The 112,848-nt window shown below is 71.7% G+C and carries 93 protein-coding genes, 1 pseudogene and 1 riboswitch (1 of these 95 only partly in view); of the genes and pseudogenes, 43 read left to right on the top strand and 51 right to left on the bottom strand.

Going from position 1 to position 112,848, the window contains the following annotated elements; translation table 11 throughout:
- Window positions 1–521, bottom strand: the 5' portion of a protein-coding gene (locus tag ACFYWX_RS23245; RefSeq protein WP_389426098.1) for an SAM-dependent methyltransferase. Its footprint begins 298 nt before the window's first position; 521 of the gene's 819 nt are visible here — the first part of the coding sequence; it begins with the start codon at window positions 519–521; its stop codon lies off the left edge, out of view.
- 121 nt (window positions 522–642) lie between these two features.
- Window positions 643–1,500 carry an aldo/keto reductase gene (locus tag ACFYWX_RS23240; RefSeq protein WP_389425980.1) on the bottom strand — a complete coding sequence of 286 codons (858 nt, stop codon included), beginning with the start codon at window positions 1,498–1,500 and terminating at the stop codon, window positions 643–645.
- A 257-nt stretch (window positions 1,501–1,757) separates the two neighbouring features.
- Here ACFYWX_RS23240 and ACFYWX_RS23235 point away from each other — a divergent pair, with 257 nt between their 5' ends.
- Window positions 1,758–2,645, top strand: a complete 888-nt coding sequence (locus ACFYWX_RS23235) for a Gfo/Idh/MocA family protein (RefSeq protein ID WP_389425979.1) — start codon at window positions 1,758–1,760, stop codon at window positions 2,643–2,645.
- Between the two features lie 17 nt (window positions 2,646–2,662).
- Here ACFYWX_RS23235 and ACFYWX_RS23230 read toward each other — a convergent pair whose 3' ends face one another.
- The 3 genes from ACFYWX_RS23230 to ACFYWX_RS23220 form a co-directional block, all read right to left on the bottom strand.
- A complete protein-coding gene (locus ACFYWX_RS23230) occupies window positions 2,663–4,018 on the bottom strand; it encodes a S28 family serine protease (protein ID WP_389425978.1) in 1,356 nt (451 codons plus the stop codon).
- A 152-nt stretch (window positions 4,019–4,170) separates the two neighbouring features.
- Entirely contained in the window at window positions 4,171–4,512 is a 342-nt protein-coding gene (locus tag ACFYWX_RS23225; RefSeq protein ID WP_389425977.1) for a hypothetical protein, read from the bottom strand.
- Between the two features lie 43 nt (window positions 4,513–4,555).
- Window positions 4,556–5,485, bottom strand: coding sequence for a GNAT family N-acetyltransferase (locus ACFYWX_RS23220; protein WP_389425976.1), 930 nt, complete (start codon window positions 5,483–5,485; stop codon window positions 4,556–4,558).
- 239 nt (window positions 5,486–5,724) lie between these two features.
- Between ACFYWX_RS23220 and ACFYWX_RS23215 the strand changes: the two genes are divergently transcribed.
- Entirely contained in the window at window positions 5,725–6,825 is a 1,101-nt protein-coding gene (locus tag ACFYWX_RS23215) for a PP2C family protein-serine/threonine phosphatase (protein ID WP_389426097.1), read from the top strand.
- Here the strand turns inward: ACFYWX_RS23215 and ACFYWX_RS23210 are convergent.
- Window positions 6,782–9,049, bottom strand: a complete 2,268-nt coding sequence (locus ACFYWX_RS23210; protein ID WP_389425975.1) for an MMPL family transporter — start codon at window positions 9,047–9,049, stop codon at window positions 6,782–6,784. The genes ACFYWX_RS23215 and ACFYWX_RS23210 overlap by 44 nt on opposite strands.
- 271 nt (window positions 9,050–9,320) lie before the next feature.
- Between ACFYWX_RS23210 and ACFYWX_RS23205 the strand changes: the two genes are divergently transcribed.
- Window positions 9,321–9,527, top strand: coding sequence for a hypothetical protein (locus ACFYWX_RS23205; protein WP_389425974.1), 207 nt, complete (start codon window positions 9,321–9,323; stop codon window positions 9,525–9,527).
- A gap of 286 nt (window positions 9,528–9,813) precedes the next feature.
- On the opposite strand, the gene ACFYWX_RS23200 is transcribed toward ACFYWX_RS23205, so the two are convergent.
- On the bottom strand, window positions 9,814–10,311 hold the full coding sequence (locus ACFYWX_RS23200; protein WP_389425973.1) for a DUF5709 domain-containing protein: 498 nt from the start codon (window positions 10,309–10,311) through the stop codon (window positions 9,814–9,816).
- Window positions 10,312–10,454: 143 nt separating this feature from the next.
- Between ACFYWX_RS23200 and ACFYWX_RS23195 the strand changes: the two genes are divergently transcribed.
- Window positions 10,455–11,213 carry a Type 1 glutamine amidotransferase-like domain-containing protein gene (locus ACFYWX_RS23195; protein WP_389425972.1) on the top strand — a complete coding sequence of 253 codons (759 nt, stop codon included), beginning with the start codon at window positions 10,455–10,457 and terminating at the stop codon, window positions 11,211–11,213.
- 10 nt (window positions 11,214–11,223) lie between these two features.
- Here ACFYWX_RS23195 and ACFYWX_RS23190 read toward each other — a convergent pair whose 3' ends face one another.
- The 4 genes from ACFYWX_RS23190 to ACFYWX_RS23175 all read right to left on the bottom strand — a co-directional run bounded on the left by ACFYWX_RS23190 (window position 11,224) and on the right by ACFYWX_RS23175 (window position 15,978).
- The gene (locus tag ACFYWX_RS23190) at window positions 11,224–11,904 is read right to left on the bottom strand and encodes a Clp protease N-terminal domain-containing protein (RefSeq protein ID WP_389425971.1); all 681 of its coding nucleotides are present in this window, start codon (window positions 11,902–11,904) and stop codon (window positions 11,224–11,226) included.
- 62 nt (window positions 11,905–11,966) lie between these two features.
- The gene (gene prcB / locus ACFYWX_RS23185) at window positions 11,967–12,821 is read right to left on the bottom strand and encodes a proteasome subunit beta (protein ID WP_389425970.1); all 855 of its coding nucleotides are present in this window, start codon (window positions 12,819–12,821) and stop codon (window positions 11,967–11,969) included.
- A 74-nt stretch (window positions 12,822–12,895) separates the two neighbouring features.
- Window positions 12,896–15,241, bottom strand: a complete 2,346-nt coding sequence (locus ACFYWX_RS23180) for a glycoside hydrolase family 65 protein (protein WP_389425969.1) — start codon at window positions 15,239–15,241, stop codon at window positions 12,896–12,898.
- Complete coding sequence (locus ACFYWX_RS23175; RefSeq protein ID WP_389425968.1) at window positions 15,238–15,978, bottom strand: HAD family hydrolase; 741 nt, start codon at window positions 15,976–15,978, stop codon at window positions 15,238–15,240. Before ACFYWX_RS23175 ends, ACFYWX_RS23180 begins: the two co-directional genes overlap by 4 nt.
- 91 nt (window positions 15,979–16,069) lie before the next feature.
- On the opposite strand from ACFYWX_RS23175, the gene ACFYWX_RS23170 reads away from it, so the two are divergent.
- Entirely contained in the window at window positions 16,070–16,729 is a 660-nt protein-coding gene (locus ACFYWX_RS23170; protein ID WP_389425967.1) for a nucleoside/nucleotide kinase family protein, read from the top strand.
- 4 nt (window positions 16,730–16,733) lie between these two features.
- Window positions 16,734–17,339, top strand: a complete 606-nt coding sequence (locus ACFYWX_RS23165) for a hypothetical protein (protein WP_389425966.1) — start codon at window positions 16,734–16,736, stop codon at window positions 17,337–17,339.
- A gap of 6 nt (window positions 17,340–17,345) precedes the next feature.
- Here ACFYWX_RS23165 and ACFYWX_RS23160 read toward each other — a convergent pair whose 3' ends face one another.
- The 6 genes from ACFYWX_RS23160 to ACFYWX_RS23135 all read right to left on the bottom strand — a co-directional run bounded on the left by ACFYWX_RS23160 (window position 17,346) and on the right by ACFYWX_RS23135 (window position 25,631).
- The gene (locus tag ACFYWX_RS23160; RefSeq protein ID WP_389426096.1) at window positions 17,346–19,175 is read right to left on the bottom strand and encodes a hypothetical protein; all 1,830 of its coding nucleotides are present in this window, start codon (window positions 19,173–19,175) and stop codon (window positions 17,346–17,348) included.
- A gap of 70 nt (window positions 19,176–19,245) precedes the next feature.
- The gene (locus tag ACFYWX_RS23155; protein WP_389425965.1) at window positions 19,246–20,964 is read right to left on the bottom strand and encodes a hypothetical protein; all 1,719 of its coding nucleotides are present in this window, start codon (window positions 20,962–20,964) and stop codon (window positions 19,246–19,248) included.
- 2 nt (window positions 20,965–20,966) lie between these two features.
- The gene (locus ACFYWX_RS23150; protein ID WP_389425964.1) at window positions 20,967–21,869 is read right to left on the bottom strand and encodes a carbohydrate ABC transporter permease; all 903 of its coding nucleotides are present in this window, start codon (window positions 21,867–21,869) and stop codon (window positions 20,967–20,969) included.
- Window positions 21,866–22,777 carry a carbohydrate ABC transporter permease gene (locus tag ACFYWX_RS23145; protein WP_389426095.1) on the bottom strand — a complete coding sequence of 304 codons (912 nt, stop codon included), beginning with the start codon at window positions 22,775–22,777 and terminating at the stop codon, window positions 21,866–21,868. The genes ACFYWX_RS23150 and ACFYWX_RS23145 overlap by 4 nt, the downstream gene beginning before the upstream one ends.
- A gap of 115 nt (window positions 22,778–22,892) precedes the next feature.
- Window positions 22,893–24,221, bottom strand: coding sequence for an extracellular solute-binding protein (locus ACFYWX_RS23140; protein ID WP_389425963.1), 1,329 nt, complete (start codon window positions 24,219–24,221; stop codon window positions 22,893–22,895).
- 276 nt (window positions 24,222–24,497) lie between these two features.
- Window positions 24,498–25,631 (bottom strand): ROK family protein, encoded by a 1,134-nt coding sequence (locus tag ACFYWX_RS23135; RefSeq protein WP_389425962.1) that lies wholly within the window; start codon window positions 25,629–25,631, stop codon window positions 24,498–24,500.
- A 264-nt stretch (window positions 25,632–25,895) separates the two neighbouring features.
- Here ACFYWX_RS23135 and ACFYWX_RS23130 point away from each other — a divergent pair, with 264 nt between their 5' ends.
- From ACFYWX_RS23130 to ACFYWX_RS23100, 7 genes are all read left to right on the top strand, one after another.
- On the top strand, window positions 25,896–26,795 hold the full coding sequence (locus ACFYWX_RS23130) for an N-acetylglucosamine kinase (RefSeq protein ID WP_389425961.1): 900 nt from the start codon (window positions 25,896–25,898) through the stop codon (window positions 26,793–26,795).
- 231 nt (window positions 26,796–27,026) lie between these two features.
- Complete coding sequence (locus ACFYWX_RS23125; RefSeq protein WP_389425960.1) at window positions 27,027–28,940, top strand: phosphatase PAP2 family protein; 1,914 nt, start codon at window positions 27,027–27,029, stop codon at window positions 28,938–28,940.
- A 91-nt stretch (window positions 28,941–29,031) separates the two neighbouring features.
- Complete coding sequence (locus tag ACFYWX_RS23120) at window positions 29,032–30,702, top strand: ArnT family glycosyltransferase (RefSeq protein ID WP_389425959.1); 1,671 nt, start codon at window positions 29,032–29,034, stop codon at window positions 30,700–30,702.
- Between the two features lie 48 nt (window positions 30,703–30,750).
- Complete coding sequence (locus ACFYWX_RS23115; protein WP_389425958.1) at window positions 30,751–31,671, top strand: MurR/RpiR family transcriptional regulator; 921 nt, start codon at window positions 30,751–30,753, stop codon at window positions 31,669–31,671.
- Between the two features lie 295 nt (window positions 31,672–31,966).
- On the top strand, window positions 31,967–32,344 hold the full coding sequence (locus ACFYWX_RS23110; protein ID WP_389425957.1) for a hypothetical protein: 378 nt from the start codon (window positions 31,967–31,969) through the stop codon (window positions 32,342–32,344).
- A gap of 106 nt (window positions 32,345–32,450) precedes the next feature.
- Window positions 32,451–33,014: an antibiotic biosynthesis monooxygenase gene (locus ACFYWX_RS23105; RefSeq protein ID WP_389425956.1), complete on the top strand. Its 564-nt coding sequence runs from the start codon at window positions 32,451–32,453 to the stop codon at window positions 33,012–33,014.
- An 89-nt stretch (window positions 33,015–33,103) separates the two neighbouring features.
- A complete protein-coding gene (locus ACFYWX_RS23100; RefSeq protein WP_389425955.1) occupies window positions 33,104–35,539 on the top strand; it encodes a SpoIIE family protein phosphatase in 2,436 nt (811 codons plus the stop codon).
- 102 nt (window positions 35,540–35,641) lie between these two features.
- Here the strand turns inward: ACFYWX_RS23100 and ACFYWX_RS23095 are convergent, their stop codons facing one another.
- Complete coding sequence (locus ACFYWX_RS23095; RefSeq protein WP_389425954.1) at window positions 35,642–36,292, bottom strand: peptidoglycan-binding protein; 651 nt, start codon at window positions 36,290–36,292, stop codon at window positions 35,642–35,644.
- 83 nt (window positions 36,293–36,375) lie between these two features.
- Window positions 36,376–37,197: a hypothetical protein gene (locus ACFYWX_RS23090; protein ID WP_389425953.1), complete on the bottom strand. Its 822-nt coding sequence runs from the start codon at window positions 37,195–37,197 to the stop codon at window positions 36,376–36,378.
- 228 nt (window positions 37,198–37,425) lie between these two features.
- On the opposite strand from ACFYWX_RS23090, the gene ACFYWX_RS23085 reads away from it, so the two are divergent.
- The 4 genes from ACFYWX_RS23085 to ACFYWX_RS23070 all read left to right on the top strand — a co-directional run bounded on the left by ACFYWX_RS23085 (window position 37,426) and on the right by ACFYWX_RS23070 (window position 42,692).
- Window positions 37,426–38,274, top strand: coding sequence for a bifunctional methylenetetrahydrofolate dehydrogenase/methenyltetrahydrofolate cyclohydrolase (locus ACFYWX_RS23085; RefSeq protein WP_389425952.1), 849 nt, complete (start codon window positions 37,426–37,428; stop codon window positions 38,272–38,274).
- Window positions 38,275–38,370: 96 nt separating this feature from the next.
- Window positions 38,371–39,099, top strand: a complete 729-nt coding sequence (locus tag ACFYWX_RS23080; RefSeq protein WP_389425951.1) for a TetR family transcriptional regulator — start codon at window positions 38,371–38,373, stop codon at window positions 39,097–39,099.
- Between the two features lie 160 nt (window positions 39,100–39,259).
- The gene (locus tag ACFYWX_RS23075; RefSeq protein WP_389425950.1) at window positions 39,260–39,691 is read left to right on the top strand and encodes a Zn-ribbon domain-containing OB-fold protein; all 432 of its coding nucleotides are present in this window, start codon (window positions 39,260–39,262) and stop codon (window positions 39,689–39,691) included.
- Between the two features lie 223 nt (window positions 39,692–39,914).
- Window positions 39,915–42,692, top strand: coding sequence for a hypothetical protein (locus ACFYWX_RS23070; RefSeq protein WP_389425949.1), 2,778 nt, complete (start codon window positions 39,915–39,917; stop codon window positions 42,690–42,692).
- A gap of 49 nt (window positions 42,693–42,741) precedes the next feature.
- On the opposite strand, the gene ACFYWX_RS23065 is transcribed toward ACFYWX_RS23070, so the two are convergent.
- The 7 genes from ACFYWX_RS23065 to ACFYWX_RS23035 all read right to left on the bottom strand — a co-directional run bounded on the left by ACFYWX_RS23065 (window position 42,742) and on the right by ACFYWX_RS23035 (window position 51,769).
- Complete coding sequence (locus tag ACFYWX_RS23065) at window positions 42,742–43,125, bottom strand: PPOX class F420-dependent oxidoreductase (protein WP_389425948.1); 384 nt, start codon at window positions 43,123–43,125, stop codon at window positions 42,742–42,744.
- A 26-nt stretch (window positions 43,126–43,151) separates the two neighbouring features.
- A complete protein-coding gene (locus ACFYWX_RS23060) occupies window positions 43,152–44,408 on the bottom strand; it encodes a glucarate dehydratase family protein (RefSeq protein ID WP_389425947.1) in 1,257 nt (418 codons plus the stop codon).
- Window positions 44,405–45,313, bottom strand: a complete 909-nt coding sequence (locus ACFYWX_RS23055) for a 5-dehydro-4-deoxyglucarate dehydratase (protein WP_389425946.1) — start codon at window positions 45,311–45,313, stop codon at window positions 44,405–44,407. Before ACFYWX_RS23055 ends, ACFYWX_RS23060 begins: the two co-directional genes overlap by 4 nt.
- Before the next feature lie 24 nt (window positions 45,314–45,337).
- The gene (locus tag ACFYWX_RS23050; protein ID WP_389425945.1) at window positions 45,338–46,291 is read right to left on the bottom strand and encodes a carbohydrate ABC transporter permease; all 954 of its coding nucleotides are present in this window, start codon (window positions 46,289–46,291) and stop codon (window positions 45,338–45,340) included.
- Window positions 46,288–47,193: a carbohydrate ABC transporter permease gene (locus ACFYWX_RS23045; RefSeq protein WP_389425944.1), complete on the bottom strand. Its 906-nt coding sequence runs from the start codon at window positions 47,191–47,193 to the stop codon at window positions 46,288–46,290. Before ACFYWX_RS23045 ends, ACFYWX_RS23050 begins: the two co-directional genes overlap by 4 nt.
- Window positions 47,190–48,524, bottom strand: coding sequence for an ABC transporter substrate-binding protein (locus ACFYWX_RS23040; protein WP_389425943.1), 1,335 nt, complete (start codon window positions 48,522–48,524; stop codon window positions 47,190–47,192). The genes ACFYWX_RS23045 and ACFYWX_RS23040 overlap by 4 nt, the downstream gene beginning before the upstream one ends.
- 134 nt (window positions 48,525–48,658) lie before the next feature.
- Window positions 48,659–51,769 carry a PQQ-binding-like beta-propeller repeat protein gene (locus ACFYWX_RS23035; protein ID WP_389425942.1) on the bottom strand — a complete coding sequence of 1,037 codons (3,111 nt, stop codon included), beginning with the start codon at window positions 51,767–51,769 and terminating at the stop codon, window positions 48,659–48,661.
- Window positions 51,770–51,962: 193 nt separating this feature from the next.
- Here ACFYWX_RS23035 and ACFYWX_RS23030 point away from each other — a divergent pair, with 193 nt between their 5' ends.
- Window positions 51,963–53,009: a hypothetical protein gene (locus ACFYWX_RS23030; protein ID WP_389425941.1), complete on the top strand. Its 1,047-nt coding sequence runs from the start codon at window positions 51,963–51,965 to the stop codon at window positions 53,007–53,009.
- Between the two features lie 111 nt (window positions 53,010–53,120).
- Window positions 53,121–54,500, top strand: coding sequence for an alpha-lytic protease prodomain-containing protein (locus tag ACFYWX_RS23025; RefSeq protein ID WP_389425940.1), 1,380 nt, complete (start codon window positions 53,121–53,123; stop codon window positions 54,498–54,500).
- Between the two features lie 5 nt (window positions 54,501–54,505).
- On the opposite strand, the gene ACFYWX_RS23020 is transcribed toward ACFYWX_RS23025, so the two are convergent.
- The 3 genes from ACFYWX_RS23020 to ACFYWX_RS23010 all read right to left on the bottom strand — a co-directional run bounded on the left by ACFYWX_RS23020 (window position 54,506) and on the right by ACFYWX_RS23010 (window position 56,845).
- A complete protein-coding gene (locus tag ACFYWX_RS23020; protein ID WP_389425939.1) occupies window positions 54,506–55,321 on the bottom strand; it encodes an EamA family transporter in 816 nt (271 codons plus the stop codon).
- A 62-nt stretch (window positions 55,322–55,383) separates the two neighbouring features.
- On the bottom strand, window positions 55,384–55,557 hold the full coding sequence (locus ACFYWX_RS23015; protein ID WP_389425938.1) for a hypothetical protein: 174 nt from the start codon (window positions 55,555–55,557) through the stop codon (window positions 55,384–55,386).
- Window positions 55,558–55,684: 127 nt separating this feature from the next.
- Complete coding sequence (locus ACFYWX_RS23010; RefSeq protein WP_389425937.1) at window positions 55,685–56,845, bottom strand: ROK family protein; 1,161 nt, start codon at window positions 56,843–56,845, stop codon at window positions 55,685–55,687.
- 168 nt (window positions 56,846–57,013) lie between these two features.
- Between ACFYWX_RS23010 and ACFYWX_RS23005 the strand changes: the two genes are divergently transcribed.
- Genes ACFYWX_RS23005 through ACFYWX_RS22990 form a run of 4 tightly spaced genes read left to right on the top strand, consistent with a single transcriptional unit; the run spans window position 57,014 to window position 61,505 of the window.
- Window positions 57,014–57,979: a carbohydrate ABC transporter permease gene (locus tag ACFYWX_RS23005; RefSeq protein ID WP_389425936.1), complete on the top strand. Its 966-nt coding sequence runs from the start codon at window positions 57,014–57,016 to the stop codon at window positions 57,977–57,979.
- A 16-nt stretch (window positions 57,980–57,995) separates the two neighbouring features.
- On the top strand, window positions 57,996–58,922 hold the full coding sequence (locus ACFYWX_RS23000; protein WP_389425935.1) for a carbohydrate ABC transporter permease: 927 nt from the start codon (window positions 57,996–57,998) through the stop codon (window positions 58,920–58,922).
- Window positions 58,923–58,932: 10 nt separating this feature from the next.
- A complete protein-coding gene (locus ACFYWX_RS22995; RefSeq protein ID WP_389425934.1) occupies window positions 58,933–60,276 on the top strand; it encodes an ABC transporter substrate-binding protein in 1,344 nt (447 codons plus the stop codon).
- Between the two features lie 26 nt (window positions 60,277–60,302).
- Window positions 60,303–61,505, top strand: coding sequence for a Gfo/Idh/MocA family protein (locus ACFYWX_RS22990; protein ID WP_389425933.1), 1,203 nt, complete (start codon window positions 60,303–60,305; stop codon window positions 61,503–61,505).
- A gap of 26 nt (window positions 61,506–61,531) precedes the next feature.
- Here the strand turns inward: ACFYWX_RS22990 and ACFYWX_RS22985 are convergent, their stop codons facing one another.
- Together ACFYWX_RS22985 and ACFYWX_RS22980 are read right to left on the bottom strand one after the other, a co-directional pair.
- Window positions 61,532–62,230: a L,D-transpeptidase family protein gene (locus tag ACFYWX_RS22985; RefSeq protein WP_389425932.1), complete on the bottom strand. Its 699-nt coding sequence runs from the start codon at window positions 62,228–62,230 to the stop codon at window positions 61,532–61,534.
- 78 nt (window positions 62,231–62,308) lie between these two features.
- A complete protein-coding gene (locus ACFYWX_RS22980; RefSeq protein ID WP_389425931.1) occupies window positions 62,309–62,560 on the bottom strand; it encodes a hypothetical protein in 252 nt (83 codons plus the stop codon).
- A gap of 123 nt (window positions 62,561–62,683) precedes the next feature.
- Between ACFYWX_RS22980 and ACFYWX_RS22975 the strand changes: the two genes are divergently transcribed.
- Window positions 62,684–62,959 carry a LysR substrate-binding domain-containing protein gene (locus ACFYWX_RS22975; protein WP_389425930.1) on the top strand — a complete coding sequence of 92 codons (276 nt, stop codon included), beginning with the start codon at window positions 62,684–62,686 and terminating at the stop codon, window positions 62,957–62,959.
- On the opposite strand, the gene ACFYWX_RS22970 is transcribed toward ACFYWX_RS22975, so the two are convergent.
- Window positions 62,927–64,306 carry a PLP-dependent aminotransferase family protein gene (locus ACFYWX_RS22970; protein WP_389425929.1) on the bottom strand — a complete coding sequence of 460 codons (1,380 nt, stop codon included), beginning with the start codon at window positions 64,304–64,306 and terminating at the stop codon, window positions 62,927–62,929. The two genes, ACFYWX_RS22975 and ACFYWX_RS22970, sit on opposite strands and share 33 nt — an antisense overlap.
- A gap of 61 nt (window positions 64,307–64,367) precedes the next feature.
- On the opposite strand from ACFYWX_RS22970, the gene ACFYWX_RS22965 reads away from it, so the two are divergent.
- Window positions 64,368–65,759: a pyridoxal phosphate-dependent decarboxylase family protein gene (locus tag ACFYWX_RS22965; RefSeq protein ID WP_389425928.1), complete on the top strand. Its 1,392-nt coding sequence runs from the start codon at window positions 64,368–64,370 to the stop codon at window positions 65,757–65,759.
- Between the two features lie 15 nt (window positions 65,760–65,774).
- Here the strand turns inward: ACFYWX_RS22965 and ACFYWX_RS22960 are convergent, their stop codons facing one another.
- The 4 genes from ACFYWX_RS22960 to ACFYWX_RS22945 form a co-directional block, all read right to left on the bottom strand.
- Window positions 65,775–66,590, bottom strand: coding sequence for an SDR family NAD(P)-dependent oxidoreductase (locus ACFYWX_RS22960; protein ID WP_389425927.1), 816 nt, complete (start codon window positions 66,588–66,590; stop codon window positions 65,775–65,777).
- 130 nt (window positions 66,591–66,720) lie between these two features.
- A complete protein-coding gene (locus tag ACFYWX_RS22955) occupies window positions 66,721–67,635 on the bottom strand; it encodes an SDR family oxidoreductase (protein ID WP_389425926.1) in 915 nt (304 codons plus the stop codon).
- 98 nt (window positions 67,636–67,733) lie between these two features.
- Window positions 67,734–68,363 carry an MBL fold metallo-hydrolase gene (locus ACFYWX_RS22950; protein WP_389425925.1) on the bottom strand — a complete coding sequence of 210 codons (630 nt, stop codon included), beginning with the start codon at window positions 68,361–68,363 and terminating at the stop codon, window positions 67,734–67,736.
- Window positions 68,363–69,451 (bottom strand): S-(hydroxymethyl)mycothiol dehydrogenase, encoded by a 1,089-nt coding sequence (locus tag ACFYWX_RS22945; protein WP_389425924.1) that lies wholly within the window; start codon window positions 69,449–69,451, stop codon window positions 68,363–68,365. Before ACFYWX_RS22945 ends, ACFYWX_RS22950 begins: the two co-directional genes overlap by 1 nt.
- A 174-nt stretch (window positions 69,452–69,625) precedes the next feature.
- Between ACFYWX_RS22945 and ACFYWX_RS22940 the strand changes: the two genes are divergently transcribed.
- The 4 genes from ACFYWX_RS22940 to ACFYWX_RS22925 all read left to right on the top strand — a co-directional run bounded on the left by ACFYWX_RS22940 (window position 69,626) and on the right by ACFYWX_RS22925 (window position 73,465).
- Window positions 69,626–71,380 carry an ABC transporter ATP-binding protein gene (locus ACFYWX_RS22940; protein ID WP_389425923.1) on the top strand — a complete coding sequence of 585 codons (1,755 nt, stop codon included), beginning with the start codon at window positions 69,626–69,628 and terminating at the stop codon, window positions 71,378–71,380.
- Between the two features lie 137 nt (window positions 71,381–71,517).
- Window positions 71,518–71,880, top strand: a complete 363-nt coding sequence (locus ACFYWX_RS22935; RefSeq protein WP_389425922.1) for a nuclear transport factor 2 family protein — start codon at window positions 71,518–71,520, stop codon at window positions 71,878–71,880.
- Window positions 71,881–72,157: 277 nt separating this feature from the next.
- Window positions 72,158–72,505, top strand: coding sequence for a hypothetical protein (locus tag ACFYWX_RS22930; protein WP_389425921.1), 348 nt, complete (start codon window positions 72,158–72,160; stop codon window positions 72,503–72,505).
- 4 nt (window positions 72,506–72,509) lie between these two features.
- Window positions 72,510–72,594: riboswitch (ZMP/ZTP riboswitch) on the top strand.
- Window positions 72,595–72,616: 22 nt separating this feature from the next.
- A complete protein-coding gene (locus ACFYWX_RS22925; protein ID WP_389425920.1) occupies window positions 72,617–73,465 on the top strand; it encodes a bifunctional 5,10-methylenetetrahydrofolate dehydrogenase/5,10-methenyltetrahydrofolate cyclohydrolase in 849 nt (282 codons plus the stop codon).
- A gap of 29 nt (window positions 73,466–73,494) precedes the next feature.
- On the opposite strand, the gene ACFYWX_RS22920 is transcribed toward ACFYWX_RS22925, so the two are convergent.
- Window positions 73,495–75,453 (bottom strand): ricin-type beta-trefoil lectin domain protein, encoded by a 1,959-nt coding sequence (locus ACFYWX_RS22920; RefSeq protein WP_389425919.1) that lies wholly within the window; start codon window positions 75,451–75,453, stop codon window positions 73,495–73,497.
- A 221-nt stretch (window positions 75,454–75,674) separates the two neighbouring features.
- Between ACFYWX_RS22920 and ACFYWX_RS22915 the strand changes: the two genes are divergently transcribed.
- Window positions 75,675–76,907, top strand: a complete 1,233-nt coding sequence (locus ACFYWX_RS22915; protein WP_389426094.1) for a glycosyltransferase — start codon at window positions 75,675–75,677, stop codon at window positions 76,905–76,907.
- Window positions 76,908–76,925: 18 nt separating this feature from the next.
- Here ACFYWX_RS22915 and ACFYWX_RS22910 read toward each other — a convergent pair whose 3' ends face one another.
- The gene (locus tag ACFYWX_RS22910) at window positions 76,926–77,588 is read right to left on the bottom strand and encodes a TetR/AcrR family transcriptional regulator (protein WP_389425918.1); all 663 of its coding nucleotides are present in this window, start codon (window positions 77,586–77,588) and stop codon (window positions 76,926–76,928) included.
- Window positions 77,589–77,790: 202 nt separating this feature from the next.
- Between ACFYWX_RS22910 and ACFYWX_RS22905 the strand changes: the two genes are divergently transcribed.
- Window positions 77,791–79,038 carry a YncE family protein gene (locus tag ACFYWX_RS22905; protein WP_389425917.1) on the top strand — a complete coding sequence of 416 codons (1,248 nt, stop codon included), beginning with the start codon at window positions 77,791–77,793 and terminating at the stop codon, window positions 79,036–79,038.
- 42 nt (window positions 79,039–79,080) lie between these two features.
- Here the strand turns inward: ACFYWX_RS22905 and ACFYWX_RS22900 are convergent, their stop codons facing one another.
- The 5 genes from ACFYWX_RS22900 to ACFYWX_RS22880 form a co-directional block, all read right to left on the bottom strand.
- Complete coding sequence (locus ACFYWX_RS22900; protein WP_389425916.1) at window positions 79,081–80,295, bottom strand: glycosyltransferase; 1,215 nt, start codon at window positions 80,293–80,295, stop codon at window positions 79,081–79,083.
- Window positions 80,292–81,080: a MerR family transcriptional regulator gene (locus ACFYWX_RS22895; RefSeq protein ID WP_389425915.1), complete on the bottom strand. Its 789-nt coding sequence runs from the start codon at window positions 81,078–81,080 to the stop codon at window positions 80,292–80,294. Before ACFYWX_RS22895 ends, ACFYWX_RS22900 begins: the two co-directional genes overlap by 4 nt.
- 61 nt (window positions 81,081–81,141) lie before the next feature.
- Complete coding sequence (locus ACFYWX_RS22890) at window positions 81,142–83,001, bottom strand: endoglycosylceramidase (protein WP_389425914.1); 1,860 nt, start codon at window positions 82,999–83,001, stop codon at window positions 81,142–81,144.
- Window positions 83,002–83,155: 154 nt separating this feature from the next.
- Window positions 83,156–83,446, bottom strand: coding sequence for a GlsB/YeaQ/YmgE family stress response membrane protein (locus ACFYWX_RS22885; RefSeq protein ID WP_389425913.1), 291 nt, complete (start codon window positions 83,444–83,446; stop codon window positions 83,156–83,158).
- Window positions 83,447–83,669: 223 nt separating this feature from the next.
- Window positions 83,670–84,380 (bottom strand): DUF2993 domain-containing protein, encoded by a 711-nt coding sequence (locus tag ACFYWX_RS22880; protein ID WP_389425912.1) that lies wholly within the window; start codon window positions 84,378–84,380, stop codon window positions 83,670–83,672.
- Window positions 84,381–84,535: 155 nt separating this feature from the next.
- Here ACFYWX_RS22880 and ACFYWX_RS22875 point away from each other — a divergent pair, with 155 nt between their 5' ends.
- The 5 genes from ACFYWX_RS22875 to ACFYWX_RS22855 all read left to right on the top strand — a co-directional run bounded on the left by ACFYWX_RS22875 (window position 84,536) and on the right by ACFYWX_RS22855 (window position 91,984).
- Complete coding sequence (locus tag ACFYWX_RS22875; protein ID WP_389425911.1) at window positions 84,536–85,261, top strand: DUF6333 family protein; 726 nt, start codon at window positions 84,536–84,538, stop codon at window positions 85,259–85,261.
- A gap of 175 nt (window positions 85,262–85,436) precedes the next feature.
- On the top strand, window positions 85,437–87,881 hold the full coding sequence (locus ACFYWX_RS22870; RefSeq protein ID WP_389426093.1) for an LAETG motif-containing sortase-dependent surface protein: 2,445 nt from the start codon (window positions 85,437–85,439) through the stop codon (window positions 87,879–87,881).
- Window positions 87,882–88,414: 533 nt separating this feature from the next.
- The gene (gene chvE / locus ACFYWX_RS22865) at window positions 88,415–89,500 is read left to right on the top strand and encodes a multiple monosaccharide ABC transporter substrate-binding protein (protein ID WP_389425910.1); all 1,086 of its coding nucleotides are present in this window, start codon (window positions 88,415–88,417) and stop codon (window positions 89,498–89,500) included.
- A gap of 377 nt (window positions 89,501–89,877) precedes the next feature.
- Complete coding sequence (locus ACFYWX_RS22860; protein ID WP_389426092.1) at window positions 89,878–90,825, top strand: MIP/aquaporin family protein; 948 nt, start codon at window positions 89,878–89,880, stop codon at window positions 90,823–90,825.
- A gap of 49 nt (window positions 90,826–90,874) precedes the next feature.
- A complete protein-coding gene (locus tag ACFYWX_RS22855; RefSeq protein WP_389425909.1) occupies window positions 90,875–91,984 on the top strand; it encodes an XdhC family protein in 1,110 nt (369 codons plus the stop codon).
- Between the two features lie 58 nt (window positions 91,985–92,042).
- Here the strand turns inward: ACFYWX_RS22855 and ACFYWX_RS22850 are convergent, their stop codons facing one another.
- On the bottom strand, window positions 92,043–92,966 hold the full coding sequence (locus tag ACFYWX_RS22850) for an aminoglycoside phosphotransferase family protein (RefSeq protein ID WP_389425908.1): 924 nt from the start codon (window positions 92,964–92,966) through the stop codon (window positions 92,043–92,045).
- Between the two features lie 297 nt (window positions 92,967–93,263).
- Window positions 93,264–93,788, bottom strand: coding sequence for a metallophosphoesterase family protein (locus tag ACFYWX_RS22845; protein WP_389425907.1), 525 nt, complete (start codon window positions 93,786–93,788; stop codon window positions 93,264–93,266).
- A gap of 159 nt (window positions 93,789–93,947) precedes the next feature.
- Here ACFYWX_RS22845 and ACFYWX_RS22840 point away from each other — a divergent pair, with 159 nt between their 5' ends.
- A complete protein-coding gene (locus tag ACFYWX_RS22840; RefSeq protein WP_389425906.1) occupies window positions 93,948–95,864 on the top strand; it encodes a glycosyltransferase in 1,917 nt (638 codons plus the stop codon).
- Window positions 95,865–96,094: 230 nt separating this feature from the next.
- On the top strand, window positions 96,095–96,688 hold the full coding sequence (rfbC, locus tag ACFYWX_RS22835) for a dTDP-4-dehydrorhamnose 3,5-epimerase (protein ID WP_389425905.1): 594 nt from the start codon (window positions 96,095–96,097) through the stop codon (window positions 96,686–96,688).
- Between the two features lie 24 nt (window positions 96,689–96,712).
- On the opposite strand, the gene ACFYWX_RS22830 is transcribed toward rfbC, so the two are convergent.
- From ACFYWX_RS22830 to ACFYWX_RS22810, 5 genes are read right to left on the bottom strand one after another with little or no spacing between them, the layout of a single operon-like run.
- Window positions 96,713–97,516: a class I SAM-dependent methyltransferase gene (locus ACFYWX_RS22830; protein ID WP_389425904.1), complete on the bottom strand. Its 804-nt coding sequence runs from the start codon at window positions 97,514–97,516 to the stop codon at window positions 96,713–96,715.
- A complete protein-coding gene (gene rfbD / locus ACFYWX_RS22825; RefSeq protein ID WP_389425903.1) occupies window positions 97,503–98,387 on the bottom strand; it encodes a dTDP-4-dehydrorhamnose reductase in 885 nt (294 codons plus the stop codon). The genes ACFYWX_RS22830 and rfbD overlap by 14 nt, the downstream gene beginning before the upstream one ends.
- Window positions 98,384–99,364, bottom strand: coding sequence for a dTDP-glucose 4,6-dehydratase (rfbB, locus tag ACFYWX_RS22820; RefSeq protein WP_389425902.1), 981 nt, complete (start codon window positions 99,362–99,364; stop codon window positions 98,384–98,386). The genes rfbD and rfbB overlap by 4 nt, the downstream gene beginning before the upstream one ends.
- On the bottom strand, window positions 99,361–100,428 hold the full coding sequence (locus ACFYWX_RS22815; RefSeq protein ID WP_389425901.1) for a glucose-1-phosphate thymidylyltransferase: 1,068 nt from the start codon (window positions 100,426–100,428) through the stop codon (window positions 99,361–99,363). Before ACFYWX_RS22815 ends, rfbB begins: the two co-directional genes overlap by 4 nt.
- Before the next feature lie 43 nt (window positions 100,429–100,471).
- Window positions 100,472–102,931 (bottom strand): SpoIIE family protein phosphatase, encoded by a 2,460-nt coding sequence (locus ACFYWX_RS22810; protein ID WP_389425900.1) that lies wholly within the window; start codon window positions 102,929–102,931, stop codon window positions 100,472–100,474.
- A gap of 194 nt (window positions 102,932–103,125) precedes the next feature.
- Between ACFYWX_RS22810 and lanKC the strand changes: the two genes are divergently transcribed.
- The 4 genes from lanKC (at window position 103,126) to ACFYWX_RS22790 (ending at window position 109,753) form a co-directional block, all read left to right on the top strand.
- Window positions 103,126–105,849: a class III lanthionine synthetase LanKC gene (lanKC, locus tag ACFYWX_RS22805; RefSeq protein ID WP_389425899.1), complete on the top strand. Its 2,724-nt coding sequence runs from the start codon at window positions 103,126–103,128 to the stop codon at window positions 105,847–105,849.
- A gap of 55 nt (window positions 105,850–105,904) precedes the next feature.
- Window positions 105,905–106,021, top strand: coding sequence for a SapB/AmfS family lanthipeptide (locus ACFYWX_RS22800; protein ID WP_133925142.1), 117 nt, complete (start codon window positions 105,905–105,907; stop codon window positions 106,019–106,021).
- Between the two features lie 91 nt (window positions 106,022–106,112).
- On the top strand, window positions 106,113–107,879 hold the full coding sequence (locus ACFYWX_RS22795; protein WP_389425898.1) for an ABC transporter transmembrane domain-containing protein: 1,767 nt from the start codon (window positions 106,113–106,115) through the stop codon (window positions 107,877–107,879).
- Window positions 107,876–109,753: an ATP-binding cassette domain-containing protein gene (locus ACFYWX_RS22790; protein ID WP_389425897.1), complete on the top strand. Its 1,878-nt coding sequence runs from the start codon at window positions 107,876–107,878 to the stop codon at window positions 109,751–109,753. Before ACFYWX_RS22795 ends, ACFYWX_RS22790 begins: the two co-directional genes overlap by 4 nt.
- Here the strand turns inward: ACFYWX_RS22790 and ACFYWX_RS22785 are convergent.
- Window positions 109,676–110,260, bottom strand: a pseudogene (locus ACFYWX_RS22785) (LuxR C-terminal-related transcriptional regulator); the annotation flags it as partial. The gene ACFYWX_RS22790 and the pseudogene ACFYWX_RS22785 sit on opposite strands and share 78 nt — an antisense overlap.
- Window positions 110,261–110,466: 206 nt before the next feature.
- On the opposite strand from ACFYWX_RS22785, the gene ACFYWX_RS22780 reads away from it, so the two are divergent.
- Entirely contained in the window at window positions 110,467–112,626 is a 2,160-nt protein-coding gene (locus ACFYWX_RS22780) for a SpoIIE family protein phosphatase (protein ID WP_389425896.1), read from the top strand.
- The last annotated feature ends 222 nt before the right edge of the window (window positions 112,627–112,848 follow it).

Below are 112,848 nucleotides of genomic sequence, written 5' to 3'. Positions count from 1 at the left end.
GACGGTCCGTCGGTGTCGCTGTCCGGGATGCAGTGGAAGACGGAGTTGAACAGCACGGCGACGGGCTGGGTGAAGTCGATCAGCCGCTGGGTGTCGGGGTGGGAGAAGATGGCGTCCGTCTCCCGCATGTCGGCGTGGATGACGGTGGTGCGCTCGTCCTGCTCCAGCAGGGCCCGGCCGTGCACCAGCACCATCGGGTCGTTGTCGACGTAGACGACGTGGGCTGTGGGGTCGATGCTCTGGGCGACCTGGTGCACGTTGTCCTGGGTGGGCAGGCCTGAGCCGTGGTCGAGGAACTGCCGGATGCCGTACTCCTGCGTCAGGGTCCTGACGACCCGCTGCAGGAAGCGCCGGTTGTTCACGGCCAGACGACGCGTACTGGGGACGACCTTGTCGAGCTCCGCGCACGCCGCCCGGTCGGCCGCGTAGTTGTCCTTGCCGCCGAGGTAGTGGTCGTACATGCGCGCTGCTGTCGGCACGTTGGCGTCGATCTTCGTGGACAGCTGCTTCTCCGAGTGCATCCGCTCCCCCAGCTCCGTGCCGCGCCAACTGGACTGGCATGACAGACAGTACATCCTAGGAACTCGATGTTCGTCCGCTCCAGCCCGTCAGCACACCAACGCGCGGATTTTTTGGGAAAGTTCAAGCAACGTCTAGTGTCGCGAGCTCCTCGGCGGTGAGAACGAGGTCCGGTGCGGCGGCGGAGTCGCGGATCGTCTCGGGGCGGCTGGCGCCCGGAATCGGCACCACCACCGGGGACTTGGCGAGCATCCAGGCCAGGCACACGCGCTGCGGGCTCACCCCGTGAGCGTCGGCGATCCGGGCGAACGGAGCGTGGGCGGAGCCGAGTTCACCCGCGCGGGAGATACCGCCGAGGGGGCTCCAGGGGAGGAAGGCGATGCCGAGCTCGTCGCACAGCCGCAGCTCCGGCTCGCTGGAGCGGAAGGCCGGGGAGAACTGGTTCTGCACGGAGACCAGCCTGCCGCCGAGGATCTCGTTGGCCTGCCTGATCCGGTCCGGGTTCGCGTTCGAGATTCCCGCCCTGCGGATCTTGCCCTCGTCCAGCAGCTCGCGCACCGCGCCGACGGACTCCTCGTAGGGCACCCGGGGGTCGGGGCGGTGGAACTGGTAGAGGTCGATCGCCTCGACGCCGAGCCGGCGCAGCGAGGCCTCGCAGGCCTCCTTGAGGTGCCGCGGGCTGCCGTCCAGGGTCCAGCTGCCGTCGCCGGGGCGCAGGTGACCGCCCTTGGTGGCGACCAGGACGTCCCGGCCCCGGTCGTGGGAGGCGAGGGCCTTGGCGACGAGGGTCTCGTTGTGGCCGACCTCGTCGGCGTGCAGGTGGTAGGCGTCGGCGGTGTCGATCAGTGTGACGCCGGCGTCGAGGGCGGCGTGGATCGTGGCGAGGGAGCGTGCCTCGTCCGGTCGCCCTTCGATCGACATGGGCATGGCGCCGAGGCCGATCGCGCTGACCTCGACGTCTCCGATGCGGCGGGTGTGCATGCTGCGACCTCTTTCGGATCCGGTGGTGCGCGTGGTGGCGCGTAAACGCACTCCAGCCTGTCCCCGACCGCGGCCGGAGGTCCAATAGAGGAAAGAGAACGCATTCAGCACTGCGACCACTGAATCGCCGCGGTCCGCCGTGGTCCGGGTGTGGTCGGGTGCGAGGGGTTGCGTGGCCACCCCGTCGGTGTGCGACCCTCGCCACGGCCGATGGCACACCGCACCGGCCGACAAGGGAACTGCGGAGAGGCGGCGGCATGCGCATCGGACTGCTCGGCACCGGGCCCTGGGCCCACATGGCCCACGCACCCGCCCTGAGCGGGCATGACGGGCTGGACTTCGTCGGGGTGTGGGGCCGTCGCCCGGACGCCGCCAAGGAGCTGGCCGCCGCGCACGGTGTACGTGCCTACGACGACGTCGACGCCCTCCTCGCGGACGTGGACGCCGTGGCCGTGGCCCTGCCGCCGGACATCCAGGCCGAGCTCGCGGTGCGCGCCGCGCGGGCGGGCCGCCATCTGCTGCTGGACAAGCCCCTCGCACCGACGGTCGAGGAGGGGCAGGCGGTGGTCGAGGCGGCGCGGGAGGCCGGGGTCGCCTCGGTGGTGTTCTTCACGACCCGCTTCCTGCGCGAGACGGAGGAGTGGATCACCGAACAGGCGGGGGTCGCCGGCTGGTTCACGGCTCGGGCGCAGTGGCTGGGCTCGGTGTTCACCGGCGACAGCCCGTTCGCGGCCTCGACGTGGCGGCGGGAGAAGGGTGCGCTGTGGGACGTGGGCCCGCACGCCCTGTCCGTGCTGCTGCCGGTCCTCGGCGACGCCCGGCGGGTGGCGGCCGCCGCGCACGGCCCCGGGGACACCGTCCACCTGGTCGTCGAGCACTCCGGCGGTGCCACGAGCACCCTCACGCTGAGCCTCACCGCCCCGCCCGGCGCGGCGGGCGCCGCCGTGGAGTTGCGGGGCGAGGCCGGGGTGACGCTCCTGCCGGAGAGCTCGGAGGGCGTCGTCCCCGCCCTGACCCGCGCCGCGGACGCCCTGCTCACCTCCGCCGACACCGGCCGCGCCCACCCCGTCGACGCCGCGTTCGGCCTGCGGGTCACCGAAATCCTCGCCGAGGCCGAGATGCTGCTGGCCTCGGACGTGGGCTGAGGGTTCCGACCAGTGGTCTATTCGGCGCGGGGCCGTGGGTTGCCGGCCCAGCGCTGCAGCGTGGCGACCGCGTAGGCTCGGTCCGCTGCGGACAGATCGTCGAAGGAGACGTGGTGGTTGGCGTCCGGGGCCCACAGGGTGCGGGAGTCGCGGCCGCCGGGGTGGAAGGGTTCGGCGACGGCGGGGTCCTGGGCGCCGTTGAGGAAGAGGAGACGCTCGCCGTGCCGGCGGACCCAGCGATCGATGTCGGGCATGACGGTGGCGTCGAAGCGCAGCGGGATGTCACGCGGGACAAAACTGCGCGGCTGTATGGCGTCGGGGTACCGCAGGAGGTCGGCCAGGTGGTGGGTGGGGGCGTCCAAGTAACCCATTTCAGTGCCGAGTTGGTAGAAGTACGGGATGAAGTCCCGGGCGACGGAGTCGGCGTAGACGGGCAGCAGGGCGGTGTCCTCCAGCCATGCGTACAGCGCGTCCGTGGAGGCGTCGGGGGTGGGGATGGCGGCCGCGTCCCCGGTGCCGTTCTGCCAGAACATGAACGAGGCCCGCAGGACGGCGATTTCGAGGGCCTTGTCGGCGCTGCCGACGATGCGGAAGGTGTCGCCGGTGGAGGCCGCCCACGCCTCGTAGCGGGCGACCATGTCCGCGCGGCGCAGCAGGGCCTCGCGCTGGGCCCGCTCCAGCGCGGCGCGGGTCTCGGCGGTGCCGACGCGGGCGAGGAAGCGCAGGTAGGCGGAGTCCTCGCGGTCGTCGACGTTGTTGGGGGCGGAGTAGGCCACCGTGCCGTCCACGTCGTGCGGGTGGAAGCGGCGGTGGTAGACGCTCGCCATGCCGCCCTTGCTGCCGCCGGTGGAGATCCACGCGCCCGGGTACAGCGTGCGGAAGAGGCGGACCACGCGGTGGTGGTCGTCGGCGGCCTGCCGGACGGTGAGGTGGGTGTAGTCGGCCGTCGGTGGGCGTGAGTCGCCGAAGTAGCGGTGCTCGACCTGGAGTTGGTTGCCGCCGAGGAGGATGGCGGCTTCGGTGCGCCGGGGCGTGAGGACCGCGTCGTATCCCGTGGTGAACAGGACGGTCGGGCGGTCGGTGCCGGTGTGGAGCAGGGTGAGGCGCTGCTCGAAGGTCCCGGCCGTGCGGTCGGTGTGGTCGACCGGCTGACGCAGGCCGAGGACGAAGAAGCGGTATCCGGGCTCCGCGCCGGTCCGTTCCTCGATCACCCGCAGCCCGGGCAGCGCCCGCAGGGCGTCCAGGATGCCGTCGTCCCCGCTGTCGTCCCCGAGGCGGTCCCGGCCCGCGGCGCGCGCCGGCGCCGTGACGGCCAGGCCGGCCGCCCCCGTGGCCGTCGACAGGAGCAGACGTCGTCTCGTCCAGGTACGCATGATGGGTCAACCTCCCGCACGGTGGCCGGTCTCCTCGGTGTGCCGCCGGCCGCACGTCCAGTACAGCCGCCGGACACGCACGGAAGATCCCGCGCGCGGGGGGAGTCTCTCCCCCTTGCGGGGGAGAGACCCCGGACGAGGAGGCGGTGCGGCTAGCCTCCCGTGCGGTCGTCCTCGAACGGCTCGTCGCTCCACCGGAACCACGCCCGGTCACCCTCGATGTGCAGGAGGAACTCGGGGACGGGGCCGTCCGGCGAGGACAGGGAGACATGGCGCCGGATCTCGTCGTAGACCGTCTCCCACTCCTCCACCCGGTCGTCGAAGTCGCCTTCGAGCAGGGCGAGTTCACGGGTGAACAGTGCCTGGACGGTGTCGTACGCCGGGCCGGGGACGAATCTGCCCGACAGCCATGGGAAGTCGGCGTCGTCGATCAGGATCTCCCCGACCTGCCGCTCACCGCTGGACACGCGCCAGACCTGCCCGTCGAACGCCATGCCGACTCCGTCCTCCGCCGTCGATCACGCTCGTGCCGGCGTGTCACCCGGCACTGACAACGCCTTCGTCCGTGCGGTCAGCCGCCTCCTTCGGCTCGAAGTGGATGCGTTCCCGTACGACGGGATGGCCCGCCCGCTCGAAGTGGGCGGCCATGGGGAAGTTGCCCTGGTCCGTCGCGCCGCCGATGAACTCCGCGCCCTGTTCGGCGAGGAAGTGGGTGCACTCGGTCAACAGGTCGTAGGCGTAGCCGTGGCCGCGCTGTTCCGGTACGACGCCGATGAAGCCGATGCATGGGCCCGACGGGTTGTGGGCCGGGATGTGGATCCCGACCAGCTCGCCCTGCGCGGTGCGCGCCACCTGCCACCACTCGCGCGGCGAGGGGCACCAGCGGAAGAAGTCGAGCTCCTCCTGGGCGGCCCGGTCCAGGCCGCCCTCCTCGATGGCCCGCAGGGAGTGGGCGTCGAGGGTGACCGAGTGGATGCGGCGCAGTGCGTCGAAGAAGAACGCGTCGTCCGGTTCGGGACCGAACACCAGGCGGCCGGGCCGTTCGGGAAGACCGCACTCGGGGGTCCAGCGGTAGAGGAAGCGTTCGACCATGAGGTCGTACCCGGCGGCCCGGGCGGCGGCGAAGCGTGCCTCGGCGGCGGAGCGCAGTTCCGGGACCTCGCGCCAGCCGCCGGGCAGGTTGATCTCCAGCTCGGCCCGCCACGGAGCGCTGCGCAGCAGCTCGGCGCCGGCTTCCTCCTCCCCTTCCGCCACGTCGAACCAGTTGACGAAGAGGGGCTCGCTGTCGTCGGGGCCGCCCCACCATGCGGCGCGGGCGACGACGCGGCCGTCGCGCAGGGCGACCCGCTTCCAGTCGGGGCGGAACCGGGTCAGCCGGTGCGCCTCACGGGCGCCCAGCGGGTCGGCGTGGTCGTCGAAGAGATGGGCGTCGCTCTCGTCGAGCGCGCGGATGACCAGATCGGTCATGGGTCTTTCCTCCGGGATGCGTGCTGCGTGGAGCGCTCCCGGTCAGGTCAGACGGAACACACCGGGGCAACGGAGAGGGAGCGCTGGAATGCTGTGAGCTGCATGACACTCGCCTCCTTCCGTCGGTCTCAGGGCGTGCGGTCACACCATACGGAGTCCGCTGTCCGGGCGTCCACGGGTTTTCGACGCCCGGCGTGCGGGACCGCGGCCGCAGGAGGAGCGTGGACCGTGTGGGAAGAGTGCGCGTCCTGTCGGCCCGCCAGGAACGGGAACGGCGAACCTGGCTGAGGGGTGCGCCGCCGCCGCGCTGGGTGCGGGTGCTCCCGGTCGCGCTGGCCGTGGGCGTGTGCGTCGCCACCCTGTTGAGCGACGACCCGTTGGACATCGGCTTCCTGCTGGGCGCCATCCCGCCGCTGGCCGTGCTGTCGTACGGTCCCGTGGCGACCGCCGTCCTGGGTGCCGGAGTGATCGTGATGCTCAACGTCCCTGCGTTCCAGCTGGACCGGCCCGGCAGCACCGACCTGCTGACCGTCAGCTTCGTGGCCGTGCTGAGCGTCTTCGTGTCGTTCGTGCGCAGTCGGCGGGACGTGCAGTTGGCCACCGAGCGCACCGTCGCCGAGGCCGCGCAGCGGGCGGTGGCGCCGCCGGTGCCCGAGCGGGTCGGGCCGCTGAGGTGCGCCGGGCTGTACCGGGCGGCGCAGCGCGGGACGCTCGTGGGCGGTGACTTCTTCGACGTGCGCGAGGGGCCGTACGGCGTGCGGGCGGTCATGGGTGACGTGCAGGGGCACGGTCTGTCGGCGGTGGCCACGGTCGCCTCGCTGCTGGGGGCGTTCCGGGAGGCGGTGCTGGACCTGCCGGACCTGGAGGCGGTCGCGGGCCGGCTCGACCGGCGGCTGGTGGTGGACTCGGCGCGGGTGCGCCACGCCGAGCTGTTCGCGACGGCCGTCCTGCTGGAGTTCTCCCGCGACGCGGGCGCCGTGCGGATCGTGGTGTGCGGGCATCCGCCGCCGCTGCTGCTGCGCGCCGGAACGGTCGAGGAGATCGAGGTCACGCCGTGGCCGCCGCTGGGTCTGGGCCTGCCCGACATCACCCCGTACGACGGGCTGAATGTGCCGTTGCGGGCCGGTGACCGGCTGTTTCTGGCCTCCGACGGCGTCTGGGAGGCCCGGGACACCGCCGGTGCCTTCTACCCGCTCCTCGACCGGCTGGCGGCCCTCGCCGACGGCGACCCGGCCGCGACGGCCGACCGTGTCTGGGCCGACCTGCTGGGGTACAGCGAGGCGGTCCGCGACGACGTCACGGTGCTCGTCCTCGCCCCGACGCCTGCCCACGGTCGCTGACGCCGGCGGCCTCCTCGTCGTCGCCCTCGGCGTCGATGTGCGGGAGGATCCGGTCCAGCCACCGGGGCGTCCACCAGGCACGCGGCCCCAGCAGCGTCATCACCGCCGGGACCATGAGGAGGCGTACGACGCTGGCGTCGATGAGCACGCTGACGGCGAGGCCGAGACCGAGCATCTTGACGACGATGTTGTCGCTGATGATGAAGGCCGCGAAGACGCTCATCATGATCAGGGCGGCGCACGTGATGACGCGGGCGGTGATCTCCAGGGCGTGAGCCACCGACGCCTTGGCGTCGCCGGTGCGCATCCAGGCCTCGTGCACCCGGGAGAGCAGGAAGATCTCGTAGTCCATGCTCAGTCCGAAGATGATCGCGAACATCATCATCGGCACATAGCTCTCGATGGGCACCTTGCCGTTGACGCCCAGCGCGGGGCCGCCCCAGCCCCACTGGAAGACGGCGACGACGACGCCGTACGAGGCCGCGATCGACAGGACGTTGAGGACGGCGGCCTTCACGGCGACGAGGAGGCCGCGGAAGACGGCGAGGATGATCAGGAAGGCCAGGGCGACCACGACACCGATGATCAGGGGCAGTCGGCTCGCGACGATGTCACGGAAGTCGACCTGGGCGGCGGTGGTGCCGGTGACGTATCCCTTGGCGTCGGTGCCGGAGACCGCGTCGGGCAGGGTGTCGTCGACGAGCCGGTTCGTCAGGTCGGTGGTGGTGGCGTTCTGCGGGGACTGAGCGGAGTAGACGGTGCCGTACAGGACGTCCCCGTCCTGGGTGGGCGTCAGCGGGGTGACCGTGGCGGCGTCCTGCGCGGAGTTCAGGGTCTGCTGCGCCTTCGAGGCGAGGGCGGAGCGCTGGTCGGACGGGACGGAGCTCTGGTCGATGACGACGGTGAGCGGCCCATTGGAGCCGGGGCCGAAGGAGTCGGTCATCAGGTCGTACGCCCGCCGGTCGGTGAAGGACGTGGGGTCGGCGCCGTCGCCGATGTGGCCGAGCTGGATGGAGAAGAGGGGAATGGCGAGGATCGCGACGGTGACGACGCCCGCCGACAGGTACCGCAGCGGGTGACGTTCGACGCGCTGCGCGTAGCGGTGCCAGGTCCCCTGGGAGATCTCGCCCCCGGCCTCCGTCTCGGCGATGGGGCGGCGCACGTGGTACCGGTCGAGGTGTCTGCCGATGAGCCCCAGCAGGGCGGGGACGAGGGTGAGGGCGCCGGTGACGGCGGAGACCACGGTGATGGCGGCGGCGAGGCCGAGTTTGCCGATGAAGGACACCCCGGAGGCGTAGAGGCCGGCCAGCGCGATGATCACAGTGCAGCCGGAGACGAGCACGGCGCGTCCGCTGGTGGCGGTGGCGTGCCCCGCGGCCCGCACCGGGTCGGCGCCGTCGATCATGCCCTGCCGGTGCCGGGTGATCAGGAAGAGGGCGTAGTCGATACCGACGCCCAGTCCGATCATGGTGGCGAGGGTCGGTGAGACGGTGGCGAAGGTGAACGCGGCGGCGAGCAGCCCGAGGCAGGCAAGACCGCCGACGACGCTGATCAGCGCGGTCAGCAGGGGCAGACCGGCGGCGATGATGCTGCCGAAGCCGACCAGCAGCACGACGATGGCGACGGCGAAGCCGATCAGCTCGCTGACCCGGTCGTCCGCGGCGGGCCGGGCGAGTTCGCCGAGTGGCCCGCCGTACTCGACGTCGACACCGGCCGCGCGCAGCGGCTGGACGGCGGCGTCGACTCCGTCGAGGTAGCCGGCGCCCAGGGTGGAGGGCTGCTCGTCGAAGCGGACGGTGATGTAGCCGGTCTTGCCGTCGGTGGAGACCGGTCCGACCTTCGACGCCGGCTGGGACAGCGGGTTCTGCGCGGCCAGCACGTGGGGCAGCTTCTGGAGGTCGCCGACCGTGGTGGACATCTGGGAGCCCAGCGAGGACAGCGGCTTGTCGGCGTCGTGCATGACGATCTGGCTGCTGTAGCCCCCGGCCTGCGGATCGTGCTCTTTCAGCACGTCGAGGCCCTTCGTGGACTGCACACCGGGGAGGGTGAAGTTGTCGGAGTAGGTGCCGCCGTAGGTGCGGCTGAGGGCCTGCAGGGCGACAAGGGCGACGAGCCAGGCGATGATCACGATCAGGAAGTGGTGGGCGCACCACTCGCCGAGCCGCCGCAGAACGCCTCCCGCGGGCTTTCCCTCTTCCCCTGTGCTGACGCGCGTACGTGCCATGGGCCTCGGCCTTCTCTGCCGGGCCGGGCGCCCGACACCCCCATTACACGTCGGCCTGATCTTCCCGGCATCTCGGGATCCACGCGTCCAGGGCCTCGCGGAAGGGTTACTCGTCGGCCGGAGAGGTACTCCTGCGGGTACGGAGCGAGCGGCTCCGGGGCCGGGGCCGTCCGTCCTCCGGATGCACCGCGCGCTGCCGCGTTGAATGGTGTTAGTGGGCCCGATGGCAGTACCGGGCCGATTCAGCCCTCCGACCCGAGGAGCGGAGATCATGCCGACGTCACAGCCCGACGCGTCCCAGCCTTCCCAGGACCGCGCCACCCCGGACCACCTGCTCCACACCCGGACCGGCACCGAGGTGTCGCCGGAGGACGTGGTCCTCGCCACCGGCCGGGACATCACCCCGCGCAACCTCGAGTGGGCACGGCGCAAGCTGGCCGAGGAGGGGCCCGCCGTGATCGAGAAGCTGCTGCCCTAGAAACACCCCTGGGGTCCGGGGCGCGCCTCGGGCTCCGGGCCCTGGCGGCACGGCTCGCCGGACAGGCCGTCTCCGCCTTCCCCGCCACGTCCTGCCGTCCGGTTGATCACGTTCGCCTCATGGTTCTCTCCCTGTGGAGAAGGCAGGGACGTGGACCGTCCCGCGGGGTCCCGAAGCGGCCGCCATGGGCCCCGGCGGAATGGTTCAGGCAGGGCTGATCCACAGCGGCCGGTCGGTGGTGGGCCGACTGCGCCGGCTCGACCGCATCGGGGACCGACCGGCCCGCTCAGGGCTCCTCGGCGTCGAGATCGTCCCGGTTGTCCAGGTCGTCCGGGACGATGTGCACGGCGGCCTCCTCGGCGCCTGCGGCTCCGGCGTCGATGCCCACGTCGTCGGCGACCTCTTCCTTGGTCGTGTCGGTGCGCAGGCCCTCGTCCGGGGCGACGAGGCGGCCGGCGCGGGCGCGGCCCGCCTCGGGGTCGACGGGCTCGCCCTCGCCGTCCGGGAGGTCGCCGACACCGTCCCCGGGGGGCGCGGTCACGTCGGGCTGCTCACGGGCGAGGCGCTCGTCGAGGGTCTCGCCGTCGTGCTGTTCGGCGGCCGTGGTGCCGTGCTCGGTGACGCCGAGCGGCTTCTCCGGCGGGGAGTAGCCCTCGTCGAGGGTGTCGTCGTAGGTGCGCTCGTCGACGGCGTCCTGAAGGTCCAGGGGCGCCGCGTCCTCCTGCTCCTCGTTGGTCCCGGTGGGCTGGTAGGCGTCGTCCGCCATCGTCGGCTCCGTGCCCATGACTGCCTCCTCTCTCTGCGGTGTCCGGTCTCGGGTTTCCCCTCGGACGCGCTCCAACCTCGTGGGTGGCTGTGGGGTGACTGTCATCACTCGCGCACTCACTGCTACGGTCCCGTGAACTGCGCGGGAAGGGGGCCGGGGTCATGAGCGGCGGGCGTGTGGCACTGCTCGGCGGGGGCTTCTCCACCGACACCGACGGACTGCTCGACGACTGGCTGCTCGGGCACGCGCGTGCCCCACGGCCCCGGGTGTGTTTCCTTCCCACGGCCAGCGGCGACGCGCCCGGGTACGTGGAGCGGTTCCTCGCCGCCTTCGCGGCGCGGGACTGTGAGCCGTCCGTGCTGCCGCTGTTCAGCCGGAAGCTGGACGACGACGCCCTGCGCACCTCGCTGCTCGCGCAGGACGTCGTGTACGTGGGCGGCGGCAACACCGCCGACATGCTCGTGGTGTGGCGCAGACACGGCGTGGACCGGCTGCTGGCGGAGGCCTACGAGCGGGGGACGCTGCTCTGCGGGATCAGCGCCGGCGCCAACTGCTGGGCCGAGCGTTCCGTCACCGACTCCTTCGGCCCGCTCGCCGTGCTGTCGGACGGCCTGGGTCTGCTGCCCGGTTCGGTCTGCCCCCACTACGACAGCGAACCGGACCGCCGGCCCACCTACCGAGACGCCGTGGCGACGGGCGCCCTGCCCGCCGGCTGGGCGCTGGACGACGGCACCGGAGCCCTCTTCGAGGACGGCCGGCTGACACGGACGGTCACCCGCACTCCGCAGGCCCGGGTGTACCGGGTGGAGCCGGACGGGCGGGGCGGCTCCGAGGAACGGGCACTTCCCGGCGAAGTCCTCGGCGAAGACGTCCGCGAAGACCTCGGCGAGGCTCTCGGCCAGCCCCCCGGGTGCGGCTGAAGCGCCCTCCTCACACCTCGCCGACCGGCTCGAAGCCGGCCTCCGCCAGTAGCGTGGCCGCCACACCGCGCCCGATCCGGGCGAGCCCGACGAGCAGGTCGTCGCAGTCGATCCGCGCCGAGCCGCGCTGCTCGGCGCGGTCCTCGGCGAGGGCGATCGCCTTGCGGGAGTACGGGGTCCAGGCGATGCGCTCGGCGGCCTGCGAGGCGCCGAGGCCCAGTCGGGTGCCGACGCTGCGGTGGACGTCGTCCGCGACGACACCGGAGGTCTCCAGGAGCCGGGTGGCGCTGTTGCCCTGCGCGGTCAGGCCCCACAACAGGTGCTCGGTGCCGATGTAGTTGTTCCGGTGGGCGACGGCGGCCTGCTTCACGTGGACCATGGCGTCGCGGAGGTCGTCGGACATGGTGTCCGGGCCGTAGCGCTTGTGCGGTGCGTGGAAACGCTGCTGCACGGCCTGCCGGGTCACGCCCAGGGCGGCTCCGATGTCCGTCCACGAGGCACCGTGCATCCGGCAGTGTTCGACATAGTCCTCGACCAGGTCGTCGGCCAGGGACTGCAGTTGGCCCGCGAGGCCTGCGGCGCTCGTCAGCAGCGCCAGCCAGTCGGGCTGTTCCTGCCCGCCGGGGCGGTGGGCGGTGTCGCAGGTGCGGTCCACCTCGGCGATGAGGTCGTCCAGATCAGGTAAGGCCATGACGCAAGTAAGCCTTGACAGTTCAAAACTGTCAAGGCGAACTTGCCTGCAGGGGAACCGGGTTACGGAGCCGCGTTCGGTCCGTCCGGTCGGCTGTGGCGCTGTTCGACCATCTCCCGGCTGAGCTCCTCCGTCTCCCGCTCGGACAGCCGCTCGAAGCCGTCCTCGGTGATGACCGAGACGATGGGGAAGATACGGCGGTTGATGTCCGGGCCGCCGGTCGCGGAGTCGTCGTCGGCCGCGTCCCAGAGTGCCTGGAGCGCGGCGAGCGCGGCCTCGCGCCGGGGCATGCCCGGCCGGAACAGCTTCTTCAACGCGCCCCGGGCGTACGGCGAACCGGATCCCTCGGCGTGGAAGGCCGCCTTCTCGTACATGCCGCCGGTGACGTCGAAGCCGAAGATGCGGCCCCTGACGCCGGCGGAGGCGGTGACGTCGTAGCCCGCCAGGAGCGGTACGACGGCGAGGCCCTGCATGGCCTGGCCGAGGTTCTGCCGGATCATCCCGGCGAGCCGGGTCGCCTTCGCCCTGAGGGTCATGGGGATGCCCTCGACCTTCTCGAAGTGCGTGAGCTCGACCTGGTACAGCTTCACCATGTCGAGGGCGAGTCCGACGCTGCCGGCGAAGGCGACGGCGGTGTGGTCGTCCGCCGGGTGCACCTTCTCCAGGTCGCGCTGGGCGATGAGGTTGCCCATGGTGGCCCGGCGGTCGCCGGCTATGAGCACGCCGTCGCGGTAGGTGAGGGCCAGCACGGTGGTGCCGTGCGGGAACCGGCCGGGGGCGGCGCGCACCCCGTCCGGGAACGGGGCGCGCGTGGGCAGCAGCGCCGGGCGGTGCGCGGCCAGGAACTCCGTGAAGGACGAGGTCCCTGGCGTGAAGAACTGCTCCCCCAACCGGCCGTCGTGCTCACTCCCCGTCATGGCACTCCCCCATCCTCCGCGGGCCGACACCCCAGTACTACCTGTGGCGGACGGCCGGGAAACGCCCGGCGGGATCACTCACGGGCATTCGGCCTCCGGTGCGGGGGCTGTTCGGGAGCCTGCCGCTGCGGCGGCGCGGGGATGGGGCGCACTGCCGGGCCGTCGCCGTTCAGCCCCACCTCGTCCCCATGGTGACGGATCGTCAGCGGTGGTCCGGACAGCAGGGTGTACGTCGCCTTGTCCGGCCCTATCTCCACCCGCAGCCGCCGGCCGAGGAGTTGGAGGGAGAAGGCGAGGCGGCTGAACCGCTCGGGCAGGCGTGGGGCGAAGCGCAGGGAGTCGCCCTCGCGCCGCGTTCCGCCGAAGCCCGCGACCAGCGCCATCCACGTGCCCGCCAGGGACGCGATGTGCAGCCCGTCCCGGGTGTTGTGCTCCAGGTCGCCCAGGTCCATCAGGGCCGCCTCGGCCGTGTAGTCGTAGGCGAGCCGCAGATGGCCGGCCTGCGCGGCGACGACGGCCTGGACGCAGGCGGACAGGGAGGAGTCCCGTACGGTCAGCGGTTCGTAGTAGGCGAAGTTGCGGGCGACCTGGTCGGCGTCGAAGTGGCTTTCGCAGGTGTACATCGCCAGGACCAGGTCGGCCTGTTTGACGACCTGTTTGCGGTAGAGGTCGAAGTACGGGAAGTTCAGCATCAGCGGGTACTGGTCGGGGCGGGTGCCGGCGAAGTCCCAGCGCTGGTAGCGGGTGAAGCCGGCGTGCTGTTCGTGGACGCCGAGTTCGTCGTTGTAGGGGATGAACACCGCTTCGGCGGCGTCCCGCCAGGTCGCGCTCTCCTCGGCGTCGACGCCGAGCCCGGCCGCCTGCTTCGGGTGGCGTTCGACGGCGTCGACGGCCGCCAGCAGGTTCGCCCGGGCCATCAGGTTGGTGTAGGTGTTGTCGTCGGCGACGGCGCTGTACTCGTCGGGTCCGGTCACACCGTCGAGGTGGAAGGCGCCGTGGGCGTCGTGGTGGCCGAGCGAGCGCCACAGCCGGGCCGTCTCCACCAGCAGCTCCACGCCGGTGTCGCGTTCGAAGTCGGTGTCCCCGGTCGCGGCGACGTAGCGCACCACGGCGTCCGCGATGTCGGCGTTGACGTGGAAGGCCGCCGTGCCGGCCGGCCAGTACGCGGACCCCTCGGAGCCCTCGATGGTCCGCCAGGGGAACGCGGCGCCGCGCAGGCCGAGTTGGGTGGCGCGTTCGCGGGCGGCGGGCAGGGTGTTCTGGCGCCAGCGCAGTGCCTCGGCCACCGCGTCCGGAGCGGTGTAGGTCAGCAGGGGCAGCACGAAGGTCTCGGTGTCCCAGAACGCGTGCCCGTCGTAGCCGGAGCCGGTCAGTCCCTTGGCGGGGATGGCGCGTTGCTCGGCGCGGGCGCCGGCCTGCAGGACGTGGAAGAGGGCGAAGCGGACAGCCTGCTGGATCTCCTCGTCGCCGTCGACCTCGACGTCGGCGCGCGCCCAGAAGTCGTCGAGGTACGCCCGCTGTTCGTCCACCAGACCCGACCAGCCGCTCTGCGCGGCCGCCGCCAGTGCCGCCTCGACCTGGTCGCTCATCGCGGGCCGGGAGCGGGCGCCGGACCAGCCGTGGGCGACGAGCTTCTCCACGCGCAGCCGCTCGCCCGGCTCCAGGACGGAGGTGACCGTCAGCCGGGCCACGTCCAGGTTGCTCTCGCTGCTCGTGGAGGTCCCGTCGGGGCCGGTGACGACGTGGTCGGCGGCCGCGGCCACGCGCAGGCCGCTGCGCCTGGTGCGGTGCACGAGGCGCAGCCGCTTCCCCGAGGTGTAGTCCTCCTCGGGCTCCAGCGGCGACTTCAGCGCCCGGGCGGCGCGCGGGTCGCCGTTCGGCTCGGGCAGGCTCTCGTTGGCGACGAGCTCCGACTGGATCACCACGCGGGTGCGGCTGCCGACGGGCTCCACCTCGTAGGCGACGGCTGCGATCGCCCGCTGGGTGAGGGAGACCAGCCGCGTCGAGCGCACCCGTACCGTCGTCCCGGCCGGGGAGGTCCACTCGCAGGTCCGCTCCAGGACGCCCCGGCGCAGGTCCAGGGTGCGTTCGTGGGTGACGAGCCGCCCGTAGCGCAGGTCGAAGGGCTCGTCGTCGACGAGCAGCCGCAGCACCTTGCCGTTGGTGACGTTGATGACGGTCTGGCCGGACTCCGGGTAGCCGTAGCCCGCCTCGGCGTACGGCAGCGGGTGCAGTTCGTGCACGCCGTTGAGGTAGGAGCCGGGCAGGCCGTGCGGTTCGCCCTCGTCGAGGTTGCCGCGCCAGCCGACATGGCCGTTGGACAGCGCGAACACGGACTCGCTCTGGGCCAGTACGTCGAGGTTGAGGTCCGTCTCCCGCACGGTCCACGGCTCGACGGCGTACGACCGCTGACTGATCACGCCTTCCCTCCCAGTTCGGCGAGGTCCTTGACCACCACGTCGGCGCCGTGCCGGTACAGGGCGTCCGCCTGTCCGACCCGGTCCACGCCCACGACGTACCCGAAGCGGCCCGCGCGGCCCGCGTCCATGCCGGCCAGCGCGTCCTCGAAGACGGCCGCCTGCCTGGGTTCCACGCCGAGGTCGCGGGCCGCCGCGAGGAAGGTGTCGGGGTGCGGCTTGCCCGGCAGCTTCCGCTCGGCGGCCACCACGCCGTCGATCCGTACGTCGAAGAGGTGCTCGGCGTCGATGGAGCGCAGCACGTCCCGGGTGTTGGCGCTGGAGGAGACGATCGCGGTGCTCAGGCCCTGGGCGCGGACCGCCTCGATGTAGCGCAGGGTGCCCTCGTAGGCCTCGACGCCCTGGGTGCGGATCTTCTCCAGGAGCAGTTCGTTCTTGCGGTTGCCGAGGCCGTGGACCGTGGCCGCGTCCGGTGGGTCGTCGGGATCGCCCTCGGGGAGTTCGATGTCGCGGGAGGCGAGGAAGGTGCGTACGCCGTCGGCGCGTGGGCGTCCGTCGACGTACTCGTCGTAGTCGGCGCCCGGGTCGAACGGCCGGAAGTGCTCGCCCTCGTGCTCGCGCAGGAAGGCGTCGAACATCTCCTTCCAGGCGGCCGCGTGCACGACGGCCGTCTTGGTGACGACCCCGTCGAGGTCGAAGAGGCAGGTGACAATTCCTTCGGGAAGACCGAGATCCGTCATACAGGACACGGTTCCCCGCCAGACGGCGTCCACGGGGTGGCGCACGCCACACCGGTGCTTTTCGGTGTGCGCCGGTGACACACTCTGCGGTGTGCCGCTGACATTCGACGACCTGCTCCTGCGCGCCCGCACCCTCGTCCCGCAGGGGCGGCGCGCGCTGCTCGGCATCACCGGCAGCCCGGGCGCCGGCAAGACGACACTCGCCGAGCACCTGGTCCAGGAGCTGAACGGCGCCGGGGAGCCGTGGGTCGCGCACGTCCCCATGGACGGCTTCCACCTGGCCGACGTCGAACTCGACCGGCTCGGCCGCCGCGACCGCAAGGGCGCGCCGGACACGTTCGACGCGGCGGGGTACGCGGCGCTGCTGCGGCGCCTGCGAGAGGACGCTCAGAGCGAGGAGATCGTCTACGCGCCCGGTTTCGAGCGGGTCCTGGAGCAGCCGGTCGCCGGCGCGATCCCGGTGCCGTCGACGGCCCGGCTGGTGGTGACGGAGGGCAACTACCTGCTGCTGGAGACGGGCGCGTGGGCGCGCGTGCGGCCGCAGCTCGACGAGGTGTGGTTCTGCGATCTGGACGAGGAGGAGCGCGTCCGCCGGCTGGTCGCCCGCCACGAGCGGTTCGGCAAGGGGCACGAGGAGGCGGTCGCCTGGGTGCTGCGCACGGACCAGCGCAACGCCGGCCTGGTCGCGGCGACCCGGGAGCGGGCGGACCTGGTGGTGCGGGAAACGGCGCTGCCCGCGCCCCTGGGGTGACCGCATGGGCCTGGACATCAGCGTGTTGGCGCTGGACTGGGAGAGGTTGCAGGCCACGCCGGTCCGCGAGCGGCTGGGGCTGCTGGAGGACGCCGTCTTCCCCGACGTCGATCTCGACCGGGAGCGGGAGCCGGAGCGCGGGTGGGTGTGGCCGGCGGCACCCGGGATGCCGTGGTGCGCCCGGTACGAGTTCCACAGCACCACCGGTTCCTACAAGCCGCACTTCTGGGCGGGGCAGGCCTGGGAGGACGTCCGGGACTTCGCCGCGCCCGAACTGCGGGAGGACCTGGACGTGTTCCTGCGGGGTCTGTTCTGGCACGACGATCCGGTCGACCCGCCCCTCGGCGGTCTCCTCCCGCCCGATCACGGTCCCTGGCGAACGGGCCTGCTGGTCGCCTGCCCGCCCGGGACGGTGTCGGCCCTGGCCGGCCACTGGACCCGGGCCGAACCGCTGCTGGATGGGTTGCGCCCGGCCTACGACGCCCACGCCGCCCGCCCGGGACGGTGGATCGAGGACTTCGACGAGTTCGCCGTCCTGCTGCGCGAGTGGGCCGTGGCGGTGGCGGAGACCGAGCGGCGCGGCTGGGGGCTGCTCGGCCTCCCCTGGTGACCCTTCTCAGGCGTGCAGCGTCAGCTCCGGTTCCGCCCGGGCGTCGCCCGCCGGGTCCCCGATGACCGCGGTGAAGGCCTCCGTCCGTACGGTCAGGCCCTCCGTGCCGTGCTCGAACGCCGGGGTGAACGGTCCGTCGGGGCCGTAGCGCACCGCGAAGACGTGCAGGTCGTCCGGCGCGCCCGGCGCCGGGTCCGCCTCCAGGGCGGAGGAGGTGACCAGGTGCCGCCAGCCCTCGTCCGGGTTGCCGTAGCCGCGCGGGTCGAGGGCCAGGGCGAACGCCGCCTGTTCCTGGGTCCGTTCGGAGCGGGCGTCGAAGTGGTGGACGTCCTCCGCGTGCGGGTGCGTCAGGCGCACCGCGCCGGCCGACGTCACCTGGGCTTCCGCCGTGCGGCGCACCCGGTCGCCGTCGTCCGCCGCGTAGGGCAGGCCGGCCAGCAGGTAGGGCGCGCCGTCGAGGCGTTCCACGGCCACCGTCACCCACAGGCGCGTGCCGTCGGTCACGTACAGGGAGCGCACATGGCGCAGGACGTGGTCGCGGCCCACCACCGGCTTGGTGACCAGCTTGGCGGCCAACCCCTCGGTACGGACGTCGCGGACGCGGACCTCGCCCATCGGGCGGCACAGCAGGAAGCCGTCGACGACGGGCCCGAAGCCGTGCTGTCGGCCCACGGCCGCGGGCAGGTAGTACGTGCCGCCCGCCTCGATCAGCGCGGGGGTCAGGTGGCTGTCGAAGGCCACGGACACCGTGCCGGCGCGCAGTTGGTGACGGGCGGCCGAGGCGGACGGGGTGCGGTGCCAGCGGGTGTCGTCCTGGGTCTGCCAGACCAGCATCCACGCGAAGTGACCGTCGACCCCGCCGTCCGCCTTGACCGCGTGGCGGCCCCAGCGGGTGTCGCCCCGGTAGCGGCCCAGGTCGGAGCCGATACGGCGGCTGAAGTAGCGCAGTCCGAGGACCGACTCGAAGCCGGAGTGCTGCTCGCTGTAGCGCGGGCCACCGTTGTCGAAGCCGCCGCCCGTCAGGCGGGCGTCGATGTAGCGGGCGAGGGCGTCGCCGTCCTCCGCGAAGATCTCCTCGCCGCTGACCCGGTGGGCCTGGGCGAGGAAGGACAGGGAGATCGGGCCGTAGTTGTTGTCGTAGGCGCCGCCGTGCTCGGGGGGCAGCAGCGCGCCCCGGTCACGGACCCGGTGGGCACGGATCTCGTCGACGTACAGGCCGATCGCGCGCGAGCGGACCTGCTCCCGCTCTTCCGGCGGGAGGTGGCGGGCCAGCATCAGGCCGCCGACCACGCACCCGATGGCCTGGTTGCCCGCCTCCTGCGGGTTGAAGAAGGTCGCCTCCGTGAGCCGGCTCCAGTAGCCCCGCGCCACCTGGAGCAGCCGCCCCCTCTGTTCCCCGTCGACGAGCCCCTCGGCCAGGTCGAGGACATCGACCGCCTGGAGCAGCGCCCACACCGTGCTCGGCCAGTCGCCGATCGGGTGCGCGCCCGCCTCCAGGACGTAACGGGCGTACGGGAAGCGGGAGTTGCGGATTTTCAGATTCGGGTAGCCGGGGTTGTCCTCGACGTAGACCCGCTCGCGCAGATGGAAGGCGAGGCTGCGGTGGACCGCCTCCGGCAGCCGCGGGTCCTTGGTCCGCTGCCAGGCCAACGCCAGCAGCGAGGTGATCCCGAGGGAGGTGTCGCCGATGTCGTCCACGCAGTCGGGGTGTTCGAGGCTGCCTTCCGGCGTGATCCGCCGCAGGGCCTGCTCGACGACGTCGGCGAGGACGGCGTCGTACGCCTGAGGGGTGTCCGGGAGGTCGTGCAGCGGGCCGCGCTGGTGCGGGAGGTGCACGGGGAGGTGCGGGAGGTGCACGGGGATCAGCCCTTCATGCCTGAGGTGGCCATGGCGTGGGTCGTCGGGGTCACACGACAGGTGCGGGCCGGCGGGCGCGCAGTGCGACGGTCAGTGTGTGCGGGCCGAGTCCACCGATGTAGACGCGGTTCCCGGTCGTCGCATCGGTGCCGCCCACCACTGTGTAGTCCTGACCCGGGTCGTACCGCAGTACGTCGCTCCGGTCCGGCCCGGCCAGCGGTTCGCCTGCCTCGACGTCGGCCTCGATCCGGATCTCGTCGTCACCGGCCCGGTAGGTCATCGGCCCGGTCGTCAGGCACCAGCGTCCGTCGCCGATCGGTACGGCGCCCTCTGGCACGCCGCCCGGCCGGAAGGTCAGTTCGAGGGCCCAGGGCACCCGTGGTCCGCTGATGTCGATCCGCAGATCGGCACCGTCCTCCCTGAGGTCCACCTCGACGCGGGTCGTGTGTGAGACCTCGTCCCGAGGCCGGTCCGGGAAGGCCATCGCGGCCGAGAAGCGGCCCTCGTCCACCATCCGGTAGACGCCGCCGTCCCGCCGCCGTCCCGGCGGGAGCGGCTGGTAGTAGGCGGCCGAGAGGGTTTCGGTGAGCCGGTAGCGGCTGTCGGCGAGCCGTTGCATATCGGCGGCGCGGAACGGGCCCATGTCGAAGAACCCCCGCGTCAGACGGACCGCGTCGAGGACTGCGTCGCCGGCGAACAGGCGCAGAAAGGTGGGATTGCAGGCGAGGCCCGAGCGGATGCGCCGGTGCTCGGGCACGTCGGAGCCGCCGTACACCACCGTGTGCGCGGTGGCCGAGGCGCGTGCGGCGAGGCGCGCGCTGGTGATGTACCGGTCGCGCGGAAGTGTCTCCGCGGCCGGGGCCGGCAGGACGCGGCACAGGTCCGGAGTGAGGAGGGTCTCGGCGAGCAGGTCGGGGTCGTCGATGCCGCCGGCGGCCGCCAGCCGCGCCGCCCGGCTGAAGTCGGCCCGGCCGGTGCGGATCGCGAGCAGCCGGTAGTGCGGCAGGTAGGGCGCCAGCGGGAACGGGTGGTTCTGGTCCTGCCGTCGCGAGTGGACGGTCTCCACCGTGCCGTCCGGCCTGATCAGGTCCAGGGTGATGGCGAGGTTGCGTTCGACGGCGTACAGCAGGTCGGCGCGGCCGAGCACCTCGGCCAGCAGGAGCAGCGACGGGTTGGAGACGTGGGCGGCGTAGTTGGCGCTGCGTTCCGAGTACAGGCCCTCCGCGTCGATGTCGACGCCCTCGGCGAGCCACTCCTCGACGCGGTCGAGCAGCCGGTCGTCCGGGAAGGACCGGTGCAGCCGGGCCAGCGCCGCGGACAGCTCCCAGCGGTGGTTCGGGGTGTGCACCCCGCCGGTGAGGAGACTGCCGGTGGCGGCGCCGGCGATCTCGGCGAGCGCGGCCGTGACGTCGCGCAGTTCCGGCCCTCCGCCGGCGGCGAGGACGTGCGCGTCGCACACGTCGTTCACGGTGAAGCCGGAGTCCGGCGGTGACTGCACGTTGTCGCCGCCGGCGAAGAGGCCGGTGGCGGTCTGCGTGGCCCGCAGGGCGCGGAGGTGGGTCGTCGCGGCGGCGACGGCCTGTCCGCTGCCGTGCAGTGCGGAGTCCGGGGAACGGTATGCCGCGACCAGGGTCTTCACCCGGCGGGCCAGAACGCGGTGGGTCACACCGGCGGGTTCCACGTCCGGGCCGGCCGCCAGCGGGGCGGCCGGCCGGTCGGCCGCGCGGGCCACCGCGCGGACGAACTCGTGGTCGAGCGGGGTGGGCAAGGTCAGTCCTTCAGTCCGGCATTGATGTCGGCGCCCATGACATAGCGCTGGAAGACCAGGAAGATCGCGATCAGCGGGATCATGGAGATGACCGATGCGCCGAGCAGTACCGACCAGTTGATGTTCTGCGCGCCGACGATGCTCTGGATGCCGATCTGCACGGTGAACTTGTTGGGGTCGTTGAGCATCAGCAGCGGCCAGATGTAGTCGTTCCACCGCCACTGGAAGGACAGGATGGCGAGGGTCAGCATGATGGGCCGGGAGAGCGGCACCATGATCCGCAGGAAGATCGACAGTTCGCGGGCGCCGTCGATGCGTGCGGCTTCCACGAGTTCGTCGGGAACCGTCAGGAAGAACTGGCGGAACATGAAGCATCCGGTCGCGGTGAGCACGGCCGGGAGGATGATGCCGGCGAACGAGTTGTAGAGGCCGAGGTTGCGGACCACCAGGAACTCCGGGGCGAGCATGACCTCGGACGGCAGCATCGTGGTGGCCAGGATGCAGATGAAGAAGACCTTGAGCCACTTGTTGTCGTACTTGGCCAGCGCGTACCCGGTGCAGCAGCTGACTCCCACCGTGAGGATCGTCGTGATCACGCACACGATGGCCGTGTTGATGAAGTACTGGGAGAAGTTGGCGCTGTCCCACGCTGCCTTGAAACCCGACAGGGTGGGGTCGTGCGGAACCAGCGTCAGCGGATAGGAGAACAGGTCGCTGGCCGGCTTGAAGGAGCTGAGGATGAACCACAGCACCGGCAACCCGTACAGGCACGCCAGGATCCACAGCAGTGTCGTCGCGGACACCGCCTGCCGGAGCCCACCGGTGGCAGCCCTGCGGGGCCGCTTCTTGGAGACGGCCCGTCCGGGACCTTTGTCGACCGGGCGTGGCATGTCTGTGGTTGTCATCGGTTCTCCACCCGCCGGTTGACGATCAGCTGGATGATCGCGACGGCCATCAGGATGAGCATGAGCACGAATGACGCGGCGCTCGCGTAGCCGATCTGGCCCCGTTTGAAGCCGGTCTCATAGATGTACTGGACAAGCAGGTTGTTCGACGTGCCGGGTCCGCCATTGTTGAGGGCGACGAACACCGGGTATTCCTTCATCGCGTTGATCGTGTTGAGCAGGATGACGATGAACGAGGTGGGCGCGATGCTCGGCAGCGTGATGCTGATGAACTGGCGCCATGGGCCGGCGCCGTCGAGCGAGGCCGCCTCGTAGTACGACACCGGTACGTTCTTGATTGCCGCGATGAACAGCAGCATCGAGAAACCCGTCCAGGCCCAGGATGCCGCCATCACCACCACTATCAACGACAGGTCCGCGTTCGACTGCCAGGGAACGGCACTTCCGCCGAGCTTCTCGATGACGTAGTTGACCAGTCCGAAGTTCTCACCGAACAGCCACCGCCACAGGACACCCACGACGATGGGCGACAGAAGCCATGGGATGAAGAAGATGACGCGGGCGACCGACGCGCCCTTGGCGTGCTTGCTCACCAGCAGGTTGGCGGTGAGTAGCGAGACCGCGAAGTTCAGCGGTACGAAGAGCACGGCGTACAGCAGCGTCCGGGTCAGCGCGTCGTAGAAGGTGGAGTCCCCGAACAGGTTGTGGTAGTTGTCCAGTCCGATGAACTGGAACGCCCCCACACCCGTGTAGTTCGTGAAGGAGTAGACGAGCCCGATCACCGCCGGCCAGACGAAGAACAGCGCGAAGAGCACGACATTGGCCGCGATGAGGACGAGCGGCGCAAGGATGTACCTACTGCGTCTCCTGGGCGGGCTCGTGGACACGTCCGAGGCGCGTTTTGTCATCTTCCTGACTCCGTGCTGGTGGAATGGATTGCGGTGGCTCACGCCATGAGCCCGGCATCACGTGGGCGCCCAGGTCCGGGCGGCGGTGTCTCGACCCGCCGCCCGGGCCTGTGGCCTACGATGCGCCGCCGACCTGCTGGTTGTAGCCGGCCACGATGTTCTCCAGGGCCTTGTCCGCCGACTGCTGGCCGTTGATCGCCTTGCCGAGCTCCGTCTTGGTCGGGTCCTCGGTGAGGCTCTTGCCCTTCAGCACCCAGTTCGTCTGCGCGCCGTTGAAGTAGCCGGAGATCGGGGCGTAGAGCGGGATCGACTCGTTGTACAGCTTGAACGCCGCCTGCGCCGCCTCGGACTTGAAGGGGTACTTCGGGTTCAGACCGCTCTCGACCGGCAGGAACCCGGACGCCTCGCACAGGGCCTGGTAGTGGGCCGGCTCGTACAGCCAGGACAGGAACTTCGTCGCGGCGGCGGCCGCGTCGCCGTTGTTGTTGAAGCCCACCGTCATGCCGCCGCTGTTGACGTCGCTGGCCTGCACCGGCTGGGCGGGAGTCGGGACGCTCGCCCACTCGAACTTCTTGATGCTGTCCGCGAAGGCGGGAACCTGCCACACGCCGGACCAGTAGGCGACCACGTCACCGCTCTGGAACATGGCCGACGGGTCGGCGCCGCTGGTCCACACCGACTTCGGCATGGTCTTGTTGTCGTTCAGTCCGACGAAGTAGTTCACGGCCTTCTTGGTCGCCGCGTCCACCGAGAACTTGCCGGAGGAGTCCGCGTGGACGTACTGCCCGCCCATCTCGTACACCATGGCGCGCAGCCGGGACGGCGACTGGTCGAACGTCAGGGAGTACTTGGCGTCGGTCTTCTCCCGGACCTTGTCCGCCGCCTTGATGAAGTCGGTCCAGGTCCAGGTCTTCTGGGGCGAGGTCGGGAAGGAGACGCCGGCCTTCTTGAACAGCGTCTTGTTGATGAACAGGCCGGACGCGGTGACGTCCGAAGGGATGGACAGCACCTTCCCCGACGAGTCCTTGGCGAGGAAGTTGGCGTTGATGTTGTTGCTCTTCTTGTTGGCGATGGAGCTGAGGTCGATCAGCTTGCTCGACCAGATCGGGTCCAGCGCCGGCACGGCCGCCACGTCGGGCAGGGAGTTCGCCTGCGCGGCATTGTGCAGCTTCGTCGCGTAGCCGTCGTAGGGGATGTTGACGAGCTTGACGTTGACGCCGGTTTCCTTCTTGTACTGCGCCACCATCTTCTTCCAGCCCGCGTCCTGCCCCGGAACCGTGGAGATCCAGAACGTCAGCGACTTGGAGTTCCCGCCCGAGTCGGAGCCCGACCCGCAGGCGGAGAGCAGCAGGGCACCTGCCGTGGCCACGGCAGCGAGGGGAACCAGGCGGCGTATGCCGCCGCGGCCGAGTCGGCGGGAGCGCCGCACACCCACAGTGGTCATCTTCGATCCCTTTTCGTGGTAGGGGACGGAGCACGGCGCCGACCGAGGCGGCACGGGTGCATTTTGCAGGAAATTTCGCTTTCCGGGGGCACGGCCTCGCCCGGCCGCGTCGCTCCTTGACGGGTGGGATCCCCGGCCATGAGGGCCGTCGTCGCACAAGCACGCCCTCGTGCGGCTGCCGTACTTCGCGTACGGTCGGGAGGCTCATCCGGAGTCGGCGTCCCGGCCGACTTAGAAAGCGCTTGTCCGGACATTGGCAGATCGAGTCGGAAGCCGTCAATCCTTCGCCCCCGCGGCCTCGGTCACGGTTTGGACTCCTCGGGAGACCGCGAGCCGGGCGGCGCCCACGACGGTACCGAGATCGCCGACCGTGCTGCTGACGACTTCGGTGGGCCAGCTCAGCCGGGCGAGCTCGGCCCGGACACCGTGCAGGAGCTGCGGGTACGCGCCGGTGCTGCCCCCCAGCACGACCAGCCCCGGGTCCAGTACGGCGGTCACGGCGGCGGCCAGCCGGCCCACGTCCACGGCATGGCGGTCGACGACGGCGCGGGCGGCGGCCCGGCCCTCTCCGGCCAGGGCGAAGAGCTGCTCGGCGGTGCTGGGGCACGGCCCGTCGGTGGTCGGCCATGCCTCCGCGACCCGCCGCAGCAGGCAGCGGGCTCCGATGTACTCCTCCAGCGCCTCGTGACGGGGCTGGCTGCCGTCGGCCCACGGGTAGGGCAGCCGGGCCAGCTCACCGGCGGCGCCGTTCGCTCCGCGCAGCACCTGGCCGCCGACGACGATGCCGAGACCGATACCGACGCCGATCCGCAGGTAGCCGAAGGTGTTCCGGCCCCGGGCGGCGCCCTCGTGCAGCTCGGCCAGGGCGGCGCAGTTGACGTTGTTCTCGAGGTGGACGGGGACGCCCGGCGGCAGCGCGACGGCCACGGCGTCGAAGACGGGACCGGCCTTGGCGGTCGCCGGCCGCATCCCGGTGCCCTCCTTCTCCCGCGCCGTGACGTCACCGACCGCGACGACGATGCTCCGCAGCGGGGCGTCGGCGGGCAGCGCGTCGAGCGCCTCGCGCACGACGTCGGCGGCGCCCGCCCGGGGGCCGGTCGCCTCGGCCAGCAGCGTGCCGTCCAGGGCACAGGCGCGTACCCGGGTGAGGGCGGGGCCGAGGTCGACGGCGAGGACGGCCCCGGCAGCCGGCCCGAGCCGGTAGACGGCGGCGGAGCGGCCCGTGCCGCTGGAGGCGGTGCCGGAGTGGGCGGCGAGCCGCACGCCCTCCAGCTCCGCGACGGCGGCGGACACCGTCGGCTTGGACAGGCCCGCCAGGCTCGCGAGCTGCGGCCGGGTCGCGCTGCCCGCCCCGGCCAGCACGGCGAACACCGCACCCGCACTCTCGGTCAGGCGCGGGGCTCTTGCCACGTCGTGTTCCAACAGTTACCCCACACAGGTCAGGGGCCGCTCTCCCGGGCCGGTCGTCAGCGCGATCGGCTCCGCGGGATGCGGCGATGAGATTCCTCTTGACGCACTGTACTTCGTTAGTTAACTTCCTAACGAACGTCACGGTACTCGCCTGCCGTGCTCCGCCAGAAGCCCGTCCCGGGGCTTCCCTAGCACTTCAACTACCCGTCCTTCAGGCACGGTTCGCCCGCCGTCGCAGCATTGCGCAACGACGAAAGAGGATCCGTGCAGGACTTCGCGCCCCTCGTGGTCGGTATCGACGTGGGCGGCACCAAGACGCATCTCCGCGCCCTCGCGGGCGACACCCCCGTGGCTGACCACGTCCGCACGAGCAGCGGCTGGCGACCGCACGATCCGGTGGCCGCCACAGCGTGGCTGGCCGCGCTGGTCGCTGACGCCCTGCCGACGGGCGCACGCCCGTCGGCCGTGGCAGTCGGCGGGCATGCCTGCGAGACCCCGCGCCAGTGCGCGCAGATACGCACCGCACTGCAACTGCACTTCGACGCGCCCGCGCTGGTCGTGGGCGACGCGGAACTCCTGGTCCCCGCCGCCGGCCTGGACAAGGGCGTCGGCCTGGTCGCCGGCACCGGCTCCGTGGCGGTGGGGCGGCGGCCCGACGGCACCCCCGTGCAGGTGGGCGGCTGGGGCGCGGTGCTCGGCGACGAGGGCGGCGCGGCCGGTCTCGTACGGGAGGCGGCCCGCGCCGTGTGGGCGGCGCACGACCGGGGCGAGGAACCCGACCAGCTGGCGCAAGCGCTCGTGGCCTCCCTCGGTGTGTCCGAGGTACCTGCGCTCGGCGCGGCCCTGGAGCGTGCCACGGACGTCTCCGCCGAGTGGGGCCGGCACGCTCCCGCCGTCTTCACGGCCGCCGAGGCCGGCTCGCCGCTCGCCCGTGCCGTGACAGCGGAGGCCGGCCGCTCCCTCGCCGCGCTCGTCGCCCGCCTCGCGGCACGCGGGGTCCACGTCGACGACGTGGTGGTCGCGGGCGGCACGGTGCTGTCCCAGCCCGCGCTGTACGACGCCTTCACCGCCTCCCTCGCCGAAACCGTGCCCACGGCCCGCGCCCGGCCACTGCGGGTGCCTCCGGTCGAGGGCGCGGTCGCGCTGGCACGGACGCTGCTGTGAGCGGCGGGTGCCCCCACAGTCCCTGTGAGCCGTAGGTCCTCGTTCACCCGCGGGCCACGTTCCGGCCGCCGAACCCACGCCAATGGGACACAACCCGGCCGTAGATCTTCGCTCGTACGCACCATCTGACGCACGGGCCACTCAACTCCCCGTCGCATCAGGCAAGATCGCACGACCTTCCCAGGCCGCCACGGCCGAAGAACTGCCGAAGAACTGAAGAGAGGCACACCCATGCCGTCATCCGCCGGGCACCACTCCCCCTCCCTGAACCGGAGGGGTTTCCTCAGAGCCTCCCTGGGCGGCTCGGCCGCGCTCCTCGCCGCGCCGACGTTCGTGGGGTGGCTGGGGGCCGCGGACGCCAAGGCCGCCACCGTCCCCGCGGCGTTCGTCGACGACTACAAGAGCAACGTCCTGACGAACCTGACGCCCGAGACCAACGCCGTGGTGCGGATCCTCGGCGGCATGGCGGAGGTGTGGAAGACCGGCGCCGCCTGGAACACCGGCACACCGCTGCGCCCCGAGGTGCTGCGCGCCAACATGCGCTACTGCGCCCAGGTCACCTCCGCGCGCACCGAGGCGCAGGCGAAGGAGGCGTTCGTCTACGACCGGCAGCACCAGAGCTACGCGATGATCGCCGGCCTGGGCCCGCTGTCCGGCCTGTACAAGGCGGGCGCCAAGGCGGTCACGTCGATCACCGGCGCCCCTCAGACCACTCCCCCGACCACGATCAGTGACTCCGTACCGGCCGACGCGCCCGCCGGTTCCGCGCTGGGCGCCGGCTCGTACACCTCGGACCTGGGCCAGGTGGCCAAGCTGGTCGACACCGTGCGCGGCCCGTTCGCCTCGGGCAACCCCGGCAAGTACGCCTTCCAGTACCCGCGCCCGTGGCGCATGAACGAGGACAGCGAGGTCGTCGACACCGGCCGCACGGACGCGCTCGGCTACCCGGTGTACGACTCGAAGGTGGTCGTCGTGACGCAGCTGCTGCGCCAGCGCGGCACCTCCGCCACGGACGACGGCGGCTTCCCCAGCGGCCACACCAACGCCTTCCACCTGGCGGCGCTGGCGTTCGCCTACGCCGTGCCCGAGCGCTTCCAGGAGCTGGTGACGCGGGCGTTCGAGCTCAGCCACACCCGGATCATGTCGGGCATGCACTCGACCGTCGACGTCATAGGCGGCCGGATCATGGCCACCGCCCTGGCCGCCGCCACGCTCGCCGACCCGGCCAACGCCGACCTCAAGAAGGCGGCGCGGGACCAGGCGCTGGCGTACTTCACGGCGAAGACGGGCACGTCGGCCGACACCCTCTTCGAGTACGCCCACTCCGACGCGGGCGACGCGTACGCCGACCGCCGTGCCAACGCCCGCGCCCTCGAGCCGCGCCTCACCTACGTGCTCACCCGGGAGGGCCGTGACAAGTCGCTGACCGTACCCAAGGGCGCGGAGGTGCTGCTGGAGACCCGGCTGCCGTACCTGGACGCGGCGCAGCGGCGCGAGGTGCTGCGCACGACCGCGCTGCCGTCCGGGTACGTCCTGCTGGACGGCTTCGAGCAGTGGGGGCGGCTCAACCTGTTCGCCGCGGCGGACGGGTACGGCTCCTTCGACTCCGACGTGAGCGTCACGCTCGACGCGACGGCCGGTGGCTTCCAGGCGGCCGACGCGTGGCGCAACGACATCGGCGGCCGGGGCGGTCTGACCAAGAAGGGCACCGGCACGCTCACCCTGACCGGCCACAACCGGTACACGGGCCAGACCGTGGTGGAGGACGGCGTGCTGGTCTCCGCGTCAGGGCACGCGCTGGGCCACGGCGACGTGCGGGTGGTCGGCGGGACGCTGCGGGTCGACGAACCGGTACAGGTGCACGGCGTGTTCGCGCAGGAGTCCGCCACGCTGGAGCCGACGCTGCGCGCGGGCCGGCACAAGGAGGTCCTGACGGTGACGCGACGGGTCGTGCTGGGCCCGGGCAGCGTGCTGTCGCTGCGGCTGGACGCCGAGCGTCCGCCGGCCGTCGGGAGCACCGTCCGCGTGATCGGCGCCCCGGCGCTGCGCGGCCGGTTCGACCGTGTGGAGCTGAACTCCGACCGACTGCGGGCCGTACCTGTGTACACGGCGGAAGGTCTGTCGGTACAAATCCTGAAGCGGTGACACCCCGCGTGGCGGGAGCCGGTGCGGAGGGCCATGCGATGGCCCCCGGCTCCCTCCCGCCACCGCCCGGCCGGGTGTCGCCGCGGGGCGGATGATGGCGAACGCACAGCACACGGTTCTCGACCCGGAAACGCCGCAGACTTTGCCCCGGGTGCCCCTCTCGCGGTCGTCCGGCCGGCTCCGCGGACCGTGGCTCGTGCCGCTCCTCGTCGTGGTGCTGCTCGCGCAGATGGCCGTCGCCATGGTCACCACGGCCGTCCGGCAGACGCCGACCATCGACGAGCCGGTCTACGTCGGGGCGGCCGCCGACTCCCTGCACGAGCACCGGGTGCGCTACAACCCCGAGCACCCCCCACTGGGGAAGCTGGTCATCGGCGTCGGGGTGGCGCTCGCCGGTCCGCACCTCGATCCGTCACCGGCCGACACCCAGGAGGAGTTCGGGCAGCGGCTGCTGTACGAGTCGGGCAACGACCCCTGGCGGCTGATGCTCTGGGCCCGGCTGCCGGTGATCGTGCTGACGCTGCTGTTCGGTCTGGTCGTGTTCGCCTTCGCCCGCGATCTCGCCGGCCGGGCGGCCGGACTGGCCGGCCTGGCCCTGTACTCCTTCTCCCCCGACCTGATCGCGCACGGTTCGCTGGCCACGCTCGACGTCCCCGTGGCCGGTTTCCTGCTGACGTCGGTGTGGCTGCTGTGGCGGGCGCGCCGGCGGCCCCGCCTCCATGTGCCGCTCGCCGGGGTGGCGCTCGGTGCGGCCCTGGCCACCAAGATGAGCGCGCTGCCGGCCGCCGCGGTGCTGGTGGGGCTGGCCGCCCTGACCGCGTGGCGCGGGCGCGCCACGAACTGGCCGCGGGCGCTGCTGCGGGCGGTGATCGTGGCGGTGACGGCCGTCGCCGTCGTATGGGCGGTGTATCTGCTGGTCGACCCCAGGCTGCGGTGGGAGCCGCAGCAGCCCGTGCCCCTCGTACGCGGAAAACGCGCGTTGCTGGTGCAGCTGCTGCCGTTCCCGGAGGCCTACCGGGACGGTATGCGCATCCAGTTCTGGATGGAGAACCGGCCGTGGGAGGGCTTCCTGTTCGGCCGTCTGTACGACGGCTCGCGCTGGTACTACCTGCCGGCCGCGCTGCTGGTGAAGACCCCGCTCGGCATGCTCGTCCTGTGGGCGGCCGGTGCGGTCGCGATGGTGGCGGTACGACGGCTGCGGCCCGCGGCGCCCTATGTGCTGCTCCCGGCCGCGGTGCTGCTGGCGGTGGCCATGGAGGGGGCGCGGGACTTCGGCACCCGGTACGCGATCTTCCTGCCGATGTTCCTGGCGGTGGCGGCGGGGTCTGTGCTCGCGGTGCGGTGGCGCTGGGGCCCGGTGGTGGCGGGGGTGCTGATGGCGTTCGTGGCGGTCAGCTCGCTGCGGACCTTCCCGTACTACCTGCCGTACTCCAACGAGGCGTTCGGCGGGCCGGCGAAGACGCATCTGCGACTGCACGACTCCAACGTGGACTGGGGCCAGGACCTGGGCCGGCTGGCGGACCGGCTGCGCGAGCGGTACCCGGGCGAGCGGGTCTGGCTGGTGTACAAGGGCAGCGGTGTGCCGTCGTACTACGGCATCGAGGCGTCCGAGCCGCGCGGGGTGCCCGCGGACCGGGTGCGCGGGCTGCTGGTGGTGTCCGACACCGCGGTGGCCAAGGCGCAGGGGTGGCTGGCCGGGTTGATCGACAGCGCTCGTCCGGTCGACGAGGTGGGCCACTCGATCACGATCTACCGCAGGTGAGCGGCTGAGCTATGTTGAGTTCTCGTGGAAGACAAAGGAGGCGCACCGGTGCCATCGCCGCAGCAGGCACGCGCACAGGCATCCGCGATCACCTCGGGAAAGACGGTTCCGCAGGCGGAGGCCGCCCCGACTTCCCAACTCAGGGCGCTCTTCGACGGGCCCCATCTGTCTCCGGGTCAGCGGCGCATCGCCCAGTACCTGATCGAACACATCACCGAGGCGGCGTTCCTCTCCATCACCGACCTGGCCGAGCGTGTCGGCGTCAGCCAGCCCTCGGTGACGCGGTTCGCCGGGGCGGTGGGCTTCAGCGGCTACCCGGCACTGCGCGAGAAGCTCCAGTCGATCGCCCTCGGCAGCCTCGCCGGCGGGGGCGCGGCCGAGGAGGACAAGAGTAACGAGCTGCAGGCGGCCGTCGACGCCGAGATCACGAACCTGGAGAACCTGCGCCGGGACTTCGCCGACCCCGACCAGGTCATCGACACCGGCCGCAAGCTGTCCCAGTCGACCCCCCTGACCGTCCTCGGCCTGCGCATCTCGGCCTCCCTCGCCGAGTACTTCGCCTACGCGGCGCGCCGTGTCCACCCCGATGTGCGGCTGGTGAACCGGGGCGGCAGCGTCGCGTACGACGCCCTGCTGCAGTCCCGTGAGGCGGGCGGCACCTGGGTGCTGGCGTTCTCGATGCCCCGGCACGCCCAGGAGACGCTGACCGCGGTCCGGGTCGCCCGCAGGGCGGGGCTGCGGGTCGCCCTGGTCACCGATCTGGCGCTCGGTCCGGTGGCCGACGAGGCCGACGTCACCTTCGCCACCGGTACCGGTTCGCGGCTGGTCTTCGACTCGTACGCCGCCACGGGCGTGATGGCCGCCGCGCTGCTCCAGGCCATGACGGACGCCGGCCCCGAGCGTACCCAGGCCCGGCTCGAGGAGTACGAGCAGATCGCGGAGGAGCACCACTTCTTCCTCCGGGACTGAGCCCATCGGTGAGCAGCCGCATTGTTGACATAGGGTGCCTTCCACCTAAATCACGCATGAATGTTTTCATACGCCTTGCAAAGGCGACGGCATATATAAATACTGCTCACGGCCGCACCGCCCGCACAGGGCTCCACGACGAACGCCCGGAGCCGCCGTCCCTACCCACGTCGGCGCCATGGGTGTTCGGGGCATCGCCTGCGCGAGCGCCCTCGGCGGCCCCGGTCATCCCCTGGACCGGGGCCGCCCGCCCCGTCGGACCACCCCTCCGACCCGCACACCGGAAGCGACGAACATGGCACTGACGACGATCACGCGGATCACCCCGGACTGGCCGTGCCAGGTCAAGTCCCCCGGCAGCTACGACTGGGAGCGCTCGGCGGCCAAGTGGCTGCGCGAACTCGTGCCGGCCCGCTACGCCAGCTACCCCCTCTTCCTGCGCCATCCCGTGCTGCTCGCCCGTCACGCTCAGATCCAGGTCCAGCAGGAGATACGGGTCGCCCGCACCGCCCTGCAGACCGCGCGCGCCGATCTCCCGCGCCTCGGCCTCCCGGAGTCCGTCATCGAGCACACCATCAAGCTGTACGCGGCCGAGGTCATGCAGCTCCAGCACATCGCCCGCAGCGTCCGCGCGGTCAGCCAGGCCCTGATGGACCACGGCACCACCCGCTGACGGCCCCGGCCCCTACGGCACGACTGATCCGGCCCCGCCCGGCCACATCCGACCGCCCTCGCCCGGGCAGGCATGACCGCCGCCACGCGTGGCACCCGTGGTGAGCATGAGCACCACCACCCGACGCGAACCGGTGACCACCGTCCTGACCTGGCAGGTACGCCCCGGCCACGAGCACGAGTTCGAGGAGTGGACGCACCAGGTCACCCGCTGCGCCCTTCGGTTCCCGGGCAACCAGGGCGTCGCCTGGCTGCGCCCCGAGGACGGCGGCCACCGCTACCACGCGGTGATCCGCTTCAGCGATCCGCACCGGCTCACGGCCTGGCTGGAGTCCGACGAACGGGCCGAGTGGCACGCGCGGATCGAGGGCGTCGCCTCGGAGGTCAGCAGTGACCGGCAGTCGACCAGCGGGATGGAGACCTGGTTCAGCCTGCCCGGCACCTCGGTGCAGTCGCCGCCGAAGTGGAAGATGGTGCTCACCACCTTCCTCGGCGCCTACCCGTTCACGCTGCTGATCCAGTGGCTGGTGACGCCCCACACGGCGAGCTGGCCCCTGCCCCTGCGCGCCGCCGTCTTCCCACTGGTGCTGCTGCCGACGCTCACCTTCGTCGTCATGCCACTGCTCAGTCGGATGCTGCGGCTGTGGCTGTACCCGCCGCCCCACCGCTGAGAGGGCGGCTACGAGCCGGGGAAAACGGCACGTCCTGGCACGTGCGAGTGAATCGGAAGAAGGTCAAGGCAGCAGTCGATCGGGACTCCATGTGCCATGCTCGTCGCGTGACGAGCGAACCCGCCGTCCCGGCGGAACCGGGTGCCGTACCCGACCTGGTCGCGCTGACCAGAGTCGTGGCACGACAGCGCGCCGAGATGGACCGGCTCCAGGACCTCGCCGCCGTCTCGGCCGTGCTGGAGCGGGCCAAGGGCGCGCTGATGGCGCTGACCGGGTGCACCCCCGACGCGGCGCACGAGGATCTCCAGCAGCGCGCCAAGGCGGCGCACCGCACGCTCCTCGAGGAATGCTGGATCACGCTCGGCAACCTGGCGCCGCCCCTGCGCGCCACCCTTCCCGACATGGGGCCGAACGAGGCCGGAGCCGAGACCGCCGAGACCGCCTCCGACGCGTCGGACCCGGTCACGGACGACGACTCCGCCACGCTCGGCCGCCTCGCCCAGGCCCTCGCCCGGGTCGGCGGCACCCAGGATCTCGCCCGGTGCCTGCTCGAACACCTCGCGCCGGACACGGGTGCCGAGGCGGTCATGGTATACGCCCGGCTGCCCGCCGGCGGGCTCGAACTCGTCGGTCACGCCGGCATCGACGAAACCCTGGCCGCCCAGTGGCGCCAGGTGCCGCCGCTGAGCGGCATCGCCGCGCTGGACGCCCTGCGGACCGGTCGGGAGCGGTGGCTCGAGGACATCGAGAAGGACCGCGAGCAGTACCTGCTGATCGGGGACCCGCCGGAGCGGTGGGGGTCCCGTGCCTGGCTGCCCGTGCCGCCCGGCGGCTCGGCCGACCTCGTCCTCGGCGTCCTGCGCGGCCACGACGGGCCGTTCCCGCCCTCCGTCCGGGGGCAGTTGCGCGCCACTGCCCGGCTCTGCGCGGGCTGGCTGCGCGCCGTCGACGTCCGGCACCAGCCTCCCGGCGAAGGCGCCGCCGACACGGTTCAGGCGGTGTTCGACGGGCTGCCGGGCGCGGCCGTCCTGCTCAGCGCGCTGCGCGCCCCGTCGGGCGAGATCGAGGACTACCGCATCGACGCCGCGACCGCGGAGACGGCCGACGGCGTCGGCCGCAGCGGCCGCGAGCTGGTGGGCTTGCGGTTCCTCGAGTGCTGGCCGGCCGTGGCGAGCGAGGCGCTGTGGCAGGGTTGTCTGCGCGCGCTGGCCACCGGCGAGCCGTACGAGGGCCAGCCGTTCGCACGGCAGCACGTCGTGGCGGGCGTGACCGAACTGTCCACGTACTCCGTACGGGTGGCGAAACTGGGCGACGGGTTGATCGTCACGTGGATCCGGCACGAGCCCTCGGACCGGCAGGAGCAGCGGCTGGCGGACGTGCAGCGGCTGGGCAACCTCGGCTGGGCGAACTGGAACCTGGTCACGGACGAGGTCAGCTGGTCGTCCCAGGTGTTCGCCCTCTTCGACCGGGATCCCGCCGACGGCGCCGTCCGTCTGCCGGAGATGCCCTCCCTGGCCCTGCCCGAGGACGTGCCCGCGCTGACCCGCGCCGTCGCGGAACTCGTCGACGCGGGGCGGCCGTTCGACCTCCCCTTCCGCGCCCGCACCAGGACGGGCGTCCGCCATCTGCGGGCCGTCGCCGAGGCGGTGGCGGACATGCACGGCGTCCCGGTCGAGGTGCACGGGTTTGTTCAGGACCTCACCGCGCAGCGCAGCGCCGAACTGGCCCTCGTCGAGTCCGAGCGGGCGATCCTGACCCAGCACGGCGTGCTCCAGGCCGAACGGACCCTGGCCGCACGGCTCCAGCACGCGCTGCTGCCCCTGCCGAAGAAGGCGGTGCGGCCCGCCGGACTGGCCGTCGAGGTCGCCTACCTGCCCGCCCAGTCGGGGCTCAACGTGGGCGGCGACTGGTTCAGCGCCATCGAACTGCCCGACGGGGACGCCCTGTTCGTGGTCGGTGACGTCGCCGGTCACGGCATCGACGCGGTCGCCACGATGGCCCAGCTCCGCTTCACCGCAAAGGGCATGGTCATCACGGGCTCGTCGCTGACCGGCGCCCTGGCCCGGCTCAACACCCTGCTGCTGCACTCCCGCGACTCCCAGGGCACGGCGACGATCGTCCTGGCCCGCTACAACCCCGATGAGCGGCGGCTGATCTGGGCACAGGCGGGCCATCCGCCGCCGCTGCTGCAGCGGGACGGCGAGGTGCGCTACCTCGGGCGTCCGCGCGGCATCCTGCTCGGGGCGTGCACCACGCCGGTCTACGAGGAGGCGGAGTGCCGGCTCCAGCCCGGCGACCGGCTCGTGATGTACACCGACGGTCTGGTCGAGCGGGCCGCGGAGAGCATCGACCGGGGTCTGGAACGGCTGGCCCGGGCCGTGGGCGACCGTTCCTCGGACCGGCCGGGCGCCCTCGACCGGCTGCTGGCGGCGATGCTGGAGAGCGAGCAGCAGGACGACGTGTGCGTGCTCGACATCCGGGTTCCGCTGGATGCGGGCGACGACGCGGACGAGGCGTCGCCGTAGGCACGCGCGGGGACCGTTCATCGGCTCCATGATGACGCCCGGCTCTCCGTCGGTACCGCCGTTTTTCCCCGGCGTTGCCCGCCGTTCGACTCGGCGCGTCGGTCAGCTTCCACTCGTACGGGACTCCAGGTCACGTCGCGTGTCGTCGCCGTAGACGCCGGTCTCGTCGCCACGGATGCCGTACCAGAGCTGGAAGCGGGCCACGGCCTCGGTGAGGACGGTGTCGTAGCGGCCGTCGGTGGGGCCGTGGGCATAGACGTCGGGGATGCGCAGGAGGCGTTGCTGGAGGTCGGTGACCTCGGGGCCGGAGGCCCCCTCGCGCAGGGTGCCGGCGCCGTCGGGGTCGGTGGAGGGCGGCGGGGAGGTCGGGGCGGCCGGGGCGGGGGCGCTCGTCGTCGGGGGCGCGGGCGCGGCGGTGTCGGCGGTGCCGCCGCCGGGCAGCAGGAAGGCACAGCCGAAGCCGACGAGTGCCGCCGCGAGGACGCAGGCCGCCGCGAGCGCGGTACGGCGGGGTCGGGGGCGGTGGCGGGGTGGCGGTTCGCGGCGGCCGGTGGACACGGGAGGCAGCTCCTGCGTCTCGGCCTCGGCTCCGGGCGCCGGTTCGGGCAGTCGTACGGCCTCGTACTCGCCGGTGTTCTGCGTCAGCTCCTTGAACAGCTCCGCGAGGGCGTCCGTGCGGCGCAGCCGCAGCACGCGGATGGGTTCGAGGGGTGGGCGGTCGTCCGGCTCCCCGGGTTCCTCCGGTGTCGGCACGCTGCTCTCCTTCCGTCCCGTGGATCCCCGAGGAGAGATACGCGCGTGCCGCCGCCCTGGTTCAGTCGGGCCTCAGCCGGGCTTCAGCTGTCGAGAAAGCGCCGCAGGGATTCCTTCAGGGCCGTCACGAAGGCGTCGCGGCCCTCGTCGTCGAGGGCGTCCAGGGACAGGTAGGGGTTGAGGTCCTCGAGTTCGACCAGCAGCAGCTCGCCGCCGGGGGCGCGGCAGGCGTCGACGCGCTGCACGCCATGGCCGAGGCCGTTCCACTCGACGAAGCCGCGGGCGAACTCCAGGTCGTCCGGGGTGGGCGCGTACGGCTCCAGTTGCCAGCGCCGGTCGGGGTACGGGGCGTACAGGGCGTACAGGAATTCGTGGTCGACGAAGTAGAACGAGACCTCGTAGGCGAAGTCGACGCACGGCTGGACCAGGACGGTGCCGTCGACGAGGCCGGGCAGGCGGTCGGCGGTGACGATGCTCAGGCCGAGGGAGTCGGCGCCGAGTTTGGGCTTGACGACGTAGCGGTCGGTCTCCGGGAGGCGGTGCAGGTCCGCGAGGCGGTCGACGGTGGGTATCACCGGCCGGCCCGCGGCGCTGAGGTCCAGGAGGTACTGCTTGCCTGCCATGTCGGCCTTGCCGGTGAGCGGGTTGTAGACGCGGGTGCCGCCGCGGACCGCGCGCTCGCGGAAGTCCTCGTAGGCCGCCTGGTACGACAGTACGGGGCCGCTGTTGCGGACGACGACGGCGTCGAAGGCGTCCATGAGAGCGACCGCGTCGATCGGGTGGCACAGCGCCAGGTCGAAGTCCTCGCGGAGGCGGGCGGTGAGGTGGATGTCCTCGTCGCAGTAGCGGCGCCCGCGGGCCGGGTACGCGAGGTCGGTGACGTAGAGGAGGCGGGGGCGGGTCATGCGGGGTCTCCTCGGAGGCGCGGTGGGGGCACGGCGGGCGGATACCGCGGGGCGGCACGGCGCCGAAAGGTTACTTCGCCTGCGGGGCGGGCCCGGCGCGGGCCGTACGATGGCACATCGAGGGCCGGGGCGTGCGTGCCGGGTCCCGGACACCGTCGTCCTCCCCGGATCTTCTCCGCGTCCTCCTCCGAGTCTTCTCCCGAGTCTCCCGAAGGGTTCGCGACTCCCGTGACCACCGCAACACTGCTCGACGGTAAGGCCGCCGCGGCCGACATCAAGGACGAACTCGCCCTGCGCGTCCAGGCGCTCAAGGACCGGGGCGTCACCCCTGGCCTCGGCACCATCCTGGTCGGCGACGACCCGGGCAGCCGCAGTTACGTGGGCGGCAAGCACCGTGACTGCGCGCAGGTCGGGATCGCCTCGATCCGGGTGGAGCTGCCCGCCACCGCCTCCCAGGCCGACGTCGAGGCCGCGGTGCTCCGCCTCAACGCCGACCCGGCGTGCACCGGCTTCATCGTCCAGCTGCCGCTGCCCGCCCACATCGACACCCACGCCGTGCTGGAGCTGATCGACCCCGCGAAGGACGCCGACGGGCTGCACCCGGCGAACCTCGGCCGTCTGGTGCTGGGCATACCGGCGCCGCTCCCCTGCACCCCGCGCGGCATCATCGACCTGCTGCGCCGCAACCACGTGCCCATCACCGGCCAGCAGTTCTGCGTCATCGGCTGCGGGATCACGGTGGGCCGCCCGCTCGGCCTGATGCTGACCCGCAGCACCGAGCACGCCACGGTGACCCTGTGCCACGAGGCCACCCAGGACGTCGCCGCGCACACGCGCGTGGCCGATGTCGTCGTGGCCGCGGCCGGTGTGGCGCACCTGGTCACCCCGGACTGGATCAAGCCGGGCGCGACGGTGCTGTCCGTGGGCCTCACGCGCACGGTGGAGGGTGTCCTGGGTGACGTCCACCCGGATGTGCACGATGTCGCCGGGTCGTACGCGCCGCCGGTGGGCGGTGTGGGGCCGATGACCCGGGCCATGCTGCTGACGAACGTCGTGGAGGCGGCCGAGCGGTTCTGACCTCCAGCGGGTCATGAAGGGCACTCAGTTCCCCGTCGAGGGCGCCTGGAGGGAACTGAGTGCCATGGCTGCCGGTCAGGTGCTACGTTCCCGTTCATGAGCTCCAGCAGCAGCGCCGAGGCGGCGTCCGCGAAGCCGCCCATGCGGGACGCCCTGGTCGCAGCGGCCTTCCAGCTCTTCCTGGAGCGGGGCTACGAGCAGACCACCGTCGACGACATCGTGGCGCTCGCCGGCGTCGGACGACGCTCGTTCTTCCGCTACTTCCCCTCCAAGGAGGACGTGGTCTTCCCGGACCACGAGCGCTGTCTCGCCGACATGACGGCCTTCCTCGCCGCGAGCGACGAGGGGCACGAGCCGGTGCTGCGGGTGTGCGACGCGGCCCGGCTGGTGCTGGGGATGTACGCCGAGAACCCGGCCTTCTCCGTGCAGCGCTACCGGCTCACCAAGAAGGTGCCCGGGCTGCGGGCGTACGAACTGTCGGTGGTGTGGCGCTACGAGCGGGCCCTCGCCGAGTACCTGCGCGGGCGCTTCGCCGGCCGGCCCGACGGGAATCTGCGGGCGGACGTGATCGCGGCCGCCGTGGTGGCCGCGCACAACAACGCCCTGCGCTCCTGGCTGCGTTCGGACGGCCGCAGCGACGCGGGCGCCACGGTCGACCACGCCCTGGGATACGTGCAGTCCGCCTTCGGCACACCTCCCGTGAACGTCCACGTGGCGTCGCTCACCGACGAGCGGCCCGACGACGTGGTCGTGGTCGTCTCCCGGCGCGAGGCGCCCCTGTGGCGGGTGGTGCAGGAGATCGAGACGGCGCTGGGGCGCGCCTGACCCCGACGCGATCGGGGAAGATTAAGGGAACGCAGTGCCTTTACGACTGACACTCAGTGCCATACGCTGATGCCGTGCGCGGTGGCACGGTCGACCGCGCACAGGCGTGCTCGGTGGCCGTGCACGCGGGATTCCGCCCGAGCGCAGGGAGTTGACCAGCGTGTACCACCACTCAGGAAGCGCCGTTCAGCAGGCAGCCGGTTTTGCGACGGGCCTCCTCGATCCTCTGGCCCCGGGCTCGGTCTCGACCTCGACCTCGGATGCCATCCTCTTCCAGCGCTGCACGTGGTGCGCCAGCGCCATGTACCACCGGCTGCTGTGCCCCGTGTGCCGGGGCAGCGACCTGCGCACGGAGCGCAGCGAGGGCACGGGCACGGTCCGCCACTCCACCGTGGTGCACCGCAACACCCCCGCCGCGCGCAACGTGTCCCTGGTCGAGATGGCCGAGGGCTTCGTGGTGCGGGGCCGGGTCATGGGCCCGCCCATCGGCATCCACAGCGGTGACCGGGTACGCCTGTCCACGGCCAAGGACCCGGTCCGCGGCGAGCCGGTCTTCCAACTGCTGGACGAGCCGTACCGGGCGTGGCGCTGACGCCGTCGGCGACAAGGGCGCGGCGGCGGGCACAGTGGTCCGCGTCGACGTCTTGGGCTTCTCCGTGACGACGCGGCGGCCCGCCTTGGCTTGATCGTGTCGGTGGGTTCGGGCCTGCTTCCCCTCACAGGCAACCCACAGGGGCCTTCTGCCGTCATCCGGGACGCGTGAGGCTCCCTGGACCGACGGGGCCGCCCGCGCTCGGGGTTCGAGGAGGGGACCATTGATCCGTGCCCGGCGAATAGGTGTCACCGCCGTGGCGGTTCTGGCCGCCCTGGCGGCGTCGCCAGGACTGGCGCAGGCTCAACAGCCGCCCGGGGGTGCGCCGTTGACGACGGTGAGCGACAGCGAGGGCGGGCTTCCGCCGGGCTGGCGCATCACCGGGGAGGGTGACGCGCGGGAGTTGGTCTGGCGCGCACCGGAGCGCGTTCCCATGGGGGACGCGCGTGTGGAGTTCCATGCCGGGGGCCGCCTGCTGGGCGTGCCCGCACCGGAGAAGGACGGCCGGACCTTCCGGCTGGACCTCGCCGACGTCCACGCGACGAAGCTGACCGACCTTCAGGTGCTGGCGGCGGGGCGTCGGTTGGACGCCGACGAGAAGACCCCCGCCCCGCGCGAGCGCGACTCCCTGGCCGCCGCGCAGCCGCCGGCCCCGCTGCCCGCGGGCGCCGTCGACCCCGGCAAGCCGGGCTCGTTCCGTACGACGACCGGCGAGTACGACCTCGACTCCGTGAAGCTGCCCGGATTCCCCGCCCCGGTGGAGATGAAGGCCGTCGTGGTGGCGCCGAAGGGCGCCACCGGCAAGCGCCCGCTCGCCCTGTTCCTGCACGGCCGGCACGGCACCTGCTACAAGGGTGACGACGTGAGCGGGAACTGGCCGTGCAAGGCCGGCGAGAAGCAGATCCCGAGCTACCGGGGCTACCTGCGCGACCAGCAACTCCTGGCTTCCCAGGGCTATATGACGGTGTCCATCTCGGCCAACGGCATCAACGGCCAGGACTGGGACGCCGCGGACGGCGGCGCGCAGGCGCGTTCGTCCCTCGTGCGGCAGCACCTCGCCCGCTGGGCCGACTGGGCCGCCCACCCGTCCGCCGCCCCGGCGGTTGTGCGCAACGCGCCCAGGACGGACCTGAATCGCGTCCTGCTCGTCGGGCACTCGCGCGGCGGGGAGGGCGTGAACCGGGCCGCGATGGACAGCCTCTATCCGGCGCCCGCCGACCAGGACGGCTACCGCGGCCCCGTGCGCTGGCACGTGCGCGGGACCGTGCTGATCGGACCGACGATCTTCGGCCAGAATCCGGTCCCGGACGTACCGTCGGTGACGATCCTGCCCGGCTGCGACGGCGACGTCTCCGACCTCCAGGGCGAGGTGTTCGTCGACGGCACCCGCGGGGTCAGCCGTGGCGCGGCGCTGCACAGCGCGGTCTACGTGGTGGGCGCCAACCACAACTTCTTCAACACCGAGTGGACTCCCGGGCAGGCCAAGGCGCCCGCCGACGACGACTTCTACGAGGACGAGGAGCACCCCGACCGGGTCTGCTCGAAGGGCGCCCGGACCCGGCTGACCGCCGACCAGCAGCACAAGGCCGGCGCCACCTACATCGCCGCCGCGGCCCGGCTGTTCGTCGCCGGCGACGACCGGGCGCGCGAGCTGCTCGACGGCACGGGCAAGCGGGCCCCTTCGGCCGACCCGGCGCGCGTGCTCACGCACGCCGTCGGCGCGGGCCGGCGCGGCGGCCTGCTGCCCGACGGGCCGGTCACGGTGACCGGTGGCCGACTGTGCTCGGCCGCGGACCCCGCCCCGGCGGTCGCCTGCCTGGGCGAGGACGTGCCCGGGTCGTCGCCGCACTTCGCCCAGTGGTCGACCGAGCGGGAGACCGGCCGTCGCGCGGTGGCGCTGCGCTGGTCCTCGCCCGGCTCCGCGGCGCGCATCAAGCCCGCCACGCCGCTCTCCCTGGCCGGTGCCAAGAACCTCGCGCTGCGTGTCTTCGTGCCGCCGAACACCACCGGCACACAGCTGGACGTGTCTCTCACCGACACCTCCGGGAAGCGGGCCAACCTCGGCCGGATCAAGGTGGACGGGCTGCCCGGCAGCGACCGGACGTCCTCCTACTGGGCGCGTGAGGTGCGCGTACCGCTCGCGGCCGCCGCGCTGCGGGGCTTCGACCTGCGGCACGTGAAGACGCTGGAGCTGACGCCCCGTTCACAGAAGGGCCAGGCGTGGCTCATGGACGCCTGGGGCTGGCGCCCGGGCACTCCGGCCGTCACGGAGGCCGCGCTGCCGCGTGTCGACGTCGGCCGCACGACGGTCGAGGAGGGCGACTCCGGCGTCCGTACGTACCAGGTGCCGGTGAAGGTGTCGGGCCAGGGCAGCGGCAAGGTGCGGCTGTATGTGGTCGACCCGGCGACCGGCAAGGCGAAGGACCGTCTGGTGACGGTGCGGTCCGGCGGCCAGTCCGTCGACATCCCCGTCCAGGTGAAGGGCAACACGCGCTTCTCCTACGACGTGGAGCACTCCGTGCTGGTGAAGGCGGTCCAGAACGCGGTCGTCGGCTCGGACCACGGTGGGGTCGCCGTGCTCAACGACGACCCGATGCCCAGGATCGGCGTGACGCCGGTCGCGGACCGGGTGACCGAGGGCAAGCCGCTGACCTGGCGGGTGACCCTGTCCGAGGCCGCCGACGTGGATCTGTGGTCGGGGTTCACCGTGGCGCCGGTGTCGAGCGGTGCCGAGCTGTCCACCAAGGACGTCGACCCGCAGTGGCTCAGGGAGTCGTCCGGTGAGTCCCCGGACCCGGAGCGCGCGCTGTCCCAGCTGGAGTCGCTCTGGCTGTGGGGGGCCGTCCCGGCCGGACAGACCGGCGCGGAGATCACGGTGCCCACGGTCGCCGACCGGGTGACCGAGCCCGCGGAGTCCGTGCGTTTCGGGTACGTCGACGACTCCGGTGAGCCGCAGCAGGGCGGGCCGGAGCTGACGGGCACGGTGCTGGACGCGTCGTAACCCGCCTGTCGACAGGGGGGCACGGACCACGGGTCCGTGCCCCCCTCTCTCATGTCAGCCGCACGCGGATGCCCACGGTCCCCTCGGTACCCCGGCGCAGCCGGCTCCCGAGGAGCGTCAGCCGGCCGAGGATGCCGTACTTGCGCGCGACGAGCGTGCGGTAGTGGGCGGTGGTGGCCGCGTCGCAGATCTCGGCGGTGGCCGGGACCTGCTCGCCGGTCGGGTTGCCGCGCACGTCGCACGGCCCGACGAGGACGTCTGCGCGGGCCCGGATCCGCTTCACCTTCCAGGAGTCCGCGGCCGTCCAGACGCCGAGGGCGTCACCGTCGCGCACCACCCACACCGGGGTGGGCACGGTGGTGCCGTTCTTCCGATAGCTGGTGACCAGCAGGTACTTGCCCGCCGCGAGCCGGTCGAGCGAGGTGTCGTCCATGCCCGGCAGTCTAGGCACCGCCACTCTCACCAGCGAGGCAGCCTCCGTTCGTACTCCGGCTGGATCCGCCGCATGTAGCCGGTGTCGTCGCGGCCGCGCATCCCGGAGTCGACATAGCGGCGGTGCAGCCGGTCCAGGGCGTCGTGGTCGAGTTCGACACCGAGACCGGGGCCGGTGGGGACCTTCACCTCCCCGTCGCGCAGTTCCAGGACGCCGGGGACGATCACGTCGTCGGCGGAGTTCCACGGGTAGTGGGTGTCGCAGGAGTGGTCGAGGTTGGGGATGGCCGCGGCGACATGGGTCATGGCGGCGAGGCTGATGCCCAGGTGCGAGTTGGAGTGCATGGACAGGGCGATCCCGAACGCCTCGCAGACGGCGGCCAGTTCACGGGTGCGGCGCAGGCCGCCCCAGTAGTGGTGGTCGGTGAGGAGCACCTGGATCGCGTTCTGCTCGATCGCGGGCCGCAGATGCTCCCAGGCGATCACGCACATGTTGGTGGCCAGCGGCAGCGGCGACTCCTTCGCCACCTCCGCCATGCCGTCGATGCCCTGGGTGGGGTCCTCCAAGTACTCGAGTACGCCGTCCAGTTCACGCGCGACGTACTGCGAGGTCTCCACCGTCCAGGCCGTGTTGGGGTCCAGGCGCAGCGGCTGTCCGGGGAAGGCCTCCGCGAGCGCCCTGATCGCGGCGATCTCCTCGTCCGGCGGGAAGACGCCGCCCTTGAGCTTGAACGAGCGGAAGCCGTACCGCTGTTGCATCAGCCGGGCCTGCTCGACGATCCCGGCCGGGTCCAGGGCCTCGCCCCAGTCGTCGCCGATGGCCGGACGGCCGTCGAGGGCGGGGTGTTCGGCCCACTTGTAGAAGAGGTACGCGGCGAACGGCACCGAGTCGCGGACCGTACCGCCGAGCAGGTCGCTGACCGGGCGGTCCAGCAGTCTGCCCTGCGCGTCGAGGCAGGCGACCTCCACGGCGGAGGTGGTCCAGCCGCGTTCGTGGGAGCTGGGCACGGTGGGCAGCAGGGCGGCGTCGATCGCGGCGGTGACGGCCGTGGTGTCGAAGACGTCCAGGCCGACCACCGTCTTGGCCGCGGTCAGCAGCCGTTCGAGGCGCACCTCGCCGCCGGGCGACTCGCCGAGTCCCACCGTGCCGTCCTCCAGGACGAGTTGGAGAATCACACGCAGCGCGAGGTGCTCGTGGACGCCATTGGAGTTGAGCAGCGGCGGGTCGGAGAAGGCGATGGGGGTGACGACCAGTTCCCGGATCCGGGTGGCGGAGGTGCTCATGCGCCGACCACCTCCAGGCCGTGGTCGATGAGTTTCGCGAGCCGGGCGACGTGCTCCGGCGTGGGATCGAGCAAAGGCGCCCGTACGCCGCCCACGTCCAGGCCGCGGATGGTCACGCCGGCCTTGACGAGGGACACGGCGTATCCGGGAACCTCGTCGCGGAGTTCGACGAGGGGGCCGTAGAACTCGTCGAGGAGGGTCGTCACCCGGGTCTCGTCGCCGGTGGCGAGCGCCCGGTGGAAGGCCAGAGCGATCTCCGGGGCGAAGGCGAAGACGGCGGAGGAGTAGAGGCCCACGCCGATGCCCTGGTAGGCGGGCGCGGTCATCTCGGCGGTGGGCAGGCCGTTGAAGAACTGGAAGCCCTCGGTGCCCGGCACGGCGCGCACCGCCCGGACGATGCGGTGCATGCGCTCGATGTCGCCGATGCCGTCCTTGAGCCCGACGACCTTGGGCAGGGCGGCGATCTCGGCGGCGGTGCTCGCGGTGAGGCGGGCGGTGCCGCGCTGGTAGAAGACGACGGGGAGGTCGGTGGCGGCGGTGGCCTCCTCGACGTAGCGCACCAGGCCCTGTTGGGGTGCGGTCACCAGGTACGGCGGCAGCAGCAGGATGCCGTCGGCGCCGGCGCGGGCCACACGGGCGGCCTGGTCGCGGGCGACGGGGGCCGGGCCGCCGGCGGCGGCCAGCACGGGCACGCGCCCTGCGGTCGTCTCGACCGCCACGCGCGTGGCCCGTTCGATCTCCTCGGGCGTCAGGGCGTGGAACTCGCCGGTCCCGCAGGCGACGAACACGCCGCCCGCGCCGGCCGAGACACCCGACTCGATGTGCTGGGCGAGCCGTTCCTCGTCCAGTGAGCCGTCCGCGGAGAACGGCGTGACCGGGAAGAACAGCACTCCTTGGAACTTCATGTCTCCCTCTGGGGGTGTGGGGGATCAGCCCTTCGTGGCGCCGGCGGCGATGCCGGTGACCAAGGAGCGCTGGAGGAGCAGGTAGACGATCAGGCTGGGGACGAGTGCGATGACCGCGCCGGCGAGGACCACCCCGGAGCCGACCTCGGGGTCGGTGCGCAGGATGGACAGGGCGACGGTGACCGTGTAGTCGGTGGGGTCCTTGGCGGCGATCAGGGGCAGGAGGTACTGGTCCCAGATCATGATGAAGCCGAGCACGCCGGCCACGCCGAGCGCGGGCTTGCACAGCGGCAGGATGACCTGCCACAGCATCCGCAGCTCTCCGACGCCGTCGATGCGGGCGGCTTCCTCGATCTCGGTGGGGATGTCCTTCATGAACTCGGTCAGCAGCATCACCGAGAAGCCCCAGGCGCCGAGCGGCAGGATCACCGCCCAGACCGTTCCCTTCAAGTCCAGCCCCACGACCGGGACATGGCCGAGGACCAGGGACAGCGGGATGGCGATGACCTCCTCCGGGAGCATCATCGTCAGCATGAACAGGGTCAGGATCAGGGCCTGGCCGCGGAAACGGTGCCGGGCCAGTGCGTACGCGGCGAGCACCGAGACCACGAGCTGGAGCAGCAGCCCGCCGCCCGCGATGACCAGCGAGTTGGTGAAGTAGTCCCAGATGCCGCGCTCGCCCGCCACCTTGATGTTCAACAGCGTGGGGTGATGCGGGAGGAAGGACAGCGAGGAGCCGCTGGGGTTCGTGCTGAACGCGCCCGAGATGATGCTGAGAAGCGGCGCGGCGAAGATCGCCAGGGCGATCACGCAGAGCAGGATGCGCAGGGCCAGGCCGAGACCGGGCCTGTCGTTCCAGCCGAGGGCGGTGTCGAAGCGGGCGGGGGTGGTGCGGGCTCGCTTGCCGGTGCCCTTCGACGCGGAGTGGGAGACCTCGTCGGACGGTGTGCGGACGGGGTCGAGGGCGGGTGCGCTCATCGCACGTCTCCCCTCTTGCGGAAGTAGTTGACCGTGACGGTGAGCAGCAGCGTCACGCAGAGCAGCACGACGGAGGCCGCGGACGCGCCGCCGATGTCGTTGCGGGTGAAGCCGAGGGTGTAGGCGCGGGTCATCCAGACCTCGGTGGAGCCGGCGGGGCCGCCGCCGGTGAGGACGTACACCTCGGTGAACACGCGCAGTCCGCGGATGGCGGCGAGCGTGAGGACGATGCCGAGGGCGGGGCGGATCGCGGGCAGCGTGATGTGGCGCAGACGCTGCCACAGGGAGACGCCGTCCATCGCCGCCGCCTCGTACAACGAGCGGTCCACGCCTGCGAGTCCGGCAAGGATGATCACCATGTTGTACGGGGCGGCCATCCAGATGCCCATGACCATGGTCGACCACAGCGCGGTGTCGGGGTTGTCGAGGAACGGCACGGGACCGATGCCGAGGAAGCCGAGGCCGGTGTTGATGAGGCCGTCGCCGGTCGGGTAGTACATCAGCCGCCACAGCTCGCCGACCACCGCGGTCGCGGTGACGACGGGCAGGAACACGGCCGTACGGACGAACTTCAGGGAGCGTGCCTGGCCCTCCAGGATCAGGGCGAGCAGGAAGCCCACGAGGATGGCGCCCAGCGAGATGCCGATGCCCAGGACGAGGGTGTGGCCGATCGCGTCCTGGAAGCGTTGGTCGCTCAGCACGCGCGTGTAGTTGTCGAGGCCGACCCACTGGTCACCGAGGAAGGGCCGCACCTTGAAGAAGCTGAGCCAGATGCCCTTGCCCATCGGCACGAACTTGAAGACGAGGGCGAGCAGCAGACCCGGGGCGAGGAACAGCCAGGGCAGCACTGCCTTCTTGTTCAGCCCTCTGCGCCCTGCGGGCGTGGTCACGGTAGCGGTCATTTCAACAGGTCCTGGTCCTTGAGGTCACCGGCGAGGGTTTCGTTGAGCTCCTTCAGGCCGGAGCGGACGTCACTGCCGCAGTACGTGAACAGGGCGTTGAGGCTGTCTGCGGTGTCCTGCTTGATGGGGGCGAAGTCCGGTGCGTTGGGGAACTGCTCGGAGGTGTGCTCGTACGCCTTCTGTACGACGCTCCAGCGCGCGTCGTCCCGCACCTCGGCCGCGTCCAGGGTGGAGTTGGTGGGGATGCGTACGACGGGCTGATGGCCGTCGACGCTGGTCATGGCGATCTTCTGGCCCTCGGAGGAGACGAGGAAGGCGGCAAGTGCCTGTTCCTGCTCGGTCTTTCCGGTCTTGGCGCCGAAGTAGACGTTCTCGCCGTCGGCCAGCACGTCGGAGCCGGCCGGGCCCGCGGGGGCGGGCACCACCTCGTACTTGTCCTTGCCGACCGTCCCGTCGAAGGTGGTCATGTTGTAGGGGCCGGTGAGGTACATACCGGCGTTGCCGTCCTGGAAGTTGGTGGCGGTACCGGTGATGGCGGTCACGGCGCCGGGCTGGACGACACCCTTGACGCCGCAGAAGAGGTTGTCCTTCATCCACGTCACGGTGCGTACGGCGGCAGCCGAGTCGATGACCGGGCGGTAGCCGCCCTTGCCGTCCGGCTCGATGATCTTCGCGCCGCCCTGCCACAGGAAGTTCGCGCCCCACCAGGCCGCGTAGCCGTTCAGGGCGCTGCCCGGGACGACCATGCCGTAGGTGTCCTTCTTGCCGTCCCCGTCCGGGTCACGGGTGGCGAAGGCCTTGGCGACGGTGAGCATCTCCTGCCAGGTCGTGGGCGCCTTCAGCCCCAGCTTCCGCAGCCAGTCCTTGCGGATCATCAGGGTCTGTGCCTGCCGCGAGTACGGGATGCCGTAGTGCTTGCCGTCGATGCCCACGGTGGAGGACCAGCTCTTGGCGGTGATCTGGTCGTGCCCCGCGATCGAGGCGGGATCGATCGGCTTGAGCAGACCCTGGCTCTGGTAGCTGCCCATCAGAGCCGTGTCGTTGATCATGACGTCCGGCAGGTCCTTGGTGGAGGCCCGGCTCTGCAACTGCTGGTCGAAGTTGACCACCGGCTGATAGTCGATCTTGATCCCGGTCTTCTTGGTGAAGGCGGCGAAGACACGGTCATAGGTGGCCGCGGAGTCCGGATTGCTCCGGGTCCACACCTCCAGGGTGTTCGGGTCGCTGCTGCCGGCGCTGCCGGAACCGGAGCCGCAGGCGGCCGTTCCGAACATCAGCCCCGTGACGGCAAGCGTGGCGACCAGGTGGCGGCGTCGTCGGCGATGCCCCATGGACACACTCCGTTCATATCCGTGAACTTGCTTCACGAATCTAAATCGAGGCGCCCAAGCTACGAACGGTTTCAGCCGCATGTCAATACATGGCTGGAAGATTGCGCGGAGGTCACACGTTCCCGACGGACCTCTCACGAACGGGTGCGGTCGGGGTGGGCGGGGTCGAGCGTGAAGAGGGTGCCGTCGGGGGTGTCGACGATCAGCGCCCTGCCGTTGAACAGCACCGGCCGGTACAGCCACCACAGGTCGCCGTCGGGTGCGCGCGCGGCCGACTGCCACCGCCGGCCGCCGGTGCGCGGGTCGAGGGCGAGCACACGTCCGCTCGCGCCGACGAGGTACAGCGTGCGACGGTCCGGTGAGAGCACGGGCTGCAGCATCTCCTCACCTGTCCGTACGGTCCACAGGTGTCGGCCCGTCTCCGGTGACACGGCGGTGACCACGCCGTCGGCCGGTACGAAGTAGAGCGTGCCGTCGAGGAGGGTCGGCTGGCCGACGGCCTGGTGGGCGAGCTTCACCGTGGTCTCGGAGCCGTCGTCGGGGTCGCTCAGCACGACGTGGGTGTGTACACCGGTGTCGTCCCAGCCTCCTCTGGTCCCGGCGGACCCGTCCTCCATGCGCCAGCGGGTGAAGACGAGACGGCCCTTGTGGGTGCCGAGCAGATCGGTGGCGGGAAGGGTGCCCAGGGAGCGCGGGGTTCCGTCCTTCCGGTCGAGGACGAAGCCGAGGGCGGGAAGTTTTTCGTCCTCGTTCGGGTCGCAGAGCACGTAGAGGGTCGCGGCGTTCGGGTAGATCAGGCAGTAGGCGTCCGCCGGCACCGTCGTGGTCCAGCGCTCGGTCCCCGTGTCCGCCGCCCAGGCCGTCACCTTGTCGCCGTCGCCGGTGCGGGCCACGACGAGGTCGCCGGACAGGGTGACCACGGAGAACATGTCGTTGAACACGAGGTGCTTCCAGTGCCGCGTGCCGGTGCGGGGGTCCAGGGCGACGACGCTCTTCTCGTCGCCCTCCTCGCCCAGGAGGTTGGAGGCGGTCACCTCGACGAGCACGGCGTCGCTGCGCGCGCCGATGACGTGTGCGGCGTAGTCCACACCGTCCGGTGCGAGGGGCACTGAGCGCCACAGGGTTTTGCCGGTGGCCGCGTCGATCCGCACGGGACGGATGTTCTCGCCGCCGCAGTAGACCGAGCCGTCGTGCAGCGCGCAGTCCGTGGCCGAGCCCCGGTCGTCGTCCCGGCTCCCCACGGCCTTCTGACCGGCGGCCGTCCGCTCGTACAGCGACGTCTCCCACGGCCGCCACCCCGCAGGCAGCACATCACGACGCGCACTCGCAGAGGGCGACGGCCCCGCCTTCCCTCCGGCCCGGTCCCCCTCCGGAACGCTCAGGTACACGGCCGACGCCAGGACCACCGCTCCAGCAACAGCGGCAGCCGCGGCCACGGGGTAGCGCCGCCACCTCGACCACCCGCTCGTGTACGACGAGGCGGTAGGGCCGGCGGAGGGCTCGGGGGCGGGATCCGAAGCGGCGGGAGCAGGGTCCGGAGCGGCGGGAGCGGGATCCAGAGCGGCTGGGGCAGGGCGCGAAACTGCGGGTGACGGGTCGGCTGCCGACGGGGGCGGACCCGCTGCCGACGGGGGCGGGTCGGCTGCCGCCGGGGCCAGGGACAGCTCCGCGTGATCGGGGGCATCCCCGGCAGGGAACGGCTCCTCACGACCTGGGCGCCATGTTGCCGCGGGCACCTCCCCTGCCGCCCAGGCCGCAGACCGCCCCGCGTGATCGGGGGCATCCCCGGCAGGGAACGGCTCCTCACGACCTGGGCGCCATGTTGCCGCGGGCACCTCCCCTGCCGCCCAGGCCGCAGACCGCCCCGCGTGATCGGGGGCATCCCCGACAGCGAACGGCTCCTCACGGCCCGGACGCAACGCCGCCGATGGGGAGTCCGCTGCCGACGGGGCCGCATCCGGTGCCGTCCGAGACGGATTCGGCACCCCGGAAGTCGGGCTCGACGACAGGGAGGCAAGATCCGGCGGCGCTGGGGGAAGGCCGACCGGCGCGATGGCCACGTCCCGTTCAGCAGCGGCAACGTCCCGCACGGCGGAGGCGGTATCGGAATCCGCAGAAACCCCACCCGGCCCCGCGGATTCACCGCCCGACGCCGCAGGGACGGCACCCTGCCCCGCAGACTCGCCACCCGACGCCGCAGGGACGGCACCCTGCCCCGCAGACTCGCCACCCGACGCCGCAGGAACAGCACCCACCCCCGCAGACTCACCACCCGCCCCCGCAGAGTCGCCGCCCACACCCGCAGAGCCCCCATCCAGCCCCGCAGGGACAGCACCCCGCCCCGCGGAGGCGAAGTCGCTCTCCTCCAAAGCGGAGTCCGTCTCCCTCGAAGCGGCCCGCGTCGTTCTGCCCGGTGAGAGGGTCGCTCCGCCCGGCCGCTCCTCCGCCAAGGGCTCGAACAGGCGGGCCAGGGCGTCCAGTCGGGGTCGGTCGTCGGGGGACTTGGACAGGCAGCGGGACACGACGGCGCGCAGGGGGGCATCGAGGCCGGTGAGGTCGGGCTGCTCGTTCAGGACCCGTTGGGCGGTCATGTACGGGCCGTCCGCGTCGAAGGGACCGTGGCCGGTCGCCGCGTAGACGAGGGTCGCAGCGAGGGAGAACACGTCCGAGGCCGGTCCGACGGAGCGGGAGTCGCGCAGTTGCTCGGGGGACATGAAGGGCGGGGTGCCGATGACGTGGCCGGTCTCGGTCAGGGGCTGGTTCTCGGCGGCACGGGAGATGCCGAAGTCGATGACCCGGGGACCGTCCGACGCCATCAGCACGTTCCCCGGCTTGAGGTCACGGTGCACGACCCCCGCGCGGTGCACCTCGTGCAGCGCCTCGACGAGCCCGAGGGCCAGCCGCGCCAGCTCCACGCCCGCGAGCGGCCCCTCGTCACCGACCCGGTCGGCCAGAGTGGGCCCCGGCACGAACTGGGTGGCCATCCAGGGGCGCGGGGCGTCCGGGTCCGCGTCCACGACCGGCGCCGTGAACGCGCCGCTCACCTTGCGGATCGCCGCGATCTCCTGGCGGAACCGGGTCCGGAACTCCGGATCGTCGGCGTACTGCGCGTGCACCACCTTCACCGCGACCTGCCGCCCCGAGCGCGAGCTGCCGCGATACACCACGCCCATCCCGCCGGCCCCCAGCCGGTCGGTCAACGTGTACCCGCCGATCGTCCGCGGGTCCTCCCTGCCCAGTGGCACCGCCCGCACACCTCCCCCGGCAGCGGTCCTTGCCGACCACGGTAAGCGGCGCCCGGTGCCCGCCAGGGGGCGTGAGCAGGGGCGTGCGTGCGGCATCGGAGGCGGTCGTGATTCGGTGCGCGCCGCTAATCCCCGGTTCGCCGGACGCCTTGTGCGGGATGCTGGTCATGAGCACAGGACAGGGGGCCGTGGTGTGACCTGGAAACGTGTGAACGCAGCGGGTGCGGCGGGCGCGAGCGCGTTGCTGGAAGTCGCCTGCGACGAGTCGGGATCGGACGGCGAGAACCTCACCGGCGGGAACACGGACGTGTTCGCGCACGCGAGTGTGCGGTTGACCGTGGAATTCGCCGCCGAACAGGTGCGGGAGATACGCCGCCGTATCCGCTCCCCCGCCGAGGAGTACAAGGCGAACCATCTGCTGCGGGAAAAGCACCGCGCGGTGCTGGAATGGCTGCTCTCACCGTCGGGACCGCTCCACGGCCACGCCCATGTGCACCTCACCGAGAAGGCCTTCTACGTCGTCGACCGGGCCGTCGACCTGCTGCTGGGCGACGGGACGCAGGCCGTCGTCCTGTACCGGGAGGGGCGGCGCACCTTCGGGGACGAGGGGTGGAGGGAATTCCTCGAAGCCGCCAACCAGATGCTGCGGGTGCGTTACTACGGTGATCCCGACACGCCCGTCGACGCGTTCTTCCGTACGGTGGATTCCCTGGTGCGTGCGCATTCCGGTTCCGACGCGGCGATCGTTCTGGGACGCCTCGCCGAAGCCCGGCCCCGGGCGGTTTCCTATCGCGCGCGGATCACGAACGGACCGGGCCTGCTGATTCCCGTCCTCAATCCGCTGCTCCCCGCCATTGTCCGCACGGCCGCGCACTGGAGCGCCGGCTGCCCGCCGGTGACCCTCGTGCACGACCGGCAGAACATGCTGACGCCGGACCGCATCGCCTGGATCGAGGAGACGGCCCGGCTGCACGGCGTGCGCCTGGCCGGGTTCCGGCTCGTCGTCGCCCGGGAGGATCCGCGGGTGCAGCTCGCCGACTTCCTCGCCGGCATCGCCCGCAAGATCGCCTCCGACGAGCTGAACGGCCGGGGCGACCCGGTCCTCTCCGCCCTGCTGCGCCCGTACGTCGGCGCGGCGTCCGTCTGGGGCGACGAACACAGCTGGTCGCGGCTCGGCCCGGCGGGTGAGGACACCGGGTGCCGGACGGATTGGACGGACCGGAGAGAAATGACGGCGTGATCGTCGCGCGGTGAACACCGAGGACCTTTGGCCCGTATGAGAAGAAGGGCGCTCAACGACCGGAGGGCCTCGCGGTGTTGGCACCGCACGTTCGGGGTTCGGGAGCCATTCATGAGGCACGTACGACGACGGATCGTCCGGCGAGTGACACGGCTGGCGGCCGTCGGCGGAGTCCTCCTCGGGGGGTTGATGGTCACGCAGGCCATGGCGAGCGAGACGCCCGGCACCTCCGCCGTCCCGCGCAGTGCCGCGCAGTCGGCCGGGAGCAGCGGCGCGGAGCTCGTGTCCCGGCTCGGCACCGCCCGTACGGCGGGCAGTTGGGTCGACGCCGAGGGGCGGCCGGTCGTCGCCGTCACCGACGAGGAGACGGCCGCCGAGGTCCGGGAGGCCGGGGCGCAGGCCAAGGTCGTGGGACACAGCATGAACGAGCTCAAGTCGGCCGCGGCGACGCTGCGTTCGGCCCCGCGGGTGCCGGGCACGGCGTGGGTGATGGACTACAGGAACAACCAGATCGTGGTGCAGGGCGACACCACCGTGTCGTCGGCCGACTGGTCGAAAATGACGCAGACCGCGGCCGGCATCGGCAGCTTCGTCCGGATGGAGCGCACCGGGGGCACCTTCACGACGCGGCTCAATGGCGCAGAGCCCATCCTGTCGACGGGCGGGCGCTGTTCGGCGGGCTTCAACGTGACGGACGGCCAGAGCGACTACATCCTCACGGCCGGGCACTGCGGCCCCACCGGCTCGGTCTGGTTCTCGGACAACCGGGGCAGCCAGCAGCTGGGCAAGACGGTCGGCGGCAGCTTTCCGAGCGACGACTTCTCCCTCGTCCAGTACAACGACGGGAAGGCCGGGAACGGCGCCGACGTCGTGTCCGTCGGCAACGGCAAGGGCGTACGGATCACGGGCGCGGGTGATCCGGCCGTGGGCCAGCGGGTGTTCCGCAGCGGCAGCACGAGCGGGCTTCGTGACGGTCAGGTGACCGGGCTCAACGCGACGGTGAACTACCCGGAGGGCACCGTCAGCGGGCTCATCGAGACGAATGTGTGCGCGGAACCGGGGGACAGCGGCGGGCCGATGTTCTCGGAGGGCATCGCGCTCGGGGTGACCTCGGGGGGCAGCGGTGACTGCAAGACGGGCGGCACGACGTTCTTCCAGCCGGTGACGAAGGCACTGACCGCGCTGCGGGTCAAGCTGATCGTGTCGGCGCAGGCCGGCGGGCAGGGCGCCGCGCCGTCCGGTGTCCCGGCACCGTCCGCCTCGGCCACGCAGAGCGCGATCGCCCCGGGGGCGGCCTCGCCGGGCTCGTCGGCCCCGGTGACGGGCGCCGCGGGCGAGTCCCTCGCGGCCCGGATCACCGATCCCCGCAACGTCGGCCCCGGGCTGCTGGTCATCGCGGGCAGCCTGGTCGCGCTGGCCGCCAGCCGGTACATCCGCGCGGAGAAGGACCGCAACGCCTACCGCCGCACCTACTCGGCGACGTGGAGCTGATCCCCTCATCCCAGGGTCAGCAGCACGGTGGCCACGGCCGCGCCCAACAACCCCAGGGTCTGCCCTCGGGTGACCCGTTCGTGCAGCAGGAGGAGCCCGAGGATCACGGGGAGGGCCGGATAGAGCGAGGCGAGTACGACCGCCACCGCCAGCATCTGTCGTTGAGAGGCCAGTTGGAACAGCGTGAGGCCGAGCGCGGCCCCGGCTCCGACCGTCACCGCCCCGGCGCTCAGTGCCGTCGTCGTGCGCCGGGCGTGACGCGCGGCGGTCGGCAGCAGTACGAGGACGGCGGCGGACCGGCCCGCCGCCAGAGGCCACAGCCCGGCGGCCGGGCCCGCCTGGGCGAGTGCCAGGTACTGCGCGGCGACCCCCAGGCTGGCGAGCAGACCGTCCCGTACGCCGCCGCCTTCTCCCGGCCGGCCCCCGGCGACCAGCCACAGCGCGGGCACGGTGAGGACGATGCCCGTCCAGGCCAGGCTGCCGGGACGGTCACCGAGGGCCACCCCGCACAGGACGGACAGCGCGACCGACGTGACGGCGCTCACCGGCACGACGACGCTCATCGCGCCGTGGCTCAGGCCACGGTTGAGGAAGTGCATGGCCGCGCCGCTGCCGATGCCCGACAGAGCGCCCCACAGCAGATCGCCGGGGCGGACGGCCCCGGCGGGTACGACGAGTGCGGTGAGGGAGGCGAGCACGAGCCCGCCCACCTGGCCGAGGAAGGTGACGGTCGCGAAGTGGGCTCGGCGGGACAGGATTCCGCCGGCGAAGTCGACGATGCCGTAGACGACGGCCGAGGTCGGCGCGAGGAGGGCACCCATCCGGTACGGGGTGCCCAGGGACGGCGCTCCGATGCCGGGCGGCGACCCGGGTCAGGTGACGCTCAGGCCGCCTTCACCGGATGAGGGGCCGCGGTGGCCCACTCCATGACGAGGCGCTGGTACTCCTCGCGCTGCTCGCCGGTCAGTGTCCCGCCCGACCGGAGCCACAGGGCCCGGATCTCCTCGTTGACCTCGGCAGCCGATCGATCGGAGACGGGTTCAACAGTGGTGGACATGGTGTGAATCTTACGGCGGCAGGGGTGAAGGCCACGTGAGTAAAGACGACTGATACGGACATTTCCGACGTGTTACTGATCACGTCCAACTGTCAACCCGCGTCGCCCGGTTCGGCATCGCCGCAGCTCACGCCTCCGCCGCGCCCAGCACGAGGACCTGAATCGCCAGGACGGCGGCCCCGCGCGCCCAGTCATGGAAGTCGGAGACCTTGGTCTCCAACTCGACGGGGGCGGCCAGCGGATGCCGGTGGGCGCGGATGGTGTCCTCCACCACTTTTCCGGAGACGTCCATCAGACCGACCCCCTCTCCGGCGAGGAGGATCTTCTGCGGCATCGCGAAGTTGGCGATCTGCGCCACCAGCGTGCCCAGGGCGCGGCCGGCCTCCCCAATGACCCGGGCGGGCATGGGCTCCCCCGCGGCGGCGAGGGCGAGGATCTCCTCGTACGTCCGGTCGCGGCCGGTGGCGGCCTGGACCTGGTAGCGGATGTTGGGGATGGTCAGCAGCGAGACGGCGCTGCCGCGCTCACCGTCGGGGGTGAGCGGGCCGCCCGGGTCGAGGATCCAGTGGCGGCCGAAGCCGCGGTCCTCCTCGGCGCAGGGCACCCGCTTGCCGCCGAGCACCAGCCCGTAGCCGATGCCGGCGCCGATGGTGAGGACGACGAAGCGGTCGAGGCCGCGGCCGGCGCCGAACCAGGTCTCGGCCTCGACGAAGGCGGCGACGTCGTTCTCGACGACCACCGGCAGCCCCGTGCGCTCCTCGACGAGCGCGGCCAGCGGCATGTCCCGCCACTGCAGGAAGGGCGACTCGGCGACCACGGCCCGGTCCTCGACGAGGCCGCCCACACCGATGCCGATGCCGGCGAGCCGGGGGTGCGCGCGGGCGAGTTCCTCGGCCATCTCCCCCAGAACCTCCACGACTTCGTCGGGGTCGTGCGTGGCGAGCGGGCGGTCGTGGCGGGCCACGATGTCACTGCGGAGGGTGGTGACGACGCCGTACACCATGTCCTCGGTGATCTTGAAGCCGATGAAGGAGCGGGACTCGGCGACCACGTCCAGCGGCTGCGAGGGGCGGCCCTGGCGCGCCTCCGCCGGGGTGCCCCCTTCGGGGACCTCGACGAGCAGGCCCGACTCGAGGAGCGGCTTGGTGAGGCGGGTGAGGCTGCCCGCGGAGAGGTCCAGCCGTCGCGCGAGTTCGGTGCGCGACAGCGGGCCGTGGACGAGCACCTCGATCGCCACCGAGCGTTCCCCGGGGCTCAGCGGCAGCCAACTGGCGGCACCTGCGGTCATGAAGGTCAGACTCCCACATGATTTCTTTTGCCAGGAAAGTAACAAGGTCACTGTAGGCAGGTTGAGACCCCTCTCGCAAAGATGTTTACGCGACCCTTGACGCCTGGATTCTTTTGCCACAAAAGTAAGTGCCCGAGGACGAGCCGCCGCAGACGAGGGAGTCTCCCGATGACCGTCGCCTCCAGCAGTCCTCCGTCACGTCTCCCCCTGGACGGCGTCACGGAGTCACGGACCAAGCCGAGGACGAGCCGGGCCGGCGCCCGGGAGGGGCAGGGTGACGGGCGGCTCGCCGCTGTCTTCGTCGCCCCGGCCCTGCTGGGTTTTGTCGTCTTCCTCCTCTGGCCGACGCTGCGGGGGATCTATCTCAGCTTCACCCGCTTCAACCTGCTGACCCCCGCGGAGTGGGTGGGTCTGGACAACTACGTCCGGATGGTCCACGACCCGATCTTCTGGGACTCGATGAAGGTCACCGTCGAGTACGTGTTGATCAACATCGGGATACAGACGGTGTGCGCGCTCGCGATCGCCGTGCTGCTCCAGCGGCTCACACAGTCGGCGGTGCTGCGCGGGATCGTGCTCACGCCGTACCTGATGTCGAACGTGGTCGCCGGCATCGTCTGGCTCTGGATCCTCGACACCCAACTCGGCATCGGCAACGAGATCCTCGCCGGGCTCGGCCTCGACCGCATCCCGTTCCTCGCCGACGAGACCTGGGCGATCCCGACGATCGCGCTGATCAACGTGTGGCGGCACGTCGGCTACACCGCGCTGCTGCTCTTCGCCGGGCTCCAGGCCATCCCGAACGACATGTACGAGGCCGCGAAGGTGGACGGCGCGAGCGAGTGGCGGATGTTCTGGCGGATCACGATGCCGCTGCTGCGGCCGGTGCTCGCGGTCGTGCTGATCATGACGGTGATCGGTTCGTTCCAGGTGTTCGACACGGTCGCCGTCGCCACCCAGGGCGGCCCGGCCAACGCCACCAACGTGCTCCAGTACTACATCTACGGATCGGCCTTCGGCCGCTTCCAGTTCGGCTACGCGTCCGCGATGTCCGTGGCGCTGCTCGTCGTGCTGAGCGCGATCACCATTCTCCAGTACCGGCTCACCCGTGCCGGTCAGAGCGACCTCGGCTGACCGGGAAGGAGTCGACATGGCTGCTGTGACCGCCCCGACAACGCAGACGGGCATACGACCCGTACGCCGCCGCCTCTCCCCCGGCCGGATCGTGGCCTGGGCGGCGATGGCCGCGATCATCCTCGTGACCCTGCTGCCGTTCTACTGGATCCTGCGCACCGCGCTGTCCACCAACACCGCGCTCGCGTCCCACCCCGGCGACCCGCTGCCCGTCGGTCTGACGGCCGGCGGCTTCGAACGGGCCCTGGGGCTGCAGTCGACCAAGGAGGCGATCGCCCAGGGCGGCGCGGGCGGCGGGCTGAAGTTCTGGCGCTACCTGATCAACTCGGTGGTGGTGTCCACCCTGATCACCGTCTGCCAGATCTTCTTCTCCGCCATGGCCGCGTACGCCTTCGCGCGGCTCAGGTGGCGCGGCCGGGACAAGGTGTTCGGGCTGTTCCTGGCCGGGCTGATGGTGCCCACGATCTTCACCCTTCTGCCGAACTTCGTGCTGATCAAGCAACTCGGCCTGGTGGACAACCTGTTGGGCATCGCCCTGCCGACGATGTTCATGACGCCGTTCGCGGTGTTCTTCCTGCGGCAGTTCTTCATGAACGTGCCCCGGGAGGTCGAGGAGGCTGCGCTGCTCGACGGCGCCGGGAAGATCAGGATCTTCTTCCGGGTGATGCTGCCCATGGCGTCCACCCCGATCCTCACGCTGGGCGTTCTGACGTACATCACCGCCTGGAACGACTACTTCTGGCCGTTGATGGTGTCCTACAGCGACAGTTCGCGGGTGCTCACCGTGGCGCTGGCCATCTTCCGGGCACAGACCCCGCAGACCGGCTACGACTGGTCCGGCCTGATGGCGGCCACGCTCATCGCCGCCCTCCCGATGCTGGTGCTCTTCGGCTTCTTCGCGCGCCGCATCGTCAGCACCATCAGCTTCACCGGCATCAAGTAAGGGGATGGCAATGCGATTTCGTACGGTCGCTGCGATGACCGGGGCGCTGGCGCTGTCCCTCGTGGCCGGGTGTGCCCAGGGCGGCACGGCGGGAGCGGGCGGTGGGACGGTGACGTACTGGCTGTGGGACGCCAACCAGCTGCCCGCCTACCAGGCCTGCGCGAAGGGCTTCGAGAAGGAAAACCCGGGTCTGAACGTGAAGATCTCCCAGTTGGGCTGGGACGACTACTGGACCAAGCTCACCGCGAGCTTCATCGCGGGCACCCAGCCGGACGTCTTCACCGACCACATCCAGAAGTTCGGCCAGTTCGCCGACCTCAAGGTGCTCGAACCGCTCGACGACCTGGGCGTCGACGACTCGGCCTACCAGTCGGGACTCGGCGCCAACTGGCTGGGCCAGGACGGACACCGCTACGGAGCCCCGAAGGACTGGGACACCGTCGCCCTGTTCTACAACAAGAAGCTGGCCGACGCCGCCGGGCTCACCGGGGAGCAGCTCAACGACCTCTCCTGGAACCCCAAAAACGGCGGCACCTTCGAGAAGGCCATCGCGCATCTCACCGTCGACAAGAAGGGCCGACGCGGCGACGAACCGGGCTTCGACAAGAACAACGTGAAGGTGTACGGCCTCGCGACGGGCGGCGGCGGGGACGGTGACGGCCAGACGCAGTGGAGCAACTTCGCCGCCTCCGCGGGCTGGACCTACACCGACAAGAAGCGCTGGGGCACCAAGTACCAGTACGACAGCAAGACCTTCCAGTCCGTGATCAAGTGGTACTTCGGACTGGCGAAGAAGGGCTATATGGCCCCGCTCACGGACTACAGCGCGGGCGCCAACCCTGCCAACGCGCAGGTCGCCGGGGGCAAGGCCGCCGCCGCCTTCGACGGCGCCTGGATGATCTCGACGTACTACGGCACCAAGGGCCTGAAGGTCGGCACCGCCTTCACCCCCGTCGGCCCCACCGGCAAGCGCGCCACGATGATGAACGGCCTCGCCGACTCCATCACCAAGAACGCCCACAACAAGGCCGGCGCTAAGAAGTGGGTGAAGTACCTGGCGTCCGACGCGTGCCAGAAGACGGTGGGAAGTTACGGCATCGTCTTCCCGGCCACGCCCGACGGCACCAACACCGCGGTGGCCGCGTACCGGAAGAAGGGCATCGACGTCACGGCGTTCACGAAGCCGGTCGCCGACAAGAAGGACTTCACCACCTTCTCCTATCCGATCACCAACTACGCGGCGGACATGTTCGCGCTGATGCACCCCGCCATGCAGGCCATCTACGGCAACGGCAAGTCCGTGACCAGCCTCGACCAGACCACCGACCAGATCAACCTGATCCTCGACCAGTGAATCGACCAGTGAAGGGCATGCCTTACATGACGTTCTCCCTCGGCATCGTCGGCGCCGGCCAGTTCTCCGGCCAGTTCGCCACGCTGTTCCAGGCCCACCCCGGCGTCAGTGACGTGTACGTCACCGATCTGCTGCCCGAGCGGGCCGAGCAGCTCGCCGCCGCCCAGGGGCTGGCCGGCACCTTCCCCTCGTACGAGGCCATGCTGGAGTCGCCCGCGGTCGACGCGGTGGCGATCTTCACGCAGCGCTGGACACACGGGCCGCTGGTGCTCCAGGGCCTGAACGCCGGCAAGCACGTGTACTCCGCCGTCCCCATGGCGATCACCGCCGAGGAGATCGCGGCGATCATCGAAGCGGTCAAGGCGACCGGGCTGACCTACATGATGGGTGAGACCAGCCAGTACAACCCCGCCACCGTGCACGCCCGCAACCAGATGGCCGAGGGCTCCTTCGGGCGGCTCTTCTACGCCGAGGGCGACTACGTCCACGACATGGATCTGGGGTTCTACGAGGCGTACCAGTACAGCGGCGGGGAGAACTGGAAGGCGACCGCCAGCTATCCGCCACTGCTGTACCCGACGCACGCGGTGGGCGGTGTGCTCGGGGCCTGGCAGACGCACGCGGTGAGTGTCTCGGCCATCGGGGTCGAGGACGACCGGGGCGACGGTGTCTTCGACAAGGACGTCAGCCAGTTCGGCAACGACGTCTCCAACGCCACCGCGTTGTTCGAGGTGGCGGGCGGCGGCTCGTTCCGTACGAACGAGTTCCGGCGGGTGGGATATCCGTCCCACATCCGGGAGTCGCGTTTCCGGTTCTTCGGGACGGAGGCGAGCATGGAAACGCTCGCGACGGTGGCGCTGTGGCAGGACAAGAAAGGCGTGAAGGACATCAGCGAACTGCTGGAGCCCAAGCCGACCATGGCTCCTGATGATCCGTCACTCCAGCACATCGCGCCGGAGCTGCGGGCCGCCTTCACCTCCGGTTCGGCGCCGGTGCACGACCGCGCGCGGCTGCCGCGGGAGTTCGACAACCTGCACAACGGGCACGAGGGCAGCCATCACTTCCTGGTCGACGACTTCGTGACCGCGGTCAACACCCGCACCCTGCCGTCGGTGAACGCGTGGGTCGCCGCCCGCTACACCCTGCCGGGCATCGTCGCGCACGAGTCCGCGCAGCAGGGCGGGGTCCGGCTGGAGATCCTGGACTTCGGGGACGCGCCCGAGCTGTGACGCCGGGGCCGGGCGCCTGTGCGGTATCAGGTGCCCGGCTTGCGGCCGTACACGAAGACGTCGTCGTTGGTCCTCAGCAGCGACCAGTACTTCTTCGCGGCGGTCTTCGTCATGTTGACGCAGCCGTGCGAGCCGGGCGGGTTCCACACGCTGACGCCGACCGAGTGAAAGGCCTGCCCGCCGTCGAAGAACTGGCTGTACGGCATGGGCACGTGGTAGATGCTCGACACGTGGTCGATGTGCCGCCAGTAGATCTTCTTCAGGCCGGTGCGGGTCTCGTACTTGTCGCGGCCCGTACGCACCGGCACCGGCCCGTAGACGAGCCTGCTGCCGTCCTGGATCCAGCTCAGCTGAAGGGTCAGGTTGACGCAGGCGATGCGGCCCTTGTTCGTCGGGCACTTGCCGTCCCTGTTGGGGTTCGTGCCGACGGCCTTCTGCTTGTTCATGAGGTCCATCACGCCCCAGGTGACGGGGCCCGCGTAGCCGATGTTGGGCGTGATGCCGTGCTTGTTCTGGAATGCCCGGATCGCCGTGCAGTCGGCGGACGACTGCCTGCCGTCGACCGGGCGGCCCAGGAACTTCTCCACCTGCTTCTGGTACGGCCCGGCCTGCGTCGTGCAGCTCCCGGCCGCCTGCGCGGGCGCGGCACCCAGGGCGAGGGTGAGCGGCGCGATCAGTCCGGTGATACCTAGTGCGACGGCGCTTCGTCTGCGTATGTCCCCCATGTCGGGCTTCTCCTTCACGTGTCCCGTGCGGTCTCTGAGTGTTGGACCGGCACGCGGGCCGTGCGGTTGTATGCCCAGTCAGGCTGTGACAAAACGGTGAACTTCCTGGCCACGGAGTCGTCCGGCGGGCAGTCTGCGCCCGTACGCCACGAGCAGGAGGTCCTGTGCGGCGCCGTGCAGGGGTGTGCCGGTGCCGAAGCTCCAGTCGAGGTCGTCGGCGTGCAACTGGACGCCGGTGAGGTCGACACCGAAGAAGCCGAAGGCCCTGGGGTTGACGCCTGCCAGGACGTGGCGCAGCCGGTCCTCGGGGACGCGGCGGTCGAGGTCCATCGACGAGCCGCTGTTCGCGGCCGTGGCCCCGGGTGCACCCGTTCCTCGAAGCGCACTCCGGCCGTACGACCGTGTCGCGCGCTGCGCGGGCGGCCGCTGATCAGCCTGCCGCGCGGGACCGGGGTGCGCGCCGTACTCGACCGGCTGTGTGCCGAGGCGGGCTTCCAGCCACGCATCGCCTTCGAGGCCGCGGCTCCGGAAGCGCTGGCACGGCTGGCCGCGCGAGGGCTCGGCGTGGCCGTGGTCCCGGCGCCGTGGGATGCCTCCGGACTGCGTGCGCTGCGGATCGACGACGAACGGGCGCGGGGGCGGATCGCACTGGCCTGGCGGACGGACGGGCCGGTCGGCCCGGCCGCGCGATCACTGCTAAGACGGTTCCGTGAGGCACTCGCGCAGTAGGCGCACCGCGCGCGTGAGGACGTCCGGCGTCGCCGTGAAGGGCAGGCGCAGGTGGTGGGTGAGGGTGGCGCCGTCGGCGGCGAAGAGCGGCCCCGGCGTCAGGGCGAGGCCACGCCGGGCCGCCCGGGCCGCCAGCTCCACCGCCGACAGACTCGCGCCGAGTCGGAGCCACAGCGACAGGCCACCGCCTGGGATCGTGTACGTCCATCCGCTCCCGTCGAGGAGCCCCGCGAGGTGGTCGCGCTGGGCGCGCAGCCGGGCGCGGCGGTCGGCGAGGACCTCGTCCAGACCGTCGCCGAGCAGTTCGGCGGCGATGAGCTGTTCGAGGGGCGGGGGCGACAGCTGGGGCTGGAGGGGGTTGCGCCGCAACTGTCGTACGAGATCGGCGGTCGCCCGGATCCAGCCGATCCGCAGTCCGCTCCAGAGGATCTTGCTGGCCGAGCCGATCTGGATCACGCCGGGACCGGCCAGGTGGCGCTCGGTGCCGGTCGGGGTTCTGAGGTCGAGGTCGCGCATGGTCTCGTCGGCGATCACCGGCAGCGGGAGGCGGGCGATCTCCGCGCGGGTCGCCGCGCTCATGTGGGCGCCGGTCGGGTTGTGGAAGTCCGGGATCAGGTAGGCGAGTTGGGGGTTGTGGCGGTGCACCGTGGCCGTGAGGTGGTCGGTGTCCCAGCCGTCGGCCGCCGACACGGGCACCGGCAGCAGGCGGGTGCGGCGGCCGCGCAGCACGGCCAGCGCGCCCGGGTAGCTGGGGCTCTCCACGGCGACCGGTCGTCCGCGGTCGGTGTGGAGGTGGTCGACGAGCAGGGTGAGTGCGGCCTGGGCGCCGGAGGTGACGAGAATCTGCTCGGGGCGCGTGGGCAGGCCGGTCCGGGTGTAGCGGTCGGCGAGGAGGTCGCGCAGGCGCGGCAGGCCGGCCGTGGCGACGCCGGAGTCGACGAGCAGGGCGGCGCTGCGCCCGGCGGCGCGGCCCAGGGCGGCGAGGTAGGCGTCGTGCGGGGCGGCCGTGACGGCGAGGGTGAGGTCGAGGCCGGCGTCACCGGCTCCGCCCCGGTCCAGGGACCAGGGGGTGGTGCGTTCGGTGAGGCGGGCGGGCAGCCGTACGACGCTGCCGCTGCCGTGCCGGGTGTGCAGCCAGCCGTCGTCCCGCAGCCGGGTCAGGGCGGTGACGACGGTGCCACGGCTGAGCCCCAGGGTGCGGGCGAGTTCCCGTTCGGACGGCAGCCGGCTCCCGGCGGGCAGGCGGCCGTCGACGACCGCCTCACGGACGGCCGCGGACAGCGAGTGGGCCAGCGGTCCCGTCCGGTCGCGCCAGGCACCCAGTGCGGCGGCGAAGCCTGTTTCCATTGATCCAGTTTCCCTCAACTGGACCAGTCGTCGGCCCCGTGCACCCGCCTAGGCTCCCGCCATGCATCGCACACTCGCCGACGATCTCTCCCGGCTTCCCGAACTCCTTCAGTCCGCCCGCGATTTCGCCACCCGCGAGGTGACGGGGCTGGCGGAACGTCCCGTGGTCCAGTTCGACAAGGCCCCCGCCCGCGATCCCCTCCCCGCCGAGGGTGCCGGTGCGCAGGGCGCCCTCGCGCGGTTCGCCGAGCGGTGGGCGCCGGGCTTCTCCGGCTCGGCGGGCCCGCGCTACCTCGGCTTCGTCACGGGCGGCGCCACGCCCGCCTCGGTCGCCGGGGACTGGCTGACCAGCGCCTACGACCAGAACGCGTCCGGGTCGGCCGGGTCCTGGGCGGCGGCCCTGGAGCGGGAGACAGTGGCCTGGCTGCGGGAGCTGTTCGGGCTTGGCGAGGAGCACTCCGGGGCGTTCGTGACCGGTGCGACGGTGTCCAACACCGTGGGTCTCGCCGTCGCCCGCGAGTGGCTGGGCGAACAGCTGGGCGTGGACGTCTCACGCGACGGCGCCGCTGCCCTCGGGCCGGTCGACGTACTGTCCGGCAGCCCGCACTCCAGCACCGCCAAGGCGCTGTCCGTACTGGGCATCGGCCGGGACCGGCTGCGCCGCGTGCCCGTGCTGCCGGACAACCGCGAGGCCGTCGACGTGGCCGCCCTCGACACCGCCCTGGCCGCGCTCGACGGTCGGCCCGCGATCGTGGTGGCGAACGCCGGCACGGTGAACACGGTCGACTTCGACGATCTGCGGGCGATCGCGGCCCTGAAGGAGCGGTACGACTTCTGGCTGCACGTGGACGCCGCGTTCGGCGGCTTCGCCGCACTCTCCCCCGCGTACGCGCATCTCGTCGACGGGCTCGACGCGGCGGACTCGGTCTGCGTCGACCTGCACAAGTGGCTCAACGTGCCCTATGACGCGGCCGTCCAGTTCACCCGCCGCCGGGACCTCCAGGTGCGGGTCTTCCACAACGCCTCGCCCTACCTTGGCCTGCCCACCGGCGAACCCGACTTCCTGCATCTGACCCCGGAGAACTCCCGGCGCCTGCGCGCCCTGCCCGCATGGTTCTCGCTCGTCGCGTACGGCGGTACGGGGCACCGTGAGATCGTCGAGCGCAACGTCACGCTCGCCCGTCGGCTCGGCGAGGGCGTGGCCGCGCTGGACGGGCTGCGCCTGCTGGCGCCGGTCCGGCTCAACGTCGTCTGCTTCACCCTCGCCGACCAGCCGACGCAGGAACGGGTGAACGCCCTGGCCCACGCTGTCGCCGCCTCCGGCGAGGCCTTCCTGACACCGACGGTGTACGGCGGGGTGCCGGCGCTGCGAGCGGCGTTCAGCAACTGGTGTACGTCCGAGGAGGATGTGGAGCGGGTGCTGACGGCCGTGGCTGCGGCGCGGATCGACTGAGCGCCGCATGGACGGTCAAGCGTCTCCACGTTGTTCGAGTTGTCCGAGTTGTCCGGTCGCCGCCCGGAACCCCGTGTTCACCGCCGTCAGCCCGCCGTCGACGCACAGGGACGTGCCGGTGATCCAGGACGCGTCACGCGAGGCGAGGAAGGCGACGGCGGCCGCGATGTCCTCGGGCTCGCCGACACGGCCCAGGGGATACAGCTCGCGGATCACGTCGAGTTCGGCGTCCCGCCCCTCCCACGCGGTGGTGCGGACCGTGCCCGGCACCACCATGTTGACCCGCACCCCGCGCGCCGCCGCGTGCCCGGCGAGCGTACGCGTCAGCGAGCCCAGACCCGCCTTGGCCGCGCTGTAGGCGTGGTTGCCGAAGTCCTGAAGGCCGTTGACGGAACCGATGTTGACGATCGCGCCGCGCCCGGAGGCCGCCAGGTGGGGCAGGGCGGCGCGACAGCAGCGGTAGGCGCCGGTCAGGGTGAGGTCGACGTCGCGAGTCCACACCTCGTCGGGCTCGTCCTCGAAGAGCGGGGCGTCGGGGGTGCAGCCGTAGGCGTTGTTCACCAGGACGTCGAGGGAGCCGAAGGCGGCGACGGCGTGGGCGACGGCCGCCTCGACCAAGGCCCTGTCCCCCACGTCGCACCCGAACGCCTCGGCGCCCAGCCCCTGTTCGCGCAGCGCCGTCGCCGTCCGCTCGGCCTCCGGCAGGTCGAGGTCGGTCACCAGGACCCTCGCGCCCTCCCCGGCGAACCGGCGGACGGTGGCGGCGCCGATGCCGCGGGCCCCGCCCGTGACGAGAACTCCGTACCCCTCGAATCGCTTGGTGTCCGTCATGGGGCCGACGGTAGTGCCCCGACGATCAACCGGGCAGCCACCGTGCGTCCATGCCGGCATTCCTGCAGCAACTCTCCGCTCTCATCGGCGTCGTGATCGGAGCACTCGGCTCCCAGGGCCCCGTCCGACCTCAGCGGTAGCCGGTCGTGTCCGCCGGTTTCGCCGCGTCCTGGACCTCGACGAGGTACCGCCAGGCGTCCGGGCGGCTGCCGTCGAGGTCGGTGAAGCCGTACTCCCGGGCGAGGCCGCCACTGGAGAGGGAGCGGCCGTTGAAGCGGGACACGTCGGGGTCGGTGGCGAGGGCGGCGACGGCGCGGCCGACGTAACGCGGGGTCTCGGAGATGGCGAAGTGGGGGACGCGGTCGAGGGCGTCGCGCCAGTTGTCCTCGGTGACGCCGAAGGCGTCGAGCATGATCTCCGAGCGCAGCCAGCCGGGGGTGAGGGCGACGGCGGTGGCGTCGCGCGGGCCGAGTTCATGGCCGAGGGCGAAGGCCATGCGCAGGACGGACGCCTTGGCGAGGTCGTAGAAGAGGTTGTTGCGGTAGGTGTCGCGGTTGTACTCGGCGGTGCCGTCGGTCACCTCGACCACCAGGCCGCCGGGGTGGCGCAGCAGGAGGGGCAGGGCGTGGTGGCTGGTGATGGCGTGCGTCTCGACGGCGAGCCGGAGCAGCCGGAGCCCGTTGTCGAGGTCGTGCTCCCAGACGGGGGCGTCGAACTCGAAGAGTTTCTCGCCGCCCCAGATGTCGTTGACGAGGACGTCGAGGCGCCCCTGCTCGTGGGCGATGCGCTCGACGAGGGTGCGCACCTGCGCCGGTTCGAGGTGGTCGGTGGGTACGGCGATGCCCTCCCCGCCGGCCTCGGTGACCAGGTCGGCGGTGTCCTCGATGGTCTCGGGGCGGTCGTACTCGGAGCGCTGCTCGCGGGTGCTGCGGCCGGTGACGTACACGGTGGCGCCGGCCGCCCCGAGTTCCACCGCGATCCCCCGCCCCGCGCCCCGTGTCGCTCCGGCGACGAGCGCGACCCTGCCCTTCAGTGGCCCTGACATGTCCGGCCTCCCGTTTCTCGTGGTTCCCGAGTGCTGTCGCCTTCGAGGGTGACGGGAAAGCCGGACATCCTCTGTCGCCTTTCAGGGAGGAGTCACCGTCAGTGTCCCCGGGCGATCCACTCCTGCAGTTGCGGGGCTTCGGCGCCGATGGTCGTGGAGTCTCCGTGGCCGGTGAGGACCTGCGTGTCGGGCGGCAGGGTGAGCAGGCGGTCGCGGATCGAGTCGATGATCGTCGGGAAGTGGGAGAAGGAGCGGCCGGTGGCGCCGGGGCCGCCCTTGAAGAGGGTGTCGCCGGTGAACACCGTGCCCAGGCCGGGATCGTGGAGGCAGACCGCGCCCGGTGCGTGGCCGGGTGTGTGCAGGACCCGCAGGTCGGCGCCGGCCGCCTCGATCACCTGGCCGTCGAGCAGCCACGCGTCGGGGTCCCGGCCGGGGTGGGTCTGCTTCCACAGCGGCAGGTCGTCGTGGTGCAGCCAGATGGTGGCTCCGGTGCGCTCAGCGAGCGCGGGGGCGGCGTCGATGTGGTCGTTGTGGGCGTGGGTGCACACGATCGCGGTCAGTCGCCGGTCCCCCACCGCCTCGGCGATCGCGTCGGCGTCGTGGGCGGCGTCGATCACGATCACCTCGTGGTCGTCGCCCACGATCCACACGTTGTTCTCCACGTCCCAGGTCCCGCCGTCGAGGCTGAACTGCCCGGCGGTGACGAGGCGTTCGATGCGCGCGGCCATCACAGCACCACCACCGAACGCAGCACGTCGCCGTGGTGCATCCGCTCGAACGCCTTCTCCACCTCGTCGAGTTGGATCGTCTCCGTCACGAACGCCCCCAGGTCCAGGCGGCCCTGCAGATGCAGGTCGATCAGCATCGGGAAGTCCCGGCTCGGCAGGCAGTCGCCGTACCAGGACGACTTCAGCGCACCGCCCCGCCCGAACACGTCCAGCAGCGGCAGTTCCAGCTTCATCTCGGGGGTCGGTACGCCCACCAGGACGACCGTGCCGGCCAGGTCCCGGGCGTAGAAGGCCTGCTGGTAGGTCTCCGGGCGGCCGACCGCCTCGATGACCACGTCCGCACCGAACCCGCCGGTCAGCTCGCGGATCGCCTCCACCGGATCCGCCGCACGCGAGTTGACCGTGTGGGTGGCGCCCATCGTGCGGGCGGTCTCCAGCTTGCGGTCGTCGATGTCGACGGCGATGATCTTCGCGGCGCCCGCCAGGTTCGCCCCCGCGATCGCCGCGTCCCCCACCCCGCCGCAGCCGATCACGGCCACGGTGTCACCCCGGCCGACGTTGCCGGTGTTGATCGCGGCACCGATGCCCGCCATCACCCCGCAGCCCAGCAGACCGGCCACCGACGCCGACACCGACGGGTCGACCTTGGTGCACTGACCGGCCGCGACCAGCGTCTTCTCCGCGAACGCACCGATCCCGAGAGCCGGGGACAGTTCCTGCCCCGTCGAGGCGAGCGTCATCCTCTGCTTCGCGTTGTGCGTGTCGAAGCAGTACCAGGGCCGCCCGCGCAGACACGCCCGGCACTGCCCGCACACCGCACGCCAGTTCAGGATCACGAAGTCACCCGGCGCGACGTCCGTGACGCCCTCGCCGACCGACTCCACCACCCCGGCCGCCTCGTGGCCGAGCAGGAAGGGGAACTCGTCGTTGATCCCGCCTTGCTTGTAGTGCAGGTCGGTGTGGCAGACCCCGCACGCCTGAATTTTCACCACGGCCTCGCCCGGCCCCGGATCCGGGATCACGATCGTCTCGACCCGTACCGGTTCGTCCTTCCCCGGTGCGATCACGCCGCGCACTTCCTGCGCCATGGTGCTGCCCCTTCCTTACGGCGGCTCTCCGTCTCCCTCCCGACCCTAGACGTAACTGATCAGTAACGGCGCCTGCGCCGGCCACAGGGACAGACTCGAGCTCATCACCCTGGAACCGCGATTCCGCCTTCCCTCCTCTGCATACCCTTGGGGGTACCCCGACCAAGGAGCACCGTGAGCATCGTGGAGACGGACACCGCCGCGCCCCCGTGGCGACTGCTGCTCGGCTACGTACGGCCCCACCGGTGGACCCTGCTGCTGGGCGCGGTGCTCTCGCTGCTCACCGGGGCCACCGGGCTGCTGCTGCCGCTGGTGGCGCGGGGTCTGATCGACGACCTGGGGCACGACCGGGCCATCACCGGCGCGCTGCTCACCATGTCGGGTCTCGTCGTCGCCAACGCGGCGCTGGGGGCGCTGGGTTCGTACGTGCTGCGGCGTACCGCCGAATCGGTGGTGCTCGGCGCGCGGCGCTCGTTGTCGTCGTATCTGCTGCGCCTGCGGATACCGGCCGTCGACCGCAGCGAGCCGGGCGATCTGATGGCCCGCATCACCTCCGACACGACCCTGCTGCGCGAGGTCACCACCGACTCGCTGGTGGGCCTGGGCACCGGCGGGCTCACGCTGGTCGCGACGGTGGTGATGATGGGGCTGGTGGATCCGGTGCTGCTCGGGGTCACGCTGGCCGTGATCCTGTGCGCGGGTGTGGTGCTCGGTCTCATCGTGCCGCGCATCAACCGGGCGAGCCGGCGGGCGCAGGACGCGGTCGGAGTGATGGGCGCCTCGCTGGAGCGGGTGCTGGGCGCGCTGCGCACGGTGAAGGCGTCCGGTGCCGAGCACCGGGAGGAACGGACGCTGCACGGCGCGGCCGAGGAGTCGTGGCGGCAGAGCGTGAGCGCCGCCAAGTGGTCGGCGGCCGCGGGCAACACGGCCGGACTGGCGATGCAGATCGCCTTCATCACGGTGCTCGCGGTGGGCGGGGCACGGGTGGCGACCGATGCCATCGACGTCGGCACGCTGGTCGCCTTCCTGCTGTACGTCTTCTACCTCATGTCGCCTATCCAGCAGGTCGTCGGCGCGATCACCCAGTACCAGACGGGCGCGGCGGCCCTCACCCGGATCCAGGAGGCGCTGAGCCTGCCCGCCGAACCCCCGGTCCGCGCCGTCGAGTTGCCGTCGGCCGACGCGCCACCGGCCTCCCTCGCCTTCACCGACGTGCGCTTCCGGTACGCCGACGACCTGCCGTACGTGCACCACGGGGTGACGTTCGAGGTGCCGGCCCGCGGCATGACGGCCTTCGTGGGCCCCTCCGGTGCGGGCAAGACCACCGTCTTCTCCCTCATCGAGCGGTTCTACGACCCCGAGTCCGGGTCGATCACCCTCGACGGCCGGGACGTCACCGACTGGGAGCTGCACCGGCTCAGGGCTGCCATCGGCTACGTGGAGCAGGACGCGCCCGTGCTGTCGGGCTCGCTGCGGGACAACCTGCTGCTCGGCAACCCGGGGGCGGACGACCCCACGCTCACGCGCGTGCTGAAGACGACGCGTCTCGACGGGCTGGTCGCCCGGCTGCCGCAGGGGGTCGACACGCTCGTCGGGCACCGCGGTACCAAGTTGTCGGGCGGCGAGCGTCAGCGCGTGGCCATCGCGCGCGCCCTGCTGCGCCGGCCCCGGCTGCTGCTGCTCGACGAGGCCACCTCGCAGCTGGACGCGGTGAACGAGGCGGCGTTGCGCGACACGGTCGCGGATGTCGCCCGTACGACGACGGTGCTGGTGGTCGCCCACCGGCTGTCCACGGTGACGATGGCCGACCGGATCGTCGTCGTGGACGCGGGCCGGGTCCGCGCGGTGGGGACGCACCGTGAACTGGTGACGGGCGATCCGCTGTACGCGGAGCTGGCGGCCACGCAGTTCCTCGCCACCGCGGAATGAGCTGCCCAGGTCGCGCAGCGGCCTGGGGGGCGTCGGCCGTGCTGCGCTTGCCGAGCCGGTTGCGGCGGAGGAGTCTCGAAGGTGAGGCCGAGACGGCCCGTCGTCCCCTCGGGCCGCGAGTCTTGGAGGAGGTCATCATGGGCACCGCGGCAAGCTCCACCTTCGACCGCCAGACCCTGCGCCGGGCCATCGAAGGCGATGCGTCGACCCTTCTGTCGCTCTACGCGGACGACGCGGAACTGCGCGTCGTGGACCACAACACCCAGCCCAGCCGCCCCCGCGTCCTGCACGGACGCGACGAGATCGGCGAACTGCTCACCGACGTCTACAGCCGCGACCTGTCGCACAAGCTGGAGGAGTGCATCGTGCAGGGCGACCGCGCCGCCTTCAGCGAGTCCTGCCAGTACTCGGACGGCGTGCGTGTCCTCGCCGAGTCGATGGTCACGCTGCGGGACGGCAAGATCGTCGAGCAGACCATGATCCAGGCTTGGGACGAGTAGGGAGGAAGCCCCCGGTTCCGGCCACCGGCGGCTGACCTGGACCTCTACGGTGCGTGCGGCGTCGGAGCGGTGGCCTCGGGCCCGGACTCCGCCGCCGGCACCGGCTTCCGCAGCAGGCCGGCGAGCGTCTGCTTCTCGTCGGCGGTCAGTACGGCGAGCAGCGCGGCCTCGCCCGCCTCCTCCGACGCCGCATGCCGTTCGAACGCCGTGTGTCCGGCGCCAGTGAGCCGTCCGATGAACTTTTCGCCGCTGCCCGGGAGTTGGGGCGGGCCGGGCGGTGGGACACCTCGACGCGCCTGCTCGCGGCGACGACCTGCCCCGCGAGGCCCTGCGCCACCTCGGCGACCACGACGCCGACGCCCGCGCCCTGGACCGCAGGCGTCGGGCGACGGCGCTGGCCGCCCGGTCCGGCGCGGTGGTGGGCACGCTCTCGCGGCAGATGCTCCTCGCGGTGCCGGCCCGGGACGCGGGCGACGAGGCGGGGGACGGGGCGCCGGCGGCGGAGGGCGCCGGCTGGACGGAGGCCGTGGGAGCCGTGCGCCTCGCGGCGCAGGCGAGCGCCTTCCTGGCCGGGACGGTTCCGACGGCCGCCCCGCCGTCGGAGAGCGTCTCGGACAGGTCGTAGGCTGAAGGCGGGCCGTGACTGGCGCTGAGGTGGAGCACCACCGGGGAGCGGCCCCCGCAAAGCGGATGCCGTGCGCCTGGGCGACGAGACCGATCGACTCAGGAGTGGATCATGTCGCAGGCCCGGCTCATGGACGGCACCGCCCTCGCCCGGCGGATCGTCGAGGACACCGCCAAGTTGGCTGCCGACCTCACCGACCGCACGGGCGTGACGCCCACCCTCGCTACCGTGCTGGTGGGCGAGGACCCGGCGTCCGTCACGTACGTCCGTATGAAGCAGAACCGCTGCCGCAAGGCCGGGATCGGCTCCCGGCAGGTGGCGCTGCCCGCGGCCACGACCACCGAGGAGCTCGTCGACGCGCTTACGGCGCTGTCCGCCGACCCCGCGGTGCACGGGATCCTGCTCCAGCATCCGGCCGGTGAGCACGTCGACGAGCGGGCCGCGTTCGAGGCGATCGCCCCCGAGAAGGACGTCGACGGCGTCACCTTCGCGTCGTTCGCGACGATGAGCTTCGGTCTGCCGGGCTTCGTGTCCTGCACGCCCGGCGGAATCATGCGGCTGCTCGACGCGTACGACGTCGACCCGGCCGGGAAGCGTGCCGTGGTGGTGGGCCGCAGCGCCATCCTCGGCAAGCCGGTCGGGATGCTCCTCCTCGCCCGGGACGCCACGGTGACGTACTGCCACTCCCGCACCCGGGACCTCTCGGCCGTGGTGCGGGAGGCGGACATCGTGGTCGCCGCCGTCGGGCGGCCGCGGCTGATCAAGGGGCAGGACATCAAGCCCGGTGCCGTCGTGATCGACGCGGGATACAACCCCGGCAACGTCGGCGACGTCGACTTCGACACGGCGATCGAGCGGGCCTCGCTGCTCACGCCGGTGCCGGGCGGCGTCGGTCCGATGACGATCGCCACGCTCCTGGAGCAGACCGTGGCCGCCGCCGCCCGGCAGCTGGGGCTGTGACGCTCGGACGTCACAGACCGGAGTGACCGCTAGGTCAGGGTCCACTTCTGGTTGTCGCCGCCGTTGCAGGCCCACAGCACCATCTGGGTGCCGTTGGCCGTGGCCGCTCCGTTGGCGTCGAGGCAGAGACCGGCGCCCACGTTGGTGAGGGTGCCGTCGCTGCCCACGTTCCACTTCTGGTTGTTCTGGCCGGTGCAGTCCCAGATGACGACCTTGGTGCCGTTGGCGGTGCCGTGGTTGTAGGCGTCCAGGCACTTGTTGCCGTAGACCACGAGCTCCTTGCGGGAGGTGTACGTCCAGGCCTGGTTCTGGCCGCCGTTGCAGTCCCACAGCTCGGCCTGGGTGCCGTTGGTGATGGTGTTGTTGAAGAGGTCGAGGCAGCGGCCGGACTGCTTGCCCACGGCGAGGGTGCCGTTCGCGCCGGGCAGGGGCTTGACCGTGATGTCGGCGAGGGTCGGCGCGTTCGTGAAGGACAGCGTGTTCGCCGAGCCCTTGGACAGGGCGACCAGGACGGAGATCGTGCCCTGCGAGGAGCCCGTCGGCGGGAAGGAGACCGTGGTCGCCGTCTGGCCGTTGACCTTCAGGGTCGCGGTGCGGGCCGAGGAGGAGGTGTTGGTGTAGGCGACGTCGACGACCTTCAGGCCGGTGTCGCCCGCCACCACGCCGGAGAAGCTCGACGTGCCGGTGTACGTGCTGCCCGACGCCTCGGTGCCGCCCGTCACGGTGAGCATCACCGAGCCGCCGGCCGGGACGTTGGCGGTGTAGCTCGTGCCGAACGAACCCACGTCGGCCCGGGCCCACAGGTCACGGACGGTCGCGGAGGCGTTGGTCAGACCGAGGTCGGACCAGCGCACCGTGATGTTCTGGGCGGAGGAGGTGCGGTTGAGCAGGACGACCGCGCGCTTGCCCGTGCCGGCCAGGACCTTGCCGTACACCTGCGCTCCACTGGTGTCCTCGGCGACCTTGACGCCCTGGAGGCCGCGCGGGTCCTGGTCGACCGCGATGACCTCGGGGTTCTTCAGGATGTTCGCGGTCTCGGCGGTCATGGTGCTCAGGTCGTTCCCGGCGAGCAGAGGGGCGCCGGAGATCGCCCAGAGGTTCATGTGAGTGCGGTTCTGGGCGGCGGTGAAGCCGTCCATGCCGACCATCAGCATGTCGGGGTCATTGTAGTAGCCGGTGTGCTGGGCGGTGGGGTGCACGTTCCTGTCGTAGTTGGTCAGCAGGTTGGCCATGGACGGCTTGTTGCCGAAGAGGATGATGTCGTCGTTGGTCCGCCACATCGCCCCCTGCCCCGGGGCCCAGTTCCACGGGTTCTGCCTGCCCCAGTTGCACAGCGACAGGGTCATCGGGCGGCCGGTGGTGGCCGTGGCCTTGGTGATCGCGTCGCTGATCGCCTGGTACGTCGTCTTCGCGTCGAGACCCTCGGCGTCGCCCCCGCACCAGTCGACCTTCACGAAGTCGAAGCCCCACTGGGAGAACTGGAGCATGTCCTGGTCGTAGTGGCCCTCGCTGCCGCTGCCCGGTGCGGCGGGGCGGCCGGTCGGGAAGTAGTAGCCGCAGCCGTCCTTGCCGGCGTCGGTGTAGATGCCGGCCTTGAGGCCCTTGCTGTGGATGTAGTCGGCGATGGCGCTCATGCCGCCGGGCCACTCGGACTCGTCGACGGTGATGTTGCCCGCGCTGTCGCGGGTGCCCTGCCACCAACCCTCGTCGATGTTGATGTACTTGTACCCCGCCGCGGGCAGACCGGCCGCGACGAAGGCGTCGACCTGCTTCTTGATGACGTTGTAGTCGATCTTGGCGGCGAAGCTGTTCCAGGACGCCCAGCCCATCGGGGCGGTGGGCACGGAGATCTGCCGCGAGGTGGCGGCCTGGGCCCCACCCGGTTGGGCGAAGAGCAGCGCGGCCGTCGCGGTCAGCGCCAGGATCAGGATGCGGACGACGGCGTTTCTGCGGCGCCGGACCGGTCTCGGGCGGGGTGGGGGGTTCATGCGGCTCCTTCGTGCGACAGGGCGACTCGACACATTCGCCAGATCCCAGAGTTCGTGATTTCGAACATGGATCGGTTTTCCGAACGTGTCGCGGGCCGAAGCTAGAGCCGCGCGGGGCCGAAGTCAACGGATGTGACCGGCGTGAATTGGCCGCATCCCACGGGTCGTTCCCTCGTACCGCCCGCGGTGCGGCCATACTGACCGTCGTGCGAGTGGCGATCATGACGGCCGGCTCCCGGGGTGACGTGGCCCCCTACACGGGACTTGGGCACGCGCTCCTGCGTGCGGGACACGAGGTCACCCTGGTGACCCACACCCGTTTCGAACCGCTGGTGACGGGCTCGGGGCTCGGCTTCCACGCGCTGCCGGTGGATCCCCGCGCCGAGCTGGAATCCTCACGCGGGCGCGGGCTGCACCGCAGCGCGAGCGGCGTGGGCAAGCTGGTGCGCGTGGCCGAGATGGCGCGGACCCTGGTCGGGCGGATGACCGACGACCTCGTGGCGGCCGCGCGCACGAGTGACGTGCTGCTGCTGTCCAGCTCCCTCGCACCACTGGGGCACACCATCGCCGAGGGCCTGTCCCTGCCCAGCCTCGGCGCCTTCCTCCAACCCCTCGCGCCCACCCGGGAGTTCGCCCCGCCCGTGCTCGGGGTCGGCTCCTGGGGAGCCGTCGGCAACCGGTTCGCCGGGCACGGTGTGGGCCTGGCGGTGGAGCGGATCTTCGCGGCGGCCGTGCCGACGGTGCGGGCCCGGCTGGGCCTGCCCCCGGCCCGTCGCCCCGGTGCGGCACTGCGGGCGCGCGAGCGGCAGGGGTGGCCGGTGCTGCACGGTTTCAGCCCCCTGGTGGTGCCGCGGCCGCGCGACTGGCGTGCGGGACTCGACGTCACCGGCTACTGGTGGCCGTACGACCACGGCAGCCGACTCCCCGCTCATGTGCGGGACTTCCTGGACGCGGGGCCCGCTCCGGTCTTCGTCGGCCTGGGCAGCGCGACCGTGCCCGATCCGGGGCGGCTCAGCGCCGACGTCGTTCGGGCGTTGCGCCGGGCCGGACTGCGCGGGGTGATCCAGCGGGGCTGGGCCGGCCTGGAGGCCTCCGGCGACGACATCCTCACGATCGACGAGGTCCCGCACTCCCTCCTCTTCCCGGAGATGGCCGCCGTGGTCCACCACTGCGGCGCGGGCACCACGGCGGCGGGCCTGCGCGCCGGTGTCCCGGCCGTGCCGGTCCCGATCCAGTTCGACGAGGGCTTCTGGGCCGCACGCCTGGCCGCCCTGGGCGTGGCACCACGTGTCGTCCCGCTGCGCCGGCTGACCACCGAGACCCTGGCCTCGGCACTGGTCCGGGCCACCCGTGAGCCCGGGTTCCGGCAGCGGGCACAGGAGTTGGGCGTGCGGGTGCGGGGGGAGGACGGGGCGGGTCCGGTGGTCGACGCGGTGAACCGGCTGGGCCGTTAGCGCGCACGGGACCGCTGTTCAGTCGTCGCCCGTTCCCCAGCCCACCGGTCGCAGGATCCCGAGCAGTTGCCGCACCAGTTCCTCGACGACCTCGTCCAGGGTCGCGTCCACCCAGCCCGCGCTCCAGTCGTGGAGAAGGCCGTTGACACTGCCGATGAAGGCGGCGGCGGGGAGGCGGTAGTCGCGGGTGACCGCTTCTCCGCGTTCGGCGGCGGAGGTGGCCTCGGCGCGGATGAGGTCGACCCAGCGGGCGCGTCGGGCCAGGCGCTGTTCCTCGAGGCGGGCGCTGACGCCGATGATCTCGACGAAGGTGATGCGGATGCGGCGGGGGTCGGAGGTGACGTTGCCGGCGTAGGCGCGGAAGATCGCGGTGACGCGGTCGGCGAGGGGCAGGCCCTGTGCGGCGGCGAACGCGGTCAGGACGGCCTGCTCCGCCCAGTCGTTGACCTGGAGGTGCAGGGCGGCCAGGACGTCCTCGAGGGTGCGGAACTCCTCGTAGAACTGCCGGGTCGACAGTCCGGCCGCCTCGCTGAGGGCCGCGACGGTCGTGCCGCGGTAGCCGGGGGTGTCGCCGAACAGCTGGAGTGCCGCGTCGAGGAACCTGCGGCGCCGCTCGGCCTGCCGCTCCTCGGCGGTCTTGCCTCCGTACCGGCCCGTCGGCGTTCTGAGCCTGCCCGCCACTGACCCCACCCTCCGTAGTCGACCCGAACTCCGGCTCCCCTCCGCCAATTTTGTCGCGTACGCAGTCTTGTGGCGAAGGGGCCCTCTTCCTTACTTTCCAGTAAGTACAGTCTGAACGCATCGGTATTCAGATTCGCACCGCTTACTCGGCATGCCCCCACCCCCCCCAGCGTTCCCCAGCAGCCCAGAGGAGAGAGCACTCATGCCTGCCTTCAGAACCAGGCACCTTTGCTCCGTAGCCGCCGCCCTCGTCCTGACCGTCACCGCCCCCGCGACCGCCGCGAGCGCCGCCTCCGGCTCCGCCGCGCTGCGCGAGGTGATGTTCGTCGGGAACAACTGGGACGGCACCGCGGACGTCATCAAGTCGACCGGTGACTTCGCGAAGGTCGGCCGGATCAATGTGATTCCGGACAAGGACCAGCGGATGGCGGAGATCAACGCCGACCCCATCTGGTGGATCGCCTTCATGACCATCCGCAACAGCGTCGGCGAGGGCCACGACCAGTTCGTGGACGACATGTACTCCACGCCGGACGGGAAGTCGGTGGTCGTCTCCCGGCCGAGCTTCGGCGACGTCGTCTCCATCGACCTCGCCACCGGAGCCGTCAACTGGCGCTTCCGCGTGTCGGGTTACCGCTCCGACCACATGGCCGTCTCCCCCGACGGCACCCGGGTCGCCGTCTCCGCGTCGACCGCCAACACCGTGCACGTCCTGGACATCAACACCGGCAGGCAGCTGGGTTCGTTCGCCACCGGCGACAAGCCGCACGAGAACATCTTCTCCAAGGACGGCAAGACCATCTGGAACATGGCCATCGGTGACGTCAACACCGCGCTGGACGCGCCGTGGCTGGACTGGACGAAGGGCGACCGGCGCGTCACCGTCGTCGACGCGACCACGTTCAAGCAGGTCAAGTCCGTCGACATGCGGGAGCGGCTGGACGCGATCGGTCTGAAGGACTACTCGGACGCCGTCCGCCCGGCCGTGTTCTCGCCCGACGAGTCTAAGCTGTACTTCCAGGTCTCGTTCTTCAACGGTTTCTTCGAGTACGACATCGCGACCGACAAGATCACGCGGACGAAGACCCTGCCGAAGAACTCGGCCACCAGCGACGACCGGACGACGTTCGTCAACGACTCGCGCCACCACGGGCTTTCGATGAAGCCGGACGGCACGAAGCTGTGTGTCGCGGGCACGATGGACGACTACGCGACCGTCGTCGACCGCGCCACCCTCCAGGAGGGCCCGCTCGTCCCCGTCTCCAAGCCCTACTGGGCCACCGTCAGCGGCGACGGCAAGAGCTGCGTCGTCTCCGAGAGCGGCGCCGACCAGGTCACGGCCATCGACTTCGCCACCGGCAAGAAGACGGTGTCCGTCGCGGTGGGCGACCACCCTCAGCGGGTCCGGCTGGGCCACGTGGCGGCGGACTGGACGAGTCCGGCCTCCTGACCCGTCCTCGACGCACGATCCGGCCCGACGACAGCGGCACCCTCAACGCGCCATCCGTTCCACGGCCTTGAGCACCTGGCCCGCTCCGTCCTCGGCCGCCAGGTGCCGGGCCGCGGTCGCGGCGGCGCGGGTGTACGACTGCTGCCGTACGGCACGGCCGAGCACCTCGGCCAGCCGTTCGGCGGTGAGGGACGGGAACGGGACCGGGGCGCTGGCGGCGCCGAGCGCGGCCAGCCGCCCCGCCCAGAAGGGCTGGTCCGCCGTCACCGGCACCGGAACCGCGGGCACTCCGGCGCGCAGCGCGGCCGCCGAGGTGCCCGCACCGGCGTGGTGGACCACCGCCGCGACCCGCGGGAACAGCAGCGCGTGCGGGACGTCCCCGACGGTCAGGACGTCGTCGCCGCCGTCCGCGGTGAGCCCGGCGGTGCCGGCCTGGAGCACCCCGCGCAGCCCGGCGGCACGCAGCGCCCGTACGACGATCTCGCCGAGCCGCTCGCCCTCCCCGGGCGCCATGCTCCCGAAGCCGACGAACACCGGGCGCGGTCCGGCCGCCAGGAAGTCCTCCAACCGTGCGGGCAGTCGCTCGCCCTCGTTCAGGTACGGCCACCAGGTGCCCGCCACCTCCAGACCCGGCCGCCAGTCGGCGGGGCGGGGCACGAGCGCGGTGCTGAACCCGTGCAGGACGGGCCAGTCGGCCCGCTCCTGGCGTCGACGCATCGCGCCGGGGCCGAGCGGGGGCAGGTCGAGGCGGTGGCGCAGGGCGGTGACAGCGCGGGTGTAGACGCGGTCGGCCATGTGCAGGGCGAGGTGTCCGGCCGCGCGGTTGCCGAGGCGGCCCAGGGATCGCGTGCCCATGACGACGGGCGGGAAGTCGCCCGTCGGGGCGGTCGGTTGGAGGTACACGCCGATGCCCGGGATGCCCGTGGCCTCGGTGACGTGCCAGCCGAGCGGGGCCGTGGTGGCCGACAGCAGGAGCAGGTCCGTGCCCTGGGCCACCGCGTCGGCGAACCCGTGTCCCAGCTCGGTGACGAACGCGACCGCGCTCCGCATGAGTGCGCGCCGGTCCGTGAGACCGCCCCGCGCACGCGGCCGCCCGGGAAGACTCCGAAACTCCAGCCCCGCGCCACGCACCAGTGGCTCGAAGGCGTCGGTCGCCGCCAGGGCGACGTCGTGCCCGGCCCGGCGCAGCTCGGCACCGAGGCCCGTGTACGGCGCGACATCACCGCGCGACCCGGCAGCGGCGATCAGGATCCTCATCGGTGCGCCTCCGGCTCGGTACGGCGCGCGGCATTCGCGTGGACCGCCTTGCACAAGTACGCGGCGAGGCCGTGCCGTTGCTGTGACGGTGGTACGACCAGGGCGAAGGCGCGGGGGTCGGCGGCGAAGTCGTCGGCGATGCGGCGGTGCATGGCGGGGTCGCAGGAGGTGAACCAGCGGGTGATGTGGCGGCGGTGCCGCTCGGCGAGGTGCAGGGCGCGTTCGCCGTCGCTCGGTTCGCCCCGGTCGAAGGCGGCGAGCAGCTCCGTACGCCAGTCGGCGGCCTCGGCCATGAGCCGGCGCCAGTCCTCCTTGCTGTGGGCGGCCGCGCGGGCCATCGCCTCCCGCTGCCCCTGCGAACCGGCCCATTTGAACTGGGCCTCGGTCGCGTAGCTGAGGTCGAAGATGATCTCACCGAAGACCTCGAAGCGCTCCTCGGGAGTCAGGGGCACCCCGGTCTGCTGCACTTCGATGGCCCGTTCGGCGACCTCGGTGAGCCGCTGGAGCCGGGCGATCTCCTCGTGCAACCGCCGCTGCCGGGCCCGCAGGTGATCGAGCGCGTTCGCCTGCGGGTCCTTGAGGATGGCGGCGATCTCGTCGAGGGAGAAGCCGAGTTCGCGGTAGAACAGGATCTGCTGGAGCCGGGCCAGGTCGGTGTCGTCGTAGAGCCGGTAGCCGGCCCGGCTGCGGCCGCCGGGGGTGAGCAGGCCCGTCCTGTCGTAGTGGTGCAGCGTGCGCACCGTCACACCGGCGAAGGACGCGACCTGCTTCACGGAGTAGCTCATTCACCTGCCCTTTCGTCGGGGTCCAGCGTGAACCCTGACGTGAGGGGAGGGTCAAGCGTGCTCAGCCGCCGGTCTTGGCCGCCCAGGCCGTCAGCTCGGCGCGGGCCGCGGCCAGCAGGTCGGCGGACGGTGCCGTCGCCCCGTTGGTCACCAGCGCGTAGTGCAGGACGCCCGCGTCGGAGTCGGTGAGCAGCAGTCGGCGGCTGCCGGTGCCGCCGGGCTCCGGCCCCACCGCGACCGGGGTCGTGTTCGTGTACGCCGGCGGGGCGTACGCCGTGCCCAGGTCGGAGACGACGGTCGTCGTCGAGGTCGGGAAGGACGCCGGGAGGTGCAGTTCGGTGGGCGCCGAGCCGCTGCCCGACCGCCACAGCTGCAGGCCGTACTGCCCGGAGCCGACCAGTCGTGCCACGTTCGGCAGGGAGCTGGGGACCGGGTTCCAGGTCAGGGTGCTGGAGCCGTCGCGGGAGCGGTCCTCGTAGGTGAAGGCGACGGTCGTGCCGGATGTGGCGCTCGGGTAGACGCGGTCCAGGAGCCGGGCGTCCTGCCGCAGGGCCGCCTTGCCCGAGTCGTCGAGGCGTACGGCGGAGAGGTCCTCGTCGTTCCAGGCGTCGCCGGAGGTGAGCACCTTGTCGGGGTTGCCGTTCATCAGCTCGTGGTGGCGGCCGTTGTAGATGTCCCACTGCCACTGCGAGCCCGACAGCACCGGTCCGCTGGTCGCCGTCTTCGTCCACCAGGTGGAGCCCGGGAGGCGGGAGTCCAGCGCCTGGTACATCGCCTTCAGCACGGTCGGGGCCTTGTCTGAGACGGTCCCGGCGAGCGGGTGTCCGAACTCGCTGACGACGGCCGGGGTGCGGGTCGCGGCGGCGCGGTCACGGACGGTCCCGAAGTCGCCCGCGTACTGCCCGTCGGCCGCCTTGCCCCACATGAAGACGCCGGAGATGGCCTTCTGGTCGTAGAAGTGGGTGTTGAAGACGTAGCGCGGGCCGAGCGTGCCCGCGTCCAGCAGGCCGCCCTCCTGCTTCTGGAAGTCGATGTTGGAGTTCCAGAAGAGGTTCGGCTCGACGAACGCGGGCTTGTCCTGCCAGCCGGCCGCGTCCATCCGGGCCCGGAACTTCACGTAGAAGGGCCACAGCACGTCCCGCTCCCAGGTGCGGCTGGTCTGCCCCGAGTCGTAGACGCCTGCGTGCGGCTCGTTGTAGGGGTCGAAGCCGACGACGCCCGCGAACTGCTCGGCGGACAGGTGCTGTTCGACGTACGCCATGGTCTGCTGGGCGGTGGTGAGGAAGGCGTCCTGGAGGCCGTGCGCGTTGTGCCAGAAGTCGTACGACGCCCGCTTGACCGCCTCGTTCTGGGTGATGTTCTGTCCCCAGAACAGGCAGATCCCGCACGACTCGTCGGGGTAGTTCCCGGCGTCCACGGCCCACTTGGGGGCGCCGTCGCCGGTGTACCAGCTGTCGGGGTCGAAGAGGTGGCGGGAGTAGAGGTCCTGGTGGAAGTCGGGGTAGACGCGGATGCCGGCGTCGAGGAAGGCGCGCATCTGGTCGGTGGCGGCGGCCAGGTAGGCGGTGTCGACCTGGCCGCGCGCGGGTTCGGCGTGGGCCCAGGAGAGCAGGAAGCGCACGGAGTTGCCGCCGCCGAGGGCGCGCAGCGCGGTCGCCGACTTCTTCGCGTCGGCGACCGAGGCGAAGGGCAGGCCGCCGTTCTCCTCCAGCTTGGTCTCGCCGGAGACGTTGTAGCCGCGCAGGACGACCTCGCGGCCCTGGCCGTCGGTGAAGCGGCCGTTGGACACGGTCAGGGGTGTGCCGTCGAACCAGAGGGAGGCGGGGAGAGGGGCGGCGGTGGCGGGGCCGGGGCCCGCCACCGTCAGGAATCCGCTGAGGACAACCAGAACAACGAGGAGACGAGCCCGGATTTTCGTCATGTCCACTACAGTCCGGTGATTTCAGGACAGCGTCAACACCACTGACTCACGAGTAAGTTCGAAGTCGTGCGGGCTCCCCTTGTGCGGTACGCCGGACGGGCGAGCGCCCCCGTCCGAGGACGGGGGCGCTCGCGGATGTCAGTCACTGTTGCGGCTATGCGTGAACGTGCCGGTGCCCACGCCCGTGCCCGCGGTTGGCGATCAGGCGGTACAGCGCGAGGAGGATCACGGACCCGACGATGGCCGCGACCCAGGTGGACAGGTCGAAGAAGCCGTCGATCGAGTCGACTCCGAAGATCACCTTGCCGAGGAAGCCTCCGAGCAGCCCTCCGGCGATGCCGATGAGCATGGTGATGATGATGCCGCCCGGGTCCTTGCCCGGCATGAGCGCCTTGGCAATGGCCCCGGCGAGCAGACCGATGACTATCCACGCGATGATGCCCATGGCAGGTCTCCTTGCTGTCGCTTCGGCGGACGGGTTGCCCGAGAACCCGCCCCGAAACCAATCCCGCCTTCCGACCGTCTCCTCCACCGGGGTTGTGGACGGAAGCCTGGTGGTGGCCGTCTCCCTCATCCTGGTCAACCGGCGTTCCAGGGCTCCCCGTTGGGCGCGCGCCAGCGCGATCTGGGCGTCGATCGTGGGCGTGCTGGTCCGGTCGGTACGCCGTTCAGGCTCCGAAGCGTGAAGAGCCCAGAGTGACCTGGTGGCCGACGAGGCTGATCTCGACGCCGTTCGCGGTGGCCCGCGCGGCGGTGAAGCCGACCCCCTCCGGGAGACCGACCCGCCACGCGGTCGTGGCCCGTTCGGCGCCGGGAACGGTCAGGGAGAGCTCTGTGCCCTGCGCCAGGAGCGTTCCGGTACTGTCCAACGCCCTCCCGCCCGCCGTGCCCGACACCTTCACCCGGGCAGCCTGACCGTCCGACCCCGGGGCCTGGGAGACGCGCAACGGCCCGCCGCCCGCCAGCCGCGTCACCACCCCGGACAGTTCCTTGTAGGAAAGGGTCAGGGTCCCGGTGGCGAGATTCGCCTCGGCGCTGCGCGCGGTCAGCGATGTCACCTTCACGTCGCGCAGGTCGAGACGGAGACGGTCTATGTGCAGATAGCCGCCCTGCGCGTTGGTGGTGGTGTCGACGTAGAACCTTCCCGCGGTCAACGTGACGTGGCTGAAGTCCCGGCTCGCCGCCTGGGTCAGGAACGGGAAGCCCTCGATCCCCACGTCCAGGTATCCGTCGGTGGTGTTCCCGTAGCCGTACTTCTCCTTCGCCAGCTGCGCGGCCTCCTGGTTCGCATAGTGCACGGCCACCCGGTCGGCAACCGTGAAAAGCACGGCGAACACCGCCACCGTGACCGCCAGGACCTTCACCCATCGACGTCTCACGTCGATCCCTCCACACTGTTTCCGCACGAGCTCTGCCGACGTGATCATGTAAGACGTACCGTGCTCCGGAAACCCGCTTTGCGAAGGGATTGCCGCGCCCGCGAGTTGCGGGTCGCGGCAGCACGGCCGCCGGGGACGCCCATACGGTGTGTGGCATGAGCGACAGCGACAACTATTGGACTTCGCCGCCGGATCGCATGGTGCACGGCGGGATGGGCCGCTGTGACATCACGGTCCTTCAGCCCCCTTTCGAGGTGGACGCCCGGGGCCTGCCAGGCAACGACCCTGCCCGGGCACGCGAGTTCGCCCGGTCCTTCGGCGCGGTTGATGAGGTGTTGGAGGAGCTGGGCGTAAGGCCCGCGAGTGAGGTGCTGTATCCGTCGGAGCGGGCGGATCTCGATGTGATCCTGGCCGGGGCGTGGGGGAACGTGCTGGGAATCAGTGACCCCGCGCTGGCCGACAACGGCAACAACACGCCGCTGCTGTATGAGGTGGGCAGGCTGCGGGAGCGGTATCCGGATGCGCGGATCGTCGGGCGGGTGGAGGTCGACTGCGGCGAGTCCCACACCGAGGACGTCGTGTGGCTGCCGGACGGTGCCATGTTCCACGCCTCCGGCTGGCCCGGTATGGACCCGTGGGAGCTGACCGGCGACCCTCACGCCGTTGCCGCCACGCTCGGGATCACGGATCAGATGCTGGAGGACATCGACGTCGACCTGGACGCCGAACCCGAAGAGGTGGAGTGGGCCGACTTCGTGTCCCTGGCCCTGGGGGAGGCCGACCCCTGGCCCTGGCCCCAGCCCGAGGTGAGCGTGTTCCGGGTCCGGCACACCGAGACCTACACCCGCCGCATGGAGCGGCTGTTCATCCCGGGCGACTGACAACTACGCACTGCCTCAAGCGGGTTGACTTGACGACACGGCCTTATCTCCTTCTTATCTGTCGGCGTGGAGGTCTAGGGTGAGGGCGGGCGGCGCTCACGTCACGGGGGCCTCATGCGCCGCCCCACACCCCCCTCAACGCCCCCCACAGCGAGGGAAGACAGATTTGAACAGAGTGCTGCACATACCGAAACGGTGGCGGCTGGTCGCCCGCTTCACGGCCGCCCTCGGTCTGGCCGGGGCCATCACCCTCACCGGGCTGCCCGGCGTCCCGGTCGAGGACGCATCCGCTGTTCCCACGTCGGCCAAGCTGAGGTCGGGGACCGGGAAGCGGTGCGACACCAAGCACCTGGGGAAGACATACGACAAGACCCCGTCGAACTCCGGCTTCCCCACGAGCGCCGGAACCAACTTCGACAAGTGGAACGGGGACCCGAAGAACTTCAACTACCCGTTGCCGGGTAAGGCGTTCGACGGACTGAAGGCTCCCACGGCGGCGGAGAAGACCAAGGCGCTGTCCAAGGACCCGGATCCGGAGAAGAACGTCGACGCGTGGGAGGCGCAGGCCAAGGCGTCGGGGAATCCCGCCGACAAGGCGATGGAGATCTACGCTCGTTACCTGTCCAAGTCGCGCACGCAGAGCTTCGAGCGCTGGTTCGACAAGACGTACATCCGCAACGAGATCAACCTCAACAAGGGAGCCTCGTTCGAGAGCCGTCTGGTCAAGGACTTCCAGCTCATCGGTCCGGACTGGCTGTGTGAGGTCTACGTCGACATCTTCGACGAGAACGGCAAGCGGATCGGGTGGCGCAAGTACGACGCGTACAACAAGGCCACCAAGGAATTCAACGAGTTCAAGTCCAACAGCTTGCTGAGGAACGGCCAGCTCGCTCAGGACCGGATCGTCGCGAAGTCCCTGCCCGACCACACCTTCCGATACACCGGCGCGAAGAACTTCACCAAGGGCCAGCGCGACAAGATCGACGCGTTCAACCGTGAGGTCGAGCAGATGCGGCCGGGCAAGACGAACCAGGTCCGCGGCTTCCAGCGCCAGTACAACGCGATCCCGCAGACCAAGCCGATCCGCGGTTACTCCCGCTACGACACGTGGTTCGCGCCCGGCTGCCAGGGCGGACCGGCTGGACAGGTACGGCTCGCGGCTGCGAGCAACTGCGGCACCCGCGGGCCGCTCAACGACCGTGTCAACGGGTCGGGCCGCACCCTGAACGAAGCCAAGCAGATCCAGGCCGAAGCCCGCCGTCTCGACACCCGCGGCACCCTCCCGCGCGGCGGCCCGGGCGGCGTGGACTTCACCACCTTGGAACTGCGCTACGTCGGCGGCCTGGCCAAGGGCAAGGGCATGCAGTACTCCATGAAGGCCGACATGACGCCCGACCCGGACGAGAACCCCAGCTGGGGCGGGCAGTCGAAGATGCAGCTCGCGTCCGACGCGATGTTCACGTGGCTGGCGCTGACGCCGGACAAGTTCTGGGTCAACCTGAACCCCGACGAGCCCGACCGCATCATGGACTCCACGTTCGCCTCCACCGACGCCGGCCGGGTCCTGCTGGAAGCCGACCTTCAGATGAAGCACGACTTCTACAAGGCCATGGACCCCAAGACCGACCTCGGCAAGCGGTACTGGGCGGCCCTGCCCAAGGAGAACGGCTACCCGTGCATGCCGGGCCTGCGGAACTGGATCGAGCCCAAGCCCGCCACGGTGCGCGAGCAGGACGGCGGCATCTACATCCTGGACGCCCCGCTGGCGCTGAAGTCGACCGCACAGAAGACCGTCACCCAGGGCCCCGGGGAGCCGATCTGCGACCCCGACGAGGCGGAGATCAAGGCCGCGCAGAAGGTCATCGACTCGATGATCGTGCCCGAGGTCGAGAAGACCATCAACACGGCCCCGCAGTACGCCGACCTGCGCCGCGTCTACACCTCCCGCATCGCCGCGGAGTACATCCGGCAGCAGGACGCGAAGAAGGCGACCGACTTCCGGTCGATCATCGACAGCAATGACGTGAAGCGGTGGCCGCTGCGCGCCCCCAACCAGAACTGGGACAAGAACGAACTGTTCCAGCGCTACCGGAAGATCTACATCAACGGCGAGTTCACCTACCAGATCGACACCGACCACGGTGTCCAGGTGTACATCGTCGGCGGCGTCGACTTCTCCAAGCAACCGGAGCAGAACATCAGCCGCGTCCGCTTCAACGTCGAGAACCGCACCCTGGACACGACCACCCGGACGTCCATGCAGTCGGACGACACCTCCTACCGGGACACCGACACCCTCTACCTCGGGGGTGACTCCTCCGGCGACACCAGTGGCGGAGGCGGAACCGACCCGTCCCCGACCCCGACCCCGACCCCGACGTCCCCGCAGCCGACCGGGCAGCCCACCCCCAGTGGGACCCCGACACCCCAGCCGTCGGCCGGCCACTCCGGCGGCCACACGCCGGCACCCACCGAGACCCCGAAGGACCCCGACGGCGACCTCGCCCACACCGGATCCGACACCCCCGTCGGCCTGATCACGGGCATCGCCGCCGCTGTGTTCGCCGCCGGTGCGGGCCTGGTGTGGTGGATGCGCCGCCGCAGGTCCGCCACCGAGTAGTCCGCCGAGGCGCCCGCCTCACGAGTCAGGGCCCCACCCTTTCGCATGCTATTAGCACGTTAAGGGGGTGGGGCCCATACCGTTCTGTAATCGTTCCCGTTCACCCCGTTGACACCCCGCGCACCCCCTCTTAGTGTCGCGCCAGCGTTCCGACCGTGTGACGAAATTTCGAACGGCTGAGAGGCGAGTGCCCTGCGCATCACCGGACTCAGCACACACGTGGCCGGAACGCCGTGGCGCAGCCTGACGTACGTACGGCTGCACACCGGCGAAGGGGTCACGAGCGTCGGCGATCCGCGGGACACCGCGGCGCCCGGGCACCGACTCGAGCAATGTGCCGGGCGACCCGACCCTCCCTCACTTCAGCGCGATCCGCCGGCCGTCCACTCGCCCTGAAACATATGCACCGTTCGGTCTGTTCACGGCGCCCGGGAGCTACCCCTACGGCGCCCATCTGCGGGACCTGCCCCCCGGGAGACCACCAGGGAGCGGGTCACACTCTCAACGACGAGAAGAACAAGGAACGAATCACCATGCGTACCCGAAGAGCCGCCCTCGCCACCATCGCCGGAGCCGCTTCCCTCGCCCTCCCCCTGTCCGCCTGTGGGAAGAACAGCGAGAGCAGCTCCAAGGGCCGCACCATCGGCATCGCCATGCCGACCCAGGCGTCCGAGCGCTGGCTCACCGACGGCAAGAGCATCGTCAAGGATCTGCAGGGCAAGGGGTACGAGACCAAGCTGGTCTACGGCGAGGACGACCCGAAGACCCAGGTCTCACAGATCGAGGACCTGGTCAAGCAGGGCGTCGATGCGCTGATCATCGCGGCCATCGACAACAAGTCGCTGAACGACGTGCTCAAACAGGCCGCCGACGCGGACATCCCGGTGATCTCCTACGACCGGCTCATCCTCGGCACCAAGAACGTCGACTACTACGTCTCCTTCGACAACGAGCAGGTCGGCCGGCTCCAGGCCCGCTACATCGTCGAGAAGCTCGGCCTGGAGGACGGCAAGGGCCCCTTCAACATCGAGCTGTTCGCAGGCTCTCCCGACGACAACAACACCAAGTACTTCTTCGACGGCTCGATGCACCTCCTGCAGCCCTACCTGGACAGCAAGCAGTTGGTCGTCCGGTCCGGCCAGACCGCGCTCAAGGAGGTCACCACCCTGCGCTGGGACGGCCCCACCGCGCGGAAGCGCATGAACAGCCTCCTTGCCAAGTCGTACAGCAGCAGGACGGTCGACGCGGTCCTGTCGCCGTACGACGGCATCTCCATCGGCATCCTGTCCGCGCTGAAGTCGTACGGCTACGGCTCCGCCGGCAAGCCCCTCCCGATCATCACCGGTCAGGACGCCGAACTGGCCTCGGTGAAGTCGATCATCGCGGGACAGCAGTCGCAGACCGTCTACAAGGACCTCCGCCAGCTCGGCGAGGTCGCCGCAAACATGGTCGACGACATACTCAACAACAGGCCGCCGAGGGTGAACAGCAGAAGGGCCTACAACAACGGCGCCAAGCCCGTGCCCGCCTACCTGCTGCAGCCGACGAGCGTCGACAAGGCCAACTACAACTACGTTCTGGTCCTCGGCGGCTACTACACCGCTGCCGAGCTCAAGTAGCCGCACGACGGCCCGAGATCCTGCGTCCTGTCCGGGATCAGGACGGCGCGTGCCGTATCCGGGTCCGGCGCCCGGCACAGCACCGCCGTCCGACCCGCTCAGTCGGCTCGCCTGCCGTCTCCGTAGTGCCGCCAGGGGCGCTGCACCCGGATGGCCTACCCCGGCGTCATGAACTTCGCCGCCCGGCTGGAGCGGTCGGGCCGGGCGCGGCCCCTGGCACGACCGGACTCCCCGGCTGCGTGACCTGAAGCGAGGCGAGCCGCCCTCCACGGATGCCTGGCGTCGTCCCCGAGCCGAGATCACGAGCCAGGCGTAATGTCTACATAAAGGGATCAACTGCGCTACGGCGCAGTCCGGACGAGCGTCTGGGAGGACCCATGGCTGTCGAGATCCCGCCTCTCATCAAACCCTCTCGGCTCAGGCGCCGAGGAGGTCTGTGGGGCGAATGCCTGTCAGAGTTCCTTGGAACGTTTGTTCTCATCTCATTCGGTTGCGGTGTCGTCGCCATGGCGGTCGCGGCACTGCCGGGGTCCGGTCGCACGGAGGGACCCACCGTCATCTTCCTGGCCGCCGGGGACTGGCTGCTGATCACCTGGGGCTGGGCCATGGCCGTCGTCATGGGCGTGTACGTGGCCGGAGGAGTCAGCGGCGCACACCTCAACCCGGCGGTGACCCTGGCGTTCGCGGTCCGCCGCAAGTTCGCCTGGGCCAAGGTCGTCCCGTTCTGGCTGTCGCAGCTGGCCGGTGCCTTCGCCGGCGCCGCGCTGGTCTACTGGGTCTACCACGACGCGATCAACGCCTTCGACGACGCCTCGAAGGGGCCGAAGACCAATGGTCACACCCTCGCGTCGTTCTCCATCTTCGCGACATTCCCCGCTCCGTACTTCAACGGCGGCATCTGGGGACCGCTGATCGACCAGATCGTCGGCACCATGTTCCTGGTGCTGCTGATCGTCGCAATCGTCGACTTGCGCAACACCGCCGTCAAAGCGAACCTCGGCCCCTTGATCGTCGGATTCGCCGTCGCGGCGATCGGCATGTCGTACGGGGCGAACGCCGGCTACGCCATCAACCCGGCCCGTGACCTCGGGCCACGCCTGCTCACATGGGCCGCAGGCTGGCAGGATCTGGCGATGCCGGGGACTTTGTCAGGGGCATTCAGCAGTTACTGGTGGATCCCCATCGTCGGTCCGCTGATCGGCGGGGTGATCGGCGTGCTGGTGTATGACCTGCTCATCGGCGACGTCCTGCACATTCGCGCCCAGCAGGAAATTCCGGCGGAGGTCGGTCGGACGAGGCCCGAGAAGGGCACGGACGAGGAGTAACCACAAGGCTCGTCTCGTCTCCTGGCCTCGTCTGGAGGTGCCCACGAGGATGCGTGAGATTCTTGCGGTGCTCGGTGGGTGGTACGGCGCAGGTGTCCCGTTCGGGCTGGCCACGGTTGTCGGGGTGAGTCGGAGCGCGCCGCGTGATCCAGGGGCCGCAATGGCGGTGGGGCCGGGCGGCGAGGTGGCCGGGAGTGTGTCCGGGGGCTGCGTCGAGGGCGCGGTGTTCGAGCTCGCGCAGGAGGTCGTGGCGAGCGGGGAGGCCCGGCTGGAGAGCTTCGGGTACAGCGACGAGGACGCCTTCGCGGTGGGGCTGACCTGCGGCGGCGAGATCACGTTGTTGGTCCGCCCCGTCACGCCCGAGCGCGATCCGGCCTTCGGCGCGGTCGCGGAGTCGGTCGCCGCGGGTGAACCGGTGACCGCGGCGACGGTGCTCGACGGTCCCGCCCCGCGCGGTGCCGCCCTGGCCGTCTGGCGGGATCGCGTGGCCGGCACGCTCGGCGCGGCCGGCCTGGACGTGGCGGTCACCGCGGACGCGCGCGGCGAACTGGCCCTGGGTGCGACGGGCGTACGGCACTACGGGCCGCACGGGGAGCGGCGCGAGGACGCCGTCTCCGTGTTCCTGCACTCCTTCGCGCCGCCGCCGCGCATGCTGGTCTTCGGCGCGATCGACTACGCGGCGGCCGTCGTCCGCGTCGGTGACTTCCTCGGCTACCGGGTCACGGTGTGCGACGCGCGCCCGGTCTTCGCCACGGCGAAGCGGTTCCCGCCGGGCGTGGAGGTCGTCGTGGAGTGGCCGCACCGGTATCTGCGGGAGACGGACACCGACGAGCGCACGGTCGTCTGCGTCCTCACCCATGACCCCAAGTTCGACGTACCGCTCCTGGAGGAGGCGCTGCGCCGGCCGGCCGCGTACATCGGCGCGATGGGCAGCCGCCGTACGCACGACGACCGGAGGAAGCGGCTCGTCGAGGCGGGCCTCACGGACCGCGAGCTGTCCCGGCTGCGCTCCCCCGTCGGGCTCGACCTCGGCGCCCGTACGCCCGAGGAGGTGGCCGTGTCCGTGGCCGCCGAGATCGTCGCCCTGCGCTGGGGCGGCAGCGGCACCCCGCTCACCGTGACGGACGGGGCCATCCATCCCCAGGGGCGGCCTGGCTGAGAGAGCCCGCCTTCGCCATCTCTTCGGGGCCGCGTGACGGGCCTCCCCTCCCCCTCGCTCACCCTCCGTAGCGGCGATGGTCCGTGATGACCGCCTCCAGATGGCGCAGCGCCGCCGTGACCCGGGTCGGGTCCTCGCGGAAGAACGGGTCCTCCGGCACCGGGAGTGATCCTGCGAGGGCCCAGCCCCTGCCGCGCGCCCAGGTGGCGTCGTCGGTGTTTACGGCCTCGCGGAAGGCGGGCAGTGCCGTGGCGGGGAGGAACATCCAGGCGGGCAGCAGGTCCACCGCCGGGTCGGCCACGGCCAGCGTCCCGAAGTCGATGACCGCGCTGAGCCGGCCGCCCCTGACCAGGAGGTTGCCGGTCGCGAGGTCGCCGTGGATCCACACCGGGGGCTTCTGCCAGGCGGGCGCGGCAAGGGCCGCCTCCCACACCTCCGTCACCGCCTCGACATCGACGAGGCCCGTCTTCCGCAGCGCCTCGATCTTGGGCCGGACCCGGGCGTCCGCGGCCAGGGAGTCGCGGGCGTCCCCCATCGGGACACCGCGGAAGGCGTTGCTCTGCTCCGGGCCGGGCCCGCCGGTGGCGTCGACGCCCTGGAGCGCGGTGATGAAGCCGGCGAGGTCGAGTGCCGTCCGGACGGGGTCGGCGAGGTCCTCGGTGGTCGCCGTCTCGCCCTCCAGCCAGCGGTACACGGACCACGGGTACGGGTAGCCCTCGCCGGGTTCACCCTGAGCCACCGGCTCCGAGACGGACAGCGGCAGGTGCGGGGCGAGGCGGGGCAGCCAGCGGTGCTCGCGCTCGACCTGGCCGGCCCAGTGGGCATAGCGCGGCAGCCGTACGGACAGCTCGTCGCCGAGCCGGAAGGTCGCGTTGTCCATGCCGGACCGCGGGACCGGGGCGACGGGGAGGTGCGCCCAGCGCGGGAACTGGGCGGCGAGGAGACGGCGGACGAGAGAGGCGTCGATCAGCACGGGGATCATGCCAGCGGGTCCGGGGCGGCGCGTCCACCGAATTTCGCCGCGTCCCCTCGCCTTTTCGCCTCGCCGTACTTCTTCGGAATTCGCCGCGTTTCCACCCGGTTCCAGGGATTGGGGCGGGCCGAGAGGGGTAGTCACGCCTCAATGGAACAGGCGGGTCCGCCTGCTCCAGACCACCCCTCACCCAGGGGAAGGAGGTCCGTTGACAAGGCACCAGTCGCGAAGCCGGGCCGCTTCCGGGCGAGAGGAACCGGAGCGGCCCGGCCCCTGTCTGTGCCTCCGGGGCCAGGGTCCGGCGGATCATGCCGCAGACGCGGGGCCTGGCACGCGCGGCGGCAGCCGGTGCAGTTCCACGTCGGTGAGGCGGCCGTCGGTCAGCGTGGCGGTCATGTACGTGCAGTGGGGCTGACGGCGGCGGTCGGTCGGTGAGCCGGGGTTGAGCAGGCGCAGGCCGGTCGGGGCGGCGGTGTCCCAGGGGATGTGGCTGTGGCCGAAGACCAGCACGTCGAGGTCGGGGAAACGGGTGGCACACCTGGCCTCACGGCCCTGGGCGGGGCCGGTCTCGTGGATCGCGCCGAAGCGCACCCCGTCCAGCTCGGCGTACGCCACCTCGGGCAGCCGGGCGCGCAGCTCGGGGCCGTCGTTGTTGCCGTACACCGCGATCAGCCGTCGGCTGCGGCTCTCCAGCAGGTCGAGAGTGGCCGTGTCGACCCAGTCCCCGGCGTGGAACACGACGTCGGCGTGCGGGAGCGCGGCGAGCAGAGGTGCGGGGAGTTCCCGGGCGCGCTTGGGGAGGTGGGTGTCGGACATCAGGAGCAGACGCACGAGGCCAGGGTAGGGGCCACGGCCACAGCGTCGCGATCCGGCCACTCCCTCCCCCGTGGCCGAAAAGGTGGACATCTTCTCCCCCAGGGTTAGCATCGGGCCAGGCGCGCGCCCCAGCAGTCACGCGCACGGCAACCGACCCGAGGGGGCCAGGAGCCCATGCCGGTCAAGGTCAGCGTCATCGTTCCCGTGTACAACCCCGGGCCGTACATCGAGGACTGTGTGGCGTCGCTGTTGCGGCAGTCGATGCCTGCCGACGCGTACGAAGTGATCTTCGTCGACGACGGTTCCACCGACGAGACGCCGGCCCGGCTCGACGCGCTCGCGGCCGAGGACCCCCGCTTCCGGGTCGTCCACCAGGAGAACTCCGGCTGGTCGGGCAAGCCCCGCAACGTGGGCATCGCCGCGGCCCGGGGCGAGTACGTGATGTTCGTGGACAACGACGACCACCTCGGCGACGAGGCCCTGGAGCGGATGTACGCCTACGGCGTGGCCAACGGCGCCGACGTGGTCGTCGGGAAGATGGCCGGCAAGGGGCGTGGCGTGCCGGTGGAGCTGTTCCGTACGAACCGTCCGCGCGCGAGCGTCGAGAACGCGCCACTGATCGACAGCCTGACCCCGCACAAGATGGTCCGCCGGGCGTTCCTGGAGCGCATCGGTCTGCGCTTTCCCGAGGGCAGGCGGCGGCTGGAGGACCACGTCTTCGTCGCGGAGGCGTATCTGCGCGCGGAGAACGTCTCCGTGCTGAGCGACTACGTGTGCTACTACCACGTCAAGCGTGACGACGAGTCCAACGCGGGCTTCCGGCGCTTCGAACCTGCGGGCTACTTCAAGAACCTCCGGGAGGCCCTCGACGTCGTCGAGCGGTACACCGAGCCGGGGCCGCTGCGGGACAGACTCTTCCGGCGCTGGCTGCGCGTCGAGATGGTCGAGCGGCTGCGCGGACGGCGCTTCCTCAACCTGCCCGAGGACTACCGCAAGGAGCTGTTCGAGGAGATCCACGGGGTCGTCGTCGAGCGGTTCGGGCCGGGCGTGGCGGCGGGGCTGCCGCCCGCGCAGCGGGTCGTCGCCGCGCTGGCCGCCGCCGACCGGTTCGACGACGCCGTGGCCTTCGCTGAGTGGGAGGCCACCCTCGCTCTGCGGGCGGAACCGCAGGACGTGGAGTGGCGGGACGGGGTGCTGAGGGTCGGCTTCCGCGCCGAGTTCGTACGGGACGGGCGGCCGGTGGAGTTCCCCGCCGGCCCGTTCTATCCCGGTGAGCCTCCCTTGGACGTGTCCGAAGCGGTGACGTGGGTGAGCGCGGACGCCGTCGAGCGCTTCGCCGGGGCCCCGGCCGATCTGCAACTGAAGGAGAGATCCAGCGCCGCGCCGTACTTCCAGCCGGTGGAGGTCACCCGGGAGACGGTTCCGGTCGGCGACGGCACGCGCGTGCGGCTGGTGCTGCGTGTGACGGCCACCGTAGATCCGGCTCGCGCGGCGAGCGGTGGTCCGCTGGGGGACGGTCTGTGGGACGCCTTCGTGCGGGTCAGGCTCGGTGGCTGGACCAAGGAGTGCCGGCTGGGCCCGGCCGCGCGGACGGCCCGTCCGACGCCGTACGCCGGGGTCGTGGACGGGCTCGTGGTCCTGCCGTACTGGACGCGCGCGCACACGAGCCTCGCCCTGGACGTCGGTCGCGCGGGCCGGCGGCTCGGCCTCGGCCGCGTCACACCCGGGGACGTCACGGTCGAGGGCGGGCGGCTGCGCATGGTGCTGCCGCTGTACGTGCCCCGTGCCACGGGTGTGCTGCTGCGGCTGACCGGCGCCGGCGCCGCCGTCGAGGTACCGGGCACGCTGAGCCCTGCCCTCCCCGGGCTGGAGGTCGCCCTGCCCGTCGGCAAGGTGGCCGGGACCCGGCGGGCCGCGCTGTGTCTGGCCCCGGACGCCGGGCCGCCCCGCTTCCACCCGCTGCCGTTCGCCCTGCGCTTCGGGACGGGCGGGGCCCGGGTGGTGCCGGTGCCGCGGCCCAGTCCGGCGCGGCGGCTGGCGGGCAGGGTGCGGCGGGCGCTGCGGGCAGCCGTCGCGGGCCGCGGAACCTAGTGCCCCAACAGGCAGCGTTCGCCCCGTCGCGACGCCCGGCACGCCCTCTCGCCGCACCGGCCGAAAACCCAAGTACATCCAGTACGAGGACTTCCGGCCGGCACACCGAGAGCACGCACCGGACGCCGCTCCTTGACGGGCAACGCTGCCTGCCGAGGCACTACCCGCCGGCGCGACGGCGGGTGCGTAAAAACGGGGAGAGCAGGCGGGGAACGGAGGAGACGAACGGCATGCGGCCCCTGGAGATAGCGGGTGGCTGGGTCCTCGAGCCCCAGGTCTTCCCGGACGAACGCGGCAGCTTCCACGAGTGGTACCGCGGTGCGGAGTTCCGCGAGGCGACCGGCCACGGCCTGGCGCTCGCGCAGGCCAACTGCTCCGTCTCGCGCCGGGGCGTCCTGCGCGGGGTGCACTTCGCGGACGTGCCGCCCGGCCAGGCCAAGCACGTCACTTGTGTGCGCGGTGCCGTCCTGGACGTGGTGGTGGACCTGCGGGTCGGTTCCCCCACCTTCGCCCGGTGGGAGGCGGTGCGGCTGGACGACGTCGACCGGCACGCCGTGTTCCTCGCGGAGGGGCTCGGGCACGCCTTCCTGGCCCTCACCGACGACGCCACGGTGGTCTACCTGTGCTCGACCGGATACGCGCCCGAGCGGGAGCACGGGGTGCACCCGCTCGATGCGGACCTGGGCATCGTCTGGCCCGCGGACATCTCCCCCGTGCTGTCGCCGAAGGACGCGCGGGCACCGTCCCTGGCCGAGGCCGAACGGGCGGGGCTCCTGCCGTCGTACGCGGACTGCCTCGCGCACTACGACGGGCTCAAGGACTGACCCCGCCCCGTCACCACGACGTGCTCAGGAGCTGACGCCCACCTGTTCCAGGGCGCGGCGGACCGGCTGCCAGCCCTGGGCGCGCCGCAGGCCCAGGTTGCGGGCCCGTACGAGGGGCCGCCACAGGCCCGCTTCGAGCAGCGTCTGTGGCCGCACCGCTCCCGCCCGTTCCAGGATCGCCTCGGGCACCTTCTGCGGGTCGGGCACGTCGTACTCCGCCACGATCTCGTCGTACCTGTCGCGCAGCACGGTGTTGCGGGGGTCGGCGCCGAAGACGACGAGCTGGCCGGTGGGCTGGGTGTCGACGAGGACGGTCACCAGGTCGGGGCGGTGGCGGGCGAGGATCTCGGTGAGCTTGTAGACGTCGCCGGTCCAGGCCGTGGTGTGGCGGTCGCGGGCGGCCTCGTCGACGCTGCGGGGCAGCATGTCGTCGAGGACGATCACGCTTCCCCAGCCGGAGTGCCGTTCGACGTTGATGAAGTCGCGCAGCGCGTACTCGAACAGGTGCATGCCGTCGATGAAGGACAGGTCGAGGGTGGTGCGGCGCCAGTGGCCGAGGGGATGGCGGCCCCGGCGCAGGTTGCGCAGCGGATGGCGGCCGCCCTCGAGGTGGGCGAGGGGGTTGGCGCGGGCGAAGAAGTCGTCGCTGGTGGCCTTCACCAGGTGGACGTCGCACCGGAGCTCCGAGGTCACCTTGAAGGCGGGGTCGACCGCGATGCTGGGGACGCGGGAGAGCTTCAGGCTGCGGCCGTCGTTGACGCCGATCTCCAGGTAGTTGCGGTTCGCGGTGACCTTGTGCAGTTCCCGCAGGAACTCATGGCGTTTCACGCAGGGACTCCTTGCGGATCAGGGGCAGTGCTTCGTGCAGGGCGGCATGCCAGTCGCGCAGTGGCGGCAGGCCGGCCTCCTGCCAGCGGCCGTGCGCGAGGGCGCTGTACGCGGGGCGCTGGGCGGGCCGGGGGAAGGCGGCGCTGCCGGTCGGGCGCACCCGGTCCGGGTCGGCGCCGACGCCCCGGAACACCTCGCGGGCCAGGTCGTACCAGGTGGCCTCGCCCGCGTTGGTGGCGTGGAAGACGCCGTGGGTGTCGGGGCCGATGCGCGGGCCGAGGTCGGCGACGCGTGCGGCGACGTCCGCGCTCCACGTCGGCTGGCCCCGCTGGTCGTCGACGGCGGTGACGGTGTCGCGGCGCGCCTGAAGGTCGAGCATCGTCCGTACGAAGCTGCTGCCGTGGACCCCGTACAGCCAGGCGGTGCGTACGACGGCGCTCGCGTCGGGGAGCTCGGCACGCACCGCCTGCTCACCGGCGAGTTTGGTGCGGCCGTAGGCGGTGCGGGGGGCCGGGGGGTGGTCCTCCGGGTAGGGGGTGGTGCGGGCGGCGCCGGAGAAGACGTAGTCGGTGGAGACGTGGATCAGGCGGGCGCCGGTCGCCGCGCAGGCGCGGGCGAGCAGGTGGGGGCCGCCGCCGTTGACGCGCAGGGCGCGTGCCTCGTCGGTCTCGGCGTCGTCGACGGCCGTGTGCGCGGCGCAGTTGACGACCAGGTCGGGCCGGTGGACGGTGAAGGCCCGTTCGACGAAGTCGACCCGGGCGATGTCCAGGGCGCAGCGGTCCAGGCCCACCACGTCCGCGCCGCGCCGGGTCAGTTCCGCCACCGTGTCGCGGCCGAGCATGCCGCCCGCTCCGGTGACCAGCCACCTCATGTCGTCCCGCCGTCCCTGCCGGTGCGCCGTTTCAGGGGCTCCCACCAGGCGCGGTTGTCGCGGTACCAGTCGACGGTCTCGGCGAGGCCGGCCGTGAAGTCCCGGCAGGGGTGGTAGCCCAGCTCGGTGCGGGCCTTGGTCCAGTCGACGCTGTAGCGCAGGTCGTGCCCCTTGCGGTCGGCGACGTGCTCGACCCGGTCCCAGTCGGCCCCGCAGGCGTCGAGGAGGAGGGCGGTGAGTTCCCTGTTGCTGAGTTCGGTGCCGCCGCCGATGTTGTAGACCTCGCCGGGGCGCCCTTGGGTGCGGACGAGGTCGACACCGTGGCAGTGGTCGTCGACGTGCAGCCAGTCGCGGACGTTGCGTCCGTCGCCGTAGAGCGGGACGTCTTCGCCGTCGAGCAGGTTGGTGACGAACAGCGGGATGACCTTCTCGGGGAACTGGCGGGGGCCGTAGTTGTTGGAGCAGCGGGTGACGCGCACGTCGAGGCCGTGGGTGCGGTGGTGGGCCAGGGCGAGCAGGTCGGAGGAGGCCTTGGAGGCGGAGTACGGGGAGTTCGGGCGCAGAGGGTGGTCCTCGGGCCAGGAGCCGGTGTCGATGGAGCCGTACACCTCGTCGGTGGAGACGTGGACGAACGGGCCGACGCCGTGTCTGAGGGCCGCGTCGAGGAGGGTCTGGGTGCCGAGCACGTTGGTGCGGACGAACTCGCCGGCGCCCTCGATGGAGCGGTCGACGTGGGACTCGGCCGCGAAGTGCACCACCTGGTCCGTGCCGGCCATCAGCTTGTCGACGAGGGCGGGGTCGCAGATGTCACCGTGGACGAACTCCAGGCGAGGGTGGCCGAGGGGCAGGTTGTCGGTGCTGCCGGCGTAGGTGAGCCGGTCCAGCACCGTGACGCGGGCGGTGTCGTCGGTGGCGAGCAGTGTGCGGACGTAGGCGGAGCCGATGAAGCCGGCGGCGCCGGTGACGAGGACGTTCATGTGTGGATCTGCACCTTGCTGTGGTCGCCGAGCACGAGGCGGTGGGCGCTGGGGACGACGGGGGCCGGGGTGACCTCGACGTGCCGGCCGATCAGGGAGTTCTCGATGCGGCCCACGCCGTGGATGGAGGAGTCCCGCAGCACGATGGAGAACTCCAGTTCGCTGTCGGTGATCCGGCAGTTCTCGGCGATGGAGGTGAAGGGGCCGACGTAGGAGTCGCGGACCTCGGTGCCGGCGCCGATGACGACGGGGCCGACGACCCGGGAGTTCACCACGCGGGCGCCCTCCTCCACGACGACCCGGCCGATGGTCTCCGAGCGGCCGTCCACGTCGCCGTCGATGCGGCGTTCGACGCTCTCCAGGACCGTGCGGTTGACCTCCAGCATGTCGACGACGTTCCCGGTGTCCTTCCAGTAGCCCTTGACGAGTGTGGAGCGCACGTCGGCGCCGGTGTCGATCAGGTGCTGGATGGCGTGGGTGATCTCCAGTTCGCCGCGCCTCGACGGCGAGATGGCGCGCACCGCCTCGTGGATGACCGGCGTGAACAGGTACACCCCGACGAGGGCGAGGTCGCTCTTGGGGTGGTCGGGCTTCTCCTCCAGGCCGACGACCTGACCGCAGCCGTTGAGTTCGGCGACGCCGAAGGCACGGGGATCGGGCACGCGGGTGAGGAGGATCTGTGCGTCGGGGCGGGTGTGGCGGAACGCGTCGACGAGGCCGGTGATGCCGCCGACGATGAAGTTGTCGCCGAGGTACATCACGAAGTCGTCGTCGCCGAGGTAGTCCCGCGCGATCAGAACGGCGTGGGCGAGGCCGAGGGGCCTCGCCTGCGGGAGGTAGGTGACGTCCAGGCCGAAGGAGGCGCCGTCGCCGACCGCTTCCCGGATCTCGTCGGCGGTGTCGCCGACGATCACGCCCACCTCGGTGATGCCGGCCGCGGCGATCGATTCCAGCCCGTAGAAGAGCACCGCCTTGTTGGCCACGGGCACGAGTTGTTTGGCCGACGTGTGCGTGATCGGCCGCAACCGCGTACCGGCGCCGCCGGACAGCACGAGAGCCTTCATCTGCTTCACCATAGCCATGATTGGCCGAAATGGAACCTTGCCCTCAGCTTGTGGAGTGCCCTAATGGGAGCTCGCACCAGACCTGCTTGCCGCCGCTGACCGGCACCGTTCCCCAGGTGTCCGACATGGCCTCGACGAGGAGGATTCCCCGGCCGCCCGTGGCCTCCCAGCCGATGTCGGACGGCTTGACGGGAGAGCGGGGCGAGGAGTCGGTGACGGCGACGCGCAGCCGGTGGTTGTGCAGGATGAGGTCGAGGCGGACCGGGCCGCCGGTGTGGACGAGGGCGTTGGTGACGAGCTCGGAGACGACGAGCAGGGCGGAGTCGATGTCGTCGTCGGGCATGCTCCAGCCGCGCAGGACGCGCCGGGTGTAGCGGCGGGCGTGCCGGACCGCCTCGGGGACGCGCCACACCGTCCAGGTCTCGCGCCGTGGGCGTACGGCCATGCCGTCGTAGCGCATGAGGAGCAGGGCGATGTCGTCGGCGCGGCGGGCGTCGCTGAGGAGGGCGTCGGCGACGAGGCCGAGGTGGGAGGGGTCGGATTCGGCCAGTTCGCGGGCGAGCCGCTCCATCCCCGTGTCGATGTCGGAGTCGGGGGACTCGACGAGGCCGTCGGTGGTGAGGGCGACCACGGTGCCGGGGCGCAGGGAGAGGGGGCTGAGGGGGAAGTCGGCCTGCGCCAGCACGCCGAGCGGCGGGCCGCCGTCCGCCTCCGCGATCTCCGTGGTGCCGTCGGGGTGGCGCAGCACCGGGGGCAGGTGTCCGGCGCGCACGCACCAGGCGGTGCCCTCCTCCATGTCGACGTCGACGTAGCAGCAGGTCACGAAGAGGTCGGTCTCCAGCTCCACGAGGAGCCGGTTGGCGTGGGAGACGACCACGTCCGGGGGATGCCCCTCGGCGGCGTAGGCGCGCAGGGCCGTGCGCATCTGGCCCATGAGGGTGGCGGCGGCCGCGCTGTGGCCCTGGACGTCGCCGATGACGAGGGCCACGTGGTGGTCGGGCAGCGGGATCACGTCGTACCAGTCGCCGCCGACCTCCAGACCCGCGGTGGTGGGCAGGTAGCGGGCGACGGCGACCGCGCCGGGCAGTGTCGGCAGGCGGCGCGGGAGGAGCTGGCGCTGGAGCATGCCGACCAGTTCGTGCTCGGCGTCGAAGGCGTGGGCACGCATCAGGGCCTGCCCGGCGAGGCCCGCGGAGGCGGTGAGCAGGGCGCGTTCGTCGGGGCCGAAGTCGTGCGGGGTGTCCCAGCCGATCAGGCAGGCGCCGGCCATGCGGCCCGCGGCGGGCAGCGGCAGCACGGCGAGGCCGCCGGGGCCGACCTCGGCGAGGGCGGGTTCCAGGGCGGTGCCGGCGGGCCAGATCTGGGCGCGGCCCTCGCGCAGGGCGGCGGCGAGGGTGGGCATGGAGCGCACCGGCGCGTCGGGCCATTCGGAACGCCACTCCAGCCGCCACAGCTCGGGCCACGACTCCGGTTCGGGCGGGTCGAGGACCGTGACGACGAGCCGCTCGTTCTCCAGTTCGGCGAGGGCGATCCGGTCGGCCCGTAGCGGCTTGCGCAGGGCGGCGACCACGGCCTGGCTGACCTCGCGGACCGTGACGGCGGTCGCCAGGGCGGCGGCCAGGCGCTGGACGCGGGCCACGTCGGTGACGTCGGAGCGCAGCGTGGAGGCGTCGGCGACGGTGCCCACGAGCCGGGCCGGACGGCCGTCGTCGCCGGTCAGCATGCGGCCGCGCAGCCGCAGCCACCGGGGCGGTCCGGTGGGCTGCAGGACGCGGAACTCCAGTTCGCGGTCGCCGATGGACATGTGGTCGGCCTCGACCACGGACATCAGCGAGGGCAGGTCCTCCGGGACGGTGAGGCCGAGCAGGGTCTCGACCTTGCCGTCGAACTCCTCACGGGTGAGACCGAACAGCTCCAGAATGTCGTCGCCGACCTCCACGCGGCCGGTGTCCATGGCGAGGCTGAAGGCGCCCCCGGTGAGTTCCTCGCCGACGGCGGGCCGGACCGGGCCGGGGCAGGTGACGGCCTCGGCGACGAGCGCCAGACACGCGCGGTCCTCGGGATCGAAGCCGCCGGGGCTCTCGGTGACGGCGAGCAGACAGCAGCCGTCGGCTTCGCTCTCACGGACGGGCAGGGCGGCCAGGAAGACGTCCTGGGACGCCATCCGTCGCGACTCGGCGCACCCGGCGAGCTCCGCGGGGCCGAGCCAGACCGGCTCCGCGGTGCGGTGGGCGTCGGCGGCCGGGGAGCGCCCGGCGACCGGGTAGCTCTCGCGCAGCCCGTACAGCGTCCTCGGGACACCGACCGACTCGACCAGGCACAGCAGGTCGCCTTCCGCGCCCGGCGCGTAGAGGGCGGCGAGCGTCGCGCCCGTGAAGACGAGAACCTGTTCGAGAGTGCGGCGCACCCGTTCGGGTGATTCGGGGTCACTCGCGAGCGTCTTGAGGGCAACCTCGGCACGCAGAGTCCTCGTTCTGCGTCCGGCGGCGCCCTCACTGACCACGTCCGTATTACAGCGCTTATGAGACGTGTGCGCAGCCCCTGTGACTGTTCGATGAACACTCGGTTCCCGGCCCGTTCGAAAGGGCCGAACATGTCTTGACACGTGCGTACCGCACGGTGATCTCGTGACAGCGGTGACTGTCCGGACCCCTCGACCGGCTGGAAGTCTCGGTGCCGGGTCACGGAGGGGGACGCATGGACAAGCGGTACGAGGTGTACGCGCTGGCGGACGGGCACTTCTACGACACGCCGGACCGCCTCTCGGCGGGCGGGGCGCAGGCCGCGCCCCTGTTCGAGACGGCGCGGCGCGCCCTCCCCGACGGCTGGGCGGCGGCCCGGATCGGGGACTGGCTGACGCTGACGCCGAACGGCCCGGACGGCGAACCGCTCGCCGGACCGGCCCAGGGCTGGAAGATCCACGCCTCGGCCACCCGGGGGAACGCGGACGAGATCGCGGCGATCGTGTGGGACTACTGCGTGCCCCGGCGGATCCCGTTCAAGTTCGTCCCGGGCCCGCACCTCCTCCACCTGCGCAACACCAAGTACGCGGCCCGTGACGGCAGCGGCAAGTTCGTCACCGTCTACCCGGCCGACGAGGAGCAGCTGCACACCGTGCTGGGCGAGCTGGGCGACCTGCTCAAGGGCTACGACGGCCCGTACATCCTCACCGACCTGCGCTGGTACGACGGCCCGCTCTACGTCCGCTACGGCGCTTTCGCGCGCACGTTCGTCGTCGACGAGCGGGGCTCGCTCGTGCCGGCGGTGCGGGACGGCGGGGGCCGGCTGGTCCCGGACCGGCGGGCGCCTTCTTTCCAGGTGCCGGAGTGGGTGACGCTGCCGGCGTTCCTCGCACCGCATCTCGCGGCGCGCAACACCACGACGGTGGGCGAGCTGCCGTACCGCATCGAGAAGGCGCTGCACTTCTCCAACGGCGGCGGGGTGTACGCGGGCACCGACACGCGGGACGGGCGCAAGGTCGTCCTCAAGGAGGGGCGGCCGCACGCGGGGCTCGCCGCGGACGGTGCGGACGCGATCGCCCGGCTGGAGCGGGAGAAGGAGGCGCTGGAGCGGGTGGCGGGGACCGGTGTGGTGCCCGAGGTGCGTGACTGGTTCGAGCTCGGCGGCCACCGCTTCCTGGTCATGGACTTCGTCGAGGGCCGCCCCCTGAACTCCTTCTTCGCCGAACGTCACCCGCTGCTGACGCCGGACCCGGATCCCGGGGCCGTCGCCTCCTACACGGCGTGGGCGCTGCGCATCCACCGGGCGGTCGAGGAGGCGGTCGAGGCGCTCCACGCGCGCGGGATCGTCTTCAACGACCTGCACGTCTTCAACATCATGGTCGCCCCCGACGGGGAGTCCGTCCGCCTGATCGACTTCGAGGCGGCGGCGCCCGTCACCGAACAGGGCCGCCAAGTCGTCGCCCACCCCGGCTTCTTCGCGCCGCCCGACCGCAGAGGCGTCGACGTCGACCGCTACGCCCTCGCCTGTCTGCGGCTGGCCCTCTTCCTCCCCGTCACCACCCTGTTCGTGGTCGACCGCGACAAGGCGGCCCACCTGGCGGAGGTCGTCGCGGAACAGTTCCCGGACGTGCCGCGGCGGTTCCTGCAGGAGGCGGTCGCGGAGATCACCCGGGCGCCGGGGGCGGAGCGACCGGGTGCCGGGGAGGCGTCGGGTTCGGCCCGCCGGGCCGGCCTCGCCGCCGAGGAGGGCCCGGCCCGTCCGGCCGCCGCGAAGGCACCGCGAGCGGCGCGGCTCGTGGGGGCGTCTCTTGTGTCGCCCGGCGACTGGCCCTACAGCCGGGACTCGATGGTGAAGGCGATCCTCGCCTCGGCGACGCCGGAGCGGGACGACCGGCTGTTCCCGGGGGACATCGCGCAGTTCTCCGACGGCGGCGGGCTCGGTCTGGCGCACGGTGCGGCCGGGGTGCTGTACGCGCTGGCCGAGACCGGCGCCGAACGGTACGACGAGGGTGAGCGCTGGCTGCTGGAGCACACCGAGCCGCCGCCCCCGGGCACGCCGCTCGGCCTGTACGACGGTCTGGCGGGCGTGGCCCTGGTCCTGGACCGGCTCGGGCACCGGGGCCGGGCGCTGGACCTGGTCGACGGCATCCTCGCGGAGAAGTGGCAGAAGCTCTCCTCCGACCTGCACGGCGGACTGGCCGGGCTGGGCCTCGTGCTCGGCCACCTCGCGGAGACGACGCGCGAGGCGGAGCTGCGGGAACGGGCCGCCGAGGCCGCCCGTCTCCTCGTACGACGGCTCGCCGAGCCGCGCCCCGACGCGCCCCGGCGACGGGCCGGGCTGCTGCGGGGCGCGAGCGGGCCCGCGCTGTTCCTGCTGCGGCAGTACGGGCGGACCGGCGAGCCGGAACTGCTGGAGGCGGCCGCCGGGGCGCTGCGCCAGGACCTGGAGTGCTGCATGACCCGGGAGGGCGGCGCGCTGGAGGTCGACGAGGGGTGGCGGACCCTGCCCTACCTCGGCGACGGCAGCGTGGGCCTCGGCATGGTCCTCGACGACTACCTGGCGCACGCCGACGAAGCCGGCAACGCCCCTGACACCGTCGAGGAGTTCGAGCGGGCCCGCTCCGGCGTCGTGACCGCCGCCACCTCACGCTTCTACGCCCAGCCCGGCCTCTTCCAGGGCCGCGCCGGGATGATCCTGCACCTCGCCCGCACCTCGGCGCCCGGGGCCGGCGCGGACCGGCTCGCCGAGCAGATCGCCGGGCTGGGCTGGTTCGCGATGTCGTACCAGGGCCAACTGGCCTTCCCCGGGCACCAGATGATGCGGCTGTCGATGGACCTGGGCACCGGAACGGCAGGGTGCCTGCTCGCGCTCGGCGCGGCCCTCGACGCGGGGTCCACCGCTCACCTGCCGTTCCTGCCGCCGCTCGGGCGGCCCACACAGCGCGGCTCCGCGACCTGACGGAGTCGTGACACCACCCCGTCCCCACGGATGGACACCGAAGGAAGGAACCGAGATGGCACTTCTCGACCTGCAGACGATGGAGTCCGACGAGCACACCGGCGGCGGCGGGCAGAGCACGGTCAGCCTGCTGTCCTGCATCAGCGCCGCCAGCGTTCTGCTCTGTCTCTGACGGGCCCCGTTCATCCCGGCCCCGGGCGGTCCACTCCCACAAGGGAGGGCCGCTCGGGGTCCCGTCCCTCACACGCGGGGGCTGCTGCCGCATGACGACCCGTGGCGACGACGAACAGACGGCCCGAGGCACGCACCGCGAGACGCCCCCCGCCGACGATGACCGAGCGGCCGCGGACGCACATGCGCTGGCGCGCCGCGCCGGGCGGCACAGTGGGCGGCGTTGCCTCGCGCTGTGTCTGGTGAGTACCACCGCGACCGGTGTGGGTCTGGCGCTGCCGGCCGCTCTGGGGCGGGCCCTGGACCTCCTGCTGGCGCACGCCCCGGCGACCCGTTGGGTGCTGTGCTGCGCCGCACTCATACTGCTGCTCGCGCTGCTCGACGCGGCCGGGACCGTCCTCACCGGCACGGTCGACGCGCGGACGACGGCCTGGTTGCGCGGGCGGCTGGCCGGGCATGTGCTGGCGGTCGGCCCGCGGGCCGCGGGCCGCTTCGGCTCCGGTGACCTCGTCGCCCGGCTCGTCGGCAACGCCGCGCAGGCGGGAACGGCACCCGCCGCGCGGGCCTCGACGCTCGCCGCTACGGCCGGTCCCGTCGGCGGTGTCGTCGCGCTCGCCGTGATCGACCCGTGGCTCGCCGCCGTGTTCCTCGCCGGAGCCCCCGTGCTGTTCCTGTTGCTGCGCGCGGTCGCCCGGGACACCTCGACGTGCGCGGCGCACTACCAGCAGGCGCAGGGGCGGATCGCGGCCGCGCTCACGGAGGCCGTCGGCGGACACCGCACCATCCGGGCGGCGGGTACGGCCGGAAAGGAGACGGCGCGGATCCTGCGACCGCTGCCCGAGCTGTCCCGCGCGGGACACCGCATGTGGCGGGTGCAGGGGCGGGCCGCCGCCCGGGCCGTCGCCGTGGCGCCGCTGCTCCAGCTCGGGGTCGTCGCCGTGGCCGGAGTGCTGCTCACCCGGCACCGGCTGACGGTGGGCGAGGTGCTCGCGGCCTCCCGGTACGCCGTCCTCGCGACGGGGGTCGGCGTGCTGGTCGGACAGGTGGCGGGGCTGGCCCGGGCCCGTGCGGCCGCCGGGCGCCTGGCCGAGGTCCTGGCCGAACCCGCCCCCGCCCACGGGAAGCGACGGCTGCCCGACGGACCGGGCCGACTGGAGCTGCGCGGAGTGAGTGCCCGGCGCGGCGGACGCACCGTACTCGACGGGATCGACCTCGTGGTCCCCGGCGGCACCACGCTCGCCGTGGTCGGCCGTTCCGGCACCGGCAAGTCCCTGCTCGCCGCACTCGCTGGGCGGCTGACCGACCCGGACGCCGGAGAGGTGCTGCTCGACGGGGTGCCGCTGCCTCAACTCCCCCACGACGACCTGCGCCGCGCGATCGCCTACGCCTTCGATCGGCCCGCCCTGCTCGGCGGCACCGTCGAGGACGCGATCGGCCTCGCCCTGTCGTCCCCCTCCCCCGCCCGCGTCCGGCAGGCGGCCCGCGCCGCCCACGCCGACGACTTCGTCCGCCGCCTCCCCGACGGCTACGCGACCCTCTGCGCCGACGCCCCCCGCTCCGGGGGCGAGTCCCAACGCCTCGGTCTCGCCCGTGCGTTCGCCCATGGCGGCCGCCTGCTGATCCTCGACGACGCGCTCTCCAGCCTCGACACGGTGACGGAGGCCCGCATCACCGACGCCCTGCTGAGCGGCGGCACGAGCGGCACCCGGCTCCTGGTCGCCCACCGCGCGGCCACGGCGGCCCGCGCCGACGCGGTGGCCTGGCTGGACGGCGGACGCGTACGCGCGGTGGGACCGCATGAGCGGCTGTGGCGGGACGCGGAGTACCGAGCGGTGTTCGGACAGGGGGTGGGGTCGTGACGGACGGGATCCACCGGCGCGGCCTGCGGTTCCTGCGGGGCCGTCGGCCGGTTCTCGTGCGGCTCGCCGGGTGGTCCGTGCTGGAGACGGGGCAGACGTTCCTCATCGGCTACGCACCGGCGCGGGCCCTCGACGCCGGGTTCCTGCGAGGGCGTCCGGAGGTCGGGCTCGGCTGGCTCGGGGTCGCCGGGATCGGGGTCGTGCTCGGCGCGTACGGCACCGCGCGGGTGTACGCGGCGGTCGCGGCGCTCGTCGAGCCGCTCAGGGACCGGCTGGTCGAGCGGGTGGTCGGGCGCGGGGTGCGGGAGGGGGACCACCGGGCGCTGTCCGGGCTCACCCAGCAGACGGAGATCGCGCGGGACACCTTCGCCGGTCTGGTGATGGTGTCGCGCTCCTTCGTGTTCACCGCGGTCGGCGCTCTCGTCGGCCTGTTCTCGCTGGCCCCGCCGCTGCTCCTGGTCGTCGTGCCCCCGCTCGCGGCCGGGGTGGCGCTGTTCGCGGCGACGCTGCGACCGCTGGCCCGCAGGCAGGAGGCGTTCCTCGTCGCCGACGAGGCTCTCGCGGGGCATCTCGGCACGGTCTGCCCGGGACTGCGGGACGTCACGGCCGCCGGCGCGGAGGAACGGGTCGCCGCGGACACCGCCGTCCGCGTCGACGCCGAAGAGCGCGCCGCGCGTTCCCTCGCCCGTTGGAGCACCCTGCGCGTGGCCTCCCTGGCGATCGGCGGCCAGCTCCCCATCGTCCTGCTCCTCGCCACCACCCCCTGGCTGCTCCGCCACGACGTCACCCCCGGCGCCCTCCTCGGCGCCCTCGCCTACGTCACCCAGTCCCTCCTCCCCGCCCTGACCAACCTGGTCCACGGCCTCGGCACGAGCGGCTCACGCCTGACGGTGGTGCTGCGGCGGCTGACGGCGCAGGGCACGGATCACTCCCACGGGACCGGCGGTGCCCACCGTGCCCCCAGCGCCGAATCGGCCGCTGTCCCGGGCTCCCCCGACAACACCACCCCTGCCCCCGCCTTCTCCCTCTCCTCCCTCACCTTCGCCTACGGCCCCCACAGCGCCCCCGTCATCGACGGGCTGGATCTCGCCCTCCCCGCCGGGTCCCACCTCGCCGTCGTCGGCCCGAGCGGCATCGGGAAGTCCACACTCACCGCCCTGGTGGCCGGGTTGCTGGAGCCCGGGCACGGGACGATCCAGGTGTGCGGATGGCCGGTTCCGGGGGTCGAGACCTCGGCGCGGCGGGTGTTGATCCCGCAGGAGGCCTACGTCCACACCGGCACCCTCGCCGAGAACCTCGCCTACCTCCGCCCGGACCCCGTGCCCGAGGCGGAGCTGCTCGAGGCGGCCGACGCGGTCGGACTGACCCCGTTGCTGGAACGGCTCGGCGGGCCGGCGGCCGAGGTCGACCCCGCGGCGCTCTCCGCCGGTGAGCGGCAGCTCGTCGCGCTGACCCGGGCCTATCTGTCGTACGCCCCGCTCGCGTTGCTGGACGAGGCGACCTGTCATCTGGACGCGCGGGCGGAGGAACGCGCGGAGCGTGCCTTCGCCAGGAGGCCGGGCGGCACGCTGGTCGTCGTGGCGCACCGGATCAGCTCGGCGCTGCGCGCACACCGGATCCTGGTCATGGACGGTCCACGCACGGCGTACGGCACCCATGAGGAGCTCATGCGCGACTCGGCGCCGTACCGCGAGCTCGTCGCGGGCCGGCCGTCACAGCCAGCCCTCCCCCTGCGAGATGCGGATCGCGTCGATGCGGTTGCGGGCGCCGGTCTTGCGGGTGATGGCCGCCATGTAGTTCCGCACGGTCCCGTGGGAGAGATGCAGGCTCCCGGCGATCTCCGCGACGGACGCTCCCTCGGCGGCCAGGGATAAGACGCTCAGTTCGCGCCGGGTCAGCGGCATCTCGGCGGCCTTGAGGAAACCGAGGCCCAGCGAGTCGTCGACGAAACGTTTCCCCTCGGCGACCCGGCGGATTCCGCACACCAGGCGCTCCGGCGAGCCCTCCTTGTCGACGTAGCCGAGCGCCCCCGCCTCGACGGCCCGCTTGAGCAGCCCCGGTCTGTTCGCGGTGGCAAGCACGAGCAGCCTCGGCGGCGCGTGGTCCGGGCCCGGCCGGGACAGCTCGCCGAGCGGCGGGATGCCGTAGGAGTCCGAGCACTCCAGGTCCGCCGCGCACACATCGGGTCGTACGGACCGCACCAGGCCCGGCGCGCCGGGCCACGAGGTGTCGTGGACCCGCAGGTCGGGTTCACGGCCCAGCCACTCCGCCAGAACCGATCGCACCAGACACGCGTCGTGCACCAGAAGTACCCGGATCACTGCCACCCCTTCAGCTCGCCGTACGGCCTTTTGTTTCCGCGGTGTTGAGCGCGTGCCCATTGTTGACGCCCGCGACCGTTCGTGGGCGCGAAGAACCGGCCATCGGGGTGCGCGGGGGCGCATGTGCGGCGCCCGTTCGCTGCCGCGCGCTTCGACTGTGGGGGCATGGCCGGGCGGCGACGGGGTAGAGAGCGGCGCCGCTCGCCGTGCGCGTCGGGCCGCAAGGGGGGAGATTTGTCCCTGGGACCGCGCGGCCGGGCGAGGAGGTGGTCGGCGTGTCCGACGGGCAGACGTCCCGGCAGGCGCCGGCGGCCGCCAGGCCCCCGGTGGACCAGCCGCTGCTGTCGCTCGCCCTGACCACGATGATGGACGCCGTCCAGGCGCACTCCGGGGCGGTGTACCTGCGGGCGCCCGACGAGCCTGTGCTGGAGATGGCGGTGATGGCGGGACTGCCCCGGGCGTTCGCGGCGCCCTGGGAGCGGGTCGGGCTGAGCGCGCCGATCCCGGTCGCGGAGGCGGTTCGCCGGCGGCGGCTGGTATGGGTGGGCGGCGAGGAGGACATGGCGACCCGCTATCCGCGCATCGCCGTGGTGCTGCCCTACCCGTTCTGCCTGGCCGCGCTGCCGGTGGCGACCGACTCCACGGTGTACGGCGCGGTCTTCCTGACCTGGCCCGGCTCGCATCCGGCGGAGCTGTCGGAACGGGAGCGGGAGCAGCTGACCGCGGCCTGCGACCGGCTCGCGCTGCGGCTGGAGCGGGCCGCCGCGGAGAGCCGTTCGCTGCGCGCGGAGCCGGATCTGCTCGGGGTGGCGCCGGCGGGGGGTGTGACGGGCACCCTCGGCACGGTGGAGGCGGCGCGGATGGTGGCGCGGCTGCCGTACGGGCTGTGCTCGCTCGATCTGGACGGGCGGGTCGGGTTCGTCAACGCGGCGGCCGCCGACCTGCTCGGCGTGCCGGCGAGCCGCCTGCTCGGCGCCCAGCCGTGGGCGGCGGTCCCCTGGTTGAACGATCCGATGTACGAGGACCGGTACCGGGCCGCGTTGATCAGCCAGCACGTCACCTCGTTCGTGGCCCTGCGGCCGCCCGGCGACTGGCTGTCGTTCCGGCTGTATCCGAGTACGACGGGTCTCAGCGTCCGTATCAGCCGGGCGCGGGCCGTGTCGGAGATGAACCGGGCCGGGCCGCAGCCCGGGGACGCGCCCTCACGGCTGGTCACCATCTCGCAGGTGCTGAGTCTGGCGGCGGCGCTCACCGAGGCGGTGGGCGTGCAGGACGTGGTGCAGCTGGTGGCCGACGAGATCCTGCCCGCGGTGGGCGGTCAGGCACTGGTACTGCTGGGGTCGCGGGCGGGTCGGCTGCACGTGCTGGGACACCGGGGATATCCGGATCCGCATATCGTTGAACGATTCGACGGGATGCCGTTGGCCTCGCCGACACCGGGTACGCATGTCCTGCGCAACGGGGTACCGGCGTTCTTCGAGTCCCGGCAGCAGCTGGAGCGGCTGTATCCGACCCGGCCCTCGACACCGGACGGCTTCGCGGCGTGGGCGTACCTGCCGCTGATCGCCTCCGGGCGGCCCGTGGGCACCTGGGCGCTGTCCTACGCGGAGCCGCATCACTTCCCGGCGGACGAGCGGGCGGTGCTGACCAGCCTGGGCGGGCTGATCGCGCAGGCGCTGGAGCGGGCGCTGCTCTACGACGCCAAGCATCAGCTGGCCCACGGGCTCCAGGCGGCGCTGCTGCCCCACTCCCTGCCGCCGCTGCCGGGCATCGACGCGGCCGCGCGCTATCTCCCGGCCACGCGGGGCATGGAGATCGGCGGCGACTTCTACGACCTGGTGCCGACGCCTCCGCTGGCGGCTGCGGTGATCGGGGACGTGCAGGGGCACAACGTCACCGCGGCCGGGCTGATGGGGCAGATCCGCACGGCGGTACGGGCGTACACGACGGTCGGTCAGGAGCCCGGGGAGATCATGCGCAGCACGAATCAGCTGCTCATCGACCTGGGCGCGGACCTGTTCGCCAGCTGCCTGTACCTGCGGCTCGATCCCGGGCGCGGTCGGGCCGTGATGGCCCGCGCGGGCCACCCTCCGCCGTTGCTGCGCCGGCCTGACGGCCGGGTCCGCGTCCTCGATCTGGCCGGCGGCCCGCTCCTCGGCATCGACGGCTCGGCGACGTACCCCACCACCGAGGTGAACCTCGCCCCCGGCTCGATCCTCGCCCTCTACACCGACGGCCTCATCGAATCACCCGGCGTCGACATAGAGGACGCCCTCGCCGACCTGTCCCTCCGCCTCACCGAATCCGCCCACCGCCCCCTCGACGAACTCGCCGACACCCTCATCCACCGTCACGCCTCCGCTGAGGAACGCCTGGACGATGTGGCGTTGCTGCTGTTGCGGGCGCAGGGAGAGGAGGAAGGGTGAGGCGGGCGACTGGAGACGGTCGCAACGCCAACCGCCGCCCACAGGGAGTGTGGGCGGCGGTTGGCGTTGCGGTGGCCAGCAGGTGGGTGGGGGGGGGTGGGGGGGGGGGGGGGGGGGGGGGGGGGGGGGGGGGGGGGGGGCCGGCCCGGCGGGGGGGGGGGGGGGGGGGGGGGGGTTTTTTTGGTGGGGGGGGGGGGGGGCGGGGCGGGGGGGGGGGGTGGG

This window comes from Streptomyces sp. NPDC002888, assembly GCF_042888465.1.
Lineage (GTDB): Bacteria > Actinomycetota > Actinomycetes > Streptomycetales > Streptomycetaceae > Streptomyces.
This window is presented reverse-complemented; position numbering and strand designations above follow the sequence as displayed.

What these genes read in the sequence shown, in the direction of transcription:
- ACFYWX_RS23240 (WP_389425980.1), bottom strand. Translation starts at nt 1,500, where the DNA reads ATGCACACCCGCCGCATCGGAGACGTCGAGGTCAGCGCGATCGGCCTC.
- ACFYWX_RS23235 (WP_389425979.1), top strand. Translation starts at nt 1,758, where the DNA reads ATGCGCATCGGACTGCTCGGCACCGGGCCCTGGGCCCACATGGCCCAC.
- ACFYWX_RS23230 (WP_389425978.1), bottom strand. Translation starts at nt 4,018, where the DNA reads ATGCGTACCTGGACGAGACGACGTCTGCTCCTGTCGACGGCCACGGGG.
- ACFYWX_RS23225 (WP_389425977.1), bottom strand. Translation starts at nt 4,512, where the DNA reads ATGGCGTTCGACGGGCAGGTCTGGCGCGTGTCCAGCGGTGAGCGGCAG.
- ACFYWX_RS23220 (WP_389425976.1), bottom strand. Translation starts at nt 5,485, where the DNA reads ATGACCGATCTGGTCATCCGCGCGCTCGACGAGAGCGACGCCCATCTC.
- ACFYWX_RS23210 (WP_389425975.1), bottom strand. Translation starts at nt 9,049, where the DNA reads ATGGCACGTACGCGCGTCAGCACAGGGGAAGAGGGAAAGCCCGCGGGA.
- ACFYWX_RS23205 (WP_389425974.1), top strand. Translation starts at nt 9,321, where the DNA reads ATGCCGACGTCACAGCCCGACGCGTCCCAGCCTTCCCAGGACCGCGCC.
- ACFYWX_RS23200 (WP_389425973.1), bottom strand. Translation starts at nt 10,311, where the DNA reads ATGGGCACGGAGCCGACGATGGCGGACGACGCCTACCAGCCCACCGGG.
- ACFYWX_RS23195 (WP_389425972.1), top strand. Translation starts at nt 10,455, where the DNA reads ATGAGCGGCGGGCGTGTGGCACTGCTCGGCGGGGGCTTCTCCACCGAC.
- ACFYWX_RS23190 (WP_389425971.1), bottom strand. Translation starts at nt 11,904, where the DNA reads ATGGCCTTACCTGATCTGGACGACCTCATCGCCGAGGTGGACCGCACC.
- prcB (WP_389425970.1), bottom strand. Translation starts at nt 12,821, where the DNA reads ATGACGGGGAGTGAGCACGACGGCCGGTTGGGGGAGCAGTTCTTCACG.
- ACFYWX_RS23175 (WP_389425968.1), bottom strand. Translation starts at nt 15,978, where the DNA reads ATGACGGATCTCGGTCTTCCCGAAGGAATTGTCACCTGCCTCTTCGAC.
- ACFYWX_RS23165 (WP_389425966.1), top strand. Translation starts at nt 16,734, where the DNA reads ATGGGCCTGGACATCAGCGTGTTGGCGCTGGACTGGGAGAGGTTGCAG.
- ACFYWX_RS23150 (WP_389425964.1), bottom strand. Translation starts at nt 21,869, where the DNA reads ATGACAACCACAGACATGCCACGCCCGGTCGACAAAGGTCCCGGACGG.
- ACFYWX_RS23145 (WP_389426095.1), bottom strand. Translation starts at nt 22,777, where the DNA reads ATGACAAAACGCGCCTCGGACGTGTCCACGAGCCCGCCCAGGAGACGC.
- ACFYWX_RS23140 (WP_389425963.1), bottom strand. Translation starts at nt 24,221, where the DNA reads ATGACCACTGTGGGTGTGCGGCGCTCCCGCCGACTCGGCCGCGGCGGC.
- ACFYWX_RS23125 (WP_389425960.1), top strand. Translation starts at nt 27,027, where the DNA reads ATGCCGTCATCCGCCGGGCACCACTCCCCCTCCCTGAACCGGAGGGGT.
- ACFYWX_RS23120 (WP_389425959.1), top strand. Translation starts at nt 29,032, where the DNA reads ATGATGGCGAACGCACAGCACACGGTTCTCGACCCGGAAACGCCGCAG.
- ACFYWX_RS23110 (WP_389425957.1), top strand. Translation starts at nt 31,967, where the DNA reads ATGGCACTGACGACGATCACGCGGATCACCCCGGACTGGCCGTGCCAG.
- ACFYWX_RS23105 (WP_389425956.1), top strand. Translation starts at nt 32,451, where the DNA reads ATGAGCACCACCACCCGACGCGAACCGGTGACCACCGTCCTGACCTGG.
- ACFYWX_RS23100 (WP_389425955.1), top strand. Translation starts at nt 33,104, where the DNA reads ATGTGCCATGCTCGTCGCGTGACGAGCGAACCCGCCGTCCCGGCGGAA.
- ACFYWX_RS23090 (WP_389425953.1), bottom strand. Translation starts at nt 37,197, where the DNA reads ATGACCCGCCCCCGCCTCCTCTACGTCACCGACCTCGCGTACCCGGCC.
- ACFYWX_RS23080 (WP_389425951.1), top strand. Translation starts at nt 38,371, where the DNA reads ATGAGCTCCAGCAGCAGCGCCGAGGCGGCGTCCGCGAAGCCGCCCATG.
- ACFYWX_RS23065 (WP_389425948.1), bottom strand. Translation starts at nt 43,125, where the DNA reads ATGGACGACACCTCGCTCGACCGGCTCGCGGCGGGCAAGTACCTGCTG.
- ACFYWX_RS23060 (WP_389425947.1), bottom strand. Translation starts at nt 44,408, where the DNA reads ATGAGCACCTCCGCCACCCGGATCCGGGAACTGGTCGTCACCCCCATC.
- ACFYWX_RS23055 (WP_389425946.1), bottom strand. Translation starts at nt 45,313, where the DNA reads ATGAAGTTCCAAGGAGTGCTGTTCTTCCCGGTCACGCCGTTCTCCGCG.
- ACFYWX_RS23050 (WP_389425945.1), bottom strand. Translation starts at nt 46,291, where the DNA reads ATGAGCGCACCCGCCCTCGACCCCGTCCGCACACCGTCCGACGAGGTC.
- ACFYWX_RS23045 (WP_389425944.1), bottom strand. Translation starts at nt 47,193, where the DNA reads ATGACCGCTACCGTGACCACGCCCGCAGGGCGCAGAGGGCTGAACAAG.
- ACFYWX_RS23040 (WP_389425943.1), bottom strand. Translation starts at nt 48,524, where the DNA reads ATGGGGCATCGCCGACGACGCCGCCACCTGGTCGCCACGCTTGCCGTC.
- ACFYWX_RS23025 (WP_389425940.1), top strand. Translation starts at nt 53,121, where the DNA reads ATGAGGCACGTACGACGACGGATCGTCCGGCGAGTGACACGGCTGGCG.
- ACFYWX_RS23020 (WP_389425939.1), bottom strand. Translation starts at nt 55,321, where the DNA reads ATGGGTGCCCTCCTCGCGCCGACCTCGGCCGTCGTCTACGGCATCGTC.
- ACFYWX_RS23015 (WP_389425938.1), bottom strand. Translation starts at nt 55,557, where the DNA reads ATGTCCACCACTGTTGAACCCGTCTCCGATCGATCGGCTGCCGAGGTC.
- ACFYWX_RS23010 (WP_389425937.1), bottom strand. Translation starts at nt 56,845, where the DNA reads ATGACCGCAGGTGCCGCCAGTTGGCTGCCGCTGAGCCCCGGGGAACGC.
- ACFYWX_RS23005 (WP_389425936.1), top strand. Translation starts at nt 57,014, where the DNA reads ATGACCGTCGCCTCCAGCAGTCCTCCGTCACGTCTCCCCCTGGACGGC.
- ACFYWX_RS23000 (WP_389425935.1), top strand. Translation starts at nt 57,996, where the DNA reads ATGGCTGCTGTGACCGCCCCGACAACGCAGACGGGCATACGACCCGTA.
- ACFYWX_RS22995 (WP_389425934.1), top strand. Translation starts at nt 58,933, where the DNA reads ATGCGATTTCGTACGGTCGCTGCGATGACCGGGGCGCTGGCGCTGTCC.
- ACFYWX_RS22990 (WP_389425933.1), top strand. Translation starts at nt 60,303, where the DNA reads ATGACGTTCTCCCTCGGCATCGTCGGCGCCGGCCAGTTCTCCGGCCAG.
- ACFYWX_RS22985 (WP_389425932.1), bottom strand. Translation starts at nt 62,230, where the DNA reads ATGGGGGACATACGCAGACGAAGCGCCGTCGCACTAGGTATCACCGGA.
- ACFYWX_RS22980 (WP_389425931.1), bottom strand. Translation starts at nt 62,560, where the DNA reads ATGGACCTCGACCGCCGCGTCCCCGAGGACCGGCTGCGCCACGTCCTG.
- ACFYWX_RS22970 (WP_389425929.1), bottom strand. Translation starts at nt 64,306, where the DNA reads ATGGAAACAGGCTTCGCCGCCGCACTGGGTGCCTGGCGCGACCGGACG.
- ACFYWX_RS22965 (WP_389425928.1), top strand. Translation starts at nt 64,368, where the DNA reads ATGCATCGCACACTCGCCGACGATCTCTCCCGGCTTCCCGAACTCCTT.
- ACFYWX_RS22960 (WP_389425927.1), bottom strand. Translation starts at nt 66,590, where the DNA reads ATGACGGACACCAAGCGATTCGAGGGGTACGGAGTTCTCGTCACGGGC.
- ACFYWX_RS22955 (WP_389425926.1), bottom strand. Translation starts at nt 67,635, where the DNA reads ATGTCAGGGCCACTGAAGGGCAGGGTCGCGCTCGTCGCCGGAGCGACA.
- ACFYWX_RS22950 (WP_389425925.1), bottom strand. Translation starts at nt 68,363, where the DNA reads ATGGCCGCGCGCATCGAACGCCTCGTCACCGCCGGGCAGTTCAGCCTC.
- ACFYWX_RS22945 (WP_389425924.1), bottom strand. Translation starts at nt 69,451, where the DNA reads ATGGCGCAGGAAGTGCGCGGCGTGATCGCACCGGGGAAGGACGAACCG.
- ACFYWX_RS22935 (WP_389425922.1), top strand. Translation starts at nt 71,518, where the DNA reads ATGGGCACCGCGGCAAGCTCCACCTTCGACCGCCAGACCCTGCGCCGG.
- ACFYWX_RS22925 (WP_389425920.1), top strand. Translation starts at nt 72,617, where the DNA reads ATGTCGCAGGCCCGGCTCATGGACGGCACCGCCCTCGCCCGGCGGATC.
- ACFYWX_RS22920 (WP_389425919.1), bottom strand. Translation starts at nt 75,453, where the DNA reads ATGAACCCCCCACCCCGCCCGAGACCGGTCCGGCGCCGCAGAAACGCC.
- ACFYWX_RS22915 (WP_389426094.1), top strand. Translation starts at nt 75,675, where the DNA reads ATGACGGCCGGCTCCCGGGGTGACGTGGCCCCCTACACGGGACTTGGG.
- ACFYWX_RS22905 (WP_389425917.1), top strand. Translation starts at nt 77,791, where the DNA reads ATGCCTGCCTTCAGAACCAGGCACCTTTGCTCCGTAGCCGCCGCCCTC.
- ACFYWX_RS22900 (WP_389425916.1), bottom strand. Translation starts at nt 80,295, where the DNA reads ATGAGGATCCTGATCGCCGCTGCCGGGTCGCGCGGTGATGTCGCGCCG.
- ACFYWX_RS22895 (WP_389425915.1), bottom strand. Translation starts at nt 81,080, where the DNA reads ATGAGCTACTCCGTGAAGCAGGTCGCGTCCTTCGCCGGTGTGACGGTG.
- ACFYWX_RS22890 (WP_389425914.1), bottom strand. Translation starts at nt 83,001, where the DNA reads ATGACGAAAATCCGGGCTCGTCTCCTCGTTGTTCTGGTTGTCCTCAGC.
- ACFYWX_RS22885 (WP_389425913.1), bottom strand. Translation starts at nt 83,446, where the DNA reads ATGGGCATCATCGCGTGGATAGTCATCGGTCTGCTCGCCGGGGCCATT.
- ACFYWX_RS22875 (WP_389425911.1), top strand. Translation starts at nt 84,536, where the DNA reads ATGAGCGACAGCGACAACTATTGGACTTCGCCGCCGGATCGCATGGTG.
- chvE (WP_389425910.1), top strand. Translation starts at nt 88,415, where the DNA reads ATGCGTACCCGAAGAGCCGCCCTCGCCACCATCGCCGGAGCCGCTTCC.
- ACFYWX_RS22860 (WP_389426092.1), top strand. Translation starts at nt 89,878, where the DNA reads ATGGCTGTCGAGATCCCGCCTCTCATCAAACCCTCTCGGCTCAGGCGC.
- ACFYWX_RS22855 (WP_389425909.1), top strand. Translation starts at nt 90,875, where the DNA reads ATGCGTGAGATTCTTGCGGTGCTCGGTGGGTGGTACGGCGCAGGTGTC.
- ACFYWX_RS22850 (WP_389425908.1), bottom strand. Translation starts at nt 92,966, where the DNA reads ATGATCCCCGTGCTGATCGACGCCTCTCTCGTCCGCCGTCTCCTCGCC.
- ACFYWX_RS22840 (WP_389425906.1), top strand. Translation starts at nt 93,948, where the DNA reads ATGCCGGTCAAGGTCAGCGTCATCGTTCCCGTGTACAACCCCGGGCCG.
- rfbC (WP_389425905.1), top strand. Translation starts at nt 96,095, where the DNA reads ATGCGGCCCCTGGAGATAGCGGGTGGCTGGGTCCTCGAGCCCCAGGTC.
- rfbD (WP_389425903.1), bottom strand. Translation starts at nt 98,387, where the DNA reads ATGAGGTGGCTGGTCACCGGAGCGGGCGGCATGCTCGGCCGCGACACG.
- rfbB (WP_389425902.1), bottom strand. Translation starts at nt 99,364, where the DNA reads ATGAACGTCCTCGTCACCGGCGCCGCCGGCTTCATCGGCTCCGCCTAC.
- ACFYWX_RS22815 (WP_389425901.1), bottom strand. Translation starts at nt 100,428, where the DNA reads ATGAAGGCTCTCGTGCTGTCCGGCGGCGCCGGTACGCGGTTGCGGCCG.
- lanKC (WP_389425899.1), top strand. Translation starts at nt 103,126, where the DNA reads ATGGACAAGCGGTACGAGGTGTACGCGCTGGCGGACGGGCACTTCTAC.
- ACFYWX_RS22800 (WP_133925142.1), top strand. Translation starts at nt 105,905, where the DNA reads ATGGCACTTCTCGACCTGCAGACGATGGAGTCCGACGAGCACACCGGC.
- ACFYWX_RS22795 (WP_389425898.1), top strand. Translation starts at nt 106,113, where the DNA reads ATGACGACCCGTGGCGACGACGAACAGACGGCCCGAGGCACGCACCGC.